The 111,381-nt window shown below is 59.1% G+C and carries 116 protein-coding genes and 1 tRNA gene (2 of these 117 cut by a window edge); 65 read left to right on the forward strand and 52 right to left on the reverse strand.

What is annotated here, in order from left to right; translation table 11 throughout:
* Positions 1-216 carry the 5' portion of a M48 family metalloprotease gene (locus GOW48_RS07525; RefSeq protein WP_170752635.1) on the reverse strand. Its footprint begins 1,167 nt before the window's first position, so only the first 216 of its 1,383 coding nucleotides appear in the window; its start codon is at positions 214-216; the stop codon falls past the left edge of the window.
* Between GOW48_RS07525 and GOW48_RS07530 the strand changes: the two genes are divergently transcribed.
* The 6 genes from GOW48_RS07530 to GOW48_RS07555 all read left to right on the forward strand — a co-directional run bounded on the left by GOW48_RS07530 (position 215) and on the right by GOW48_RS07555 (position 8,854).
* Positions 215-1,378 (forward strand): pyridoxal phosphate-dependent aminotransferase, encoded by a 1,164-nt coding sequence (locus tag GOW48_RS07530; RefSeq protein ID WP_170752637.1) that lies wholly within the window; start codon positions 215-217, stop codon positions 1,376-1,378. The two genes, GOW48_RS07525 and GOW48_RS07530, sit on opposite strands and share 2 nt — an antisense overlap.
* 66 nt (positions 1,379-1,444) lie before the next feature.
* The gene (locus GOW48_RS07535; protein ID WP_170752639.1) at positions 1,445-2,665 is read left to right on the forward strand and encodes an N-acetylmuramoyl-L-alanine amidase; all 1,221 of its coding nucleotides are present in this window, start codon (positions 1,445-1,447) and stop codon (positions 2,663-2,665) included.
* Between the two features lie 95 nt (positions 2,666-2,760).
* A complete protein-coding gene (locus tag GOW48_RS07540) occupies positions 2,761-5,247 on the forward strand; it encodes a penicillin-binding protein 1A (RefSeq protein ID WP_170354485.1) in 2,487 nt (828 codons plus the stop codon).
* 83 nt (positions 5,248-5,330) lie between these two features.
* Entirely contained in the window at positions 5,331-6,455 is a 1,125-nt protein-coding gene (gene prfB, locus GOW48_RS07545; RefSeq protein WP_170752641.1) for a peptide chain release factor 2, read from the forward strand.
* 184 nt (positions 6,456-6,639) lie between these two features.
* Positions 6,640-8,037 carry an amidase gene (locus GOW48_RS07550; RefSeq protein ID WP_170752643.1) on the forward strand — a complete coding sequence of 466 codons (1,398 nt, stop codon included), beginning with the start codon at positions 6,640-6,642 and terminating at the stop codon, positions 8,035-8,037.
* 28 nt (positions 8,038-8,065) lie between these two features.
* Positions 8,066-8,854: a DUF2189 domain-containing protein gene (locus GOW48_RS07555; RefSeq protein ID WP_170752645.1), complete on the forward strand. Its 789-nt coding sequence runs from the start codon at positions 8,066-8,068 to the stop codon at positions 8,852-8,854.
* Positions 8,855-8,866: 12 nt separating this feature from the next.
* On the opposite strand, the gene GOW48_RS07560 is transcribed toward GOW48_RS07555, so the two are convergent.
* From GOW48_RS07560 to GOW48_RS07570, 3 genes are all read right to left on the reverse strand, one after another.
* Positions 8,867-9,613, reverse strand: coding sequence for a helix-turn-helix domain-containing protein (locus GOW48_RS07560; protein ID WP_170354481.1), 747 nt, complete (start codon positions 9,611-9,613; stop codon positions 8,867-8,869).
* A 290-nt stretch (positions 9,614-9,903) separates the two neighbouring features.
* Complete coding sequence (gene ilvN / locus GOW48_RS07565) at positions 9,904-10,464, reverse strand: acetolactate synthase small subunit (protein ID WP_170354480.1); 561 nt, start codon at positions 10,462-10,464, stop codon at positions 9,904-9,906.
* 67 nt (positions 10,465-10,531) lie between these two features.
* Positions 10,532-12,283, reverse strand: coding sequence for an acetolactate synthase 3 large subunit (locus tag GOW48_RS07570; RefSeq protein WP_170354479.1), 1,752 nt, complete (start codon positions 12,281-12,283; stop codon positions 10,532-10,534).
* Between the two features lie 424 nt (positions 12,284-12,707).
* On the opposite strand from GOW48_RS07570, the gene GOW48_RS07575 reads away from it, so the two are divergent.
* A complete protein-coding gene (locus GOW48_RS07575; RefSeq protein WP_170752646.1) occupies positions 12,708-13,553 on the forward strand; it encodes a HalD/BesD family halogenase in 846 nt (281 codons plus the stop codon).
* A 46-nt stretch (positions 13,554-13,599) separates the two neighbouring features.
* Positions 13,600-13,983 (forward strand): bleomycin resistance protein, encoded by a 384-nt coding sequence (locus tag GOW48_RS07580; protein WP_170752648.1) that lies wholly within the window; start codon positions 13,600-13,602, stop codon positions 13,981-13,983.
* A gap of 75 nt (positions 13,984-14,058) precedes the next feature.
* Here the strand turns inward: GOW48_RS07580 and GOW48_RS07585 are convergent, their stop codons facing one another.
* Both GOW48_RS07585 and GOW48_RS07590 read right to left on the reverse strand, forming a co-directional pair.
* Positions 14,059-14,706, reverse strand: a complete 648-nt coding sequence (locus tag GOW48_RS07585; RefSeq protein WP_170752651.1) for a response regulator transcription factor — start codon at positions 14,704-14,706, stop codon at positions 14,059-14,061.
* Positions 14,703-16,136 (reverse strand): cache domain-containing protein, encoded by a 1,434-nt coding sequence (locus GOW48_RS07590; RefSeq protein ID WP_170752653.1) that lies wholly within the window; start codon positions 16,134-16,136, stop codon positions 14,703-14,705. The genes GOW48_RS07585 and GOW48_RS07590 overlap by 4 nt, the downstream gene beginning before the upstream one ends.
* A 247-nt stretch (positions 16,137-16,383) precedes the next feature.
* On the opposite strand from GOW48_RS07590, the gene GOW48_RS07595 reads away from it, so the two are divergent.
* From GOW48_RS07595 to GOW48_RS07605, 3 genes are all read left to right on the forward strand, one after another.
* On the forward strand, positions 16,384-17,466 hold the full coding sequence (locus GOW48_RS07595) for a TRAP transporter substrate-binding protein (RefSeq protein WP_170354474.1): 1,083 nt from the start codon (positions 16,384-16,386) through the stop codon (positions 17,464-17,466).
* 118 nt (positions 17,467-17,584) lie between these two features.
* Entirely contained in the window at positions 17,585-18,511 is a 927-nt protein-coding gene (locus tag GOW48_RS07600; protein ID WP_170752655.1) for a TRAP transporter small permease subunit, read from the forward strand.
* A 17-nt stretch (positions 18,512-18,528) separates the two neighbouring features.
* On the forward strand, positions 18,529-20,883 hold the full coding sequence (locus tag GOW48_RS07605) for a TRAP transporter large permease (RefSeq protein ID WP_170752657.1): 2,355 nt from the start codon (positions 18,529-18,531) through the stop codon (positions 20,881-20,883).
* Positions 20,884-20,939: 56 nt separating this feature from the next.
* Here GOW48_RS07605 and GOW48_RS07610 read toward each other — a convergent pair whose 3' ends face one another.
* The 5 genes from GOW48_RS07610 to GOW48_RS07630 all read right to left on the reverse strand — a co-directional run bounded on the left by GOW48_RS07610 (position 20,940) and on the right by GOW48_RS07630 (position 24,762).
* Complete coding sequence (locus tag GOW48_RS07610) at positions 20,940-22,298, reverse strand: dicarboxylate/amino acid:cation symporter (RefSeq protein WP_170752659.1); 1,359 nt, start codon at positions 22,296-22,298, stop codon at positions 20,940-20,942.
* Positions 22,299-22,541: 243 nt separating this feature from the next.
* Positions 22,542-22,931, reverse strand: coding sequence for a VOC family protein (locus GOW48_RS07615; RefSeq protein WP_170752661.1), 390 nt, complete (start codon positions 22,929-22,931; stop codon positions 22,542-22,544).
* A gap of 6 nt (positions 22,932-22,937) precedes the next feature.
* Positions 22,938-23,762 carry an arginyltransferase gene (locus GOW48_RS07620; protein WP_170354469.1) on the reverse strand — a complete coding sequence of 275 codons (825 nt, stop codon included), beginning with the start codon at positions 23,760-23,762 and terminating at the stop codon, positions 22,938-22,940.
* Positions 23,763-23,840: 78 nt separating this feature from the next.
* Positions 23,841-24,272, reverse strand: coding sequence for an RDD family protein (locus GOW48_RS07625; RefSeq protein WP_170354758.1), 432 nt, complete (start codon positions 24,270-24,272; stop codon positions 23,841-23,843).
* Positions 24,273-24,339: 67 nt separating this feature from the next.
* Entirely contained in the window at positions 24,340-24,762 is a 423-nt protein-coding gene (locus GOW48_RS07630) for a DUF2852 domain-containing protein (RefSeq protein WP_170752663.1), read from the reverse strand.
* A 185-nt stretch (positions 24,763-24,947) separates the two neighbouring features.
* Here GOW48_RS07630 and GOW48_RS07635 point away from each other — a divergent pair, with 185 nt between their 5' ends.
* From GOW48_RS07635 to GOW48_RS07650, 4 genes are read left to right on the forward strand one after another with little or no spacing between them, the layout of a single operon-like run.
* Positions 24,948-27,737 carry a [protein-PII] uridylyltransferase family protein gene (locus GOW48_RS07635; RefSeq protein ID WP_170753001.1) on the forward strand — a complete coding sequence of 930 codons (2,790 nt, stop codon included), beginning with the start codon at positions 24,948-24,950 and terminating at the stop codon, positions 27,735-27,737.
* Positions 27,724-27,993, forward strand: coding sequence for a hypothetical protein (locus GOW48_RS07640; protein WP_170752665.1), 270 nt, complete (start codon positions 27,724-27,726; stop codon positions 27,991-27,993). The genes GOW48_RS07635 and GOW48_RS07640 overlap by 14 nt, the downstream gene beginning before the upstream one ends.
* A gap of 39 nt (positions 27,994-28,032) precedes the next feature.
* Entirely contained in the window at positions 28,033-29,235 is a 1,203-nt protein-coding gene (locus GOW48_RS07645) for an RSP_2647 family RNA methyltransferase (protein WP_170752667.1), read from the forward strand.
* Positions 29,232-29,774: an RSP_2648 family PIN domain-containing protein gene (locus tag GOW48_RS07650; protein ID WP_170752669.1), complete on the forward strand. Its 543-nt coding sequence runs from the start codon at positions 29,232-29,234 to the stop codon at positions 29,772-29,774. Before GOW48_RS07645 ends, GOW48_RS07650 begins: the two co-directional genes overlap by 4 nt.
* Before the next feature lie 71 nt (positions 29,775-29,845).
* Here the strand turns inward: GOW48_RS07650 and GOW48_RS07655 are convergent, their stop codons facing one another.
* Positions 29,846-30,535 (reverse strand): M48 family metallopeptidase, encoded by a 690-nt coding sequence (locus GOW48_RS07655; protein WP_170752671.1) that lies wholly within the window; start codon positions 30,533-30,535, stop codon positions 29,846-29,848.
* Between the two features lie 108 nt (positions 30,536-30,643).
* Here GOW48_RS07655 and GOW48_RS07660 point away from each other — a divergent pair, with 108 nt between their 5' ends.
* A complete protein-coding gene (locus GOW48_RS07660; RefSeq protein ID WP_170752673.1) occupies positions 30,644-31,108 on the forward strand; it encodes a GFA family protein in 465 nt (154 codons plus the stop codon).
* Positions 31,109-31,116: 8 nt separating this feature from the next.
* Here the strand turns inward: GOW48_RS07660 and GOW48_RS07665 are convergent, their stop codons facing one another.
* From GOW48_RS07665 to GOW48_RS07685, 5 genes are all read right to left on the reverse strand, one after another.
* Positions 31,117-32,301: a vWA domain-containing protein gene (locus GOW48_RS07665; RefSeq protein WP_170752675.1), complete on the reverse strand. Its 1,185-nt coding sequence runs from the start codon at positions 32,299-32,301 to the stop codon at positions 31,117-31,119.
* Positions 32,302-32,303: 2 nt separating this feature from the next.
* On the reverse strand, positions 32,304-32,474 hold the full coding sequence (locus GOW48_RS07670) for a hypothetical protein (RefSeq protein WP_170354461.1): 171 nt from the start codon (positions 32,472-32,474) through the stop codon (positions 32,304-32,306).
* Positions 32,475-32,477: 3 nt separating this feature from the next.
* Positions 32,478-33,842, reverse strand: a complete 1,365-nt coding sequence (locus GOW48_RS07675) for a DUF2927 domain-containing protein (RefSeq protein ID WP_170752677.1) — start codon at positions 33,840-33,842, stop codon at positions 32,478-32,480.
* Positions 33,839-34,288, reverse strand: a complete 450-nt coding sequence (locus tag GOW48_RS07680; protein WP_170354459.1) for a GNAT family N-acetyltransferase — start codon at positions 34,286-34,288, stop codon at positions 33,839-33,841. Before GOW48_RS07680 ends, GOW48_RS07675 begins: the two co-directional genes overlap by 4 nt.
* Before the next feature lie 97 nt (positions 34,289-34,385).
* The gene (locus GOW48_RS07685; RefSeq protein ID WP_170752679.1) at positions 34,386-35,231 is read right to left on the reverse strand and encodes an AAA family ATPase; all 846 of its coding nucleotides are present in this window, start codon (positions 35,229-35,231) and stop codon (positions 34,386-34,388) included.
* 372 nt (positions 35,232-35,603) lie between these two features.
* On the opposite strand from GOW48_RS07685, the gene dksA reads away from it, so the two are divergent.
* Together dksA and GOW48_RS07695 are read left to right on the forward strand one after the other, a co-directional pair.
* On the forward strand, positions 35,604-36,026 hold the full coding sequence (dksA, locus tag GOW48_RS07690) for an RNA polymerase-binding protein DksA (RefSeq protein ID WP_170354457.1): 423 nt from the start codon (positions 35,604-35,606) through the stop codon (positions 36,024-36,026).
* A 70-nt stretch (positions 36,027-36,096) separates the two neighbouring features.
* Positions 36,097-37,248 (forward strand): FAD-dependent monooxygenase, encoded by a 1,152-nt coding sequence (locus GOW48_RS07695; protein WP_170752681.1) that lies wholly within the window; start codon positions 36,097-36,099, stop codon positions 37,246-37,248.
* Between the two features lie 2 nt (positions 37,249-37,250).
* On the opposite strand, the gene xth is transcribed toward GOW48_RS07695, so the two are convergent.
* Positions 37,251-38,030, reverse strand: coding sequence for an exodeoxyribonuclease III (gene xth, locus GOW48_RS07700; protein ID WP_170752683.1), 780 nt, complete (start codon positions 38,028-38,030; stop codon positions 37,251-37,253).
* A 278-nt stretch (positions 38,031-38,308) separates the two neighbouring features.
* Entirely contained in the window at positions 38,309-38,632 is a 324-nt protein-coding gene (locus GOW48_RS07705; protein ID WP_170354454.1) for a HesB/IscA family protein, read from the reverse strand.
* Between the two features lie 76 nt (positions 38,633-38,708).
* On the opposite strand from GOW48_RS07705, the gene GOW48_RS07710 reads away from it, so the two are divergent.
* Positions 38,709-39,881: a deoxyguanosinetriphosphate triphosphohydrolase gene (locus GOW48_RS07710; RefSeq protein ID WP_170752685.1), complete on the forward strand. Its 1,173-nt coding sequence runs from the start codon at positions 38,709-38,711 to the stop codon at positions 39,879-39,881.
* Here the strand turns inward: GOW48_RS07710 and GOW48_RS07715 are convergent.
* Entirely contained in the window at positions 39,863-40,414 is a 552-nt protein-coding gene (locus GOW48_RS07715) for a putative pterin-binding protein (RefSeq protein ID WP_170752687.1), read from the reverse strand. The two genes, GOW48_RS07710 and GOW48_RS07715, sit on opposite strands and share 19 nt — an antisense overlap.
* 132 nt (positions 40,415-40,546) lie before the next feature.
* On the opposite strand from GOW48_RS07715, the gene argS reads away from it, so the two are divergent.
* From argS to GOW48_RS07745, 6 genes are all read left to right on the forward strand, one after another.
* The gene (gene argS, locus GOW48_RS07720) at positions 40,547-42,292 is read left to right on the forward strand and encodes an arginine--tRNA ligase (RefSeq protein ID WP_170752689.1); all 1,746 of its coding nucleotides are present in this window, start codon (positions 40,547-40,549) and stop codon (positions 42,290-42,292) included.
* Between the two features lie 88 nt (positions 42,293-42,380).
* Positions 42,381-43,445, forward strand: coding sequence for an SPOR domain-containing protein (locus tag GOW48_RS07725; protein ID WP_170752691.1), 1,065 nt, complete (start codon positions 42,381-42,383; stop codon positions 43,443-43,445).
* The gene (gene nagZ, locus GOW48_RS07730; protein WP_170752693.1) at positions 43,442-44,449 is read left to right on the forward strand and encodes a beta-N-acetylhexosaminidase; all 1,008 of its coding nucleotides are present in this window, start codon (positions 43,442-43,444) and stop codon (positions 44,447-44,449) included. Before GOW48_RS07725 ends, nagZ begins: the two co-directional genes overlap by 4 nt.
* Complete coding sequence (locus GOW48_RS07735; RefSeq protein ID WP_170354448.1) at positions 44,439-45,233, forward strand: segregation and condensation protein A; 795 nt, start codon at positions 44,439-44,441, stop codon at positions 45,231-45,233. The genes nagZ and GOW48_RS07735 overlap by 11 nt, the downstream gene beginning before the upstream one ends.
* Complete coding sequence (scpB, locus tag GOW48_RS07740) at positions 45,226-45,876, forward strand: SMC-Scp complex subunit ScpB (protein WP_170354447.1); 651 nt, start codon at positions 45,226-45,228, stop codon at positions 45,874-45,876. Before GOW48_RS07735 ends, scpB begins: the two co-directional genes overlap by 8 nt.
* 64 nt (positions 45,877-45,940) lie before the next feature.
* On the forward strand, positions 45,941-46,180 hold the full coding sequence (locus tag GOW48_RS07745; protein WP_170752695.1) for a hypothetical protein: 240 nt from the start codon (positions 45,941-45,943) through the stop codon (positions 46,178-46,180).
* On the opposite strand, the gene GOW48_RS07750 is transcribed toward GOW48_RS07745, so the two are convergent.
* The 8 genes from GOW48_RS07750 to GOW48_RS07785 form a co-directional block, all read right to left on the reverse strand.
* On the reverse strand, positions 46,177-47,256 hold the full coding sequence (locus GOW48_RS07750) for a 2'-deoxycytidine 5'-triphosphate deaminase (protein WP_170354445.1): 1,080 nt from the start codon (positions 47,254-47,256) through the stop codon (positions 46,177-46,179). The two genes, GOW48_RS07745 and GOW48_RS07750, sit on opposite strands and share 4 nt — an antisense overlap.
* 61 nt (positions 47,257-47,317) lie before the next feature.
* Positions 47,318-47,394 (reverse strand) — tRNA-Pro (locus GOW48_RS07755).
* 61 nt (positions 47,395-47,455) lie between these two features.
* Positions 47,456-48,082 carry a MerR family transcriptional regulator gene (locus tag GOW48_RS07760; RefSeq protein WP_170752697.1) on the reverse strand — a complete coding sequence of 209 codons (627 nt, stop codon included), beginning with the start codon at positions 48,080-48,082 and terminating at the stop codon, positions 47,456-47,458.
* An 18-nt stretch (positions 48,083-48,100) separates the two neighbouring features.
* Positions 48,101-48,403 carry an integration host factor subunit alpha gene (gene ihfA / locus GOW48_RS07765; protein WP_008755922.1) on the reverse strand — a complete coding sequence of 101 codons (303 nt, stop codon included), beginning with the start codon at positions 48,401-48,403 and terminating at the stop codon, positions 48,101-48,103.
* 96 nt (positions 48,404-48,499) lie between these two features.
* Complete coding sequence (locus GOW48_RS07770; protein WP_170752699.1) at positions 48,500-49,471, reverse strand: beta-ketoacyl-ACP synthase III; 972 nt, start codon at positions 49,469-49,471, stop codon at positions 48,500-48,502.
* 21 nt (positions 49,472-49,492) lie between these two features.
* A complete protein-coding gene (gene plsX / locus GOW48_RS07775) occupies positions 49,493-50,581 on the reverse strand; it encodes a phosphate acyltransferase PlsX (RefSeq protein WP_170752701.1) in 1,089 nt (362 codons plus the stop codon).
* A 24-nt stretch (positions 50,582-50,605) separates the two neighbouring features.
* Positions 50,606-50,812, reverse strand: a complete 207-nt coding sequence (gene rpmF, locus GOW48_RS07780) for a 50S ribosomal protein L32 (protein ID WP_037316137.1) — start codon at positions 50,810-50,812, stop codon at positions 50,606-50,608.
* Between the two features lie 206 nt (positions 50,813-51,018).
* Positions 51,019-51,555 carry a YceD family protein gene (locus GOW48_RS07785; protein WP_170752703.1) on the reverse strand — a complete coding sequence of 179 codons (537 nt, stop codon included), beginning with the start codon at positions 51,553-51,555 and terminating at the stop codon, positions 51,019-51,021.
* An 85-nt stretch (positions 51,556-51,640) separates the two neighbouring features.
* Between GOW48_RS07785 and GOW48_RS07790 the strand changes: the two genes are divergently transcribed.
* From GOW48_RS07790 to GOW48_RS07800, 3 genes are all read left to right on the forward strand, one after another.
* Positions 51,641-52,117 (forward strand): outer membrane protein assembly factor BamE, encoded by a 477-nt coding sequence (locus tag GOW48_RS07790; protein ID WP_170752705.1) that lies wholly within the window; start codon positions 51,641-51,643, stop codon positions 52,115-52,117.
* Positions 52,118-52,215: 98 nt separating this feature from the next.
* Positions 52,216-52,950 carry a GNAT family N-acetyltransferase gene (locus GOW48_RS07795; RefSeq protein WP_170752707.1) on the forward strand — a complete coding sequence of 245 codons (735 nt, stop codon included), beginning with the start codon at positions 52,216-52,218 and terminating at the stop codon, positions 52,948-52,950.
* Between the two features lie 41 nt (positions 52,951-52,991).
* Positions 52,992-54,800 (forward strand): ABC-F family ATP-binding cassette domain-containing protein, encoded by a 1,809-nt coding sequence (locus GOW48_RS07800; protein ID WP_234899344.1) that lies wholly within the window; start codon positions 52,992-52,994, stop codon positions 54,798-54,800.
* On the opposite strand, the gene GOW48_RS07805 is transcribed toward GOW48_RS07800, so the two are convergent.
* Both GOW48_RS07805 and GOW48_RS07810 read right to left on the reverse strand, forming a co-directional pair.
* Positions 54,797-55,345: a sugar O-acetyltransferase gene (locus tag GOW48_RS07805; RefSeq protein ID WP_170752709.1), complete on the reverse strand. Its 549-nt coding sequence runs from the start codon at positions 55,343-55,345 to the stop codon at positions 54,797-54,799. The genes GOW48_RS07800 and GOW48_RS07805 overlap by 4 nt on opposite strands.
* 9 nt (positions 55,346-55,354) lie before the next feature.
* Positions 55,355-56,110, reverse strand: a complete 756-nt coding sequence (locus tag GOW48_RS07810; protein WP_170752711.1) for a 3-hydroxyacyl-CoA dehydrogenase — start codon at positions 56,108-56,110, stop codon at positions 55,355-55,357.
* A gap of 206 nt (positions 56,111-56,316) precedes the next feature.
* Here GOW48_RS07810 and GOW48_RS07815 point away from each other — a divergent pair, with 206 nt between their 5' ends.
* Positions 56,317-57,399, forward strand: coding sequence for a hypothetical protein (locus GOW48_RS07815; RefSeq protein ID WP_170752713.1), 1,083 nt, complete (start codon positions 56,317-56,319; stop codon positions 57,397-57,399).
* Positions 57,400-57,472: 73 nt separating this feature from the next.
* Here the strand turns inward: GOW48_RS07815 and tyrS are convergent, their stop codons facing one another.
* Positions 57,473-58,717, reverse strand: a complete 1,245-nt coding sequence (gene tyrS / locus GOW48_RS07820) for a tyrosine--tRNA ligase (RefSeq protein WP_170752715.1) — start codon at positions 58,715-58,717, stop codon at positions 57,473-57,475.
* Positions 58,718-58,898: 181 nt separating this feature from the next.
* Between tyrS and GOW48_RS07825 the strand changes: the two genes are divergently transcribed.
* Positions 58,899-60,032, forward strand: coding sequence for an anhydro-N-acetylmuramic acid kinase (locus tag GOW48_RS07825; protein WP_170752717.1), 1,134 nt, complete (start codon positions 58,899-58,901; stop codon positions 60,030-60,032).
* Between the two features lie 197 nt (positions 60,033-60,229).
* Positions 60,230-61,204, forward strand: coding sequence for a leishmanolysin-related zinc metalloendopeptidase (locus GOW48_RS07830; protein WP_170752718.1), 975 nt, complete (start codon positions 60,230-60,232; stop codon positions 61,202-61,204).
* A 65-nt stretch (positions 61,205-61,269) separates the two neighbouring features.
* Here GOW48_RS07830 and GOW48_RS07835 read toward each other — a convergent pair whose 3' ends face one another.
* Positions 61,270-62,160, reverse strand: coding sequence for a fatty acid desaturase (locus GOW48_RS07835; protein WP_170752721.1), 891 nt, complete (start codon positions 62,158-62,160; stop codon positions 61,270-61,272).
* Positions 62,161-62,163: 3 nt separating this feature from the next.
* Positions 62,164-62,583, reverse strand: a complete 420-nt coding sequence (locus GOW48_RS07840; protein ID WP_170752723.1) for a cupin domain-containing protein — start codon at positions 62,581-62,583, stop codon at positions 62,164-62,166.
* Positions 62,584-62,669: 86 nt separating this feature from the next.
* On the opposite strand from GOW48_RS07840, the gene GOW48_RS07845 reads away from it, so the two are divergent.
* Positions 62,670-64,088, forward strand: coding sequence for a protein adenylyltransferase SelO (locus GOW48_RS07845; RefSeq protein WP_170752725.1), 1,419 nt, complete (start codon positions 62,670-62,672; stop codon positions 64,086-64,088).
* On the opposite strand, the gene GOW48_RS07850 is transcribed toward GOW48_RS07845, so the two are convergent.
* Positions 64,064-64,975 carry an FHA domain-containing protein gene (locus tag GOW48_RS07850; protein ID WP_170752727.1) on the reverse strand — a complete coding sequence of 304 codons (912 nt, stop codon included), beginning with the start codon at positions 64,973-64,975 and terminating at the stop codon, positions 64,064-64,066. The two genes, GOW48_RS07845 and GOW48_RS07850, sit on opposite strands and share 25 nt — an antisense overlap.
* Before the next feature lie 193 nt (positions 64,976-65,168).
* Here GOW48_RS07850 and GOW48_RS07855 point away from each other — a divergent pair, with 193 nt between their 5' ends.
* The 5 genes from GOW48_RS07855 to GOW48_RS07875 all read left to right on the forward strand — a co-directional run bounded on the left by GOW48_RS07855 (position 65,169) and on the right by GOW48_RS07875 (position 69,265).
* Positions 65,169-65,873, forward strand: coding sequence for an endonuclease/exonuclease/phosphatase family protein (locus GOW48_RS07855; protein WP_170752729.1), 705 nt, complete (start codon positions 65,169-65,171; stop codon positions 65,871-65,873).
* Positions 65,874-65,948: 75 nt separating this feature from the next.
* Positions 65,949-66,362 carry a Fur family transcriptional regulator gene (locus GOW48_RS07860; protein WP_170752731.1) on the forward strand — a complete coding sequence of 138 codons (414 nt, stop codon included), beginning with the start codon at positions 65,949-65,951 and terminating at the stop codon, positions 66,360-66,362.
* Positions 66,363-66,488: 126 nt separating this feature from the next.
* Positions 66,489-67,370: a DMT family transporter gene (locus tag GOW48_RS07865; RefSeq protein WP_170752733.1), complete on the forward strand. Its 882-nt coding sequence runs from the start codon at positions 66,489-66,491 to the stop codon at positions 67,368-67,370.
* Between the two features lie 124 nt (positions 67,371-67,494).
* Positions 67,495-68,772, forward strand: coding sequence for a phosphopyruvate hydratase (gene eno / locus GOW48_RS07870; protein WP_170752734.1), 1,278 nt, complete (start codon positions 67,495-67,497; stop codon positions 68,770-68,772).
* A 325-nt stretch (positions 68,773-69,097) separates the two neighbouring features.
* Positions 69,098-69,265: a hypothetical protein gene (locus GOW48_RS07875; RefSeq protein WP_170354408.1), complete on the forward strand. Its 168-nt coding sequence runs from the start codon at positions 69,098-69,100 to the stop codon at positions 69,263-69,265.
* Between the two features lie 36 nt (positions 69,266-69,301).
* On the opposite strand, the gene GOW48_RS07880 is transcribed toward GOW48_RS07875, so the two are convergent.
* The 3 genes from GOW48_RS07880 to mazG all read right to left on the reverse strand — a co-directional run bounded on the left by GOW48_RS07880 (position 69,302) and on the right by mazG (position 71,607).
* Positions 69,302-69,751 carry a GNAT family N-acetyltransferase gene (locus GOW48_RS07880; RefSeq protein ID WP_170752737.1) on the reverse strand — a complete coding sequence of 150 codons (450 nt, stop codon included), beginning with the start codon at positions 69,749-69,751 and terminating at the stop codon, positions 69,302-69,304.
* Entirely contained in the window at positions 69,748-70,686 is a 939-nt protein-coding gene (locus GOW48_RS07885) for a nucleoside hydrolase (RefSeq protein ID WP_170752739.1), read from the reverse strand. Before GOW48_RS07885 ends, GOW48_RS07880 begins: the two co-directional genes overlap by 4 nt.
* 63 nt (positions 70,687-70,749) lie before the next feature.
* Positions 70,750-71,607: a nucleoside triphosphate pyrophosphohydrolase gene (gene mazG, locus GOW48_RS07890; protein WP_170752741.1), complete on the reverse strand. Its 858-nt coding sequence runs from the start codon at positions 71,605-71,607 to the stop codon at positions 70,750-70,752.
* A 66-nt stretch (positions 71,608-71,673) separates the two neighbouring features.
* Here mazG and GOW48_RS07895 point away from each other — a divergent pair, with 66 nt between their 5' ends.
* The 4 genes from GOW48_RS07895 to GOW48_RS07910 all read left to right on the forward strand — a co-directional run bounded on the left by GOW48_RS07895 (position 71,674) and on the right by GOW48_RS07910 (position 75,296).
* Positions 71,674-72,837, forward strand: a complete 1,164-nt coding sequence (locus GOW48_RS07895) for a M20 aminoacylase family protein (protein ID WP_170752742.1) — start codon at positions 71,674-71,676, stop codon at positions 72,835-72,837.
* Positions 72,838-72,849: 12 nt separating this feature from the next.
* Positions 72,850-73,815: an agmatinase gene (speB, locus tag GOW48_RS07900; RefSeq protein ID WP_170752744.1), complete on the forward strand. Its 966-nt coding sequence runs from the start codon at positions 72,850-72,852 to the stop codon at positions 73,813-73,815.
* A 63-nt stretch (positions 73,816-73,878) separates the two neighbouring features.
* On the forward strand, positions 73,879-74,820 hold the full coding sequence (gene speB / locus GOW48_RS07905; protein ID WP_170752746.1) for an agmatinase: 942 nt from the start codon (positions 73,879-73,881) through the stop codon (positions 74,818-74,820).
* Between the two features lie 71 nt (positions 74,821-74,891).
* Positions 74,892-75,296 (forward strand): DUF1499 domain-containing protein, encoded by a 405-nt coding sequence (locus GOW48_RS07910; protein ID WP_170752748.1) that lies wholly within the window; start codon positions 74,892-74,894, stop codon positions 75,294-75,296.
* Here the strand turns inward: GOW48_RS07910 and GOW48_RS07915 are convergent.
* Positions 75,237-75,479: a hypothetical protein gene (locus tag GOW48_RS07915; protein WP_414478930.1), complete on the reverse strand. Its 243-nt coding sequence runs from the start codon at positions 75,477-75,479 to the stop codon at positions 75,237-75,239. The two genes, GOW48_RS07910 and GOW48_RS07915, sit on opposite strands and share 60 nt — an antisense overlap.
* A gap of 108 nt (positions 75,480-75,587) precedes the next feature.
* Between GOW48_RS07915 and prfA the strand changes: the two genes are divergently transcribed.
* The 3 genes from prfA to GOW48_RS07930 all read left to right on the forward strand — a co-directional run bounded on the left by prfA (position 75,588) and on the right by GOW48_RS07930 (position 78,293).
* Positions 75,588-76,643 (forward strand): peptide chain release factor 1, encoded by a 1,056-nt coding sequence (prfA, locus tag GOW48_RS07920; protein ID WP_170354400.1) that lies wholly within the window; start codon positions 75,588-75,590, stop codon positions 76,641-76,643.
* Complete coding sequence (prmC, locus tag GOW48_RS07925) at positions 76,640-77,485, forward strand: peptide chain release factor N(5)-glutamine methyltransferase (RefSeq protein WP_170752752.1); 846 nt, start codon at positions 76,640-76,642, stop codon at positions 77,483-77,485. The genes prfA and prmC overlap by 4 nt, the downstream gene beginning before the upstream one ends.
* A 238-nt stretch (positions 77,486-77,723) precedes the next feature.
* On the forward strand, positions 77,724-78,293 hold the full coding sequence (locus GOW48_RS07930) for a DUF4167 domain-containing protein (protein WP_170354398.1): 570 nt from the start codon (positions 77,724-77,726) through the stop codon (positions 78,291-78,293).
* A gap of 56 nt (positions 78,294-78,349) precedes the next feature.
* Here the strand turns inward: GOW48_RS07930 and rsmA are convergent, their stop codons facing one another.
* From rsmA to lptG, 5 genes are all read right to left on the reverse strand, one after another.
* Entirely contained in the window at positions 78,350-79,192 is an 843-nt protein-coding gene (gene rsmA / locus GOW48_RS07935; RefSeq protein ID WP_170752754.1) for a 16S rRNA (adenine(1518)-N(6)/adenine(1519)-N(6))-dimethyltransferase RsmA, read from the reverse strand.
* Positions 79,193-79,273: 81 nt separating this feature from the next.
* Positions 79,274-80,239: a 4-hydroxythreonine-4-phosphate dehydrogenase PdxA gene (gene pdxA, locus GOW48_RS07940; protein WP_170752756.1), complete on the reverse strand. Its 966-nt coding sequence runs from the start codon at positions 80,237-80,239 to the stop codon at positions 79,274-79,276.
* On the reverse strand, positions 80,236-81,486 hold the full coding sequence (locus tag GOW48_RS07945; RefSeq protein ID WP_170752759.1) for a peptidylprolyl isomerase: 1,251 nt from the start codon (positions 81,484-81,486) through the stop codon (positions 80,236-80,238). Before GOW48_RS07945 ends, pdxA begins: the two co-directional genes overlap by 4 nt.
* A complete protein-coding gene (locus GOW48_RS07950) occupies positions 81,477-83,639 on the reverse strand; it encodes an LPS-assembly protein LptD (protein ID WP_170752761.1) in 2,163 nt (720 codons plus the stop codon). The genes GOW48_RS07945 and GOW48_RS07950 overlap by 10 nt, the downstream gene beginning before the upstream one ends.
* Positions 83,639-84,739, reverse strand: coding sequence for an LPS export ABC transporter permease LptG (gene lptG / locus GOW48_RS07955; RefSeq protein ID WP_170752763.1), 1,101 nt, complete (start codon positions 84,737-84,739; stop codon positions 83,639-83,641). The genes GOW48_RS07950 and lptG overlap by 1 nt, the downstream gene beginning before the upstream one ends.
* A gap of 240 nt (positions 84,740-84,979) precedes the next feature.
* Between lptG and GOW48_RS07960 the strand changes: the two genes are divergently transcribed.
* The 3 genes from GOW48_RS07960 to GOW48_RS07970 are packed head-to-tail and all read left to right on the forward strand — an operon-like array spanning position 84,980 to position 87,988.
* The gene (locus tag GOW48_RS07960) at positions 84,980-86,446 is read left to right on the forward strand and encodes a leucyl aminopeptidase (RefSeq protein ID WP_170752765.1); all 1,467 of its coding nucleotides are present in this window, start codon (positions 84,980-84,982) and stop codon (positions 86,444-86,446) included.
* Positions 86,447-86,450: 4 nt separating this feature from the next.
* A complete protein-coding gene (locus GOW48_RS07965; protein ID WP_170354391.1) occupies positions 86,451-86,909 on the forward strand; it encodes a DNA polymerase III subunit chi in 459 nt (152 codons plus the stop codon).
* Positions 86,910-86,941: 32 nt separating this feature from the next.
* A complete protein-coding gene (locus GOW48_RS07970) occupies positions 86,942-87,988 on the forward strand; it encodes an aldo/keto reductase (protein ID WP_170752767.1) in 1,047 nt (348 codons plus the stop codon).
* 93 nt (positions 87,989-88,081) lie between these two features.
* On the opposite strand, the gene GOW48_RS07975 is transcribed toward GOW48_RS07970, so the two are convergent.
* Entirely contained in the window at positions 88,082-89,068 is a 987-nt protein-coding gene (locus tag GOW48_RS07975; RefSeq protein WP_170752769.1) for a GlxA family transcriptional regulator, read from the reverse strand.
* Positions 89,069-89,199: 131 nt separating this feature from the next.
* Between GOW48_RS07975 and GOW48_RS07980 the strand changes: the two genes are divergently transcribed.
* Genes GOW48_RS07980 through GOW48_RS07990 form a run of 3 tightly spaced genes read left to right on the forward strand, consistent with a single transcriptional unit; the run spans position 89,200 to position 92,401 of the window.
* Positions 89,200-90,114 (forward strand): 3-dehydrocarnitine:acetyl-CoA trimethylamine transferase BcoG, encoded by a 915-nt coding sequence (locus GOW48_RS07980; RefSeq protein WP_170752771.1) that lies wholly within the window; start codon positions 89,200-89,202, stop codon positions 90,112-90,114.
* Between the two features lie 47 nt (positions 90,115-90,161).
* Positions 90,162-91,643, forward strand: coding sequence for a carnitine 3-dehydrogenase (locus tag GOW48_RS07985; protein WP_170752773.1), 1,482 nt, complete (start codon positions 90,162-90,164; stop codon positions 91,641-91,643).
* Positions 91,640-92,401: an SDR family oxidoreductase gene (locus GOW48_RS07990; protein WP_170752775.1), complete on the forward strand. Its 762-nt coding sequence runs from the start codon at positions 91,640-91,642 to the stop codon at positions 92,399-92,401. The genes GOW48_RS07985 and GOW48_RS07990 overlap by 4 nt, the downstream gene beginning before the upstream one ends.
* On the opposite strand, the gene GOW48_RS07995 is transcribed toward GOW48_RS07990, so the two are convergent.
* Positions 92,398-92,580 carry a hypothetical protein gene (locus tag GOW48_RS07995; RefSeq protein WP_170354385.1) on the reverse strand — a complete coding sequence of 61 codons (183 nt, stop codon included), beginning with the start codon at positions 92,578-92,580 and terminating at the stop codon, positions 92,398-92,400. The genes GOW48_RS07990 and GOW48_RS07995 overlap by 4 nt on opposite strands.
* A gap of 71 nt (positions 92,581-92,651) precedes the next feature.
* Positions 92,652-93,512: a helix-turn-helix domain-containing protein gene (locus GOW48_RS08000; RefSeq protein WP_170724249.1), complete on the reverse strand. Its 861-nt coding sequence runs from the start codon at positions 93,510-93,512 to the stop codon at positions 92,652-92,654.
* Between the two features lie 106 nt (positions 93,513-93,618).
* Here GOW48_RS08000 and GOW48_RS08005 point away from each other — a divergent pair, with 106 nt between their 5' ends.
* The 3 genes from GOW48_RS08005 to GOW48_RS08015 are packed head-to-tail and all read left to right on the forward strand — an operon-like array spanning position 93,619 to position 95,617.
* Positions 93,619-93,822, forward strand: coding sequence for a DUF2061 domain-containing protein (locus tag GOW48_RS08005; protein ID WP_170752778.1), 204 nt, complete (start codon positions 93,619-93,621; stop codon positions 93,820-93,822).
* Entirely contained in the window at positions 93,815-94,693 is an 879-nt protein-coding gene (locus tag GOW48_RS08010; RefSeq protein WP_170752780.1) for a fatty acid desaturase, read from the forward strand. The genes GOW48_RS08005 and GOW48_RS08010 overlap by 8 nt, the downstream gene beginning before the upstream one ends.
* 21 nt (positions 94,694-94,714) lie before the next feature.
* A complete protein-coding gene (locus tag GOW48_RS08015) occupies positions 94,715-95,617 on the forward strand; it encodes a DMT family transporter (protein ID WP_170752782.1) in 903 nt (300 codons plus the stop codon).
* Here the strand turns inward: GOW48_RS08015 and GOW48_RS08020 are convergent.
* The 3 genes from GOW48_RS08020 to GOW48_RS08030 all read right to left on the reverse strand — a co-directional run bounded on the left by GOW48_RS08020 (position 95,614) and on the right by GOW48_RS08030 (position 99,763).
* A complete protein-coding gene (locus GOW48_RS08020; protein WP_170752784.1) occupies positions 95,614-97,017 on the reverse strand; it encodes a DEAD/DEAH box helicase in 1,404 nt (467 codons plus the stop codon). The two genes, GOW48_RS08015 and GOW48_RS08020, sit on opposite strands and share 4 nt — an antisense overlap.
* A 184-nt stretch (positions 97,018-97,201) precedes the next feature.
* A complete protein-coding gene (locus tag GOW48_RS08025; RefSeq protein WP_170752786.1) occupies positions 97,202-98,140 on the reverse strand; it encodes a glycosyltransferase family 2 protein in 939 nt (312 codons plus the stop codon).
* An 18-nt stretch (positions 98,141-98,158) separates the two neighbouring features.
* Positions 98,159-99,763, reverse strand: coding sequence for a peptide chain release factor 3 (locus GOW48_RS08030; protein WP_170752788.1), 1,605 nt, complete (start codon positions 99,761-99,763; stop codon positions 98,159-98,161).
* Positions 99,764-99,872: 109 nt separating this feature from the next.
* Between GOW48_RS08030 and GOW48_RS08035 the strand changes: the two genes are divergently transcribed.
* The 8 genes from GOW48_RS08035 (at position 99,873) to GOW48_RS08070 (ending at position 107,288) form a co-directional block, all read left to right on the forward strand.
* Positions 99,873-100,235 (forward strand): nuclear transport factor 2 family protein, encoded by a 363-nt coding sequence (locus tag GOW48_RS08035; RefSeq protein ID WP_170752790.1) that lies wholly within the window; start codon positions 99,873-99,875, stop codon positions 100,233-100,235.
* 70 nt (positions 100,236-100,305) lie between these two features.
* Positions 100,306-101,085: an SDR family oxidoreductase gene (locus GOW48_RS08040; RefSeq protein WP_170752792.1), complete on the forward strand. Its 780-nt coding sequence runs from the start codon at positions 100,306-100,308 to the stop codon at positions 101,083-101,085.
* A gap of 3 nt (positions 101,086-101,088) precedes the next feature.
* The gene (locus GOW48_RS08045; protein ID WP_170752794.1) at positions 101,089-102,198 is read left to right on the forward strand and encodes a hypothetical protein; all 1,110 of its coding nucleotides are present in this window, start codon (positions 101,089-101,091) and stop codon (positions 102,196-102,198) included.
* A gap of 87 nt (positions 102,199-102,285) precedes the next feature.
* A complete protein-coding gene (locus GOW48_RS08050) occupies positions 102,286-103,344 on the forward strand; it encodes a methyltransferase domain-containing protein (RefSeq protein WP_170752796.1) in 1,059 nt (352 codons plus the stop codon).
* A gap of 80 nt (positions 103,345-103,424) precedes the next feature.
* Entirely contained in the window at positions 103,425-104,510 is a 1,086-nt protein-coding gene (locus GOW48_RS08055) for an ABC transporter ATP-binding protein (protein WP_170752798.1), read from the forward strand.
* Positions 104,511-104,631: 121 nt separating this feature from the next.
* Positions 104,632-105,414, forward strand: a complete 783-nt coding sequence (surE, locus tag GOW48_RS08060) for a 5'/3'-nucleotidase SurE (RefSeq protein ID WP_170752800.1) — start codon at positions 104,632-104,634, stop codon at positions 105,412-105,414.
* Positions 105,411-106,061, forward strand: coding sequence for a protein-L-isoaspartate(D-aspartate) O-methyltransferase (locus GOW48_RS08065; RefSeq protein ID WP_170752802.1), 651 nt, complete (start codon positions 105,411-105,413; stop codon positions 106,059-106,061). Before surE ends, GOW48_RS08065 begins: the two co-directional genes overlap by 4 nt.
* A 63-nt stretch (positions 106,062-106,124) precedes the next feature.
* On the forward strand, positions 106,125-107,288 hold the full coding sequence (locus GOW48_RS08070; protein ID WP_170752804.1) for a M23 family metallopeptidase: 1,164 nt from the start codon (positions 106,125-106,127) through the stop codon (positions 107,286-107,288).
* 61 nt (positions 107,289-107,349) lie between these two features.
* Here GOW48_RS08070 and GOW48_RS08075 read toward each other — a convergent pair whose 3' ends face one another.
* Together GOW48_RS08075 and GOW48_RS08080 are read right to left on the reverse strand one after the other, a co-directional pair.
* Positions 107,350-108,021 (reverse strand): helix-turn-helix transcriptional regulator, encoded by a 672-nt coding sequence (locus GOW48_RS08075; RefSeq protein ID WP_170752806.1) that lies wholly within the window; start codon positions 108,019-108,021, stop codon positions 107,350-107,352.
* 21 nt (positions 108,022-108,042) lie between these two features.
* Entirely contained in the window at positions 108,043-108,348 is a 306-nt protein-coding gene (locus GOW48_RS08080; RefSeq protein WP_170354369.1) for a hypothetical protein, read from the reverse strand.
* Positions 108,349-108,567: 219 nt separating this feature from the next.
* Here GOW48_RS08080 and GOW48_RS08085 point away from each other — a divergent pair, with 219 nt between their 5' ends.
* From GOW48_RS08085 to GOW48_RS08100, 4 genes are all read left to right on the forward strand, one after another.
* On the forward strand, positions 108,568-108,783 hold the full coding sequence (locus GOW48_RS08085) for a twin-arginine translocase TatA/TatE family subunit (RefSeq protein WP_170354368.1): 216 nt from the start codon (positions 108,568-108,570) through the stop codon (positions 108,781-108,783).
* A 6-nt stretch (positions 108,784-108,789) separates the two neighbouring features.
* Positions 108,790-109,248 carry a Sec-independent protein translocase protein TatB gene (gene tatB, locus GOW48_RS08090; protein WP_170752808.1) on the forward strand — a complete coding sequence of 153 codons (459 nt, stop codon included), beginning with the start codon at positions 108,790-108,792 and terminating at the stop codon, positions 109,246-109,248.
* Complete coding sequence (gene tatC, locus GOW48_RS08095; RefSeq protein ID WP_170752810.1) at positions 109,245-110,117, forward strand: twin-arginine translocase subunit TatC; 873 nt, start codon at positions 109,245-109,247, stop codon at positions 110,115-110,117. Before tatB ends, tatC begins: the two co-directional genes overlap by 4 nt.
* A gap of 111 nt (positions 110,118-110,228) precedes the next feature.
* Positions 110,229-111,071 (forward strand): ATP-binding protein, encoded by an 843-nt coding sequence (locus GOW48_RS08100; protein ID WP_170752812.1) that lies wholly within the window; start codon positions 110,229-110,231, stop codon positions 111,069-111,071.
* 63 nt (positions 111,072-111,134) lie between these two features.
* Here the strand turns inward: GOW48_RS08100 and GOW48_RS08105 are convergent, their stop codons facing one another.
* Positions 111,135-111,381 carry the 3' end of an SDR family NAD(P)-dependent oxidoreductase gene (locus GOW48_RS08105; RefSeq protein ID WP_170354364.1) on the reverse strand. 398 nt of this gene lie beyond the right edge of the window, so the window shows 247 of its 645 coding nt (coding positions 399-645); its start codon lies off the right edge, out of view; its stop codon occupies positions 111,135-111,137.

The following is a 111,381-nucleotide window of genomic DNA, read 5'->3' on the forward strand; positions in this document are numbered from 1 at the left end:
AATTTGAACTCTGTTGGTGTTCAAGCCCGCAGCACGCAGCACGGGAAACGCCAACTCTCGCAGGCCATATTCGATGTCCGGGTCGCGGATCAGGCTTTGCGCGGCGGATTGAACAACTGTCGCGGCCCATGTCGCTACAAGCAGCAACAGGGCCGGGATTGACGCCAGCCTGGATACACGTTCAAAAGCCATGTCAGCAACATGGGAGATGGGCATGCGAAACTCAACCCGGTCCGGGGTCGATCCGTTTATTGTGATGGACGTGATGGAGGCCGCGCGCAAAGCGGAAGAAGCCGGGCGCACCATCATCCACATGGAGGTCGGCCAGCCTGGCACCGGCGCCCCAACGGGGGCGACAGCCGCGTTGACCCAAGCGATGCAGCATGAGCCGCTGGGCTACACTGTCGCGCTGGGTATGCCTGCGCTGCGTCAACGCATCGCTCGGATGTATGGTGAATGGTATGATGTCGACCTCAACCCTGATCGGGTGGTGGTCACACCCGGATCGTCAGGGGGGTTTTTATTGGCGTTCACCGCGCTTTTCGACAGCGGAGACCGGGTTGGAATCGGCGCACCGGGCTATCCATCTTACAGGCAGATTTTGAAGGCTTTGGGGCTGGTGCCGGTCGACCTGCCCACTGCACAGGAAAATCGGCTGCAGCCCGTACCGGCGGATTTTGCAGGGCTGGACCTGCAAGGGTTGATGGTGGCGTCTCCGGCAAATCCCACCGGGACAATGCTGGATCGCACGGCAATGGGCGCGCTGATCGAGGCGGCGCAGGGGCAGGGGGCCTCGTTCATCAGTGACGAGATTTACCACGGGCTGGAATACGAGGCCAAGGCTGTCACTGCGCTGGAGCTGACGGATGAGTGCTATGTGATCAATTCCTTCTCAAAATATTTCTCGATGACAGGTTGGCGCGTCGGTTGGATGGTAGTGCCCGAAGATCAGGTGCGAGTGGTCGAACGGATTGCCCAGAACATGTTTATCTGTGCTCCGCATGCCAGTCAGGTGGCGGCGCTGGCCGCGATGGATTGCGACGAGGAATTGCAAGCCAATCTGGATGTATACCGCAGAAATCGCGCGTTGATGCTGGAAGGGTTACCCAAGGCAGGGTTTACAAATATCGCGCCTCCTGACGGGGCATTCTATGTTTATGCAGATGTCTCTGAACTAACCAATGACAGCCAAGCCTTCGCCGCCGAGATTCTGGACAAGGCTGGTGTCGCCGTGACCCCGGGCTTGGATTTTGACCCTCAGCGGGGCCACACGACTTTGAGGTTCTCGTATGCGCGGTCAAGCGATGATATCGCCGAAGGCCTAAGCCGACTTGCGCGCTTCATGACCGAGCGGGGATTGTCCAAGGCCAAAGCCTAAGGCGTTCACAAGTGGGCGTAGGTCGGTTAGTCTTGTGCGCAAACGATCTTGGGAAAACTCGAGGCCATGAGCAGGATATTTTTTGCCATAGCGCTCATCTGCGCGCTTGCAGGTTCAGCCTTTGCGCATGATTTCAGCGCATTGGCCCGGATTGAACCTGCAAACAGCCATGTCCAAAATGATGGGCAGGCTGGGGTTCGTGTACAGCTTGGTCTCAGCCAGGGTGTGCCGTATCGGGTGTTCACTCTGGAAAACCCCTATCGCGTCGTCCTTGATTTCAAAGAGGTCGATTGGACCGGGCTTGAGAGCGACAGCCTTCTGCAGGCGGATCGCGTGACGTCTGTGCAATTCGGGGCCTATGTGCCGGGGTGGTCTCGGATGGTGCTGGAGCTTGGCGCGCCAATGGTCGTCGATACGGCGGGCCTGCGGATTGATTCCGCGTCCGGAGCCGCTGAGTTATCTTTGCGCCTTAAGCGATCGACTGCGGAAACCTTTGCCATCAGTGCCGGCGCACCGCGACAACCGGGATGGGATCTGCCGGAAGCCGCTGATTTACCCGACGCTCACCCCAATGACGGTCCGCGTCCGCTGCGTGTCATGTTGGACCCCGGACATGGCGGTATTGATCCGGGGGCCGAGGTTCAGGGCGTGAACGAAAAGTCCCTCATGCTGACTTTTGCCCGCGAACTGCGCGAGCTTTTGCTGCGTCAAGGCGGGTATGAGGTGATCCTGACGCGGACAGACGACCATTTCGTGTCGCTCGAGCGGCGCATTGCGCTTGCGCACAGGGCGGGGGCGGATGTGTTCATCTCGCTGCACGCGGATATCCTGTCAGAAGGCCGCGCACATGGTGCCGCTGTTTATACCTTGTCCCAAGACGCCTCGGATGTGGCCAGTCACAAACTGGCCGAACGGCACGATCGTGCCGACCTGATCTCGGGTATTGATCTGAGTGGTGCGGACGATCAGGTGGCGGATGTTTTGCTGGATTTAGCGCGTCAGGAAACCCGTCCACGCACAGATGCGTTGGCGGGGGCTTTGGCCAACGGAATGGCTCAGCAAGGCGGACCGATGAACAGCCATCCAATCAGAACAGCGTCGTTTTCAGTGCTTAAGGCGGCCGATATCCCTTCGGTTCTGATCGAACTGGGCTTTCTGTCCAGTCCCAGAGACCTGAAAAACATAGTAGATCCCGAATGGCGCATGGGCATGGCGCGGGGGATCCGTGACGGGCTAGAGGATTGGCGTCAGCAGGATGTGATCCGGCGGTCCCTGATTGGTCAGTGACCCTACGGCGTAATCCGGCTAATATGGGTCATCGTGTTTTGACCCAGAGCAGGCGCGCCCTTATATAGACCGCACCGCGAGCAAAAGGCAGTGACGTGATCCGTTTCATATTTTCAATCTTCGGGGCGATCTTCAGCCTCGTGACCCTTGGTGTTTTCATGGCCGCGCTGGTGATTGGCGCGATCTTCTGGATGTATGGGCGCGACCTGCCCAGCCATGAATCGCTGGCGCAGTACAAACCGCCCACGATCAGTCGGATCTATTCGGGCGAAGGCCATTTGATCGACGAATTCGCGCAAGAACGCCGCTTGTTCACGCCGTCCGAGGAAATTCCCGATCTTGTGAAACAGGCGTTTATCTCGGCCGAGGATAAGAACTTCTACACGCATCAGGGCTATGATCCGCGCGGGATCATTGCTGCGGGTGTTGAGGCGGTGAAATCCAAGGGTGAAAACGTGCGTGGTGCGTCGACCATCACCCAACAGGTGATGAAGAACTTCCTGCTGTCCGGCGACCGTCGCGCCGAGCGCAAGATCAAGGAAATCATCCTCGCCACCCGGCTTGAGGATACATTGGACAAGGAACAGATTCTCGAACTCTATATGAATGAGATCTTTCTGGGCCAGAACTCGTATGGTGTGACCGCCGCTGCCCAGACCTATTTTAACAAGACGTTGCAGGAACTGGCCCCGCATGAGGCCGCGACTTTGGCCGCGATGCCCAAAGCGCCCTCGGATTACCACCCGGTCCGTCAGAAAGATCGCCTGCTGGCGCGCCGCGACTATGTTCTGCGCGAGATGAACCAGAACGGCTATATCGACAAGGCCACCTATGAGGCCGAGGTCGCGCAACCGTTGCGTTCGGTCCAGAACGGCGATTTCGAAAGCTTCCGTACCGCGTTGCCGCCGCGTGACTATTTCACCGACGAAATCCGCCGTCAGCTGAGCGAGGATTTCGGAGAGGGTGAGTTCTTTACCGGCGGCTTCACCGTCCGAGCCTCGGTGGACGAGGAAATGCAGGTCGAGGCCGCCAAGGCTTTGCGCACAGCGCTGCAGAAATACGACCGGTCGCGCGGGAAATGGCGCGGTACCGGTGAGGTGATTGCTGAGGATGCCCTGTCGGATGAGGCACAATGGCGCGAGGCGCTGGCCGCGATGGAAATCCCCCGCGATGTGGAACTGCCGACGCAATGGTATCCGGCCGTTGTGCTGAACGTGGCCGAGCAAGCTCTGACCGTAGGAATTGAAAACGGCCCGGCAGACGGCACGGTTCCACGTTCGGATATTCAATGGATGCAGGGCAACTTCTTTGACAATTTCAAGCGCGGCGACGTCATCTTGGTGATGGCCGGCGAGGAAGGACAGTGGTCCGCCCGACAGGTGCCCGAAGTACAAGGCGGCTTTGTGGCCATGGACGTGAACTCGGGTCGTGTTCTGGCGATGCAGGGTGGGTTTTCATATCAAGACTCGGTATTCAACCGCGCCACGCAGGCGCAACGACAGCCGGGATCGAGCTTCAAACCCTTCGTCTATGCCGCCGCGCTGGACAGTGGCTACAGCCCAGCAACCATTGTTGTGGACGCCCCGATCGAGGTGAACACGCCGCAAGGTCTGTGGCGGCCCAAGAACTCGTCGAACAAATTCTACGGCCCGACGCCCTTGCGTACAGGGATTGAACAGTCGCGGAACCTGATGACCATCCGTTTGGCGCAAGAAGTCACGATGCCCGTGGTTGCGGGCTATGCCGAACGGTTTGGAGTTTATGACCGGATGGGCGCATTCCTTGCGAACTCGCTGGGGTCAGAGGAGACGACGCTTTACAAAATGGTCGCCGCCTACGCGATGTTTGCGAATGGTGGTGAGCGGGTCGAGCCCACTCTGGTCGATCGCATTCAGGATCGGTTCGGCAAGACGATCTATCGCCATGACGATCGGCAGTGTCTGGATTGCAACTCGGCATGGTTGGAGCCTGACGAGTCACCCACCATCGAGACCGACCGCTGGCAGGTCATGGACGCCATCACCGCGTATCAGCTGACGTCGATGATGAAAGGTGTTGTGGATCGTGGGACTGCATCTGCTCATGTAAACCTGCCGGTGCCAACGGCTGGCAAAACCGGTACGACCAACGAATCCAAGGATGCATGGTTTATCGGTTTCACCTCGAACATCGTGGCCGGGTGCTACATTGGGTATGACCGCCCGCGTCCGATGGGTAGAGGTGCCTATGGGGGGACAATGTGCGGCCCGGTGTTCCAGAGTTTCATGGAACATGCCACCGAGAAGTATGGTGGCGGTCCGTTCGAAGTGCCTGAGGGTGGCCATTTCATCAAAATCGACCGCTTCAGCGGGGCGCGCCTGCCTGCGGACGCGACCGGTGATTATGTCGTCGCCGAGTATTTCCGCGATGGTGTGGATGGCTTTATCGACCGGGTTTACGATGGTGGGTTTGCGATGGGCTCGGACCTGCCTTTGTTCGAAGAGGCCAGCTCGGGCCGACAGGTGACGACATCGACCGGTGATACGATCACTGTTGGCCCCAACGCCAGCCAGGGTGATCTGCAGGGCGGCGGGCTTTACTGAAATCTTTAAGGGCCGCTCTGACTTGTAGCGGTCCCATGCTCTTGCTATCACGCAGCACTGATCAAGCAAGTTGGGACGTAACCATGCGCGCCGAAACCCAGAATATCGTGGCGGAAATCGAAAAGTCGCTGGAGCTGCTGGCGCAGCGTATGGACTATGAAACCGCACCTCATCGTCTTGAGGAATTCAACGCGCGTGTTGAAGACCCCAACCTGTGGGACAACCCCGAGAACGCACAGAAGCTGATGCGCGAGCGGCAGATGCTGGTCGATGCCATCGAAACCTATGAAACCATCAAGACCGATCTCAGCGACAATATTGAGCTGATCGAGTTGGGCGAAATGGAAGAAGATGACGAGGTCGTCGCCGACGCCGAGGGGGCGATCAAGGCGCTTGGCGAAAAAGCCGCCAAGAAAGAGCTTGAGGCGCTGCTGGACGGCGAGGCCGACAGCAACGACACGTTCCTCGAAATCAACTCGGGCGCGGGGGGGACGGAAAGCTGCGACTGGGCCTCGATGCTGGCGCGGATGTATGTCCGCTGGGCCGAGAAAAAGGGCTATACGGTTGAACTGCAGTCCGAGACCGCAGGTGAAGAGGCCGGGATCAAATCGGCGGCCTACAAGATTTCCGGTCACAATGCGTATGGCTGGTTGAAGTCGGAAAGCGGTGTGCACCGTTTGGTGCGAATTTCGCCCTACGACTCGGCGGCCAAGCGGCATACATCGTTCAGTTCGGTCTGGGTCTATCCCGTGGTTGATGACAATATCGAGATTGAGGTGAATCCGGCGGATATTCGGATTGATACCTATCGGTCGTCAGGTGCGGGTGGTCAGCACGTGAACACCACGGACTCGGCGGTGCGGATCACGCACATTCCCACCGGTATCGTTGTGACCAGTTCCGAAAAGTCGCAGCACCAGAACCGCGATATCGCCATGAAAGCGCTGAAGTCGCGCCTGTACCAGCAAGAGCTGGACCGCCGGAACGCCGATATCAACGCCGCTCATGAAGCCAAAGGTGATGCGGGCTGGGGTAACCAGATCCGGTCTTACGTGTTGCAGCCTTACCAGATGGTAAAGGACCTGCGGACCAACCATGAAACCTCGGACACAAAGGGTGTGTTGGATGGGGATCTGGATGGGTTCATGGCGGCAACTTTGGCGCTGGATGTGGCTGGAAAGTCCCGGTCCGAGGCGCAGGGCGACTAAGCCGGGCAGGGGGCTCTGCCCCCGCCGCGCGATGCGCGACTCCCCCGAGATATTTTTGGCCAGATGAAGTCGATCCCCGTGTAGTTGCTGCTGGAAAAGATACATCTAAACAGTGGGTTTAAATGGGGATAAGCCCCGGATAGGCTGATCGAGTCAGTGTGACCTGTCAGCCGAAGAGATCCGAATGAACCTAAGCCAGATTACCGCAACCGCGTTGGTGACCGAATTGTCCGAGGGGCGGGTCTCTGCGTCTGAAGTGATGCGTGCCACGTTGGACCGCATAGCAGCGGTGAATGGCGATTTAAACGCCATAGTTGGATTGCGGGACCAGGGCGATCTGCTGGCAGAGGCGGCTGAGCTGGACAAAGGGGCGAAGCGGGGTCCTCTGCATGGGGTTCCGATCGCGGTCAAAGACTTGGTCAATGTGGCCGGGGTTGTGTCGACCCAAGGGTCGCCGTTGTTTCGTGATCATATCCCTCAGAAGGATGACATGATCGCTGCCCGGATGCGGGCGGCCGGAGCGATTTTGATCGGAAAGACCAACACGCCCGAATTCGGATTGGGGTCACACACGTTCAACCCCGTTTATGGCGCCACGCGCAACCCGTATGATTCATCACGAACTTGCGGTGGATCTTCTGGTGGCGCGGCGGTTGCTTTGGCGTCCGGTATGGTGGCGCTGGCGGATGGCTCGGACATGATGGGTAGTTTGCGAAATCCCGCCGCGTGGAACAATGTCTACGGGTTTAGACCAAGCTTGGGGAGGGTTCCGTCCGAACCAGTCGGAGACGCGTTTCTGCATCAGCTTTCGACCCTCGGCCCGATGGCGCGTTGCCCCGAAGATTTGGGCCTGCTTTTGGATGTAATATCCGAGCGTGACGCGCGACAGCCCTACAGTGTGAAACCTGAGCCCGTTGGGCCAGTTCAGGCACAAGACCTGACAGGGGTTCGTATTGGTTGGCTTGGCGATTGGGGCGGAGCCTATCCGTTCGAAGACGGGATAGCGGACCTTTGTCGGGATGCAGTGTCCGTTCTTGCCGGGTTGGGGGCACAGGTCGATGAAGTCGTGCCTGATTTCGAAGCCGAGCGTCTGTGGGAAAGCTGGACGGTGCTTAGATCATGGAGCATAGCCGCCAGCCTTGCCCCTCTGACCGAGCATAGATCAATGTTGAAAGACACGGCGCAATGGGAACTGGATCGGGGGCTTGCCTTGACCGCAATGCAGGTTCACCGCGCCAGTGAGATGCGTTCAGAATGGTTCCGGCACGCTCTTGGAATGTTCAACACCTATGACGCGCTGATCCTGCCATCCGCGCAAGTCTGGCCTTTCGAGATCGAAACGCCGTATCCGACTGAGATCGCTGGCACCAAAATGGATACTTACCACCGTTGGATGGAGGTTGTTCTGCCAGTGAGCCTGATTGGCTTGCCGTGCCTGTCAGTGCCGGCGGGGTTTGGCCCAGCAGGCGTGCCGATGGGGATGCAGATTTTCGGTCCGCGCGGCAAGGACGCAAAGCTTTTGTCAATCGGGGCTGCCTATCATGCGGCGACTGAGTGGCCACAAAAAAGACCCGCCAGCTAATAAGCGACACAGGGAGGAGGGAGACAGAATGGAGAAGCCTTTCGGAGTTCCGAAAATGGGGCCGGTTACGACAGACATGTTGCGTGAAGCCTTGAGCCGGGCTTGGGCGGATTTTCGACGTGCGCCGGTCTTTGGCCTTGTTTTCGCAGGCTTCTACGTCCTCGCGGGCTGGGCAATGGCGTGGGTCACGGTACAAACTCAGACCTCGTATTGGCTGGTACTGGCCGCGATCGGATTCCCACTATTGGGGCCCTTTGCGGCAGTTGGGCTGTATGAAGTCTCTCATCGGTTGGAGTTGGGGGAGCCACTTGATTATGCTTCTATTTTCGGCGTTGTGGCGCAACAGGGTCGACGTCAGCTGCCCTCAATTTGTGCGATCATCGTGGTCATGTTCCTGTTCTGGTTCTTCCTTGGTCACATGATTTTTGCGTTGTTCATGGGACTGTCGACCATGACCAACGTTTCCACCTCTCTTGAGGTTTTTCTGACTGTAAATGGCCTGACGATGCTGGCGGTCGGAACTTTGGTCGGAGCGGTTTTTGCCACCCTTCTTTACATGATCACTGTACTATCCATCCCAATGTTGCTGGATCGGGAATTGGATTTCGTGACAGCGATGATCGCCAGCTACAGCTATGTTAGTGCGAACCTGACGGTGATGCTGGGTTGGGGCGTGTTTGTCGCCGTGCTGACGTTTCTTGCCATGATCCCATGGTTTCTTGGACTGCTGATCATCTTGCCGCTGCTTGGACATGCGAGCTGGCACTTGTATCGGCAGATCACACAAGCTGAATCCGCTGCTGCAGAGCCAGGTTAACCCACGTTTATTCTAAGCGTTCAAGGCCATGGTATGCGCACGTCGGGCGGTGCGGGCCGCGCTTATGGCTGCGGCTGGTTGTGTACCAAGGTAACGCAAATTCAAGCGACGCATGGTTGTCTCGTTGGCCGTGGTTTTGGACAAGCAAATCGCAACACCTCGCCAGGTGTCCGGTTGATCTCCTCCACAGCGAGTCATCAGGTAAATTTTGCTGTTTTGCGCCGTACGGTTCGACATCAATATGTAGACTTGGCTTCCTGCGCAGGCGGCGATGCCCTGAACTTCGCGCAACTCAGGCGAGGTCGCCTCGCTGGCCGTCGGCGGTTCGTAGCTGCGGATCATGGTGCATTGCGGCAGGCGCCGCGCATGGATCACGCGGTACCGTGTCGCCTGCGCCCCGTCCAGAGCGGTTTCCGAGACATAATAAAAACCGGCGGGCAGAAGGTCCTCGGTCAGAGTGCCGGGCCCGGAACCCAGAAATTCTGTCAGAGCCGTTGCAGCAGGATGAGGCGCCGGCAGATCGATTTCGTTAAGGGGTCGTAGAAGAATACGTGCGTCCACGTCGAAAAAACAGCAAATACGATTAAGCACGTCGGGCCGTGGAAAGCTCTCTCCGCCAAGGTACCGGTTGAACTGAGTGCGGTTGATCCCAAGCTGACGGCACAGTTCAGAAATCGAGGGGTAGTCCGATGCCAGCAGTCGAAGATTATCACCGAACATCTTGCGCAGCTCAGCCGGGCTGCGGGTTTCGTTGGTCATTTCTGTCCCGGTCTTATTATGTGTTGCCGTGTTCACCCTGTTTGTCCGAGCAATATACCGGACAATCGCGCTTCAATCGTACTGAGGACCCTGACCAGCGCATCCCAACGCCACGTCACAAGACGAGGCTAACGTCCTGATGCGTAAAAGCAATAGTCTTTTAAGTATATTGTATGGAATTTTTGGTGTTTTGGCACGTTTTGGGCAACACATTGCTAAAACGCGTGTGGCCGCCATCAAACCCGAGTTGTCCCGTCCGCTACGTACGCGCAGTGGACGGGACAGAATATTCAGTCGCCGCGCAGCAGTGCGGCGACACCTGTGCGGGCGATCTCGATCAAACCCAACGGGCGCATCAGGTCGGCAAAGGCGTCGATCTTGTCCGGCGCACCGGTGATCTCAAAGATGAATGAATTCAAGGTGCTGTCGACCACATTGGCACGGAAAATATCTGCCAGACGCAGCGCCTCAACCCGTTTGTCGCCTTCGCCAACGACCTTGATGATCGCCAGTTCCCGCTCGACCGAGGGGCCCTCGACCGTCAGGTCATGCACCTCATGCACGGGCACGATGCGGCCCAGCTGCGCCTTGATCTGCTCGATCACCTGTGGGGTTCCGGTGGTGACGATGGTGATGCGGCTCAGGTGGCCGGTGTGATCGACCTCGGCCACGGTCAGGCTTTCGATGTTGTAACCACGGCCCGAAAACAGGCCGATCACGCGGGCCAGAACGCCGGGTTCGTTTTCGACCAGAACCGCAATCGTGTGGCGCTCCTGCACGTCCGAAAAGGTCGGCCGTAGGTTATAGGCCGAATGGCGGGTGGAGCCTTTTTTGATATGTAGGGCAGACATTTACGTCCCTTTCATCATCCTGCGAAAGCCGGGCACCGGAGCGCCCGACAAAATTCGACGAATTTTGTTAAACCAGAACCGAACCTTTGGAGTCGATCACGCCCTGCGTCTCGGCCTCGCCCAGCAGCATCTCGTTATGGGCCTTGCCCGACGGGATCATGGGGAAGCAGTTTTCGTGCTTTTCAACCAGACAGTCAAAGATGACAGGGCCGTCATAGTTAATCATTTCCATGATCGCGTCATCCAGATCGGCGGGGTCGGAACACAGGATGCCCTTGGCCCCGAAGGCCTCGGCGAGTTTGACGAAATCGGGCAGGGCCTCGGACCACGAATGCGAATACCGCTCACCATGCAGCAGTTCCTGCCACTGGCGCACCATGCCCAGACGTTCGTTGTTCAGGATGAACTGTTTCACCGGCAGGCGGTACTGAACGGCGGTGCCCATTTCCTGCATGTTCATCAGCCATGAGGCTTCACCCGCGACATTGATTACCAGCGCGTCGGGATGCGCCATCTGCACACCGATCGAGGCCGGGGTGCCATAGCCCATCGTGCCCAGACCGCCCGATGTCATCCAGCGGTTGGGGTCTTCGAAACCGAGGTACTGCGCGGCCCACATCTGGTGCTGGCCGACCTCGGTCGTGATATAGCGGTCGTGGTTTTTAGTCAGCTCTTCAAGACGTTGCAGGGCGTATTGCGGTTTGATCGTCTTTTCGCTGTTGGTGTAGGCCAGACAATTGACCTTGCGCCAGTCGCTGATCTGTTCCTGCCACTTGGCAACCGCAGCCGCATCCGTCTTGCGCCCACGCGCTTTCCAGACCTTGAGGATATCCTCCAGCACATGGGCCACGTCCCCAACAATCGGGATATCCACACGGATCACCTTGTTGATGGACGAGGGATCAATGTCGATATGCGCCTTTTTCGAATTCGGCGAGAACGCATCAATCCGCCCGGTGATCCGGTCGTCAAACCGCGCGCCGATGTTGATCATCAGGTCACAGTCATGCATCGCCAGATTGGCCTCATACAGGCCGTGCATACCCAGCATACCCAACCAATTCTTGCCCGAGGCTGGATAAGAGCCCAGGCCCATCAAGGTCGACGTGATGGGAAAGCCGGTCGCATCCACAAGCTCGCGCAGCAATTGGCTGGCGGCAGGGCCCGAGTTGATCACGCCGCCGCCGGTATAGAAGACGGGCTTTTTGGCTGTTTCAATCGCCGCGACCAGCTCGGTGATCTCTTCCAGATCGCCTTTTAGAACCGGTTGGTAATGCGAGGTCGAGGGTTTCGGCCCGGAATACTCACCTGAGGCGAACTGCACGTCTTTCGGGATGTCGATCAGCACCGGACCGGGGCGACCGGAGGTGGCGACGTGGAACGCCTCGTGCATCGTCTCGGCCAGCGAATCCGTGTCCTTCACCAGCCAGTTATGCTTGGTGCAGGGGCGGGTGATGCCAACGGTGTCAGCCTCTTGGAACGCGTCCGAACCGATCATGAAGGTCGGCACCTGACCGGTCAAAACGACGATCGGGATCGAATCCAGCAGTGCGTCGGTCAGGCCGGTCACCGCGTTGGTGGCACCGGGGCCTGAGGTCACAAGCGCAACGCCGGGCTTGCCGGTCGACCGCGCATAGCCTTCGGCGGCGTGCACGGCCCCCTGTTCGTGACGCACCAGAATGTGGCGAATGTCGTTTTGCAGAAAAATCTCATCATAGATTGGTAGCACGGCGCCGCCGGGGTATCCGAATACCGTGTCCACGCCCTGATCCTTGAGGGCCTGAACCACCATCTTTGCGCCGGTCATCTCACGTGTCATCTGCTTTGCTCCGTTCGCGACATGTGTCTTGCGTGTTGCCAAAAAAAAGCCCCCGAGATTTTCGGAGGCGCATGGGTTGGATTATGGTTTACCGTCACCGGCCCATGCGCGTTTTTCCTACGATTACTACTAGCGCTTTCATCGCCAGAGGCTCCTTTTTTGCGTGCAGGGACATTATGGGCGGCGCGACGGGGCGTCAACAGGCAATTGCACCAATTTTCTATCCCAGGCAGTGAATTTTGCGACATTTTATTGCGCAGATTGCCGCATGTCTGGAATTTTTGCGAAATAGGGGTGCTGATTCCCTGCATTCGCCTGTTTCGCTTGTGCTCAAAAGCGTCACGACGATGTCCGAAACGAGCATGATTGCGGCTCAAAGCTGAGGCAACCTGACCCAGACCTTTGCTGGCAACGGAGGCAGACCATGCTGCATGATCTGATTGATCTGGGACGGTATCCGATAGATTGTCCGGACTCGCGGGCATATGAGCAGTTAATCAACGATCTGCGAAAAGAACTGGATCAGGATGGCTGCGCCGTCATGCCGGGGTTCGTTCATGCCGAAGGTGTCGCGTCGCTGTTGCAAGAGGCTGAGCTTGTCGCAGGTCACGCCCATCGCTCGTTCAACCGGACGAACGCCTATTTCACGCAGGACGATCCTACGCTGGAAAGATCCCACCCGGTGCGGCAGTTTTATGATCGTTCGAACGCGTTTGTGCCTGCGGATAATTTCCCGAATTCCGGGCCGTTGAGGCGTATATATGAGTCTGAACCTTTTTTGCCTTTTATCCGGGCGGCGCTGAACGAACCGGAAGACAAGTTCTTTCGCTACGATGACCCGTTGGCGGATGTGATCATCAACGTTGTGGAGGAGGGGCAGGGTTTTCCATGGCATTTCGACACCAACAACTACACGGTCACACTGGCCATTCAAAATGGTGAGGCAGGCGGTGCGTTCGAATACGTCCCGAACCTTCGAACAGCAGAGGACGAGCAGTTTGAATCGGTCGCTTCGATTCTTGACGGTAGCAGGGCAAGGGTCCGTGAATTGGAACTGCTTCCTGGCGATCTGCAGATATTCCGTGGGCGGTACGCGTTGCACCGGGTGGCCCCTGTGAAAGGGCCGCGCAGCCGTTACGTCGGCATTTTCTCATTCGCCAAAGCCGAAGGGATGTGTGGCAGCGTTGAGCGAACCAAACAGCTTTATGGTCGGGTGCTACAACATCACCATGATCGGGAGGGGCTGAGAAACGATCCATTGCTGGATTGAAACGTGGTGGCCTGCGCGTGAGATAGATTTGCCACCAGAGGCGCGTATGCCTGAAATATTGCAGCTCACTCCATTTGTATTGTGCTCTTCTTTGCAAAAGCAGATCGACTTCTATTGCAACCGTCTTGGGTTTGCCTGCGAGTTTCGGCAAGACAATTATGCGTTTCTGTCGCTTGGCCCAGTGGCCATTCGTTTGCTGGAATGCCCGCCGCGCAAAGACCGACGACAGTTAGGCGATGAGCAATCGTTCTACATAGACGTGGATGATGTTGACGCGCTGTATGAAACCCTACGCGCGGGGTTGGAGAGTTTGCCCGAGGTGCGCGTGCGGCCACCATTTGACCAACCCTATCAGCAGCGCGAGTTTCACGTCATTGATGAAGATGGAACGCTGGTCTTTTTCGGTCAGGACATCAGGCCCCGGGGCTGAGTGCTCCTGCCCGTTGTCAATGCGCCTGCGGCGCATCTCCGCCGGTTGGGCCGGGCAGCGCGTGCCGCGCTGCGGTCAGAAACCGGGGCTGGTGCCCTGCAAGACTCCATGCTCGAGCGCATAGCGAGTCAGACCGGCGGTCGAAGAAATTCCCAGTTTGCGCTTGATGTTCTTGCGGTGGGTCTCGACCGTGCGGACCGAGATGTCCAACGTTTGGGCTACTTCTTTGTTGGATTTTCCCTGCGCCAGTTCCAATAGAATGGTCTGTTCCCGACCCGTCAGGGCCTCGCGCGTACCACCGCTTTTGGGTTCCAGCGATCCGCTGGCCCCGGTGCACAGGTATTGCTCGCCTTGCATGACGGCATCGATGGCCTTCTTGATCTCGTCTGTCGGAACATCCTTGAGGACATATCCCTTGGCCCCGTGACTGAGGGCTGTCGAAATGTATTCAGGGCTGTCGTGCATGGACAGGACCAGAACGCGGGTTTGAGGCAGGCGTTCCAGAATGATCTCGGTCGCGCTAAGGCCGCCCATGCCGGGCATGTTCAAATCCATCAAGATCACATCAGGTGCCAGAGTAGCGACCTGATCTACGGCGTCCTGCCCGCTGCTGAGCGTTCCGACAACAGTGATTTCGTCGTAGCTTTCGAGGATCGACTGTATCCCTTCGGCGACCATCGGGTGGTCGTCTACGATAAGGACACGGATTGTGGCGTCGCTCATGTACCGGCCTTTCGGTTGGGCGTGGCGTCTTCCTGTGGCGGCAGCAAATGGCTGAGAGGCAGGCTGACCTCGATCACCGTTCCGCTGCGTGGGCCGCGTGATGACAGAATACGCAGCGATCCGTCAAGCTGTTCGATACGCTCCTGCATGTTTCGCAACCCGATCCCCGTACTGCCGTCGCCGGGTGCACTGCGCAGTCCGCGGCCGTTGTCGGTGATCCGCATGGTTGCGCCCTTTTTGTGGCCGCGCAGGTCTATCGTAACACGAGTTGCGCCGGAATGGCGTTCGATATTGGTCAGGGCCTCTTGCGCGATACGGTAGAGCGCAATCTTGCTGTCCTGATCCAGACGGTTGCGGAAGACAACCGTTGAGAACTCGGTGTCGGTTCCGGTGCGGTCCCTAAAGTCATCGGTCAATGCCTTGAGGGCAGGGCCAAGCCCGAGGTCGTCCAAAACGCCGGGACGCAGGTCGCGGCTTATGCGACGAACTTCGGTGATGGCAGACCCCAGATGGTCGATGCCCTTGCCCAAAGGGTCACGCGCGCCCGCATCATCGCCACGTTCCAACCGCCTGCGGGCGTTATCCAACGCATAGCGCACGCCCACAAGGATCTGGCTGATCCCGTCATGTAATTCGCGCGCCACGCGGCCCCGCTCTTCCTCTTGCGCATCGAAAACGCGTTGTGTCAGCTCTTTCAGCTTTGCGTCGGCCAACCTGCGCTCGCGAACGTTCAGCAGCATCCCCGATGTGAAAACGATTAGGACAGCCGCCAGAACGATAGCGCCGATGTATCCAAAGGTGCGCTGCACACGGGCCTCGACCTCGGCACGGGCATTGGCGACGGTTGCTACGATATCGTCGATGAAAACGCCGGTCCCCACGGCCCAGCGCCAGTCCTGCAGGCCGACCACATAGGCGATCATCTGCGCCTCTTCCCCGGTCGAGGGCTTTTGCCACATAAAGCTGTGCCATCCCGCGCCCTGACGGGCGAGGCGAATGAACTCATCCACGACAGGAGTGCCATCGCTGTCGGTCAGCCCCTCCCAGTTGCGGTTGATGAATTGCGTCTGACGTGGGCTGACAAGGTTGTTGCCGTCATAGTCATAGACGAAGAAGAATCCGTCCTTACCGTAGATCATCGCCGACAGGATCTGTGTCACAAGATTCTGCGCGACCTTATCGTCGGGCGTAGCGCGGCCATAGATATAGGCAAACCCGTTGCGGGCCTGCGTGACATAGTTGCGCAGTTCTTCTTTCTTGGCCTCGATCAGGCGACGTTCAAGTGCCTGAATTTCGCGCTCGGCCGTGGCGCGGGCTTCCTGTGTAACAAAGAACGCAATTGCCGCCACGGCCACCAATAGCGGGATAGCTGCCACAAGTGACAGTTTCTGGCCATAGGTCAGCGAGATCAGGTTGCGAAATCCTTTCATGGACGAATCGATACGCAAGCGCGCGGGAAAATGCAAAATCTTTGCTCGAGACCGGTTTTTTCTATCGTTCGCGAGCGGAAAGCACTGGACGTTTCCCCAATTTCTACGCCTCGCCGCAGAAAAACCGGCTTACCTACGTAGTAGTAGGTATTCACATTCAAATTCCTGTCATTAGGCTGGCGCGCACTGAAAACGACTGCCCCGAGATCGTTCGGGGGTTTGAACTATGTAGGGGAGGAACACTCATATGGATCGTCGTTCATTTCTAAAAACATCTGCTCTGGGCGGCTCGGCTGCTGCGGCCACCACGCTGGCAGCACCGGCTTATGCACAGGGCAAGCGTACCCTGACCATGGTGACCTCGTGGGGTCGCGGTCTGGCGGGCGTTTTTGACAGCGCACAGCGTTGCGCCGACAGCATCACTACGATGTCCGATGGCGACCTGACGGTCGAAATCAAAGCCGCGGGCGAACTGGTTGGCGCGTTCGAGGTCTTTGACGCCGTTTCGTCCGGCCAGGCCGACATGTACCACGCTGCCGATTATTACTTTGTGGGTCAGCACCCGGGCTACGCGTTCTTCACCGCTGTTCCGTTCGGCATGACCGCGCAGGAACTGGTGAACTGGTACTACCACGATGGCGGCATGGAGCTGCATGACGAGCTGGGCGAAATCTTTGGCCTGAAATCCTTCCTGGCCGGGAACACCGGTGCGCAGGCGGGCGGCTGGTACTCGAAAGAGATCAACGGCCCCGAGGATTTCCAGGGTCTGAAATTCCGCATGCCGGGTCTGGGTGGTCAGGCACTGGGCAAACTGGGCGCATCGGTTCAGAACATTCCGGGCTCGGAAGTGTATCAGGCGCTGTCCTCGGGTGCGATTGACGGCACCGAGTGGATTGGCCCCTGGGCGGACGAAAAAGCCGGTTTCCAGGAAATCACCAAGACATACTACACCGCGGGCTTCCACGAGCCGGGCGCAGGTCTGTCGCTGGCAACGAACCGCGACGTGTTCGACGAACTGACACCTGCACAGCAGAAGATCATCGAGATCGCGGCTGGTGAAGCACACCAGTGGAACCTGGCGCAATTCCTGGCCAACAACGGCGCGGCGCTGCAGCGCCTGCAGTCGGGTGGCGTGAAGGTTCTGGAATTCCCCGACAGCGTCTGGGATGCCTTCGGTCAGGCCAGCCAGGAAGTTCTGGACGAAAACATGGGCGACGAGCTGTTCAAGAAAATCCACGACAGCGCAATGTCGTCGATGGCAGCGTCTTCGGCATGGAACAACCTGTCGTCGGGTGCCTACACCACCCAGCGCGACCGCGTTCGCGGCTAAGCAGCGTTTCTTCGACCAAACGGTTTCCCCACCACGCGTGGGGAAGCCTTTCCCGTTGCAACAGCGCGGTTCGGACAGCCGCGCATCATAGGTGCAACTGACGCGACCTGGGGACAACATGCAGGACGAAAACGGTATCTCGTTCTTCGGCGCCCTGTGGAATGGACTTGTATGGTTCATCCAGAACATTGCCGAAGCCTTCTATAATTTCGGATACGCCATCACGCATCCGCAACTCTGGCTAGACTGGTCAGACAAGGCGTCGATCATGCGCTTTGTCTATTACGGTGGCTCGGTCGAGTTCTTCTTTGTGATCTTCACATTCTTTCTGGTTCTGACCGCCGTCGGTCTGTACTACCGCAATTTCATGTGGGGGATGGTGCGGGTTCTTGAGGGCTTTGCGAACACCACAGGCCGGTTCTTTGCATGGGCCGGTTTGTTGATGGTCATCCAGCAGATTGTCATCGTTTTCATGCAACGGGTGTTTACCCGCCCTGATATGTCCTTTGGCCTTGGTATACCATTCACTCAGGATATCAGCTGGTTCGCGGAAGAACTTAAACTTTATAACGCCATGGTGGTCTGCCTGTGCTGTACCTACACATTCGTGCAGGGCGGGCATGTGCGCGTTGACCTGATCTATGCCGGCATCAGCCATCGGGCCAAACGCGTGGTCGACATGTGCGGCGCGGTTCTGTTTATGATGCCTATGGCCGTGCTGACCTGGATGTATGGCTGGTACTTCATGTGGCGGCACCTGATCGTGCCGAAACCCTCGGCCAGTGATACGTTGGACCGCCTGGTCGCCAAATCCCGCGCGCTGCGCTGGAACGTGGAAACCATCGGTTTCAGCCCCAACGGGTTCAACGCCTACTTCCTGTTCAAGATCCTGCTGGTGGCTTTTGCGGCCATGGTGTTCCTGCACGCCATTGCATTCCTCTACCGCTCGTTCCTGGAATACTCGGAAGGGTCCGAGAGCACAGGAAAATACCTCGACAAGGATAGCCTTGGTGAGGGTGAAGAAGCCTACGAAGGCGCACATTAGGGACGGAGACCCAGACTATGTTATTCGGACTTGATGGCGTCGAGATAGGCCTCATTATCGTATTCTTCTGCCTTTTCGGAGGCATCCTATCCGGTTTCCCGGTGGCGTTCGCCATCGGCGGGGCAGGGATCATTTCCTTCGGGATCATCGCAGCGCTGGACAGTGCCGGGCTGCTGATCCACCAGGCAATTGATACCGGCTCCCAAGCCTACCGAGATCTCGTGAATTCGGGCGTCAAACCCGACACGGTGTCGGTTTTCCGCTTCCCGGACTTACCAAGGATCGCCGAGCCGGTCTTTGTACAGGGCTGGGAAACCGCGCTGGACCGCAACGTGTCCTTCATCGTGAACCGCATGAACGAACGCGTTCTGGCCGGTCAGTCGATTGAAACCCTGCTGGCCGTTCTGATGTTCGTCCTGATGGGCATCACGCTGGAACGCTCGAAGATCGCAAACGATCTGCTGACCACGATGGCACGTGTCTTTGGCCCGCTGCCCGGTGGTCTGGCCGTGTCGATTGTGGTTGTGGGGGCGTTCCTTGCCGCTTCGACCGGGATCGTGGGCGCGACCGTTGTGACCATGGGCTTGCTGGCGCTGCCAACCATGCTGCGCAACAACTACTCGCCGGAACTGGCGACCGGTGTGATCGCGGCCTCGGGCACGTTGGGGCAGATAATCCCACCGTCGATCGTGATCGTTCTTTTGGGGACACTGGCCGGTGATCTGTATTCGACCGCGCAGGAAACCCGCGCGCAGGATGCAGGCTGTACAGACGCGCTGACCTATCTGGGTGAGCCTGCCGTGGTCTCGGTTGGGACATTGTTCCAAGCAGCTTTGCTGCCGGGGATCATGCTGGCGCTGCTTTATGCGCTTTATGCCTTTGGCTATGCGTTGCTGAATCCGGAAAAAGCCCCGGCCGTTGAAATGTCAGGCGGTAGTGGTGAGCCGATCACCCGTGCCGAAGGTCTGACCTGGTTGCTGGGTGCACCGGTTGCGCTGATCGTGGGCATGATGGTTCTGAGCAGTGCTGGTGTTGTCGGAAGCCAGAACATCAGCGTCTCGGCTTTCTCGGATATCGGTGAGGGCGCATCGCTGCGCACGAACGTGTCTGAGGAATGCAAAGCCTCGATGATCGACTTGCACGGACAATTGGCTTGGGATCAGGCCGTGGCCGAGCAAGAGGCCATCGATGCCGCAGGTGGCACCGCCGAGTCGACACGCCTGACCGAAGAAGAACTGGTTGCTGCGCAACAAGCCAAGATCGCTGCTGCTGCGCCGATCGGCACGGGTGTGGCTGTCATGGTCGTGCTGCTGGGTCTGACGCTGGTCATGGGTCGCGGCATTGCGCCATCGAAGCCGACGCAGCCGCTGACCGTAGGGGCCATCGGCCTGTTGCTGATGCTGCTGGTCGATGTCCTGCTCATTGCGCCAACCACGTCCTCGGGGGCGACCTTTGTCTTGATGGCGGTGCCGTTTGCGCTGGCCATTTATGGGTGCAAAGAGGCCGCTGCGCGCTGCGCGACCAATGATCTGATCCGCGTGGTCTTCCCGCCGCTGGTTCTGATCATCGCGGTTCTGGGCTCGATCCTGGGCGGTGTGACCAACCCGACGCCCGCTGCGGCGCTGGGGGCAGGCGGGGCGATCATGCTGGCCGCGTACCGCAAGCTGCAGGATCAGGGCCGCTCGGCCAAGGTGATCATCTGGGCGACTTTGGCCGTGATCGTGGCCTTGCTGATGGGTGTGAACTTTGACCTGCGCATCAACCAGAGCGATGTCAGCGTCGAGACCTGGATTGCCTTCATCGTGGCCTATGGCGCCTATCTATTTGCCCTGTTCGGCTTGCTGTTTGGTTGCTGGGTCTTGTTTACCAGCGGGGTTCTGACGCCCGTGGTGCGCGAGACAGCCAAGGTGACCTCGATGGTCTTCACCATCCTGATCGGCTCGCAGTTGCTGAATCTTGTGGTGATCTCGTTCGGGGGTGAGCACTATATCCAGCAGTTCCTGCGCAGTTTCGACAACGAGTTCACGGTCTTCCTGATCGTGATGCTGGTGCTGTTCATTCTGGGCTTTGTGCTGGACTTCCTCGAGATCATCTACATCGTGATCCCCATCGTGGGCCCGGTGATCTATGGCGGGTCGTTCGATCCGAAATGGGTCACGATCATGGTGGCGGTGAACCTGCAGACCTCGTTCCTGACGCCACCTTTCGGGTTCGCGCTGTTCTACCTAAGGGGCGTTGCGCCTAAAGAGGTCACAACAGGTCATATCTATCGCGGGATCATTCCATTCGTGCTGATTCAGGTAGTCGGGATTGGTATCCTATGGTTCTTCCCGACCATCGTGACCATCGTGCCGGATCTGATCCCGAATTGATCAGGCCGACATAAAAATGACAGACCGGAGGCCCTGTGGCCTCCGGTCTTTTTTGTTCAGGCTTCGGCTTTGGGATGCGTCAGTTCCGCAAAAGCAGCTTCGGCCTCGTGGTCGATATCCAGCGTGGCAGGGGTCAGGATCCCGGCGTCGGGGTCATTGAAGACCGCCCTGTCCAGCTTGCCGACACGCTGGGCGACAATGGTGGTGACAACCGCGTCGCCGGTGATGTTCACCACCGTCCGCATCATGTCGATGATCCGGTCAACGGCGAGGATGATGGCGATCCCGTCCAGCGGCATTCCCAGTTGATTCAACACCATGGCCAGCATCACGATACCCACGCCAGGCACTCCGGCAGTGCCGATTGAGGCCAGAACCGAGATCGAGATGATGGTCATATATCCACCAAAGCCCAGATCAATCCCATAGGCATTGGCCAGGAACACCGTCGCCACCCCATGCATGATCGCAGTTCCGTCCATGTTGATCGTCGCGCCCAAAGGGATGCCGAACGAGGCAATCGAGCGGTCCACACCGATGCGCTGGGTCACGCACTGCATCGAGGCCGGGATCGTCGCGTTCGAGCTTGAGGTCGAGAAGGCAAACACCTGCGCCGAGCGCATTTTGCGCAGAAACGCGCGCGGGCTGAGACCGGTGCAGACATAAAGCAGCACCATCAATGTCACGCAGAGGTGGAAGACAAGCGTCAGGCTGATGGTCGCCAGGTATCCGATGACCGGGGCAAACAGGCCGAAACCTTCCAGCGCAAAGGTCTTGGCAATCAGACAGAAGACGCCGATCGGAGCGAAGGCCATCACGATCTCGACGATTTTCATCGCTAGTTCGTTCATGAAGGTACAGCCCTCGACAAAGGCTTTGGCGCGGCTTCCGATCATCAGTACCGCAATACCGACAACGATCACATAAAAGATGATCTGCAGCATTTCGCCATTGGCCAGCGCCTGAACCGGGTTCTTGGGGATGATGTTTGCCAGTATCTGCCACGCGGTATCCTGCGTTGCGACGGACACATCCGCGCTGGCCATATGCAGGCTGTCAAATCCCATGCCGGGGTTGAAGATGTTGGCAAACACAAGCGCCGTCATCACCGCCAGCGCCGTGGTCGCCAGATAGGTCACAAAGGTCAGCCCTCCGACACGCCCCAAGACCTTGAGATCACCAATCCCAACCACGCCGCACAGTAGGGAAAAAACCACCAGCGGTACGACCAGCATCTGCAGCGCGTTCAGGAACATCTGGCCGACCATGCTGAACAAGCCATTGACCAGATGTTCTTGAAGGAACGGTATGTGCCAATAGTTCAGGGCCAGTCCAAGGGCTGAACCAAGCGCAAGGGCCGTTAGAATTTGCGTCGTCAGGTTGGCCGCAAGCAGCCGTCGAATAGCATGAGTCATTGTCCGTCTCCCTTTACCAAAGCCAAACCCGCAGGTCGGGAACCTGTTGCATCACGGGCTATGTCATTGAAGCCCAGCCGAGCGGATCTAAACGGGGTCGAACGGCTGAGGGTCAGGATTACTTGGTGACGTGGGGTAAGGATTCAATCGCTGTCCGTAGGGAAGTCGCCATTTAGATGATTAATAATTGTTCATCTTTTCTGACGGATCTGCCCCGAGACAGTCAAAATGCTGGAACAAGCGCTAGCTGAACTCGATCAAATCCCAGCGATTTCCAAACGGGTCGCGCCAGACCGCGACGGTTCCATAAGGTTCACGACGCGGGGTTTCCTCGAACGTCACGCCAGCCGCCGTCATGGCCGCGTGGTCGCGTTGAAAATCATCCGTTGCCAGGAAAAAGCCGACACGTCCGCCGGTTTGGTTGCCTATGGCCTTGTTTTGATCGACGTCAGTCGCTTTGGCCAGCAGCAAAGACCCCTCGGGCGCATTGGGAGGAGCCACGCGCACCCAACGTTTACCATCACCCAAATCAATGTCCTGCTCGAGCGTAAAGCTTAGGGTTTGCGTGCAAAATGAAATCGCAGCATCGTAGTCTGGCACCACGAGGGTCACCGCATGCAGGCTCTGACGCATGGGACTTCAGCCTTTGGTCGGGTGTCGGTCAGGCAATTGGATATTCGCCACTTGTTCGGCAATCGGAGCGGTCGACAGAGGGTGGTGGCCCGATCCTGCAAGATCAGCCGGGTTTCCGACCTTGACCCATTCACCTTGAATATATGCCTCCAACCCCGAAAACCGGGCCTTATATCCCATCTTGGGGCTGCCAGGGACCCAATATCCAAGATAAACATAGGGCAGTCCGGCCTCGCGCGCGATGTCGATATGATCAAGGATCATATAGGTGCCCAAGGAATTCTGCGGTTGATGCGGGTCATAGAACGAGTAGACCATGCTAAGCCCGTCATCCAGAACATCGGTCAGACTGACGGCGATCAGGTTATCGGTGTCGGGGTCCGCATATTCCACAACGCGGCTGCGGATCGGAGTTTCCTCGATCATTGCGGCGAATTCGAACACGTCCATATCGGCCATACCTCCATCGGCATGGCGGGTATCCAGATAGCGGCGAAACAGCTCGTACTGTTCATCGGTGGCCCAAGGCGAATTGGCCTTGCGCTGCAGGTACGCGTTTCGCTTGACTGCGCGCTTTTGGCTTTTGCTGGGGGCAAACGCGGATACGTCGATACGGGCTGACAGACAAGCGGCGCAATCGGCACATGACGGCCGGTACAGGACGTTTTGCGAGCGGCGAAACCCTTGTTGCGACAACGAGTTATTCAGTTGATCTGCCCCTTCACCCTGTAGGGCTGTGAACAGCTTCCGCTCCATCCTGCCCTCAAGATAGGGGCAAGGCTGTGGGGCCGTCACATAGAATTGTGGCGCTATAGGCAGCGTGTGTCGCATGAAAGTCCCGTTTTTTCTGACCGGGATGATAGCAATCGATCCCGGAGCCGCCAAGTGATTCACGCTACAGGGTTACTATTACGCGCGCTGGTTGATCATCACCGTTCCAAGGAAGGAATCCGTCAGGCCCTGTCCGCGGGAACTGGTCAGCATCATGATGACCGAGATGACCTGCACCACAAAGATCGCCATACTCACGAAATATCCCGCCGTATGGGCGATAGCCTTGCCCAGGTCCATCCGTGCGCCGAATGCATCGCGCAGTTCGATTCCCATAAAACGCATGCCCAAAGTGGCCGACCCGTTCGCAATGGTGACGACACGGTAGACAAAGCTGATGACGGCATAGATCAGAGGCAGGAAAAACAACCCCGCACCCAGAGTGAGGAAGATCGGAACAATACAAAGCAGCGATATCAGCGCGATATCGAACAGCCAGGCGACAAAGCGCTTGGTCGCCACCGATTGATAGAATTCCGGTTGGCGATCTGGATCTGGTAGATGAGTCATATAGGGATATCCGCGTCGTTGAATGGGTTCACCCTGTCCCGAAAACCGGGGCAGGGCAAGGATCAGATCAGGCGCGTGCGTCGCTTTCGTCTGCATCGTGGTTATCACGGGCGCGTTCGTCCATGAATTGATCGAACTCGGCCTTGTCCTTGGCATCGCGCAGGCGGCGCAGGAAGGCTTCGAAATCCTGTTGTTCGCGCTCGAGCCGGGCCAGGGTGTCGGCCTTATAGGCATCAAAGGCGCTGTTGCCCGACGGTTTCATCGCGCTCATGTGGCTGTTCCAGGACGTGCGACGGCTGCAGGATTTGCTGAACATGCGCTTGCTCCAGATCATATAGGCCAGAAGGGCCAGGCCCACAGGCCAGAAAAAGATGAAACCTAGGACCATGGCGGCAATCCAGGCGCCTTTGCCCTTGTCGTCCAGCCAGGCCTCGATACGGTGCAGCCATCCCGGATTTGAAGGGACGGCGGGGTCGGATAGTGCGGTCATTTTGGTCTCCGGGTTGATGTAAATTGTTTTCACATTGAATAGATGGGAGTTGGGCGGCAGGTTGCAAGGGGTGTATGTAAAAATGTTTTACATTGGCTTTAAGGGGGTGTCGCAGCGATGCAGTTAGGACTTGTGCAAGCCTTTGAAATCAGGCCATTTGGGGGCAGTAACACGCCGGAGGCCCCATCATGACCGCTCTGTCGATCCACCGAATGCCACGCCCGTTCGATCCTGCGTTGGGTGATGAAACACGGGGTCTGGTTGCGGGTCTGACGCCGGAACAGGCTGAGCTGATCGCGGGTGTCGCGGGCTCTAGCCCGTATCTCAAAGGGTTGATCGAGCGGGAAAAAGACTGGCTGGCCGGGGCCTTGCAGCAGCCCGATCAGGCGCTGGCCGAGGTGATGGCCGCCGCCCGCGCGCTGCCGCCGGATCAGCTGAAACCGGGGTTGCGGCAGGGCAAACGACGGATGGCGCTGTTGACCGCGCTGGCCGATGTGGCAGGGGCGTGGCCGTTGGAGAAAGTCACGGCGGCGCTGACTGATTTCGGTGCGCTGGCGGCGGATGTGGCGGCCAAGGCCGAGATCGCGGCGCTGATCCGGCGAGACAAGTTGCCGGGCATGAGCGAGGACGACGTTGAAACCGCCGCCGGGATGATCATTCTGGCCATGGGCAAGATGGGCGCGCATGAGCTGAATTACAGCTCGGATATCGACCTGATCGTGCTGTTCGATGAGACCCGGTTTGACCCGGATGAATTCTATGAGGCGCGTCATGGCATGGTGCGTGCCACGCGGAACTTCTGCGCCACGCTCAGCGACAAAACCGCCGATGGCTATGTGTTCCGCACCGATTTGCGTCTGCGCCCCGATCCGGGTGTGACGCCTGTGTGTATGGCGGCCGAGGCTGCCGAGCGGTATTACGAAAGCCTTGGCCGCACTTGGGAGCGTGCCGCCTATATCAAAGCGCGCCCCTGTGCAGGGGACATCGCGGCAGGACAGCGGTTTCTGGACACGCTGCGCCCCTTTGTCTGGCGGAGGCATCTGGATTTTGCCGCCATTCAGGACGCCCATGACATGCGCCTGCGCATCCGCGAGAATAAGGGGACCGGTGGTGCTCTGACCATTCCGGGCCACGACATGAAGTTGGGGCAGGGTGGCATCCGCGAGATCGAGTTCTTCACCCAAACCCGCCAATTGATCGCCGGAGGGCGTGACCCCGATCTGCGCGTCCGCGGCACAGTGCCGGGGCTGGCCGCGCTGGCCGCAAAGGACTGGGTGCCACCAGAGGTCGCCGACAAACTGACCGACCATTACCGCGCCCATCGTGAGGTCGAACATCGCATTCAGATGATCCACGACGCCCAGACCCACAAAGTGCCGCAATCTGCGGAAGGTATCGAGCGCGTCGCCTGCCTAATGGGGATCAGCAGCGAAGATCTGACCTCCGACCTGACCCGCCGCCTGACCGAGGTGCATGAATTGACCGAAGGGTTCTTCGCCCCCGGAGCCGCAGCCCCCGCGCCAACCCCCGAGGTCACCTTTGACGAAGGCGTCATGGCGCGCTGGCCTACCTATCCGGCGCTGCGCTCGCAACGGGGCGCGCGTATATTCGAGCGGCTGAAACCGGAACTGCTGTCGCGTCTGGCCAAAACCGCGAAGCCGGATGAAGCGCTGCTTGCGCTGGATGGGTTCCTGTCGGGCTTGCCTGCAGGCGTACAACTGTTTTCTCTGTTCGAGGCCAACCCCCATCTGATCGACCTGCTGGTCGATATCGTGGGGACATCTCACGCGCTGGCGGGGCACCTTTCGCGCAATGCCTCGGTTTTTGACGCGGTGATCGGCGGCAGCTTCTTTGACGACTGGCCGGGGCAGGCGGCCTTGCAGGCCGATCTGGAGCAGGCGCTGGCGCAAGAGGCGGATTACGAGACACAGCTGGATTTCGCCCGCCGCTGGTGCAAGGAATGGCATTTCCGCGTTGGTGTTCACCACCTGCGCGGGCTGATCGACGGGGCGCAGGCCGGGCAGAACTATGCCGATCTGGCTAGTGCCGTGATCGCCGCGCTTTTGCCGCATGTGGCCGGGCAATTCGCCCGCAAACACGGGCCGGCGCCGGGACGCGGGGCGGCGGTGCTGGGCATGGGCTCGATCGGGGCGGGGCGGATCAATTCGCAATCCGATCTGGATATGATCGTGATCTATGACCCGCTGGATCAGGACATGTCCGACGGCCCGCACCCGCTGGCCACGCGCACCTACTACGCGCGCTTCACGCAGGCGCTGATCACGGCCTTGTCTGCGCCCATGTCGCAGGGGCGGCTCTATGAGGTCGACATGCGGCTGCGCCCCTCGGGAAATCAGGGGCCGGTGGCAACCAGTTGGGCCAGTTTCACCAACTACCAGCAGAATGAGGCATGGGTCTGGGAACACTTGGCCCTGACCCGCGCCCGCGTTGTGGCTGGAAATGCTGATCTGGCGCAGGATATCGAAACCTTCCGCGCCGAATTCCTGACCCGTCCCCGCGATAGCGCGAAAGTGCTGCGCGAGGTGGCCGAGATGCGTAGCCGTCTGGCCGCCGCCAAATCGCCGGCCGGTATCTGGGATGCCAAGAACGGCGCAGGCCGCATGATGGATATCGAACTGATGGCAGAGACGGGCGCGTTGCTGTCCGGTCTGCCTCAGCGGGATGTGCATACGGGGCTGGATGGCGCGGTCGCTGCCGGGCTGCTGGATGTCGCGCAGGCGCAAACGCTGAAGGACTGCTATGATCTATGCTGGTCGGTGCAATGCGCGGCCCGGCTGCTGTCGGGCAAGGTGATCGAGGCCGACAAGATCGGCGAGGGCGGTACGGCTTTTCTGTGCCGGGCCACCGGGTTTGAACAGGTCGACCAGCTTCAGGCCGCGCTGCAGGACAGTTACGACACCGCTGCCGGGATCATCGGCTGCGTTATTTCGGAGGATACTCATGGCGCGCAGTGACGACCCCAATGACCACAAGGGCCTGATCCGCGAGGCATATAACATGGAGGGCATCACCTTGCCCGAATGCCGTAGCATCTTTCTGGACTGGGCACTCAGCCTGCCTGTGGATCGGGATCAGACGCAGGCGCTGACCGATCTGCACGCGATCTACGCGGCACAGGCGGATCACCCGATGACGCAGGTGCTGACCGAGGGATTGCAGGCAGCACAAAAACCTAAACGCCGCGGCGGCTGGCGGTCCCGCGATCGCTAGGGCTTTTCCCCGCGCGCCGGAGCTACTAAGAGGAGCGGCATGACCCAATCCGCCGACCGCCCCCGTATCCGCCTGAAACCCAAAGCCAATGCGCGCGGACTGCGCCACGGCTTCCCTTGGGTCTATGCCAATGACGTCGTTACAGACCGCCGCACCCGTAAGATCCCGGCAGGGGCTTTGGCCGTGTTGGAAGACGAAAACCGCGCGCCCATCGCGCTGGTGGCGGTGAACCCCGAGTCCAAGATCATGTGCCGCGTTTTGGACCGCGATCTGGATGCCGAGTTAAACGCCACGTGGTTCGAAACCCGCCTGCGCCGCGCGCTAGACATGCGCGAGCGCCTGTTCGACGCGCCCTATTACCGTCTGATCCACGCCGAAGCCGATGGCTTTCCCGGTGTGATCATCGACCGCTTTGGTGACGCCTGCGTCATCCAACCCAACGCGGCGTGGGCCGAAGCGCATCTGGACACTCTGACCGACGCGCTGGTCGCGGTGACCGGCGTGACCACGGTGCTGAAAAACGCCTCGGGCCGGACACGCGGGCTTGAGGGGCTAGACGATGCCAACCTCACCCTGCGCGGCACGGCCCCCGATGCGCCGCTGCCGGTGCCTATGAATGGCGCGACCTATATGGCCGACCTGACCGGCGGCCAGAAAACCGGGCTGTTCTACGACCAACGCCCCAACCACGCCTTCGCGGCCCGGCTGGTCCAACCCGGCGCACAGGTGCTGGATGTGTTCAGCCACGTGGGCGGGTTCGGTCTGGCGATGCTGGCTGGCGGAGCCGGGTCGGCGCTGTCCGTCGATGGCTCAGCCGCCGCACTGGAATTGGCCGCCCAAGGCGCGCAAGCCTCGGGCTTTGCCGACCGGTTCCAAACCCGGCAAGGCGACGCCTTCGATGTCTTGACCCAACTGGCCGAAGAGGGCGTGCAATACGACGTGGTCATATGTGACCCGCCCGCCTTCGCGCCCTCGAAACAGGCGCTGGACGCGGGGCTGCGCGCCTATGAGCGCATCGCGCGTCTGGCCGCGCCGCTGGCCAAACCGGGCGGTTATCTTGGCCTGTGTTCCTGTTCTCACGCCGCCGATCTGGGCCGTTTCCGTGACGCCTCATCGCGAGGGATCGGCCGAAGCGGGCGGCAGGCGCAACTGATCCACACGGGCTTTGCGGGGCCGGATCACCCGCAACTGCCGCAACTGGCCGAAAGCGGATACCTCAAAGCCGTGTTCTACCGGGTGTGAGGGCGGTTCTGGATACCTGCGTCATCTATCCCACGGTGATGCGAGCGATGCTGTTGGGCGCGGCAAAGATGGGTCATTTCGAACCCATATGGTCCGCGCGCATCCTCGAAGAATGGGCCCGTGCTGCACGAAAGCTGGGCTCCACGGGTGAGTCACAGGCCCGCGCCGAAATTGCCCTGACTCAATCTCAATGGCCCAAAGCAGAGCGTGAAGCACAACCAGGTCTTGAGCAGCGCCTCTGGCTGCCCGATGCCGCTGATGTTCACGTACTGGCCATCGCCATAGCGTCGTCGTCAGATGTAATTGTCACTATGAACGCGAAAGACTTCCCCCGAAACATCCTGTCGGAAGAAGGGTTGGATCGCCAAGATCCCGATAACCTGCTGCACGGCTTTTGGCGCATCGATCCGGAAGGCATATCTGAGATGGCCGACCGTGTTCTCGCAGAAGCCAACCGCCTCTCAGGCGATCAATGGACCCTGCGTGCGCTGATGAAAAAAGCTCGTCTGCCACGCCTGGGCAAAGCCCTCACCACTTAAATCCGATCCGCCCTTCATCTGGCTAAAAATACCTCGGGGTGTGTGAGGGGCTGGCCCCTCACGGCCGCAACCTATCCACCCGCCTTCCAACGCTGTTCAAGCGCCTCCAACGCCGCAATCCGCTCATCCGTTTTGGGATGGCTCATTAACCAAGCTGGCGTAACTCCCGCCCTCTGCTCGGTCAGCTTTTCGAGCTTGTGAAACAGAGATTTCTGCGGCCCAATCCCAATCCCGGCCTTGGTCAGCAGCGCGGCGGCATATTCATCCGCATCATACTCATCCCCGCGCGACAGGCGCGAGGCCAGCAGATGCGCCAGCATATTCGCGATCCACGCCCCAATGAACGGAATGAACCGGTTCAACACCATGATCAGCGCCGTCCGCAGCGCGTTCTGACCGGAAAAATCAATCATCCGCCGCCGCGCATGACCCAGCGCCACGTGACCAAGCTCATGCGCGATCACGCTGGCCATTTCCTCGGCCGAGACGTCGCCATCGCGGAACTTGCGATAAAACCCCCGCGTGATGAAAATCCGCCCGTCCGGCGCGGCCAACCCATTTACAGGGTCGATTTCGTAGATGTAGACCGGAACCCGCTCGATCTCGAGCGCTGCCGCCAAACGATCGGTCATGCGTTTCAGCGCAGGGTCCGCCAACTCGGTCGACTTCGCGTCTAATTCGCGATGGGTACGCCACACGGAAATCCGGTACATAACGACGGCATAGGCGATGGCCAACAGGATTGGGGTCAGGCGCAGCATAGATCAGATATGGGGCTGCGCAGAGGCCGAAGCAACAGGAAAATGACGCTGCGCAACAGCCTGTGAGGGCGCGTTGACCGGTCGCGAGAGGCGTGTTTAACCTGCGCCATGACACAAATCCAGACATGCTGTTCCTGCGGTCAGACCAAAGTGACCGTCACCGCCGCGCCCCGTGTTCGTTTTCGCTGCCATTGCACGAAATGCCAGTCCGTTTATCAGGCGCCCTACGCGGATGCCTTGCTGCTGCGCCGGGGGCAGGCGCGTCCTGCTGATCCGTCAACCATCAAATGGATTCACACCAAAAGCCCTTCGCCCCTGTCCCGCGGTCTGTGCAAATCCTGTGGCGATCCGATGTTGGCTTATCTGTTCGGTGCGCTCTCGGTGGTTCCGGCCCGCACGGCGCAGCAGATAGAACTACCACCGGTTGATTGTGACATCTATTACGGCACACGGGTCGAGGATCAGTTGGACGACGTCCCGAAATACTCGGGCGCGCTGTCAACCTATCTGGGTCTGACTTTACCTCTGACCCGAGTGCTGGCATTGCCGGGCCGGGAGCCAACAAGCAGTTAAGAGCCGGTTCAGCGCGTCAGTTCGCGCATTCCTTGCTCTAGCCCGGCCAGAGTCATCGGCACCATGCGGTCCTCGAAAATCTCGCGGATCATGCTGATGGAATGGGTGTAGTCCCAATATTTCTCGGGCACCGGGTTGATCCACAGGTTGGAGGCCCACTGATCGCGTGCGCGCTGCAGCCAGACTTGCCCGGCCTCTTGGTTCCAATGCTCATTGGCACCGCCAGGATAGGCGATCTCATAGGGGCTCATCGAGGCGTCGCCCACGAAAATACATTTGTAATCCGGGCCATAGGTGCGAAGCACTTCATGGGTGGGGGTCTGCTGATCCCAGCGTCGGGCATTGTCGCGCCAGACGCCTTCGTACAGGCAGTTGTGGAAATAGTAATATTCCAGATGCTTGAACTCGGTCCGCGCGGCCGAGAACAGCTCTTCGACAACCTTGATATGCGGGTCCATTGATCCGCCCACGTCCAGAAACAGCAGCACCTTGACCGCGTTGTGTCGTTCGGGCCGGGTTTTGACATCCAGATAGCCGTGTTCAGCGGTGGCGCGGATGGTGCCGTCCAGGTCCAGCTCATCCGCCGCACCCTCGCGCGCCCAGCGGCGCAGGCGTTTCAGGGCGACCTTGATGTTGCGGGTGCCCAGTTCAACTGTGTCATCTAAGTTCTTGAATTCACGCTTATCCCAGACCTTGACCGCGCGCTGGTGGCGGCTTTCCTTCTGGCCGATGCGCACGCCCTCCGGGTTATAGCCATACGCTCCGAACGGAGACGTTCCGGCGGTGCCGATCCACTTGTTGCCACCCTGATGGCGGCCTTCCTGATCCTTGAGACGCTCTTGCAGCGTCTCCATCAGTTTCTCGAACCCGCCCATGGCCTCGATCTCGGCCTTTTCTTCTTCGGACAGGTGTTTTTCGGCCATCTTGGCCAGCCACTCGGCGGGGATGTCCACGGCCTCGATCACCTGATCAAAGCTGATCTCTTCCAAACCTTTGAAGCTGGCGGCGAAAGCTTGGTCGAACTTATCGATATTACGTTCGTCCTTCACCATCGAGACGCGGGCGAGGTAATAAAACGCCTCGACATCATAGGTGGCCAGACCCTTTTTCATGCCTTCCAGAAAGGTCAGGTATTCGCGCAGGGATACTGGAATACGGGCTTTGCGAAGGTTTTCAAAGAAGGGCAGGAACATGGCTACGAAATCAGTCTGACGATGATCAATGACAGGATAAGGCCCACGAGCGAAAAAGCGATACCGTAGCCCGCGGCGTATTGCGCTATGTCGGCACCACTGCCGTTACGCTTGCGCGCGGCCATCGCTCCGAGGATCGCCCCCAGTAATGCCATTCCCAGAACTACGACCATGCGTTAACCGCCTCTGTTATTCGCGGGCGCCTCTGCAACGTCCTGCATCAGCGACCGGACCACCGTTTCCGAGCCAAACCCGTAGCGTGCCCACCCCAGACTGTCCAGCCTGACGGAACGTGCTTCGGTTGCGCGTCCTGCCTGATTTAGAGCCTCAGATTTCAGCAGCAATAGTGTTGCCAACTGCGAGGCGTTTTCAGCGCGCGTCATAACGTCGATGGCTTTGTCCAATTCGGGCAGGAATTGCGGTCCGCTACCTTGTGCCAATGCATAAGTTCCAAGTTGAGTCGTGATATACGCCTGATGAATCTCTGTGTTTGGTGTCGCGCGCAGGTATTGCAGGGCGGTGTCATAGTCGCGCAAGGCTTTTTGCGGATTGTCGAACTGCTCCATCCGACCCATCAGAAAATAGGGATAGGCACGACGGTGGTCGGTCCATCCTTGTTCCGCTCCTATCCGGGCGGCGCGACTGGCCGAGCGTAGTCTGGCATCAACACTGCGGTTGGGGTTGAGGGAACTCTGGATGGCTCGGATCCAGTCTCGCGTGGTCTGGGTCGTTGGTTGCGCCGGCACGTTTTCACCGCGCGGGTTCAGACGTTTGAGCACGTCAGGTATGACGGCCTCGACCTCTTCGCGGGTCATGCCGCTGCGCAACTCAGGCGCATAGGCCGCGCGCAGGACCAGCATGTCGAACCCAGTTAGAACGGTGTGTATGTTGTCGTCGTTAAAGATCGAATCCGGTAGATGATACAGGTCGTTCAAAGGGCCTAAAGCCTGCGCAAGCTCTTCGTGCAGGCAGTCGCGTTTTTCCTGTGGGCTCGCGTCAAATGGGATAAAAATGCCCAGTCTTTCCCGGTTACGCAGGCGGAGCCAACTGCTTTTCTGTTTCCGCCGATCCCGGCGGTATTCCTCAAAGTCCGAAGAATTGGGCACCACGAAACAGGCTGCCTGGGGCAGGATGCTTTGGATTTGTTCCTGGCTGACGGCTTCGATGGTGATATTGGCGGGGCCGTCCTGGATTTGCCGGATATCGATCCTGGCTTCACGCTGCAAACGGGTCAGAAGGCGTCGGAGATCGCGTTGCATTGAAGGGGTGACCTGACCCGTAAGGCGCACGGTTACTGGTTCTTCAAACCGGGTGAATACAGGCAGCGCAGTGCCACTTTCCAACGCGAAGTGAAGCGACACGAAATCCTGCGCGATATTCACGTTGGATCGCGTGGGCGGGGTAGGGCGCGCGGTCGCGAATGACTTGGCCGGCGGCAGGATGTCTTCGGTTGGTTTGACGCGCGTCGGCGGTTCGGGTGGGGTGACCGTGGTGCAGCCTGCAAGGGCCAATCCGAACACCATCGCACCAAGCCTGATCATGGGCGTTGATACCGGATGAAGGGCGTTTGCTTGCCGATACGGTCATAGAGCTTGCGCGCGGTGTGGTTGAATTCCTGCGTCAGCCAATAGACCGAGGGCGCGCCTTGACGGTCAGCTTCGTCATATACAGCCTGAATCAACGCACGGCCGACGCCGGTACCGCGTGATGCCGGGGTTGCGAACAGGTCTTGCAGGTAACAGACAGACTCTTCCTTCCACGCATGACGGTGGAACAGGTAGTGCGTCAGCCCGACCAACTGTCCGGCGCTTTCGGCGACAAAGCAGGAAAAATCGTTCGGGTCATCACCCAAAAGGCGGGCAAAAGTGGTGTCATAGGTGCCGTCGGGAACGGTCGTTTCATAGAACGCCAGATAATCACGCCATAGTTCGGCCCATTGGGCGCGATCATCGGGCCGCAAGGCGCGGATCGTAAGGGTGTCAGACACTCAGCTTGTCCCATCTGCTCGGATGCCCGGTCTTCGGGCTGTCGTTAACCAATGCTGACAGCCCGCTTGCCGTATGGCAAGGCCGATCACCCCATGATCAGCGTTTGCTGCGTGCCATAAAAGCCAGACGTTCGAACAAGTGCACATCCTGTTCGTTTTTAAGCAGCGCGCCGTGAAGCTTGGGTAGGGCATTTGCCCCGTCGCGTTTCAGATCCTCGGCGGTCAGATCCTCGGCCAGAAGCAGTTTCAACCAGTCCAGTACTTCCGAGGTCGAGGGCTTTTTCTTCAGCCCCTGCGTGTCGCGGATTTCATAGAACTGCGTTAGTGCGGTGGTCAGCAGCGCGTCCTTGATGCCGGGGTGATGAACCTCGACGATGCGGCGCATCGTGGTCTCATCGGGGAAACGGATATAGTGAAAGAAACACCGGCGCAGGAAGGCGTCGGGCAGTTCCTTTTCGTTGTTCGAGGTGATGATCACGATAGGCCGGTTCTTGGCTTTGATCGTCTCACCAGTTTCGTAGACGTGGAACTCCATCTTATCGAGTTCTTGCAGCAGGTCGTTTGGAAATTCGATATCGGCCTTGTCGATCTCATCAATCAGCAGCACGATCTTTTCGTCGGCATCGAACGCCTGCCACAGCTTGCCTTTGCGGATATAATTTGACACGTCATGCACGCGCTCATCGCCCAACTGGCTGTCACGCAAGCGGCTGACGGCGTCATATTCGTACAGGCCCTGCTGCGCGCGGGTGGTGGATTTCACGTTCCACTCGATCATCTTCAGACCCAGCGCACCAGCCACCTGTTTGGCCAGTTCGGTTTTGCCGGTGCCGGGTTCGCCCTTGACCAGTAGCGGACGCTCCAGTGTGACCGCGGCATTCACCGCGATGGTCAAATCATCAGTGGCAACATATTCGGCTGTGCCTTGAAAACGTGCGGTCATGGGGTCCTCATCCTGTATCGCGCGGCTTGTGGTGTTTGGGTTACAGAGCAGTGAGGATTTTTACAACCCGCGTCGCTGCGTGCCGTCGCGCCAAATTGGTCAGCGAGTCCAATGCCTTTGGTTGATTCGAGCGTTAACAGACCCTGCGGCATTTTGGGGGATGCCTTGAAAAGGCCCGCCAATTTTCACAGAAAAACAAGGTTTTGTTGTTTGATGTCTCATATTTAGACTGTTTATGATCACACTTGTTCGGCGCTACGTTTGCATAGTGACAATCCCCGCGCCGTCAGATAAACGCTCCGCAGAAGGGAATGCCTCATGTCTGGTGAAGAGAGTGCACTCGGCGTTGAAGGCCACACCGAGGGAGCAAAAATGAAGCAGGAAGTATTTCTGCCCGAAGATTATCGTCCAGCCGAAGACGAGCCATTTATGAACGACAGGCAGCTTGAGTATTTTCGTCGCAAGCTGTTGGACTGGAAGACCGAACTTTTGGCAGGCAGCCGCGACACGATCGAAGGTTTGCAGGACAACACCCGTAACATCCCCGACGTTGCCGACCGCGCAAGCGAGGAAACCGACCGAGCGTTGGAACTGCGCACGCGCGACCGTCAGCGCAAACTGGTGGCTAAAATCGACTCGGCCCTGCGCCGGATCGATGAGGGTGAGTATGGTTACTGCGAAAAAACAGGCGACCCGATCTCGCTGAAGCGTCTGGATGCGCGCCCGATCGCAACCATGACGCTCGAGGCGCAGGAACGGCATGAGCGTCGCGAAAAGGTCCACCGCGACGATTGATCGTCCTGAAATGTCAAGAATTCAAACGCCGGGGCCTGTTGCTCCGGCGTTTTTGCGTTAAGGCAATGCTATGAAGATCAATGGTTTGAAGTTTTGCGTGGTTGGCGGCGGCATCGGTGGACTTGCTGCGGCGTTGGCCATGCGCCAGCGCGGTGCGCAGGTGACGGTGCTAGAGCAGGCCCCAGCACTGACCGAGGTCGGAGCGGGCCTTCAGATCAGCGCCAACGGGATGTCCGTTCTGCGCGCCTTGGGGGTTGCGGGGGATCCGCCTGAAGCCGCGCAACTCTCGCACGGAACTATTTTGCGTGACTATCGCAAGGGTCGGGTTATCAGTCGCATCCCAGCCCCTGCGGCGGGTCCGACATTCTACTATCACCGCGCCGATTTGCTGGAGCTGTTGCGACGGGCGTCCGAGGATGCAGGTGTCGACATACGCCTTGGCGCGCGAGTGCAGACGGTTCGCAAACACCCGTCCGAGGTCGAGATCGTGCTGGATGATGAAAAGCGCCTCCGCGTCGAATGTGCCATTGCCGCAGATGGCGGACGCAGCACCCTTCGCCCGATCCTGAACGGCCCCGAGGCCCCAGCCTTCACCCACCAGATCGCCTGGCGCGCGACGGTGCCTTGGGAGGATAGGGTCGAGAAGTCGCAAGCCTCACTGACAATGGGGCCGGGGCGGCACGTCGTCACCTATCCGCTGCGCGACCAACGCCTGATGAACGTCGTAGCAATTGAAGAACGCTCGGACTGGCAGCAGGAAGGCTGGCGTGTAAAGGGCGATCCAAATGACTTGCGCGCTAGGTTTGCCGATTTTGGAGGGCCGGTGAGAGACATTCTGACAAAGGTCGAAGAAACGCATCTGTGGGCACTGTTCCTGCGTCCGGTGGCCGAGAGATGGCAGAACGGACGCTTGGCCCTGTTGGGCGATGCGGCCCATCCGACGTTACCCTTCATGGCGCAAGGAGCGTGTCTGGCGCTTGAGGATACCTGGGTTCTCGCACGCTCTTTCGACAGCCAATCGGGCGTAAGGCAAGCCCTTGTAGCCTACGAATCCGCGCGCCAATGCCGCGCGCAGCACGTGGTAGCTGCGGCATCCGCAAATGCACGCAATTTTCACTTGCGCGGTCCGATGCGTTTGGCCGCGCAAGCAGTTCTGGCGGCGATAGGTCCGCGCCTGACGCAGAAATACGACTGGATCTACAACTACGACCCAACCGTTTGATCTCAGATGTCCAAATCAACCCAGACTGGCACGTGATCCGAGGGTTTTTCGTGCCCACGGACCTCTTTGTCGATTTGGCAGTCTCGCATCAAATCTGCGGCCTGAGGCGTCAGTAGAAAATGGTCGATGCGAATGCCGTCATCCTTGTTCCACGCTCCGGCCTGGTAGTCCCAGAAGGAATAGTGGCCTGCACCTTGCACACGGGCACGGAACGCCTCGGTGAACCCTAGGTTCAGGATTTTGCGGAAGGCGGCCCGGCTTTCGGGTCGGAACAAGGCGTCCTCGCGCCATGCATCGGGGCGTTTTGCATCTTCCGCTTGCGGAATGATGTTGTAGTCGCCCGCCATCAACGCAGGCTCTTCGGTTGCCAGCAGGTCACGGGCGCGATCATACAGACGCTCCATCCACGCCAGTTTGTAGTCGTATTTTGGCCCGGGCGCAGGATTTCCGTTCGGTAGATAAAGGCCACAAATCCGGATCGCCTGCTTGCCGACAACAGTCGCTTCGATCCAACGCGCTTGTTCATCCTCGTCGTCACCGGGCAAGCCGCGCGTTACATCCTCCAAAGGTAGCTTCGAGAGGATTGCGACACCGTTAAAGCTCTTCTGACCATGCGTTTCGACATTGTATCCGCGTTCTTCGAAGATTTCGCGAGGGAAGTTCTCGTCGACGGACTTAATTTCCTGCAACAGAGCGATGTCCGGTTGTGCCTCGTCCAGCCACCGGGGCAGGGCCTCGGCCCGCGCTTTGATCCCATTGATGTTGAACGTGGCGATTTTCATGCGCGGCCCTCCAAAGCTGTTGGCAACCTATCGCGCAGAATGAACCCAGCGGCAAGTGGCGGTGAAGGATGCGAGGCTCTGCCTCGCGCTCCGAGGTATTTTTGGCCAGATGAAGAAACGGATTGTTAACCAACTTTTGCGATCTATGGGAGGCGGTACAGGCGGAGGCGCCGATGACCGCGCCAGGTGAAGCTCTCCGGCGGTATGGTCGGAGAGCGGATCCCTCTTCATCTGGCTGAAAATACCTTGGGGGTGTGGGGGCAAAGCCCCCACCTAAGCTACATCGAAAACGACGTGCCGCAGCCACAGGACGATGTGGCGTTGGGATTATCGATGACAAACCGCGCACCAATCAGTTCCTGAGTAAAGTCGATGACCGCGTTTTCCAGAAAGGGTAGGGAAACCGAGTCCACGATGACCTTTTGGCCTTTGCCTTCCAACACAAGATCATCGTCTTTCGGCTGATCCAGCGCAATTTCATATTGAAACCCTGAACATCCACCGCCTTCGACCGCGACGCGTAAAGCCTGCCCTTGATCCGCAGCGCCGATCTCGGCAAGACGGTCAAAGGCGCGTTCGGTGACTGTGGGGGGCAGATTCATGCCGGACTCCAAAGGTTTATTTCCTTGTTCCGCTACAATATATGTAACCAAAGGACAGGCGACAAGGACAAGACCTTTGGACAGAGCGGGTTTTGCCTCGGATCCCGGCCGCGCAAGAGGGCGGTTGGTGCCGGAGGACGAAAGCAGTTTCCGGTCATGCTTTCAGCGCGACCGTGACAGGATCATTCATGCCAGCGCGTTTAGGCGGCTCAAACACAAGACACAAGTGTTTGTCGAACATGAAGGGGACAGCTACCGCACCCGTCTGACCCATTCAATCGAAGTGGCGCAAGTTGCGCGGACTATAGCCGGGGCCTTGGGCCTGGACCCCGAACTGACCGAGGCCGTGGCTCTGGCGCATGATTTGGGTCACACGCCTTTTGGCCATACGGGCGAAGACGCATTGCACGCGCTGATGCGGCCATATGGCGGGTTTGATCACAACGCTCAGGCCATTCGGATTGTCACCAAGCTGGAACGCCATTATGCCGAATTCGACGGTTGCAACCTGACTTGGGAGTGTCTGGAAGGCATTGCCAAGCACAACGGTCCGGTGGTTGGTGAATTGCCCTGGGCGCTGGCCGAGTGCAACGGCGCGTTTGATCTGGAGCTGCACACTCATGCCAGCGCCGAGGCGCAGGTTGCGGCCCTATCCGACGACATTGCCTATAACAATCACGATTTGCTGGACGGGCTGCGGGCGGATTTGTTCAGTGATGATGAAATTCAAGCCCTGCCGATTGTGGGTGTATGCTATGCCGAGGTTGATCGCGCCTATCCAAATCTTGATCCGTATCGGCGCAGGCATGAAGCTCTGCGGCGCGTCTTTGGGGTCATGGTCTCGGATGTGATCGATACATCTGCCGCGTTGATTGCCGAATCCAGAGCGCAATCGGTGGAAGATATCCGCCATTTGGGCCGCCCGGTGATCCAGTTCTCGGGGCAATTGTGGGCGCAGTTGCAGGACATCCGCGCCTTTCTGTTCACCCGGATGTATCGCGCGCCCTCGGTGATGGAGGTGCGGGCCGAAGTTAGCAAGATCGTCGAAGAGTTGTTCCCGATTTATCTCGGGGACCCCCGTCAAATGCCGGCCCGCTGGCACGCTGATATTGAGGCGGCAGGGAATGAAGCCGCACTTGCCCGGATCGTGTCAGACTATATCGCCGGGATGACGGACCGGTTTGCGATACAGGATCATGTACGGTTGACAGGGCGACCCGCGCCGACGGGTCACTCGATCCCGATATAGGCCAGCGCCCAGACCTGTTGGCTGGCTTGAGCGTCGGCTGCGTCTGCATCGTCGGTTGGCGGGAACACGATCATGGTGGGGCCATATCCTCCGACGCCCATCGGTGCACCGTCGGCATGGGTGGCTAAAATGGGTTTGTACGTCGAAATGCTGTCCCATGGGATTTCCGCCTGATATCCGTCCATTGCCATGGGACGTGCGGTTTTTCCTTCGGCCCCCGCAAGGATCATGACATCCGACAGCAGCGGGCCACTAAACGTGTAGTCGCGTTGATGATCGGGCGGGCCATAGGGAATGGTGATCTGAACCTGGGGCAGGCTGTCCAGAAGGGCCGCGTCAAACCCTGCTGCCCCGTCATGAGTCACTTCGAGAAACCCAAGCAGCCCGCCGCCATTCTCGCCCCGCGCGGGCAGGTTGGTCTCAGTGACCGCGCCGCCAAGTGTCACCAGCACATGTCCTTGCGGTGCGGGCATTTCGGCCAGAACGGGCAGGGCATAGGACAGAAGCAGGCTTAGGGGCAGGGCAAGGCGCATGAATGGTCTCCGATCAGGCAATTCCGCGCGACTTTAATGGGGATTGCGCCCAAACCAAGGTCAAACTTTAGGCATCCATTGACCTTACCGCGCTGCGTGATAAACCGCCGGGCAAGCAAAAGGACATTCGAAATGAACCTGTTTTCCGAGATCCGCGCCCTTGTACTGGACGCGCTGGCGCAGATGCAGTCCGAAGGCGTGCTGCGCGAGGGGCTGAGCTTTGACAACGTGGCGGTTGAGCCTCCGCGCGACGCGGCACATGGCGATATGGCGACCAACGCGGCGATGGTATTGGCAAAGCCAGCCAAGATGAAGCCGCGCGACATTGCCGATGTGCTGGCTGGTAAGCTGGCCGCTGATGAACGGATCACCAGCGCCGAGGTGGCAGGGCCGGGGTTTTTGAACCTGCGGCTGGCGCCGTCGGTCTGGCAGGGTGTGCTGACCGCCGTGCTGGAACATGGCACCGATTATGGTCGCTCGACCATGGGACACGGGCAGAAGGTGAACGTCGAATATGTCTCGGCCAATCCCACCGGTCCGCTGCATGTAGGCCATACGCGGGGCGCGGTCTTCGGTGACGCCTTGGCAAGCCTGCTGGCTTATTCTGGCCATGAAGTTACGCGTGAGTATTACATCAACGATGGCGGCGCGCAGGTGGATGTACTAGCGCGTTCGGCCTATGAGCGGTATCGCGAGGCCAATGGCCTCAGCCCCGAGATTGCCGAGGGGCTCTATCCCGGTGACTATCTGATCCCGATCGGCGAGGCGCTGAAAGAGAAATACGGCGACAGCCTGATCGACAAGCCTGAAAGCGAATGGCTTGAGGACCTGCGCAACTTTGCTACCGACGCGATGATGGACCTGATCCGCGCCGATCTTAAGGCGCTGGGCGTTGAGATGGATGTGTTCTTTTCTGAGAAGTCCCTCTACGGTACAGGCCGGATCGAGGCTGCGCTGCAGTCGCTGACCGAGAAGGGTCTGATCTATGAAGGTGTGCTGGAGCCGCCCAAGGGTAAAAAGCCCGAGGATTGGGAGCCGCGCGAGCAGACCCTGTTCAAATCGACCGAACATGGCGATGACGTGGACCGTCCGGTCAAGAAATCAGACGGCGCGTGGACCTATTTCGCGCCCGATATCGCCTATCACTATGACAAGGTAAGCCGTGGTTTTGACGCGCTGATCGACGTGTTTGGTGCCGACCACGGCGGCTATGTCAAACGGATGAAGGCGGCTGTGTCGGCTCTGTCTGACGGTAAGGTGCCGCTGGATATCAAGCTGACCCAGTTGGTAAAGCTGTGGAAGAATGGCGAGCCGTTTAAGATGTCCAAACGGGCAGGGAACTTTGTCACTCTGCGCGATGTGGTGGATCAGGTGGGCCCGGATGTGACCCGTTTCGTGATGCTGACCCGCAAGAATGACGCGCCGCTGGATTTCGATTTCGATAAGGTGCTGGAGCAGAGCCGCGAGAACCCCGTGTTCTACGTGCAATACGCCCATGCCCGCGTCATGAGCGTGCTGCGCCGCGCGGCTGAGGCCGGGATTGCCGCAGATGATGCGACCCTCAAAGGGGCCGATCTGAGTAAGAACGATCACGCATCCGAGCTGACAGTCGCCAAAAAGCTGGCTGAATGGCCGCGACTGGTGGAAATCGCCGCCCGCACGAACGAGCCGCACCGCGTTGCGTTCTACCTCTATGAACTAGCCGGCGACTTCCATGCGCTGTGGAACAAGGGCAACGACGAAACCCAGCTGCGGTTCATCCAGGATGGCGATGTTGCCACAAGCCAGTCAAAAATCGCATTGGCTCGTGCCGTTTCTGTTGTGATTTCAGCGGGCTTGGGTATTCTTGGCGTTACCCCGGCGCAGGAGATGCGGTAACAAACACCGCCCGACGCGCCGGTACGAGGTAGGCAAGAAATGACCCGCGCGCCTTATTTCCCGGCGCGAAACGGGCGGTGAGGCGGACATGGCGAACTACGATTACTCGGGGCAAATGCGTCCCGAGCAGATGCATTACACGAATCAACCGCATCCTCAGGGTGGGTACGACTATTCTGATGAGATGCACGGATACGAAGATGCGCCCCGTGCCGCCGGTTTAGGTCGTATCGTGAATGCGCTGGGCGCGGTTGCATCCCTGGCCTTGGTCGCGGGGATCGGAGTCTGGGGCTACAAGCTTGTAATGCGTGATGTCAGTGGCGTTCCGGTGGTACGTGCTGTTGAAGGCCCGATGCGTATTCAGCCAGAGAACCCCGGTGGAACTCCCGCTGATCATCAGGGCCTTGCAGTAAATACTGTCGCTGCGGTCGGGACGGCTGCGCCTCCGGCGGATCGCCTGATCCTTGCTCCGCGTCCGGTTTCGCTGACAGATGAGGACACGCCGGTTGAACCGCTGCGTGCAACCCCTGCGGTGCATGTGGTTGAAGAGGAAATCTCGAACCAGGAGGCGGCTCAACTGCGTCAAGGCGCGGTTGATGCGTTGGTTGCCGAATTGGCGGGTGAGGCCGAAACGCCTGACACCGAAACAGACGAAGGTGTGCAGCTGGCCTCGTTGGGTCCGTTGGATGATGAACCCGCGATTGATCCTGCCGATCTGGCCGCGCAACTGCCGGACCCTGCGGTTGCAGCCCTGCCTGGCGTCCGGCGCTCATTGCGTCCGAACACGCGGCCCGCACGAACGACTGCCAGTGGCATTACTGCATCCAGCAAAACCGAAGATGCTATCAACGCGGCTGTCAAAGCGGCCGTGGGGCTGGATGTCGATCCGAACGCGCTGTCCAAAGGTACACGCATGGCCCAATTGGGCGCGTATGAAAGCCCTGATGTCGCGCGGGCCGAATGGAATCGTCTGAATGGGCGTTTCGGTGAGTATATGGATGGAAAACAGCGTGTTATCCAGAAAACCTCAAGCGGTGGCCGGACGTTTTATCGCCTTCGGGTTTTGGGCTTTGATGACCTGAGCGATTCACGCCAGTTCTGTGCCGCGCTGCAAGGGCAAGGCGCCGACTGTATCCCGGTGGCCGCTCGGTGACATTCTGCGCCGCAATTACCGATGCCGAGGGGCTGCGCCTGACGCCTCAGGAAAAGAAACTGTTTCGAGAAATGAACCCGTTTGGGTTCATTTTGTTTGCCCGCAATATCGAGACCGAGGATCAAGTCCGCGCTCTGTGTGATGAGTTCCGCGAGGCGGTAGGTCGCAATTGCCTAATTACCATTGATCAGGAAGGCGGGCGCGTGCAGCGCCTGCGCGCGCCCATCGCGCGAGAGTGGCTGCCGCCGCTGGATCACGCTGAACGCGCCGGGGATCACGCAGAACGCGCGATGTATCTGCGCTATCGCCTGATCGCGCGGGAATTGTTCGAACTGGGCATCGACAGCAATTGTGCCCCAATGGTTGATCTGGCGCGCGCAGATACGCACGCTTTTCTAAAGAATCGCTGCTATGGGTCTGACCCTAAACAGGTTTCCAAGATCGGGCGCGCCGTCGCTATGGGGCATCTTGAGGGCGGTGTTCTTCCCGTTATCAAGCATATGCCCGGGCACGGGCTGTCAACGCTGGACAGCCACCATGACCTGCCGCATGTGGACCTGACACAAGAAGCGCTGGAAGGGGCTGATTTCGCACCGTTTCGCGCTTTGAACGATCTTCCCATGGGGATGACCGCGCATCTGGTCTATGACCGGATCGACCCGCAACCGGCGACGATTTCACCTACGATGATCGACCTGATCCGCGACAAGATCGGTTTCGATGGGCTTATTATGACCGACGATATCTCGATGAAAGCCCTGAGCGGTGCGCCCGAAGAGATAGCCCAGCACGCGTTGGCTGCGGGCTGCGACGTGGTCTTGCATTGCAACGGCTCGTATGAGGCCCGCGCTAAAGTGCTGGAGGCCGCTGGCGAGATGACCCCGCAAGCGCAAAAACGCGCCGAAAAGGCACTGTCGATGCGGCAAAAGCCCGTGGAACTTGACATCGAAGCCGCCGAGGCGGAACTATCTGCCCTAATGGGCGGGCAGGTATATGAACGATAACCTTTTCAGCGAAGACCCGGTCTCGGTCGCGGATCGGCTTGCTGCCGAGGCGTTGATTGTTGACGTTGACGGGTTCGAAGGCCCGCTGGACGTGCTGTTGACCCTGTCGCGGACGCAAAAGGTTGACCTACGGAAAATCTCGGTTCTGGCGCTGGCGCAGCAATATCTGACCTTCGTGGAAAAGGCCCGTGCGCTGCGGATCGAACTGGCGGCTGATTATCTGGTGATGGCCGCGTGGCTCGCCTTTCTGAAATCCCGCCTGCTGCTGCCGCCCGATCCCGATGACGAAGGACCGTCGGGCGAGGAATTGGCCGCGCACCTGGCCTTCCAACTGGAACGTCTGCAGGCCATGCGCGATGCTGCTGCCCGTCTGATGGCGCGCGACCAGCTGGGGCGCGATTTCTTCAAACGCGGGCAGGGCGAGGATATCACCCGCATCCGTACAGTGACCTATTCGGCCACGCTGCTTGACCTGATGCAGGGCTATGCCCGTATTCGTACCCGCGACGAATTCCGACCCTTTGTCATGGACCGCGATGCCGTCTTTACCATGGAACAGGCGCTGGAACGGATGCGCCCTCTGATCGGGTTTGCGGGCGCGTGGACGGATATGGAAACCTATCTGCCCGATGGCTGGGACGCCGATCCGGTGCGGCGGCGCTCGGCCACGGCGGCGACATTCGCGGCCTCGTTGGAGCTGGTGAAAGAGGGACATATGGAAATCAAACAGAGCGAGACGTTTGCTCCGATCCATCTGCGCAAGAGGACCGAAACACGTGACTGAAACCTCTGAGGAAACCGGCACACTGTTCGAAGCACCCCCCTTGGCCGAACAGGAGCGCATGGTCGAAGCCGTGCTGTTCGCCAGCGCCGAACCGGTGACGATCGGCGATCTTGAGGCCCGGATGCCTCATGGCAGCGATGCAGCGCAAGCGGTTGATCTGTTGCGCAAACGATACGAAGGCCGCGGCGTGCGCGTGGTGCGCGTGGGCGAAGCCTGGGCCATCCGAACCGCCCCCGATCTGGGTTTTCTGATGCAGAAGGAAACGGTTGAGACCCGCAAACTCAGCCGTGCCGCGATCGAAACGCTGGCCATCGTGGCCTATCACCAGCCCTGCACGCGGGCCGAGATCGAGGAAATCCGTGGCGTGTCCGTCTCGCGTGGGACTATCGACCAGTTGCTGGAAATGGAGTGGATCAGGCTGGGCCGCCGACGGATGACTCCAGGCCGCCCGGTGACCTTCGTGGTAACGCCGCAGTTTCTGGATCATTTCGGGCTGGAAAACGCGCGCGACCTTCCGGGGCTGCAAGAATTGCGCGCCGCCGGGTTGCTGGAAAACCGGCCGCCTCCGGGAACGATCCCAATGGGCGAAGGGCGCGAGGATGAAGATGACGACGAGCAGACCGAACTGTTCGAGGAAGAGTGATCGCGCGGCCCTTTTGTTGACGCAAGAATCACCTATGTTGAGGCGCAGGAAACGGAGTTAAGCAATGAATGCCAATCGAATGATCGATATGATTGTGCGTCAAGTCATGCGTCGGCTTGTGACAAAAGGCGTCGATAAAGGGTTCGACTTGGCGGGCCGAGTTGGAAAGCCGCAGCAAGGACAGCCTTCTGCCAATGATCTTCAAGCTGCCCAGCATATGAAACAGAACGGCGACCGTCAGGCGCAAAACATGAAACAGATGCAGCGGATGACTCGTCAGATGCGACGGTTCATGAAGTTTTAAGAGACAGCTTTAAAGTGCTTGGATAGTTTCAAGCCCTGTCCCTGATAGTTTGACGCGATGCCTGCCCCATAGAGCTGCGTGGGCATTTCAGCCATTTTTTCGTAGACGAGCCGTCCTACGACCTGCCCATGCTCTAGCACGAATGGGGCCTCATGGCAGCGTACCTCCAATACGCCACGTGACCCTGCACCCCCAGCTGCAGCATGACCAAAACCAGGGTCGAAGAAGCCGGCATAGTGCACCCGGAATTCACCAACCATAGCGAGATAAGGGGCCATTTCGGCGGCATACATTGGTGGGATATGAACAGCCTCGCGGCTGACCAGGATATAGAAAGCGCCGGGATCAAGGATGATACGCCCCTCGGTGGTGCGCACTTCTTCCCAATATTCCTGCGGGTCGTATTCACCAATCCGGTCCAGATCGATCACGCCCGTATGGGGCTTGGCACGGTAGCCCACCAGATCAGTGTCAGGCAGGCGCAGGTCAACTGAAAAGCCAAGCCCATCCTGAATGACCGCAGGTCCATCGACCAGCGGGGACTTGTTGTGCAGCGCGCTCAGTTCTGCGTCGCTCAACACGGCTTGTCCTTGACGGAATCTGATTTGGTTCAAACGCATGCCCGGTCGCACTAGAACCGAGAAGGAGCGGGGGCAAATTTCGGCATAGAGCGGGCCGCGGTAGCCAGCGGGCACACGGTCAAATTCGGCCCCTCCATCTGTGATTGTACGTGTCAGCAGATCCAGGCGCCCGGTCGAGCTCTTGGCGTTGGCCACGGCGGTCACGCTGTCAGGCAGGGCCAGCGATTCCATCAGAGGCACCAGATAGACGCATCCCTTTTCCAGAACCGCGCCGTCGGTGATGTCGATGCGGTGCATCTCGAACTCGGTCAGACGGTCGGCGACGGATCGCCCTTCGCCGGCCAGGAACGAGGCACGCACGCGGTAAGCGACTGTTCCAAGGCGCAAATCAAGGCTGGCCGGTTGTACCTGCGCGTCGATGACCGCTGGGTTAGCAGTAATTTCACCGCGTGCGATCATGCCTTCAATTTGCTGGTTTGGGCATACACCTGTCATCTTGATCCCCCCTGATGCCAGAGCGGGATCTGGCCTGTCTGCCATAAACGTCGGTGTGATTTGGTCGGGCTAGCAGGACTCGAACCTGCGACCTTCCGTCCCCCAGACGGACGCGCTACCAGGCTGCGCCATAGCCCGACGTTGAGGTGTTCATAAAGACTTTCCCGGCGGGGGCAAGAGGAAATCATCGCCTTTTTTCTTATCCCGCGGATCGGTTTTCAATTCTGTTCAGAACGGCACGCAATTCCTTTGCGACGGGTGCAATCCGGCGCAAAAGATCGTCGTCGAAATCGGTTCGTGCCCAGGCACGGGCTGCAATTCCGGAAATCGTCGGAGACCGTTCGACATGGACAGGTGCAACCGCTTCTCGCGGCACAGATGTGTTTCGCGGCGTGGCCGGAGCTGGTTTTGCGGCAGGGCTTTCCTTAGGCGCACCGTGGGTCGTGCTGCTATCTCCCAAGTCCAGAGTGACCTGCTGGCTGGGCTCAGGTTTTGCAGTAAATGGAACCACGACCGCGTCGTTTGCCTTGGCTTCGGGTTCGGCCGTTTCATCAAGCCCCTGCGACAGCGAAGCCACATAAGCCACGCCTTGCTCACGCAGAATGCGCTGCACGCCTTTGATGGTGATCCCATCTTCGTGCAGCAGCTTTTTGATACCTCCAAGCAGGCGCATGTCATTGGGTCGATAATACCGCCTGCCACCCGCGCGTTTGACCGGTTTCACCTGAGTGAAACGGCTTTCCCAAAATCGCAGAACATGGGCCTGAACACCCAGCCAGTCCGCAACTTCACTGATCGTGCGAAAGGCGTCGGGTGACTTGCTCATGGTGTCGCTGTCCTGATGTTACTTGCGGTTCCCAGCTGCGACGCGATCCTTCATCAGGTGCGACGGGCGAAAAGTCAGCACGCGACGCGGCTGAATAGGAACCTCTTCCCCGGTTTTGGGGTTGCGGCCGATGCGGGCAGTTTTGTCCCGAACGCTGAAAGTCCCGAAGGATGAAATCTTGACCTGTTCGCCGCGCACAAGCGCGTCGGACATATGGTTCAGAACGCTTTCGACCAGTTGCGCGCTTTCATTGCGTGAGAGGCCCACCTCACGAAAGACGGCCTCGCTCAGATCCATTCGGGTCAGTGTTTTGTCGCCCATGCCAATTCCCCTGTTGATGGTAAAGCATAGGGTCAGGGCAAATTCACTGTCAATATCAATGAATTGCACGGCTGTGTGTAAGCCGTTTTGCGCCTGTTACCACCGCAGGAGGACAGAACCCCACGCCAATCCACCCCCGATTGCCTCTGTCACTAGCAAATCGCCGGGTTTGAACTGCCCGCGTTGCTTGGCGACGGACATAGCCAAGGGAATCGATGCAGCAGACGTATTTCCGTGGTCCTGAAGCGTCACGACAACGTGATCCATGGGCACGCCCAGCTTCTTGGCGGTGCCCTGAATGATACGAATATTCGCCTGATGGGGAACGATCCAGTCCACATCCTCGTGTCCAAGACCAACTTTTTCCAGGCAAGTTTCGGCAGTGGCGGTCAGACGTTCCACCGCTTGGCGGAAGAGTTGGTTGCCCTTCATGCGAAGAAAACCAGTGGTCTGGGTCGAGACGCCTCCGTCTACGTAAAGCAGGTCTTTGTAGCGGCCGTCGGAATTCAGGTCAGTAGCCAGGATACCGCGATCATCAGCTGTACCAACCCCTTCCTGGCGTTCAAGAATCAAGGCACCAGCGCCATCACCGAACAACACACAGGTGGAACGGTCCGTCCAATCCATGATTCGGGAAAAAGTCTCGGCCCCGATCACCAGAACCCGTTTGACCTGATCCGACAAGATCAGAGCGTTAGCATTGGTCAGAGCGTAGACGAATCCCGCACAAACGGCCTGGACGTCAAAGGCAAAACCTTTGGTCATACCCAACCGTGATTGCACCATGGTGGCCGCTGAAGGGAAGGTCAGGTCCGCCGTCGAAGTTGCCAGCACGATGGCGTCGATGTCATCCGCTGTCAGTCCGGCATCCGCCAGTGCGGCTTCGGCTGCCTTGGTCGCCATGTCCGAGGTGGTTTCACCTTCGGCTGCGAAATGGCGGCGTTCGATACCCGAGCGGGTTTTGATCCACTCATCAGATGTATCAAGCGACTTTTCAAACTCGGAATTCGGAACGATGCGCTCTGGCAAATAATGTCCGACACCTACAACAACTGAACGGCCTGCCATGTTGGGGTACTGCCTTTTTTGTTATTCGCCCGCCTTGGACGGTGCGTGGGCGGCATCTTGTGCAAGCTCGACCGTCGATGCAACCCGTGCCGCCAATTTTTCAGAGAACCCGGATTGCGCCAAGGTAAAGGCCAGTTTCACGGCGGCCGAAACTCCGGTGGCATCTGCACCGCCATGAGATTTCACGACCGTGCCGTTGAGACCCAGGAAAACCCCGCCATTCACACGGCGCGGGTCGATACGTTTCTTCAACCGGTTCAGCGAGGTGATGGCCAGAACCGACGCCAGCCGGGACAAGGGCGAGTACTTGAATGCCTGACGCAGAAGGTCCCCGATCAAGCTGGCCGTGCCTTCGCCGGTCTTGATTGCGACATTGCCGGTAAACCCGTCGGTTACAATGACATCCGCCTTGTCACCGGGGATGTCGCTCCCTTCAACAAAGCCCACGAAATCAAAGCTGGCCTGTTCCGCAAATTCCGAGATCATGGCGTGCGCTTCTTTCAATTCAGCGCGGCCCTTGTGTTCTTCGGTGCCCACATTCAGCAGGCCGATCCGGGGACGCTCTAGCGCCATGCCGTTGCGCGCGTATGAGGCGCCCATCAACGCGTATTGCAACAGGTCCTTCGCGTCGGCGCGCACATCGGCGCCCACATCCAGCATCACGTTGAACCCCTGCGGGTTGCGCGAAGGCCACAGAATCGCGATAGCCGGGCGGTTCACACCCGGCAGTTTGCGCAGCCGTATCATCGACAGCGCCATCAGCGCGCCGGTGTTGCCGCAGGACACTGCACCATGCGCTTCGCCCTGACGCACTGAATCCAGCGTCGACCACATCGAGGTTTGCTTGCCGTTGCGCACAACCTGACTGGGCTTGTCCTCCATCGTGACCACGTCGGTGCAATCACGAAAAACGACGCGCCCGTTCAGGACACGCCGTTTGGCAACAAGCTTGCGAAGCGGGGCTTCAGGCCCGTGCAGGATGAACGCAATATCGGGGTTCTTATCCGCCGATTTGGCAATGCCCGCCACAACAGCGGCGGGTCCCGAATCTCCGCCCATAGCGTCAACCGAGATGGTGATCCGTCCGGCTTGCGAGGGCTGTTCCGTCATGCCTTGGCCTGCGCGTTAAAAGGCTTAGGCCGCGTCTTCGTCCAGGTCGATTTCGTCGGCCTGCGCGACGACTTCGCGGTCATCATAGTGGCCGCAGGACGCACATACGTGGTGCGGGCGCTTCAGTTCGCCGCAGTTTGCGCATTCGTTCGGGTTTGCAGCAACCAGAGCGTCGTGTGCGCGACGGTTGTTGCGACGCGACTTGGAAACTTTGTTCTGTTGGACGGCCATGGTCTCAACCTTTGTCTACTGAGGGTCCGCAGATTCGCTGCCGACCGGGTTTCATTCTTCGTTTTTTACGTGGTTTGACGCGCGTTTAGGGGACGAGCCCCGCAATGTCCAACCCAAATTCCGATGAGCGCGCGAAAATACTGCGATTCTCGACATGTTCAAGCGATTTTTCTGAGGGCGTGCTATGACAGGAAATCTGTCCCGTGTCACTCGTCTTTTTTCAGTGCATCGCGCAGGCTGGCAAGCCCGGCAAAGGGTTTGGCATCTTCATCTGTCATCGCCTGTTTGCCCGGCTCCGTATAGTCGGCCTGTTCCAGTTCCGCACCGTCCTTGCGGGGGTATTGGGGCAGGGCAAGCGACAGGGCCTCGGTCATGACCAGGCCCGGGTCGATCTCGTGGCCCAATGGTTCCGACTCGTCGCCTTGGGGGATTTCGAACTCTTCCTCGTCGGGGTCGGTCCAGTCGGTCAGATAGACCCGCGTGACGGGTATATCGATCCGGGTCGTAACGGGTTCGAGCGTGACCACACAGGGCTGAATCACTGTCGCTCCCAGCTTGCCCGCCAGCACCCAGTCGCGTTTACCCTGAGCCCGGACATCGCCAACAAAGCTCAGCTTGCGCAGGCCCAGCAGGCCCAGATCTTCTCGGATAACCGCAAGCTCTTTGGCGTCAGGGCGCAGGTCAAACGGGGTTGATGTGTTTTGCGGCAGGTCGGCCACCCGCAGAGATGTCTGGTTGCTCATTCGTGACCCTTTCCTGTGTTGAACCGGGGCTGCGGTTTGATGTAAGCGGATAGGGTCCGCAAGGGGCCAAGGCAAGAGGGTGCGCATGTTAAAGGTTGTGAACAGGTTGAAACCGGCGTCCAGAACGCTTGTCTTTACGGCCTGTCTGGCGGTGGCTAGCGCTTGTACACCGATTTTCGAGAATCACGGCTATATCCCTCCGGCAGAGGAACTGGCCGAGATAAAGGTCGGCGTCGATACCCGCGACAGCGTGATCGAGGCGGTTGGCGCTCCCAGCTCCTCTGGTGTAGTGCGGGATTCGGGTTTCTACTATGTGCGCTCGAAGGTGCGCCACTACGGCCCCAAGCGACCCGAGGTGGTCGAGCGTCAGTTGGTTGCGATCAGCTTTGACAAGCGGGGCGTGGTCCGAAATATCGAGCGCTTTGGTCTGGAAGACGGTATTATCGTGCAGCTTGACCGGCGTGTCACCGAGTCGAGCATCGAGGGCACGGGCTTTTTGCGTCAGCTTTTGGGTAATATCGGCAACTTCAATCCGGCAAACATTCCAGGCGCGACCAACTAATTCGTGGTTCTGTCTTGCCGTCGTCATGGGACGGTCACACATAGTGTGATACCCACGCGACAAGTTGAAACGGGTCGGCAACCGCGGAGGATGCGACCATGGCTCTATTGCTTGGCAAAGGCCGATATCGCGCGCGTCTGGCGCAAGACGAACAGGATCTGAGGGCGGCTCAGCGGTTACGCACCCTGGCCTTTGCGACGGATCAAACCGACAGTGACGCGTTTGATCCGATCTGTACCCATGTCCTGGTCGAGGATACCAGATCAGACGGGCGCCTGGTGTGCTGCTTTCGCATGTTCACGATGGAAAATGGGGCCGAGGTCGGTCGCAGCTATTCCGCTCAGTTTTACGATTTGTCCGCACTTGAGGATTTTCAGGGGCGGATGATCGAAATGGGGCGGTTCTGCATCCATCCCGATTGGACTGATCCCGATATCCTGCGCGTGGCCTGGGGGGCGATGACGGCCTATGTGGATCAGAACAACATCGAAATGCTATTTGGCTGTTCATCTTTTGCCGGCACCGAGACAGATAAGTATCTGGACGCGTTCGCAATGCTCAAGCACCGCCATCTGGCGCCGAAACGCTGGCTGCCACGGGTCAAGGCGCCCGACGTGTTCCGCTTTGCCGCGCGTCTGCGGAGGCGGCCTGATTCGAAAAAGGCGATGCTGCGGATGCCGCCCTTGCTGCGCACCTATCTGATGATGGGCGGCTGGGTCAGTGATCATGCGGTGGTGGACCGGCACATGAACACGCTGCACGTGTTCACCGGGCTTGAAATCGGGGCGATTCCGCCGGAGCGCAAACGGTTGCTGCGCGCAGTGGCCGGGTAATCATCGTTGACGCCTGTGCCGTGCCGGTTTAGCTGGCGGGCATGGCGAGAATTCCTTTGTTGCAGATGTCCGGCATTTCCCTGACCTTCGGGGGCGATCCGGTGTTTTCCGAGCTTGATCTGGTGGTTCAACCCGGCGACCGTGTGGCGTTGGTGGGGCGCAACGGGTCCGGCAAATCGACCCTTTTGAAAGTGATGGCCGGTCTGGTCGAACCAGATCAGGGCGACATCGTTGTGCCTCCGGGCAAGTCGGTCGGTTATATGGAGCAAGACCCCGGCATGGAGGGCTTTGCCACGCTGGGCGACTATGCCTCCAGCGGGCTAGAGCCGGGTGAACTGTACAAGGTCGAACGCGCAGGCGAGGGGTTAAAGTTTGATCCAGCGCGCCCGATTGAAACCGCCTCGGGCGGGGAGCGTCGCCGCGCGGCGTTGGCCAAGTTGATGGCCGAAGCGCCCGACCTGATGCTGCTGGACGAGCCGACCAACCATCTGGATATCGAGGCGATTGCCTGGCTTGAACGAGAATTGGGCGCGACCCGTGCGGCTTATGTGCTGATCTCGCACGACCGCGCCTTTTTGCGTGCTTTGACCCGTGCGACTCTGTGGATCGACCGAGGCGCGGTGCGGCGGCAGGAACAGGGGTTCGACGCGTTCGAGGCATGGCGCGACAAGATCTGGGAAGAAGAGGATCAACAGCGCCACAAGCTGAACCGCCTGATCAAGTCCGAGGCGAAATGGGCCGTCGAAGGCATCAGCGCCCGCCGCAAACGCAATCAGGGCCGGGTGCGTGCCTTGCAAGCGTTGCGGGCCGAAAAATCGGCGCAGATCAAACGTCAGGGCTCGGCCGCGATGACGCTTGAGGCGGGGCCGAAATCTGGGCGAAAAGTAATCGAAGCCAAAGGCTTGGCCAAGGCATTTGATGCAAAACCCATCGTGCGGAACTTTGACCTTTTAGTGCAGCGCGGCGATCGCGTGGCTTTTGTCGGGCCCAATGGTGTGGGCAAGACTACGCTGCTGAAAATGTTGCTGGGGCAGGAAATGCCCGATGAGGGCACGGTGACGCTGGGCACCAATCTTGAAGTCGCCGTCTTCGACCAGACCCGCGCCCAGCTGGACCCCGAGATGACCCTGTGGGACAGCCTGACCGGCGACCCCGAGATGCGCGTTTCGGGCAAGGCTGATCAGGTCATGGTGGGCGGACAGCCAAAACATGTGGTGGGTTACCTCAAGGAATTCCTGTTTGACGAACGGCAGGCACGGGCGGCGGTTAAGTCCCTTTCGGGGGGCGAGAAAGCGCGGCTTTTGCTGGCCAAGCTGATGGCCAAAACCTCCAATCTGCTGGTGCTGGACGAACCGACCAACGATCTGGACGTGGAAACGCTGGACTTGCTGCAAGAGCTGCTGGACGACTATGACGGCACCGTTTTGTTGGTCAGCCACGACCGCGATTTTCTGGACCGTGTCGCCACGACGACCATCGCGATGGAAGGTAACGGCCGCGCCACCGTTTATGCGGGCGGTTGGTCGGACTACATCGCACAGCGCGGCGATCTCCTGCCTAAGAAGGAAGACAAATCAAAACCTTCCAAGCCAAAAGTCAAGCAAGAGGCACAGCCTAAGGCGGGTCTGTCCTTCTCGGAAAAACATCGTCTTGAAAAACTGCCTGCCGAGATGGAACGGCTTGAGGCCGAGATCGGCAAGCTTGAGGAACTCATGTCCGACCCCGAGCTGTTCACCCGCGAACCGGTGAAATTCCAGAAAGCAACCGAGGCTTTGGTCGAGCGGCAGGAAAAACTCGCCGCTGCTGAAGAGGAATGGCTGATGCTGGAAGAAAAGGCCGAGGGCGCTTAGGCTGGCAGAGCGCGGGCTGGGTTTCCAACCACGGTCTGCCCGGCGGCGACATCCTTTGTGACCACGCTGCCCGCGCCGATGGTGGCATTGTCGCCGATGGTGATACCAGGCAACAGGATTGCTCCGCCTCCGATCCAGACGTGTTTGCCGATTGTGACAGGCAAACCAACCTCCAGCCCCTGCGCGCGGTCTGCCGGAAGTTTAGCATGTTGGGCGCAATAAATCTGTACATGGGGCCCGAACATCGTATCGTCGCCGATCCGGACCGGGGCCGTATCCAGAACGACGCAACCGGCGTTGAAATAAACTCTGTCACCCAGATAAATGTTCATCCCATAGGCACAGTGAAACGGTGCTTCTAGCAAACAGTCCGCGCCCACATGACCCAAGAGGGTGCGGAGTTCCGGCCCCATGTCGGTGCGCCGGTCCGGTGAGCTGGTGTTGTGCGCATGAACGGCGCGTCTGGCTTGATCGCGCAAGGCGTTCAGTTCCGGGTCCAGACAACAATACCACTGCCCGGCCTCCATTTTCTCGCGTTCGGTCATGAGGCAGGCTTACCGCATCCTGAGCGCACCGTCGATGCGGATGACCTCTCCGTTAAGATAGTCCATTTCCACGATGAACCCGGCGAGTCGCCCGTATTCGCGCGGATCGCCCAGACGAGCAGGGTTGGGCACATCGGCGGCCAGCTGTTGCTGTACCTCTTCAGGCAGCCCAGCCAGCATGGGGGTCATGAAGATGCCCGGCGCAATTGCCATCACACGAATACCCGAGGACGCCAGATCGCGCGCCATGGGCAGGGTCATGCCTACGACCCCGCCTTTCGAAGCCGCGTAAGCGGCCTGGCCTTTTTGTCCATCAAACGCAGCGATTGAGGCGGTATTGATGATCACACCACGCGCGCCATCGGGTTCGGGGTCATTCTTGGTCATCTCGACCGCCGCCAGGCGGGATACGTTGAATGTGCCGACTAAGTTGATGTCTATGGTGCGTTGAAACGCGTCCAGAGGATGTGGGCCCTCTCGTCCAACTGTCTTGACGCCCACAGCGATCCCGGCGCAGTTCACGGCTGCGGTAATGCGTCCCATCCGCTCAACTGCGAAGGCCATTGCTTTGGAAACAGATGCTTCGTCGGTGACGTCCGTTGGTGTGAAATGGCCACCGATCTCGGCTGCGACCTGCGGGCCACGGTCGGCATCGCGGTCCAGAATCGTTACCTGCGCGCCCTTATCCGCGAAATGGCGTGCTGTAGCTTCGCCCAGTCCCGAGGCGCCTCCGGTGATCACGGCGGCGGTGTTCGATAGCTGCATTGCAGGTTCCTCCGAGTGATATGAACAAGTGTTCATTAACTTGGCAACCCCCTCGGTGTCCAGTGATCGAGCATGGGTTTGTTGTGTCTGGGGCGCAAAACCTAAAGGTATTCTCATATTCGGTTAATCCGCCTTTCACGCCCGGTCGCCACTTCGTGACTGAAGAAATTCGGGAATTTGAGTGTTTTGCGATTGGAGGTGCTGTGATGCGAAAATTTTTGAAAGGTAGTGCTTGCGGGCTGCTTGTCGTCCCGTTGGCTGGAGTAATTTATGTAGGCGAGGTCGCTGCTGCGACAGAGACCTGTAACTGGAAAACGGCGCGCGACGCGACCAAACGAGGAGACTACGCGTCTCTGTGCGAATGCGCGCAAGTAACACCCAGCTTTCTGGAACGTCTGCAGCGACAGGCGGATTTCGATACCACGCTGCGGGTCACCAGCGAACAATGCCCGGGCCTGACCGGTTTGCTGACCGATCTTCCGACTGCTTCGATAGGTGCAACGGGTTTGAACGGAGAAAGCCGCAGCAGCGAACAGTTCGCGGATGCTGGTCCCGGAGCAGGGGGCGGCGGCCCCGGTGATGGCGGCGGCGATGGCCCCGGCAATGGTGGCGGCGGCGGTGATGGCCCCGGTAATGGCGGTGGAGGCGATGGTCCCGGTAATGGCGGCGGTGGCGACGGCCCCGGTAACGGCGGCGGCGGCGATGGTCCCGGTAACGGCGGCGGCGGCGATGGTCCCGGTAATGGCGGCGGTGGCGATGGCCCCGGTAACGGCGGCGGTGGCGATGGCCCTGGTAACGGAGGTGGCGGCGATGGCCCCGGTAATGGCGGCGGTGGCGATGGCCCTGGTAATGGCGGTGGCGGCGATGGCCCCGGTAATGGCGGCGGCGGCAACGGCGGCAACAACGGAGGCCCTGGTAACGGCAACGGCAATGGTGGCAACCCCGGCAACGGTGGTGGCAACAACGGGGGTTCTGGTCCGGGCACCGGCAACGGCGGCGGTAACAATGGGCAGGGCGGCGGCTCTGGAAACGGCGGCGGCGGCAACGGAAATGGCGGAAACAACGGAGGCGGCAACGGCGCTGGCGGTCAGGGTAACGGAGGCAACAATGGTGGCCCCGGTAACGGTAATGGAAACAACGGTAACCCCGGCAATGGCGGCGGCAACACTGGCGGTTCCGGCCCCGGCACCGGTAATGGCGGCAGCAACAATGGTCAGGGCGGCGGCTCGGGCGATGGAGGTGGTGGCAATGGCAACGGTGGGAACAATGGCAACCGTGGGAACCGTTAACTTAACCGGCATATGAAATGACAACGGCCACCCTGCAGGGTGGTCGTTTTTTTCAGGAATAGGCGTATGGGTTTTAGCCCAGTTGCACCAAAGCGTGACGTTTCTTCCCGGCGCTCAACTTGATCGGCGAAGACAGTGCGTCTGCGTCGATCATCAACCCTGCGTCAGTCAAGGGGGCATCATCCAGCTTGGCCCCGTTCTCGGCGATCAGGCGCTTTGCTTCTTTTCCGGACTTGGCCAATCCAGACTTCACGATCAGCTGAACAATCGAGGCAGGCAACTCAGCTGCTCCGACAGTCAGGGTCGGAAGATCATCGCCCACACCGCCTTTTTCGAAGACCTCACGCGCGGTTGCTTCGGCCGTGGCCGCGGCCTCGGCGCCGTGCAGCAGGGTGGTGACTTCGTTGGCGAGGCGGATTTTGGCTTCGTTGATCTCGGACCCTTGCAGCGCGGCCAGGCGGTCGCATTCATCGACGGGCAGTTCGGTGAATATCTTCAGGAAACGCCCTACGTCTGCGTCGGTGGTGTTGCGCCAGAATTGCCAGAACTCATACGCGCTGAGCATGTCTCCGTTTAGCCAGACTGCGCCCCCCTGCGACTTGCCCATCTTGCGGCCGTCACTGGTGGTCAACAGCGGTGTGGTCAGGCCGTAGATCTCGTGATCCAATACGCGGCGGGTCAGGTCGATACCGTTGACGATATTGCCCCACTGGTCCGATCCACCCATCTGCAGAACGCAGCTATAGCGGCGGTTCAGCTCTAGGAAGTCATAGGCTTGCAGGATCATGTAGTTGAATTCGAGGAAGCTCAGCGATTGTTCGCGGTCCAGCCGCGATTTTACGGACTCGAAAGACAGCATCCGGTTGACCGAGAAATGCCGCCCGATATCGCGCAGGAAATCGAGGTAATTCAGGCTGTCCAGCCATTCCGCGTTGTTCAGCATCAGCGCGCCGGTCTCGCTGTCATCATAGGACAGGTACTTGGCGAACACCTTTTGCATCCCGGCGATATTTGCGTCGATCTGTTCGGGGCCCAGCAGGGGGCGTTCATCCGACCGGAACGAGGGGTCACCCACCTTGGTCGTACCGCCACCCATCAGCGTGATCGGCTTGTGGCCGGTCTTTTGCAGCCAGCGTAGCACCATGATGTTCATCAGGTGGCCCACATGCAGCGACTGAGCCGTTGCGTCATAGCCGATATAAGCTGTTTGCACCCCGCTGATCAGCGCCTCGTCAAGGCCCTGATAATCGGTGCAGTCGGCGAGAAAGCCGCGCTCGATCATCGTGGCGATGAAATCCGATTTGGGGTGGTAGGTCATATCCGTGCCCTTTGGGTTTATGTTGCGGGGCAGTGTATAGGCGGTGGGGGTGGCAAGGAAAAGGCACCTTTTGCACGAAAAGCGCGGGCCGGGCCCGATGTGGCTTGCACTGTCTTCGCGTTACCGTGCAGGTTGAGGCCAACGCGCCGGATCAACGGGCGTGAGGAACACGAGGGCAAACATGGGTCGGGCGATCAGCAAAACGGGCGCGGTTAGGGCATTGGGCGCCATGTCGGGCACGTCTCTGGACGGTGTTGATACGGCTGTGGTCGAAACCGATGGTGTGCGCATTCTGGGCTTTGGTGCCAGCGGATACCGGGCCTATTCTGATGCCGAGCGTGCGGTTCTGCGGGCCGCGCTGGGCCAGTGGCACGGGCCCGAGGTCGATGCCGCCGCCGAGTTGGTCACGGTTGCCCATGCCGAGGCGCTGTCCGAGTTCGATGAAATTGACTTGATCGGTTTTCACGGTCAGACCTTGGCGCATGAGCCGCGCGGGCGGGGGACGTTGCAGGTGGGCGATGGAGACGGTCTGACACAGGCGCTGGGTGTTCCGGTCGTGTGGGATTTCCGCAGCGACGATGTAGCGATGGGGGGCGAGGGTGCTCCGCTGGCGCCGTTCTTCCATTTTGCCTGCGCCAAGTGGATCGGCGCGACCGAACCCTTGTGCTTCCTGAACTTGGGCGGGGTGGGGAACCTGACCTATGTGGACCCCAGCTTTGACGGCCCTGAGGCCCCTGGCGCGCTGCTGGCGTTCGACACGGGCCCGGCAAACGCGCCCGTGGATGACCTTATGCAGGCGCGGCTGGGCCTGCCGATGGACCGGGACGGCGCGCTGGCTCGCCAAGGGTCGGTCGAGGCGGGTGCGCTGGAGTTGTTCCTGTCCGAGCCGTTCTTTCGCAAAATGCCCCCCAAATCGCTGGACCGGAACGACTTTGCCGAGATGATCCGTCTGGTGCAGGAACTCTCGGACGCCGACGCCGTAGCGACCCTGACCGGCATGTGTGCCGCAGGCGTGATGCAGGGGATGGAGCATTGCCCCAAACCCCCCGCGCGCGTGCTGGTTACGGGCGGAGGCCGCCGCAACCCGGTTCTGATGGACATGCTGCGCGCGGGCCTCGATTGCGCGGTCGAACCGGTCGAGACCGTGGGTCTGGACGGAGACATGCTGGAGGCCCAAGCCTTCGCCTATCTCGCCGTCCGTGTGGCGCGGGGCTTGCCGACCTCATGCCCCGGAACCACAGGCGTCAGCGCGCTTGTGGGAGGAGGCGTAGTGAGTAGTGTCGAGCGTATTGAGGACTCGATTAAGCGTTTTTAGATCACTCTATGTGTCACATCAATAACTATCATTTAGTGTGCTTTATGCAAACAAAGCCTAGATTTATTGGTCTATTGTTGTGAAATGAGTGCACTAAATTCGCGTCAAGTCACATTTTAGTCATTTTCTTTTGTTTGGATTAGATCCTCGAAAATAAACTGGGTGGCGGTATTCGACTAGGCTCGAGGGAGAAGGGTATGCCATCTGAAAACAGTGGAAATTTCCTTGACTACGTGAAGTCATCAGGCGCGGGAGCTTCGCGTCTGCATGAATCCGAAAATAACAAACAATCCATCGGAACTTTGAGCGGTGATCTGCTGATGATCGATGAGTCAGCGGCCGCCAGGGGCAGCAAAGGGCCGCCAGCAGGCATAGGCGGCGGGGGTGAAACCGAAACAGAGGTTGTCACGGACACGTACATCACCGGTCAAGGCGACGGAATCGACGACAGCCTTCAATACAATATTGAAGTCCGGTTTGTAGGTGACTGGCCTGAAGATCTGAAGTCAGTGTTCATTGCGTCCGCAGACTATTTGGCTTCGCTTGTGGATGGCGATATCGAAGACGCTGTCGATGGAGAAGGGAACCTCTACGACGACCTCGTCATCATGGCGGATTTGGATGCCATAGACGGAGAAGGCGGCGTGCTGGGGCAGGCGGGTCCGACCGCAATACGCTCTGATACTGGTTTGCCAGCTTTGGGAGAAATGACGTTCGATGAAGCGGACGCTCTGGCGTATCATGATGCTGGGCAATTCGATGATATTGTTCTGCATGAAATGATGCATGTCATGGGTCTTGGTACGCTTTGGGATTACTACGGTCTGGTATCGACTGTGGTGGATGACAATGGCACCAGACGGCCGACTGATGACATAGTGACCAGCGTTTATACCGGTGATGCAGCGAACTCAGCATATGTCGGCTACTTCACTGAAGACGATTTCTTGTTTGTAGAGACTGACGGTGGGTCGGGCACAGCCGGAGGACACTGGGACGAAGAAGAGTATCAGGATGAGCTGATGACCGGGTATATCGGGTATGTGGCTGATGATGGCTCGTATGATGCCACCAACTATTTGTCAGATTGGTCAGTCGCGTCCCTAGAGGATCTTGGTTATGTCCTTGCGGAAGGTGCGGCTGGCATCGAAAACGAAATCGCACTGGCATAATATTCTGGTCATAAGCTGCTTGATGACGTCTGGTTGCTAGCCATCCAGAGCAACCGCCGGTGTTGTTAGTTCCTTACTTTGCGGATGTACGCGCTTGTAAAGTCAGAATACCCGTCTGATGTCGATCTCAAATGCGCTCGGGTCCATCTGTGCAGCGCGGGTAGCTGATGGAAGGGGACATTCGGAAAGGCGTGGTGCTCGGCGTGGTAGGGCATGTTCCAGGCCAGAAAGCGGATCAGGCGGTTGGTGAAAGTGGTTCGGGAATTCTCGAGCATATTCGCGACCGGCGGACAGAGCCCGTGCTCGGCCAGAAGGTACAGCCTCAGAAAGGGCTGGCCGACCAGAACGGGCAGCAGCCACAGCCACCACAGCAGGGGTGATATAAACAGGCTAACAAGCGCCATGGCGTAGAGGCCCAGCAGCACCCGCGCCTCCAGCCGCATGGCTTTGTGCTGACGCGCCGGTAGATAGGGAGCGTCGATCCGGCCACGGGTATTTTGCACCAGAACCTGCGCCATGCCGCGCCAATAGGGCCAACCGCTGAGGTAAATCAGCAGGCTGGGCCAGTTGTCGGGCTTGGGTTTGCCGCCCAGTTCGGGATCATTCTCGGGGTGGTTGGTCCATTTGTGATGGGCCAGATGAAAATAACGGAACCAGACAAAGGGCAGGGCAATCGGAGTCGCCACCAGATGGCCCACGACCTCATTCATCCAAGGGGATTTGAACGGCGTCTTGTGCGTGCATTCATGGCTGAGGGTAAAGAGGAAGACCAACAGGATACCCTGAGGCAGGATCAGCAAAGGCCAGAAAGGCACCCGCGCGATGATGCCGATACTGGTGGCAGACAACGCCAGTAGATACAGCGCCAGATGCCGCAGCCCGGCCGTGTTGGACCGCTCTTGTAGCTTGTCTTTAGTCTCGGCTGGAATGGACGCGATGAGGGCGCGGTGATCCATGGCTTAGCTTTTGGGTATATCGAAACCCGGCGCAGCCAGCTCGAACCTGTCGAACTCGAACCCCGGAGAAACCGTGCAGCTGACCAGCGTATAGGCGCCAGTACTGCGCGCAGCCTGCCAGTGGTTTTTGGGAACGATCAGTTGGGGCGCGCCTTGGGTTAGATCTGAGGATAGGAAATGTTCGGTCGCCGGGCCGTCATCCGAGGCGCTGAGCGACAATATCAGCGGATCGCCAGCGTGATACAGCCAGATCTCGGTCGCGTCGACACGGTGCCAGTGGCTGCATTCCCCCTCGGCCAGTAGGAAGTAGATACAGGTGCCGGTGGCGCGGCCTGCGTTGTCGGCGCGCCATGTCTCGCGGAACCAACCCCCTTCGGGGTGCTGTTGCAGGTTCAGGTGGTCGATAATCTCTTGTGCGGTCATGGGGCCCTCGGGGTGTTTGGGGCGATTATGCACGGGATCGCGCGATCCGCTATGGTATTCACGCAGAGGAGGAATATGTTTGCCGCATGACCCTTACGATCCCGTTTGACAACAGCTACGCCCGCCTTCCCAACAGCTTTTACGCTCGGCAGGCCCCGGTGCCAGTGAGATCGCCGCAACTGATCGCCTTTAACAGCGATCTTGCGGCGATCCTTCGCGTGAGCCCTGGTGAGGTGCAGGATATGGCCGAAGCCTTTGCCGGGAATACGCTACCCGAGGGGGCAGAGCCGATCGCACAGCTTTACTCGGGGCATCAATTCGGCAACTACAACCCCCAGCTGGGAGACGGCCGCGCGGTGCTTTTGGGCGAGACTGTCGGAACAGACGGCGTGCGCCGTGATATTCAGCTGAAGGGATCGGGCCCCACGCCTTTCAGCCGTCAAGGGGACGGGCGCGCATGGCTGGGGCCTGTGCTTCGTGAATACGTGGTATCCGAGGCGATGCACGCGCTGGGCATTCCCACCACACGAGCTCTGGCGGCTGTCGAGACCGGAGAGATCGTGCTGCGCGAGGGTCCAATGCCCGGCGCTGTCCTGACCCGTGTTGCGCGCAGTCATTTGCGTGTGGGGACGTTTCAGGTTTTTGCTGCGCGGGGACAGTTGGATAGCCTGCGCCGCCTGACCGAATACGCGATTGAACGTCACTACCCACAAGCCGATGGACCCATGGGCCTGTTGCGCGCCGTCGTACAGGTGCAGTCCGAGTTGATTGCGGCATGGATGAGTGTTGGTTTCATCCATGGGGTGATGAATACCGATAACTGTTCGATTGCCGGAGAGACAATCGACTACGGCCCTTGTGCGTTCATGGACAGCTATCACCCCAATACGGTCTACAGCTCGATCGATCGGATGGGGCGCTATGCCTATTCGAACCAGCCCGACATCGCTGTCTGGAATCTGGCTCAACTGGCCACCGCCTTGATCCAGCAGATGGAGGACAAGGACGCGGCGGTTGAGGAAGCGACCGAGATCATTCACGCCATGCCCGACCTGTTGCAGCAGAACTGGTTAGCACGTTTCCGGGCCAAGATCGGCCTTGCGACCAAAGAGGATGGCGATCAGCAGATGATCTCGGACCTATTGGCACGGATGGCGCAGGGGCAGGCGGATTTCACCAATACGTTTCGCGCGCTGGGTAGTGACGCGGCGCGGGATCAATTCGCAGATCCTCAGGCATTCGATGCATGGTCCGAGGGGTGGCATTCTCGCTTGGAACGCGAGGACGACCCAACGGCAACCATGTCCTCTGCGAACCCGGCCTTTATTCCTCGTAATCACCGCGTGGAACAGATGATACAAGCGGCGGTGCAGGGCGACTATGCACCGTTCCAGCGGTTGAATGACGTTCTTTCACGTCCCTATGAAGACCAGCCCGAGGCAGTTGACCTGACACATCCGCCGTCAGAGGCTGAGGTCGTTCACGCCACGTTCTGCGGCACCTGAGGGCGGCCCAGAATCTGGAATTGCAGACAAGCCTCTGACACGTCGATGGGCAAGGTCGGAGATATCAGCCCACTATCCGCCAGCATGACGGATTCGCGTTTGAGCTGGATTTCCCGTCCGGTTTCCGACTTCACATAGGTGCCCGACGTGCTGCGATCCGACAGGATCAGCTTGCCATCCTTCATGGTCAAAACCATGTGCAGGCGGGACACCCATGGTTGGCTCAATACCACGTCGCAATCCGGTGAACGGCCTATCTTTAACTCGCCATTGTCCTGACACCGCCACGAGCGGTCCTCGTGGGACACAACAAGCGTCAGCCCCTCAGGTGCGTTGAAATGCGCCTCGGTTCGACCATAAGACAAAGGCAGCCGCGTCTGGGTGAAAGTGCTCATGGTCGGGCTGATCAGAGAATGCGCGGCGAATTGCTCGGTCAGGCCCTTGAGGTTCAGCCGACCCAGTGGTTTGAGCATGCGGCGCAGGGAATCTGGCAACAACCCGGCGGCATCTTCACTGACGCATGCCTCACCGGGATTTGCCGCCGTTGCAAGGCGGGCAGTGATATTTACGGCCTCGCCATACACCCCTTTTTCGGCCAAAACGATCTGTCCGGAGTGGACGCCCACATGAACGGACAGAGAGGTTTCAGGCGATCCCTCGATCAGCTCCAGCACTGCGTTTATTGCGGCATTGGCATCCAGAAAGTAGCTAAGGACATCGTCCCCCTTCTGCCCAACCTGCGTGCCGCCATGTTGGCGCAACACATGTCTCAACCGATCCAGTTCGAGTTGGATCAACCTTTGGGCTTCTGTGTCCCCGACAGCCTTGTAGAGCGGCGTGCTTCCCGAGATGTCGGCAATTACCAGAGTGGCGAAGGTGGTTTCCACGTGAGATCCTTGGGTTCGGTTTGCGGCACTCTAGCTGCGCAGAACAGTTTGCACACGCGATTTGCGCTTGTTTAACGCACTTTGTGGCGAAATTCTCCTTTGAAAGTTGTTCTGTGCCTAACTCTTGGAAATTTCATGTTGCGCTGGGCGCAGGGCGTGGCACTGTTGGGGCTGATAATCAGCCCCGAACGCTATGACCTCTTTACCCACACTGCGTATTGCCAGCTACAATATCCAGAAATGTGTCGGTTTGGATTTCCGCCGACAGCCGCAGCGTATCATGCAGGTCATCGATAGCATGAAGGCGGATATCGTTGTTCTGCAAGAGGCCGACAAACGCCTGCCGCCGCGCCCGGCGGCCCTGCCGCACTTCATGTTGGACGAGGCCGGTTGGGAGATTGTCGATCTTGGAGGGGCGGGTAGTCTGGGCTGGCATGGCAACGCCGTGATCTGGAAAGGCGGTGCGATTGAGGTGCGTCAGACAGGCCATCACGATCTGCCGGGGCTTGAACCGCGAGGTGCGGTCAGAGTCGAATTTGACACCCCCATCGGCCCTTTGCGAGTCATGGGGATGCATCTGGGTCTATTGCCGGCTTCGCGCCGACAGCAAATTACTCATATCCGCCGATGTGACGAAGGCCTGCACGATATGCCTACGGTTTGGGCTGGTGACTTCAATGAATGGTCGCGCCAGCCGGTACTGGACCATCTGGCGCCGGATATGCGTTTCCTGCCTCCGGTCCCCAGCTTTCCCGCCGCACAGCCGCTGGGTGCACTGGACCGGATCGCACTTGGTGCAGGGCTTGAGGCGGTGGTGCATGGTGTCCACGATGCGCGGCCTGCGCATATTGCATCGGATCACTTGCCCATCTGGGCTGATCTGCGGCGCTTGGCCTAAGATACAAATCCCCGGTGGCGCAGAGTGCGCAGACGTACTAAGACAGAGAACCGAATATATCCCCGAGGGTCACTCATGTCCGATACGATCATCGCCCGTTGCGAAGCCAAGGGCCTGCGCATGACAGGTCAGCGTCGTACAATTGCACAGGTGCTGCAACAAAGCGAAGATCATCCGGATGTCGAAGAACTGTATGCCCGCGCCTCAAAGGTCGATGCGGGGATCTCCATCGCCACGGTCTATCGCACTGTAAAACTGTTCGAAGAGGCAGGGATTCTGGAGCGTCTGGAATTCGGCGACGGTCGCGCGCGGTATGAGGATGCTGAACGGGATCACCATGACCACCTGATCGACATGCAAACAGGTCAGGTCATTGAATTCGTAGACCCCGAGATCGAAGCGCTGCAGGAAAAGATTGCTGCCAAGCTGGGGTATAAGCTGAAAGGCCACCGGCTGGAGCTGTACGGCGTTCCGCTGGAACAAGACTGATTCATCACGAATCCCGAACGGTGATCGCACGCGAATTCATGTTTCTCGCGTGGATATCTCTTGCCTGAGTGATGGGCTTGCGATTTCTGTGAAGGGGCGGGCAGCGCTTTTCTGACGGAACGGATCATGAATAACGTAAACGGCATTCTATTGGTCGTCGGCGCAATGGCGGCCTTTGCGCTTGAGGATATGTTCATCAAGCACCTGTCGGTGTCAGTTCCGACCGGTCAGATCATGATTCTTTTGGGCGCGGTCTGTGGATTGCTCTTTGCCATTATGGCAGTCGGCACACGCAAACGGATCTTTGACAGGGTCGCATGGCGCCCTTTGCCGCTGATCCGCGCAGGCAGCGAAGGGATAGGCGCGATTGCTTTCGTGACCGCGCTGGCTCTAGTCGATTTGTCCACGGTGGCTGCGGTATTTCAGGCCATGCCGCTGGCCGTGACTGTCGGGGCGGCGCTGTTTCTGGGGGAACAGGTCGGCTGGCGCAGGTGGAGCGCGGTAGGCGTTGGTTTCGTCGGGGTATTGATGATCATCCGACCGGGGCTTGAAGGGTTTCAGCCTGAGACCCTGTTAGTCGTTATTAGCGTTGTTTGCATTGCCGCGAGGGATCTGATCACGCGTCGATTGGATGCCGACATTGCGTCGTCGGTTGTGGCTCTGCAGGCTTATATCGCGGCGATTTTGGGTGGGCTGGTGCTTATGGTAGTTCAGACGCAACCGCTTGTCCCACTTGGTTTTGCGCAGATGGCGCCACTGATCGGGGCCGTCATCTTCAGTGTCATCGGCTACTATGGCATCGTCACCGCTATGCGAGTGGGCGATGCGTCGGCGCTGACTCCGTTCCGCTACACGCGATTGGTTTTTTCGATTGCCGCGGGCATGATTATGTTTGGAGAGCGACCGGACCTGATGACGATTGCAGGGGCCTCACTCATCCTTGGCTCGGGCCTTTACACTTTCCTGCGGGAACGTCGTTTGGCGCGGGATATGGCCGCTGTGGCCTGACGGATCGTCGCAGGTTTGCGCAAACACCTGCCGTGAATCATGTTAGCGATAACATGCGTGGTTTACTTTTTGCCTCGTGATGCTATGAGGCGTGCAACTTATTGCAGCCACAGGGACGGGCCTCATGAGCACGATTATCGACATCCACGCACGCGAAATTCTGGACAGCCGGGGCAACCCGACGGTCGAGGTGGACGTGATCCTGGAAGACGGAACCATGGGCCGGGCGGCTGTGCCCTCGGGCGCGTCCACAGGGGCCTATGAGGCGGTGGAAAAGCGCGACGGTGACAAGGCGCGCTATATGGGCAAGGGCGTGCTGGAAGCGGTTGCTGCCGTGAACGGCGAGATCGCCGAGGAACTGGTGGGTTTTGACGCTACTGAACAGGTTGCCATCGACCAGGCGATGATCGAACTGGACGGGACCGAGAACAAGGGCCGTCTGGGCGCAAATGCCATTTTGGGCGTGTCGCTGGCCACAGCCAAGGCGGCGGCGGATTTTACCACCCAGCCTCTGTACCGCTATGTTGGCGGCACCTCTGCCCGCGTTCTGCCGGTGCCGATGATGAACATCATCAATGGTGGCGAGCATGCGGATAACCCGATCGACATTCAGGAATTCATGATCATGCCGACCTCGGCCAGCAATATCCGCGAGGCGGTGCGCATGGGGTCCGAAGTGTTCCACACACTGAAAAAAGAACTGTCCTCAGCCGGACTGGCCACCGGTGTCGGCGATGAGGGCGGCTTTGCGCCGAACATCGCCTCGACCCGCGAGGCGCTGGATTTCATCCTGAAGTCCATCGAAAAGGCGGGCTACAAGCCGGGTGAGGAAATCCATCTGGCGTTGGATTGCGCCGCCACGGAATACTACAAAGACGGCAAGTACGTGCTGGCGGGCGAGGGGATCACACTGACGTCCGAGGAAAACGCGGCCTATTTGGCAGCGCTGGTCAATGACTACCCGATCATCTCGATCGAAGACGGCATGTCCGAGGATGACTGGGACGGTTGGAAAGCCCTGACCGACGCCATCGGCAACGAGGTGCAACTGGTGGGTGACGACCTGTTCGTGACCAACCCCGAACGTCTGGCCGAAGGCATTGATCGCGGCTGCGCCAACTCGATGCTGGTCAAGGTGAACCAGATCGGCTCGCTGACCGAAACGCTGCGCGCCGTCGATATGGCGCACCGTGCGCGCTACACCAACGTGATGTCCCACCGATCGGGCGAAACCGAGGACGCGACCATTGCCGATCTGGCCGTAGCGACGAACTGTGGTCAGATCAAAACTGGCAGCCTCGCGCGCTCGGACCGCTTGGCTAAGTATAACCAGCTGATCCGCATCGAAGAGTCACTGGGTGAGGTGGCCGAATACGCCGGGGCGTCGATCCTGAAGCGCTGATCAGCGTAATACAGATAAATCTGACCCGGTCTTTCAAGGAAGGCCGGGTTTTTCATTTTGAAACCCGAATCTTGTGGCAACTAGAGAGCTGTGTGCCTTTAGTCGCACGACCGAAGTACGCTGCCGGGCCGTTCTTGTTCGCCTCAAAATTGCAGTCAGGTGACGCTAGGTAAAGATTCTTCAATTATTTCTAGAAAAATTGTGCTTCGATTCTAATCCCTTGGCAGAAGATTGAGGCCATAACCTCAATTATGTGTGAACTTTTACCTATTAGCGAGACCCCGCCGCCAAGTATCTTGGAGGAACTACAGAAAAGGAGAATACCATGTCAGGTTCTAAATTCCTTCTCGCGGTTTCGTTGATCGGTACTGTTTTCATGGCGGCCTGTTCGGCGCCCGGAGTGTACCCAATTTCGGGTCAGTCGGTCTCGACTTCCGACCCCGTGAAGAACATGGATTCCCCCACCTATATGTACAGCGGTGAAATGCGCTAAGGCGCGTTCTCCGGGGGGCTGAACAAACAATTGCTATCAGAGCTTTTTGCTCATCAAAACATACCGATCGCGCGGTTTGAAGCCAGTGCGCAGATATAATTTGTGCGCGGTTTCATTGGTGCGGTCGACCTCAAGGTGCAAAGCGGTGAGCCCGGCTCCGGCCAGGGCTTTCGGCAAATCTAACAGGACTTCTGTGGCGATGCCGCGCCCGCGCACTGCGGGGCGGATGTAAATCTCGTCGATGAAGGCATCCATGCCGCCGAACTCGATTGACCAGCCGAAGGTCAGTATGACGTAGCCAAGCGGCGCACGGGCAGGACCAATCAGGTAGACGCAGCCATGTGGAATGCCCTCAAGCAGCGGTGCCAGTGCTGCGCGCCTGTGATCGGTATCTTGGTCGATGCCAGCTTCGGCGTGGAATGCCGAGACGAGACCGATCAACCTGTCCAAATCCTCGGGGCGGGCGAGTTTTAATGCTGCGCTCATAGTCTTGCCAGCCTTTCGGTGAGCAGGTCAAAGAACCCCTGCGCGTCGACGTCACCCATGAACATGGCGTTTGCAGGGCGATCTGTGACGCGCCACCAATCGGCTACGGTCATCCCCAGTGTCAGCTCCGATTGGGTTTCGATCTCGACATTGACAAGACGACCCGAGAACAGTTCGGGGCGGATCAGATAGGCGGTGACGCAGGGATCGTGCAGGGGTGCGCCCTCCGATCCGTATTTTTCCTTGTCGAACCGTTCGAAGAAATCAGTCATCTCGGCCACTGCGTGTCCGACCTTGCTGTCCAACGCGCGGAAGGCGTCGTTGCGGTGTGGCGTGACCAGCGCGTCATGGGTCACGTCCAGTGGCATAACGACGATGGGCGCGCCGGATTTGAACACGATATCAGCGGCTTCTGGGTCGACATAGATATTGAATTCCGCCGCCGGAGTGATGTTTCCGACCTCAAAATAAGCGCCGCCCATCAGCACGATTTCCTGTATGCGGTCGACGATATCAGGGGCCTTGGTGAAAGCCGTCGCGATATTGGTGAGGGGGCCCAGCGGGCACAGTGTCACCGTGCCCGGTTCCTGCGCGCGCAGGGTGTCGATGATGAAATCGACCGCGTGCCCTTGGGCCAGCGGCATTTGCGGATCTGGCAGAACGGGACCGTCCAGGCCGGTTTTACCGTGCACGTGTTCGGCCGTGACCAAAGGGCGGTTCAGCGGTCGATCACAACCTGCATAAACTGGCACGTCCGTGTGGCCGGCCAGTTCGCAGACGATGCGCGCGTTCTTGGCGGTCAGCTCAAGGGGCACGTTTCCGGCGACGGCGGTGATGCCCAGCACGTCGATCTCATCCGGGCTGGCCAGCGCCAACAGGATGGCGACGGCGTCGTCCTGACCGGGGTCGGTGTCGATAATTATTTTGCGCGGCATGGGGGTCTCCGAGGGGCTAGAAGCGCGGACACTCGCAAGTGTCAAAGCACTTGTCCAGCGGTTTCAGGCCCCGGTGGGCACATCTACCGGCGGGAGTTTGCCGTTGGCGCGATGCTCCTCGGTTTTCACATCGTCCCATAGGGCGTCCATCTCGGCCAAATCGCTTTGGCTGGGTGTTTTACCGCGTTCGGCCAGGCGGGATTCGACCTGTTCAAAGCGGCGGGTGAACTTGGCGTTGGTGCGGCGCAGAGCGGCCTCAGGCTCGATCCCCAGATGACGGCCCAGATTGACGATCACGAACAGCAGATCGCCGAATTCATCTTCGAGCGCGTCGGCATCCATGCTGTCGCGGGCCTCTTCCAACTCGGCGGCTTCTTCGGTGATCTTGGCCAACACATGGCTGGCATCGGGCCAGTCAAACCCCACGCGCGCGGCGCGTTTTTGTAGCTTATGGGCGCGCAACAGGGCAGGCAGGTTGGCGGCCACACCGTCCAGTGCGCCTTTCAGTTCCTTTCCTGCACGTTCAGCGGCTTTGATCGTCTCCCAATCCAGAGTCTGTTGTTCAGCCGACTTGTCACGGGATTCGTCACCGAACACATGCGGATGACGCGCGACCATCTTGTCCGACATGGTGCGGACCACGTCCTGAAAGGTGAAATGTCCCGCTTCTTCAGCCATTTGCGCGTGAAAAACCGATTGGAACAGCAGGTCGCCTAACTCTCCCTTCAGCTCGTCATAAGCCTCGCGTTCGATGGCGTCGGCGACCTCATAGGCTTCTTCGATCGTGTAGGGGGCGATGGTGGCGAAATCCTGTTCGATGTCCCACGGGCAGCCGGTTTGCGGGTCACGCAGGCGACGCATGATTTCCAGCAAACGCTCGATCCCGGCGTCGCTATCGTGGATCAGAGGATTTTCGGCCATTGCGAACCCTTTCGTTCCGGTGTCAGATGCATCCATTCCGCAGACCGCTACAGGAGTCCACCCCAGATGCCCGTCGTCAACCGAATTGCCGATTATGCCGCCGATATGACCGCATGGCGGCAGCACCTGCATTCGATCCCCGAATTGGAGTTTCAGTGCCACCAGACGGCAGCTTTTGTCGCCGACCGGCTGCGCGAGTTTGGTGTAGATGAAATACATGAGGGCATCGCTACAACCGGTATCGTCGCAATCATCAATGGGCAGGCCGAGGGGGCGACGATCGGATTGCGCGCCGACATGGATGCGCTGCCGATCCCGGAAGAAACGGGCGTGGACTATGCCTCGAAACACCCCGGTAAGATGCATGCCTGCGGTCATGATGGGCATACTACGATGCTGCTGGGTGCAGCCCGTTATCTGGCCGAGACGCGAAACTTCGCGGGCCGCGCGGCGTTGATCTTTCAACCTGCCGAAGAAGAGGGCGGCGGCGCGGATATAATGGTGCAGGAAGGCATCATGGACCGGTTCGACATCGCGCAGGTCTATGCGCTGCACAATGCTCCGAACCTGCCCGAAGGCGCTTTTTACACCACGCCTGGGCCGATCATGGCCGCGGTTGATACGTTTCACGTTCACATTCAGGGCGTGGGCGGTCATGGTGCCATGCCCCACGAAACCCGCGATCCGGTGATGGCCGCCTGTGGCATCGCTCAAGCACTGCAGACCATCGTCAGCCGCAACCATTACGCGCTGGACGATCTGGTGGTTTCGGTCACCCAAATTCATACCGGGTCTGTCAACAACGTGATCCCAGATACTGCCTATATCAACGGCACCGTGCGCACCTTTGACCCGGAGGTGCAGAAGATGGTGATGGAACGCATGGGGCAGATCGTTGCCGGGCAGGCGGCCTCATACGGGGTTGAGGCCGAGCTGGATTACGAGGTCAACTATCCCGCCACCATCAATGATGCCGGCAAGGCCGGATTTGCCGCTGAGGTGGCCCGCGAAATCTCGGGCGAAGGGCTGGTGGTCGAAAACATGACCCGCAACATGGGGGCTGAGGATTTCTCGTACATGCTGAACGCGCGCCCCGGCGCGTATCTGAATCTGGGGCAGGGCGAGGGCGCCGGGTTGCACCATCCTAAATACAACTTCAACGACGAAATCGCGCCTGTAGGGGCTTCGTTCTTTGCGCGGATCGTCGAAAAGGCACAGCCGCTGGGCTGACAAGGAAAAGACATGGGACTGGAAGACGCAAAAACTCAGGTGGATGAAGCATTCACCAACCCCGATCTCAAGGGGCTGTCGTTCGAGAATACGTTTGGCGGGGCAACCTCATTCCTGCGGCGGCTCTATACGAAAGATCTGAAGGGCGTGGATATCGCCGTGACGGGCGTGCCGTTCGATCAGGCCGTTACCAACCGCCCCGGCACAAGGCTGGGTCCGCGCGCCATGCGTGAGGCGAGCGCGCTGCAGTCGCCAGATGCGCCTTATGGTTGGCCCTTTGATGCGCTCAGCGAGCTGGCCATCGTGGATTATGGAGATATGGCCTATGACTATGCCAATATTCCGGCCTTTCCCGATACGCTCACAGATCATATCCGCACCATCCTGAATGCCGATGTGGCCTCGGTCACTTTGGGCGGGGATCACTATATCAGCTTTCCGATCCTCAAAGCCTATGCCGAGAAATACGGGCCGATGTCGCTGCTGCAATTCGATGCGCATACGGACACTTGGGCCGATGACGACATGACCCGCGTGGATCACGGCACGATGTTCTACAAGGCGGTGAAATCGGGGATCGTGGACCCGAAACGCTCGGTTCAGGTGGGGATCCGCACCACGAACGAGGACACTCTGGGCGTCAACATCATCGACGCGCGCGAGGTTTACGAATCCGGCCCCGCCGCCGTGGCGCAAAAGATCAAAGGCATTCTGGGCGACAGCCCCGTTTATCTGAGTTTTGACATCGACGGCTTGGACCCGGCCTTTGCGCCGGGCACCGGGACGCCCGTCTGGGGTGGGCTGAGTTCGATCCAAGCGCAGATCATCCTGCGTGACATTGCCGGGATCAACATCAAGGGCGGTGATGTGGTCGAGGTCTCTCCGCCCTATGACACATCGGGCGCGACGGCGATTGCCGGGGCCCACGTGGCGACGCAGATTATTTGCCTTTTGGGGTGGAACAAGCTCATGCCTTAACCATTGGTTAGCCATATTTCCGGTATCACCTTAACCAAAAGGTCGGACGGGAGAGATACGGGCATGACACAGTTTAACCAACCCATCAGCGGCAATGATCTGGCGCGGTTTTCGGGTCCGAACACGTTCATGCGCCTGCCGCAGGCAGACTCGTTGGCCGGGCTGGATGTGGCCGTGCTGGGCATCCCGATGGATATCGGCACCTCATGGCGGTCGGGCACGCGGTTTGGTCCGAAACAGATCCGCGCCGAAAGCGCGATGATACGGCCCTACAACATGGCCAGTTTTGCCGCGCCCTTCGACAGCCTTCAGATTGCGGATATCGGCGATCTGGCAATCAACACGTTTTCGTTGTGCGATAGTTTGAAAATAATACGCGAAAGCTATGACGCGATTCTGGCGCAAAACGTGACACCGGTTGCGATGGGAGGCGATCACTCGATCACATTGCCGATCCTGCGCGCGATTGCCGCCAAACACGGGCCGGTGGCGCTGGTCCATGTGGACGCCCATGCTGACGTGAACGATGAGATGTTTGGTGAAAAGGAAACTCACGGCACCGTCTTCCGCCGCGCCTATGAAGAAGGGCTGATCGTCCCCGACAAAACCTTTCAGATCGGTATCCGAGGCTCGGGCTATTCCGCGTCGGACTTTACCGAGGCCAAGGGCTGGGGGTTCAAGCAGTTCCCTGCGTGGGAACTGTGGCAACAGAATCTAACCGTGATAGGCGCACAAATCCGAAAGGATATAGGAGAGCATCCGGTTTACGTTTCCTTCGATATCGACAGTCTCGACCCATCCTTTGCCCCCGGCACCGGCACACCCGAGATTGCTGGTCTGACCACCCCACAAGCGTTGCAGCTAATTCAGGCTTTGCGAGGGATGAATGTGGCAGGGTGCGATCTGGTCGAGGTGTCTCCGCCCTATGATACTACGGGGAACACGGCGCTGACCGCTGCCAACCTACTGTTTGAAATGTTGTGCATTTTACCCGGAGTGACGTGACGGTACGGGGTGTCAAACCTTGCAGATGGGGCGCGTGCCGTTAGTTTGCCCTCAAAGCAAAGGGATAAATGATGAAGATGGTTCTTTGGCTGATCGTGGGGGCGGTGATTGCACTTGGGTTCTACATCCGACTTGCGCCCTCGGACCCTGCGCGCTGGCATTTGGCGGTTGCTGGTACTACGGATGAGGACATGCAAGGTGGGGTCATCCGTGTGGTCGAAACTGGGCCAGACGGCCTAGCAAAACTGGACGTGCTAGCACAAGCCACACCGCGCACCACCGTTCTGGCCGGATCTGTCGAGGATGGAATGATCACCTATGTCACCCGTACCCAAGTAATCGGCTTTCCCGACTACACCACGGTTCAGCAGGACGGCGACGTTCTGCGTATCCATGCCCGTCTGCGCTTTGGGCGTTCAGATTTTGGGGTAAACCGAGACCGTGTTGATGGGTGGCTTGCTGCGCTCCAGCTCTGAGGACAAACACCCTTCCGAAACCTCGCGCCACATCGGGACGTTTAGTGACATCTGGCACTGCGCCATGAACATGCGGCCATCGACTTTTAGGCAGATCATCTGGCCCAGATCCACGCGCGCGCCTGACTTGTCCGTGCAATAGCAGTCGCGCACCTTTCCGTCCGGCCCGACGTAGTCCGCCATGGCAGGCACCGCAAACAGCGATAAAATCAAAACCAACCCCTTCATGACGGGTAGCTTAGCACAAGCTCGGCCCTTGACCAAAGCCGCAGATTAGGGGACACCGCCGGGATGATCCCCGAAGAACGCCTTGAGCAGATAACCCAGCGATTCCAGTATCTCGAAGCGGCCATGTCAGATGGTGCTTCGGGTGGGGATATTGCGGCTCTGGCCAAAGAATATTCCGACCTCAAGCCTGTGGTCGACCAGATCATGGCTTGGCGGCAACTGCGCGCCGATCTAACTGAGGCTCAGGCGATGCTGGCTGATCCCGACATGAAGGAACTGGCCGAAGAGGAAATCCCCGATCTACAAGCCCGTATCCCACAGGCCGAACATGCGCTGCAACTGGCGCTTTTGCCTAAAGATGCAGCAGACGCGCGCCCCGCGATGTTGGAAATCCGCCCCGGCACAGGCGGGGATGAAGCCGCGCTATTCGCAGGCGATCTACTGCGCATGTATCAGCGCTACGCTGAGGCGCGTGGCTGGCGGTTCGAGATTATCGAGGAGCAGGCTTCGGACCTCGGTGGGGTCAAGGAAGTCGTGGCCCATATCAAGGGCGACAATGTCTTTGCGCGCATGAAATACGAATCCGGCGTCCACCGGGTGCAGCGCGTGCCCGAAACCGAAAGCGGTGGGCGGATTCATACATCGGCTGCGACGGTCGCAGTTTTGCCCGAGGCCGAAGATGTCGATATTCAGATCGACGCGAATGACATTCGGATCGACACAATGCGCAGCTCGGGCGCGGGGGGACAGCACGTGAACACCACCGACTCGGCGGTGCGGATCACTCACTTGCCGACAGGGCTTGTTGTGACCAGTTCCGAGAAATCGCAGCACCGCAACCGAGAGATTGCGATGCAGGTTCTGAAAACGCGTCTCTATGACCTGGAAAGGCAGAGGATCGACAGCGAACGTTCGGCAGATCGCGCCAGTCAGGTCGGTTCGGGTGATCGTTCCGAGCGAATCAGGACGTATAATTTCCCGCAGGGCCGTATGACCGATCACCGCATCAACCTGACCCTGTATAAGTTGGATCAGGTGATGCAGGGCGATCTGGATGAGGTGATCGACGCACTGACCGCCGATGATCAGGCGCGCCTGCTGGCCGAGATGGCCCTATGAACGGTCTGCAAACAGCGGCTCAGGCGATGGTGGCAGCCACGTCTCGCCTGCGGGCTGCAGGGGTCGATGATCCTGCACGTGATGCTCGGGTCCTGCTGGCCCACGCTGCCCGAATCGAAGCCAGCCGGGTCACCCTGATTGCGCCGGAAGAACTGTCGCACGAGATCGCTGAACGCTATGATCAGCTTATTTCGCTGCGCGCCATTCGCGTTCCCGTGTCGCATCTGCTGGGCGAACGTGAGTTTTATGGCCGCAGGTTTCGCGTAAGTCGTGATGTTCTGGATCCGCGCCCTGAAACCGAGATTCTGATCGAGGCCGCGTTGAGCGGACCGTTTGATCATCTGTTGGATCTTGGAACGGGTTCGGGCTGTATTCTGATCACGCTGTTGGCCGAACGCGCAAGTGCTTCGGGTGTTGGTGTCGATCTAAGCGAGGCCGCCTGCCTGCAAGCGAGCGCCAATGCGGTTCAACATCAGGTCCATACCCGAGCCGAGATACAGCAATCAGATTGGTTTGAGAGCATAGAGGGGCAATATGACCTTATCGTCTCGAATCCGCCCTATATTTCGCTATCCGAGATGAATGATTTGTCACCGGAAGTCCGCGAGCACGAGCCTCGCATGGCGCTGACGGATGAGGGGGACGGGTTAGGAGCCTATCGTCGCATTGCTGCCGATGTCCCGGATTATCTAGTCCCCGGCGGTCGGGTGCTGGTGGAAATCGGCCCGACGCAAGGTCACGCGGTTGCCGCGCTATTTCAGGCGGCTGGGCTGGCAGAGACGCGGATTATTCCTGATCTGGATGGCCGTGACCGTGTTGTCTTGGCCAGAATGCCTGGGTGACGGCACATACTGAGGCTGAAAAGCGCCGATTGATGTAAAAAAGCTGCGAATTTTGGGATAAAGCCCTTGTCTGAACGCGCAGGACATGTTTACTCAGGATTAGTCGGAGAGGTTGACGCTATTGCAGCGCACCCCTGACGCCAAGCCCAAAAAAGTCGACATCGCGTTCCGGCTAAAGCCTTTGAGCAATGCAAGATGCGACGTGATCGACAGTGAATGATAAGGCTGACGAAAGTAGATGAGATCTTCCAAATCCCGCTCGCGGGCCAAGAATAACCGCAATCGTCCTTCTGGCGGCAACGTTGTAAACCGGGTCTTTGACAGCTCGGGGCCGGAAGGCAAGGTGCGCGGCACGCCCCAGCAGATCATTGACAAGTACAACCAGCTTGCCCGCGACGCGCAGCTGTCCAACGACCGTGTGGCTGCTGAGAACTTTCAGCAACACGCCGAACATTACCTGCGTTTGCTGAGCGAAGCGCAGCGTGAAATGGAGGCACGTCGGGAAGAACAGGAACGCCAGAACCGCGAACGGCAGGCCGAACGCGACCGAGAACGCGCGGAGCGTCAGGAACGTGAAGCGGCCCGCCAGGCCGATCCGGCCGAAGCACCGCAACCAGACGTCATGGATTTCAACGCCGAAGCGGCCCCGGAATCCGGTTTGGTGGAAACGCCCGAGGCCAAGGGGTCTGATGTTCCCGAAAAGAAAGAAAAGCCTGCCCGCAAACCGCGTGCCCGAAAGCCCAAACCAGCACCTGCCGCTGAAGAGGCTACTGCCGATAAGGGTGATGCACCTGAGGCGGCCGAGTAGGCCGCGTTAGATATGGAATGGAAAGCCCTGGTCAAGTGACCGGGGCTTTTTTGTTTTCAGCCCGCGCGGATTTGGCGCGCCAGTGCGCAGAAGGCTTCTAGCGGGACTTGTTCTGCCCGCTCGGTTGGTTGAATGCCGGCGGCCAATAGGCGGTCTTCGATATCGGAAGCGACCCCTTTCAATGAAGCGCGCAGCATCTTGCGGCGTTGGTTGAATGCGGCGGCGACGACACGCGACAGGGTTGCAGCATCCGCGGGATGCCGAGGTTCGGGCAAGGCGGTCAGATGGACAACGGCGCTTGATACTTTCGGCGGCGGGGTGAAAGCCCCAGGCGGTAAAGACATGGCGATACGCGCATCCGCCCGCCATTGCGCCAGGATGGCCAATCGGCCATACGCCTTGCTGCCGGGTCGGGCAACTATACGCTCGGCCACTTCGCGCTGAAACATCAGAGTCAGGCTTTGCCAGAATGGCGGCCACTCAGGAGGGGTCAGCCAGCGGACCAGCAGCTCGGTACCGACGTTGTACGGCAAGTTGGCTGCAACTCGAATCGGCGGGGTGAGATGCGCCATGGGGTCGATTTCCAGCGCATCACCATTGATGATTTCCAGTCGACCGGGGTAGGCGGCAGCAATCTCGTTCAAAGCTGCGATACAGCGCGTGTCTTTTTCAACTGCCACAACCTTGCGCGCGCCCTCTGATAAAAGCCCGCGGGTCAAACCGCCGGGGCCGGGGCCGATTTCGAGAACGTCACAGGCGCTGAGATCACCGGCCTGCCGCGCGATTTTTGCCGTCAGGTTGAGATCCAGCAGGAAGTTCTGCCCCAACGACTTGCGGGCCGAAAGTTGGTACGCCGCGATGACCTCGCGCAGGGGGGGGAGTGTGTCGATTGCGCTCATGATCCGATTACCGTGGCGCGGGCTGAGGTAAAGCGCCAGTTTTTTTGCCTCTGGCGGGGATATTTTTAGCCAGGTGAAGGATCAAGCGCTTTTTGCCATGCGTTGGGCCAGTTTAAGGGCTTCGATCATACTGGATGGGTTGGCAATGCCTTTTCCGGCAATATCCAGCGCCGTGCCGTGATCCGGCGAGGTGCGTATGAAGGGCAATCCCAGCGTGACATTCACACCCATGTCGAAATCGAGGGTCTTGATCGGGATAAGCGCCTGATCATGATACATCGCAACTGCTGCGTCGTACCTGGCGCGGGCCGCTGCGTGAAACATCGTGTCTGCAGGATGCGGGCCGGTGACCGTGTAGTCATCTTGCGGCAAGGCTTGGATCAGCGGCGCGATCCAGTCAAGCTCCTCATGTCCCATTTTGCCGCCTTCGCCTGCATGTGGATTCAAGCCAGCCACACTGATGCGAGGTTTTGAAATGCCGAATTGTGTACGCAAACCTTGGGCTGTGATCTCGATCGTTTCGCGCAAAAGATCTGGTGTCAGAGCGGCAGGAACGCGGGACAGAGGAATGTGGATCGTGGCAGGCACCACTCTAAGTTGGTCGCTGGCCAGCATCATCACGACACGTTGCTGTCCTGCGAGGGCTGCAAGAAACTCGGTATGTCCGGGGTAAGCAAAGTCCGCGCCTTCCATCAGGGCCTTTTTATGGATCGGTGCCGTACAAAGCGCTGCGGCTCGACCGGACTGAACCATAGATACGCCGAGTTCGATCGCGTCGATGACGCTGGGCGCGTTGGCCGCAACGGGTTGGCCTGGTGTGTTGGCAGACGGAAAATCAAGGTGCAGCACAGGCAGGGCCGTCGCGCAGATCGCGGTCGCCTCAGAAAAATCTGTGATCCTCTGAATGGGCGTACCGGCAGGAAGATGGTTGGCATCTCCAATGTAGACAAAGGGGCATGTTCCGCGTAGCTCTGCCCAGGCTTTTGCGGCGATCTCTGGGCCTATGCCTGCGGGATCACCACAACTCAGCGCGATTGGGGCTATCATTGCTCGATGATCGTTGCGTCCGCACGCAATTGCTCGAGTAGGCTTTCGGCAAAGGCAGTCAGACGTTGCTGGGTCAGAGCATTGGCGACATCCGCGCGCGAAGTTTCCTCGCCCCGGTCCAGAGTACGTGTGCACAGCATCAGGAATTTCAGCGTCTGGCCATTGTTGCCGGTCAACGCGGTCGAGACCTCGTTCAAGTCCAGTTTCGATAATTCAAGTGCGACATCGCGAGGGATTTCCGACGGGCTGGCTTCAATCCGTTGCAGAACGTTTTCCGGTTGGTCTTTTGCAAGGCCATAGAGATCATCGCAATTATCAACCTCTTCGCGCAGATCGGCAGCACGGGCCAATGTTTCCGCGCTGCGGCCACCGGGAAGGTTGTAGATCGCGTAGTCGATTTTTGAATAGGTCGGAGTACCCGACGCAAGTTCGCGTAGGCCCCGAAGCTGAAACAGAGCGACTGCGTTCGGCAAAGAAATGGGTTGCGTTATTTCGCCATTCTTCAGACCAATGATGACCGGTTGCAGGGCGGGTGGCAGGTCGGTCAGGTTCAGCCAGTCCAACCGCCCCCCGTTGGTCCGGGTACCTGCCGCAGAATACTGCGTCGCAGCTGCCGAGAACGCATCGAATCCTTCAAGAAGCGCGATCTCTTCAGCCAACAATTCGACCTGTGCAACCGTTTGCTGATTTACGGGAATGATGACTTCGGACAGCAGAACTTGTAGCCCGCCACTGCCCGATTGACCAAGAGCGCGGTTGACCTCGTCTTCTGATGGGCGCGCCTGCGACAGGAATCTCGCGCTGATAAAGTCGCGCCACGACAGTTGGTCGGCCACAAAATCGCGGACGGTCTCGCGCGAAACACCTGCCTCGGACAGAAGCTGAAGGAACTCATCCGTCGACAAGCGACCGCGGGCAGCAAATTCGTCAATGCCCAGCTGAACGGCCTCGGGGCTGGCAGATATCCCAGCTGCGCTCATGGCTTGTTTACGCAGACGATCGTCGATCAGGGCTTGGCGCACCTCGGCGTCCGACGCTCCGGGCGCGCCAAGTACGGTCAAAAACTGCTGGCGCTGCTCAAGTTCGTACCATGTGACGATATCCTGATTGACCTTGATGGCTGGGGAAAACAGGCTCTGGGCCAGGCCCGGCGACACGCTCAGACACAAAGATACGACCGCAACATATGCGACTGGCCTGATCACAGCGGATCGGATGAGATTGGAGAAACCTGAAATCAACTGCATCTTCTCTTGAACTCTTGGCCACCACCTTCAACGGAGTATCCCGTCAGGGCTACCGTAAAGCCGAATTCAGTGGAAGGCTCAATACTAGATGACGAAGTAAAACGTCTGCTGACGGTCATGTTAACCTGCACGCACTCATTCTGGTACGTAACACCCAAGCCATACCGAATGGGTTCAGACTCGCTCAGATCGTAACGGGCGACGGCTTGGGTTAGCCAGTTCTGGTCGACCCTATAGCGTCCATCCAATCGAATTTCGGATATTTCATCGTCCACGTTCTCGTCTGGGTCTGGCTCCTGCCAGATATAGCTGCCCGACAACCTAACGGTTTTTTGCTGCCAGGCCGCGCGCATTTCGGCTTTGGCAAAACTGAAATCTCCGTTCAGCAAGCCGCGGCCTGCAAGTGACCACCCATTTGCGGTTTGCAATTGACCTGCAAGCAGCAGATCCGACGATGTTCCCTGCAGTCCCGATGTCAGATTGAACTCTGGGTCGGGATCTGCGCGAAACACTTGCCCGACTGTGGCCAAAGCCCGGCGTCCGTTCGCTCCGTAGCGCGCCCAGTTGACACCAATGACGCCGGTTGCCCCATCTTCGCGTCGATCCGGGGCTGGAAAACGGGACAGCGACAGCAAGTTGCCCTGATCGAATTCCTGAAACGTACTTTCGTCGATTGGCACATCATTGGTCGAGACTTGCGTCCAACCGATCTGAGCAATTGGCTCCAGCACCTGCGTAGCCCCGGATTGCTCGCGCCGTGCCATGGGATAGCGCAGGGTCAACGCCGCCCGGGGGGTGGTGCGGGTTTCTTGATCAGGGAAATTGCTGTCGTGGCGGATGTTGAACGTGTCAATCGAGGCCCCGAACCGTGCGTCCGCACGCAGACCCGAGGTGAAGATCCAACTGCGTAGCCATTCCGCGTCAAAGGTTGCTCGGGCCACATCGCGACCAACGACGTCCTCGTCACTTGTGCGTTCATGGGCGTGTGTAATGAAACTCAGCCGTGTTTCGCCGCCGATCGACGTCGGAAAGTGGCGTTTCTGATAGTACAGATCGAATACACGAGATGGAATTTCGTCCTGATCTTCGCTGTCGCGCAAGGTTTTGTAGTGGATAAAGCTGGTGCGGAAGGCGGTGTCGCGTTTTATCCGCTCCAGCGCAACTTCGCTGCGCAGGCGGTCGAAATCGGGCAGGCCATAATCGGCCAGGTAGGCGTCATCGGACGTGGTTTTAATGTTGAACGTGAACCGATAGCCGTCATTCAGATTGAAAAAGCCATCTGCGAAGAAGTAACCCCGATCCTCTCCGGGCTGAAGATCGTCACGGGTGTGTGCGCCCAACAAGCGAAGTCGCCCACGCTTGAACGCCTGACGATATCGATACCCCAGCGTCCGAGTTTTTGAGGACAGATAGGGTGTCAATGTCAGGTCTTTGTGTTCTCCCAGCTTGAAGAAATATGGAACCTGAACCCCCGTGCCCAACTGCGACGTTGTGCGAATCGAAGGCACCAGGAAACCAGTCGCCCGGTCCAGAGTGGGGTCAGGCAGACGCAAATAAGGGAAATAGAAGACCGGCAGGTCCAGAATTCGGAATTGTGCGCCTTCGAAATACAGTTGTCGTTCAAGCTGATCGTGGGTGACCTTGCGGGCCCTGATTTGCCATAAAGGCGGTCGGCCATCAGAACAAACATGACATGACGTGGCCGATACCTTGCTGAACTGTGTGTATCTGCCACCTGCGCGCGTAGCTTGAACCGATGCGACTTGGACCTGTTGGTCAAACACCATCCGCGCACCGATCAGCAAGCCGTTCTGAATACCGTCGTCCAGTTCAGCCGAATCCGCCAGAATCGTGGTAGAGCCGCCCTGATCAATGCGCACGGGGCCATCTAGGGTGAGTTGCCCGGTGTCCCGGTCATATGTGACCCGTTCAGCGGTAATTTTTGCATCGCCTTGAAATGCCTCGACATTACCTTCGGCGACCAGAACCCGTTCGGGCGTGATGAAAATCCTGTCCGCAACCAGCAGGGCTGGCTGCTCTTCCTGCGTGGCGTCCGTAGGCGCGTTCACACCTGTTGGGGATTGTGCGTAGATCGTCGCGGGCAAGGTGATCGCAATGGCTGCCGACAACAGAAGGCTGGGAAGCAACCGCATCAGCCGTCCTCCGCGTGAAGCAAGAGACCAAGCGACAACAGTATAGCAGCGAAAGGCGGAGCCCAGGCCGCGACGATAATAGGCAATTGACCGTTTTCCCCTAAAATTTGGGCAAAGTTGCGCACGAAATAAATCGCGAATCCCAGAAGAACTGCAGACAGAACCGCAATTCCCGTGCCGCCGAATCTTACATGGCGCATGGTGAAGGCCGCGCCGATAAGAACCATCGAAACCAGAAAGAAGGGCCGCGCCAGTTGCACTTGCAACCAGACTTCATATTGCTTGGTTGAAAACCCGGCCTCGCGCAGATCCCGGATCAGCTCGGGCAGATCATAAACCGAAACGGATCCCTGCTGCCCCAATGTGTCGAGAATGCGCTGCCGCGTAAGCGACGTCGGAACCTCGAGTTGTTCGTGAACGACCGAGTTACTCTCGGGGTTTGTGTCTTCCTCGAGGGACCAGACCTTGGCATTGTCCAATACCCATTTGCCCGGCCTCAGCTCGGCATTGTCGGCCGAGACTTGCTGGGTCGGGGTTCCTTCCTGTGAGAAAGTGATGATCGTCACGTTATTTAGCTTCAGTGTTTCACCGTTGGACGTACCTTTGGCGTGAATTACGGACTGACCGTTCTGTGATCCCTGGCGTAGCCACAAGCCCTCGCTGCTGATCGAAAACGCTGACGTGCCGTTGTTGCGGTAAGAGTCGGACAGGCGATTGTATTCCTCGGATGTCGCCGCGGAGATCGGGTTCAGCAGAGCTACGGCCATGGCTCCGATCAATAGGGCCAGTGCGACTGGAGCTAATAAAGACCGTATGCCTGAGCGACCAATTGCGCGGGTAACGACCAGTTCAGAACTGCGCGCCAGCCCAACGAACAGAGCGATCGTTGCAAGGATAACCAGCAAGGGCAGCATTTCGCTGATCGCAGCTGGTGTGTTCAGCAAGGTCAGATGCAGCAAGCGCCCGAATGAAAGGTTTTCGTCGTCGAACCGGCGGGCCTGTTCGATCAGGTCGATCAGAATCAGCAACGTCAGGAAAATGCCGCCGATCACCATAAAGTTCTGCAAGAAGCGGCGGGCAAAGTATCGGTCGAGGATCACGGCAGAACCCTCGCCATTCCTGCTAACGCGAAAAAACAACTAGCCCTCAGGTCAGAATCACAACCGTTCGCGCCTTGCCGCGACGGCATATGCCTGCCCTGTCTTGCCACTTTGTTCTCCCCCGAACCTGCCGGAATTTTTTCTGGACTGTACTGCAATTGAAGTGCGGGGAAAACTGCTATCTGGTCAAGTTGATCGGGGCGGGCTAGGTCTTGGGTCACAGATTTTCAGGAGTTCCCAATGAGCAGTCTAATCCCGATCCAGTTTCAGACTTTTGACGTGGACATGATGGCGCAAGCCGAGGGCCGAGTCGCGATCATTATTTCTGACGAAGGCAAAATGGGTCCTGCCGCGCGCCGGGCCAATCGCCTGACCCGCGGTGCTGTCGCGCGGCTGGTCGAAAGCGAACAGTTCGAAAAGGTGAAATCGGGCGAGGTGATCACGTTGGCATGGCCCGGTGGCATGGCGGCCGAGGCGCTGGATATTCTGATCCTGCCGCGCCGCCCGGATGTGGCCGAGGCCCGCAAGGCTGGTGTCGCGCTTGCGAAACTGGCCGGTGGCAAGGCGCTGCTGGTGATGGCGGCCAACCAGACTCGCTCCGAGGATCTGGCCATGGGTATCGCTCTGCGCAGTTATGAGTTCGACGCGCACAAGACCAAAGACTCTGATCCAGCCGCGACGGTCACTATTGCGCATCAGAAATCTGACGAGGTCGAAGCCGCCTTTGCGCCGCTCTATGCTATTGCCGACGGCGTGCGGATGACGCGTGATCTGACGAATGAGCCCGCCAATATCCTGACAACAACAGAATTCGCTGACCGCTTGGCCGAGATGAAGGATCTGGGCCTCGAGGTTGAGGTTCTGGAAGAAGACAAACTGGAAGAGCTGGGAATGCGCACATTACTGAGCGTCGGTCAGGGCTCGGTCAGCCCGTCGAAGGTTGTGGTGATGCAATGGAACGGTGGCGACAAGGGCGATGCCCCGCTGGCGCTGGTCGGCAAGGGCGTTGTGTTCGATACCGGCGGAATTTCGTTGAAGCCTGCGGGTGGCATGGAAGACATGACCATGGATATGGGCGGCGCGGGTGTCGTCGCGGGCACCATGCGCGCGCTGGCCAAGCGCAAGGCCAAGGCCAATGTGGTCGGGCTGGTGGGGCTGGTCGAGAATATGCCCTCGGGCAATGCCACGCGTCCCGGCGATGTGGTCACGTCGATGAAGGGCGATACGGTCGAGATCATCAACACAGATGCCGAGGGTCGTTTGGTTCTGTGCGACGTGATGTGGTACGCGCAGGAGCGGTTCAGCCCTGTAGGCATGGTTGATCTGGCGACCCTGACCGGCGCGATCATCATCGGTCTGGGGCATGAGAATGCAGGCGTCTTCTCGAACAATGACACGTTCTGCGATGCCTTCCTGAAATCGGCCAAAGCCGAGGACGAAGGCGCGTGGCGGATGCCATTGGGTGCGGCATATGACAAGCAGCTTAAGTCTCGCATCGCTGATATGAAGAACGTAGGCGGGCGGCCTGCGGGCTCGATCACCGCTGCGCAGTTCCTGCAGCGTTTCGTGAAAGAGGAAACGCCGTGGATTCACCTGGATATTGCCGGTGTTGCCTCGGTGGCGTCCGAGACGTCCTATGCTCCGAAGGGTGCAACTGGCTGGGGCGTGCGCGCGTTGAGCCGTTTTGTGCAGGACAATTTCGAGTAATCGGATGGGTGCCGTCTATTTCTACCACCTGACCCGGCAGCCGCTGGAATACACGCTGCCGGTTTTGCTGGACAAGGCCCGGCAGGCCGGGTGGAAGATTGTCGTGCGGGGAACAGATCCCGCACGGATGGACTGGCTGGATGAAAAACTGTGGCTGGGGCCGGATGACGGGTTCCTGCCGCATGGGCTTGCCGGTGGGCCGCACGATGCGGCGCAGCCCATTTTGCTGACGACCGGACCGGATGTGTCCAATGACCCGGCCTGCGTAATGGCGGTGGACGGTGCGCAGGTAGGGCCGGACGAAGTGAACGCTCTGGAACGGGTCTGTATACTGTTCGACGGCAATGACGAACAGGCCGTTCAGCATGCGCGCGGGCAGTGGAAGGCCCTGACCGGCGCGGGGTGTTCAGCGCAATACTGGTCCGAGGAAGCGGGCCGTTGGGAAAAGAAAGCCGAGGCTTAAGCCTTTTGCGCTAGTTTTCAGGAGATCGATACATGGAAATGAAGCCCTTGGGCCGAACAGGCGTTATGGTGACCGACCTGTGCCTCGGAACAATGACTTTTGGATCGCAGACATCCGAGGCGGACGCTCATCGCCAGATGGATATGGCGCTGGATGCTGGGATCAATTTTGTCGATGCGGCCGAAATGTATCCGGTCAACCCCATCGCCAAGGAAACCATCGGACGCACCGAAGAATACCTTGGCAACTGGAACGCAGCCAATGCTGCGCGTCGTGAGAGTTATGTTCTGGCGACCAAGCATTCGGGCGCCGGCATGGTCCATGTCCGAAACGGCGCGCCGATCACCGGTCAGTCGATCCCCGAAGCCATCGAGAATTCGCTGCGACGATTGCAGACCGATTACATCGACCTCTACCAGTTCCACTGGCCGAACCGGGGCAGCTATATGTTCCGCCAGAACTGGAACTACGCTCCGTCCGGCAAGAACACGGCCGATGTGTTGGACAATATGTCGGAATGCCTCGAGGCGCTGCAGGCGCAAGTTGATAAGGGCAATATTCGCGCTTTTGGTCTGTCGAACGAAAGTGCATGGGGCACCGCGCAGTGGCTGCGTCTGGCCGAGGCAGGCGGTGGACCGCGGGTGGCATCGGTTCAGAACGAGTATTCATTGCTGTGTCGGCATTTCGACACTGACATGGCCGAATTGAGTGCGCATGAAGACGTTGGATTGATGGCGTTTTCGCCTCTGGCGGCAGGGTTCCTGACGGGCAAGTATCAAGAGGGCGCAGTTCCCGAGGGCTCGCGCATGTCCTTCGTGCCCGATATGGGCGGTCGCCACCGTGATCGGGTTTTTACGGCGGTGAGCGCTTATCTGGACATCGCCGAGAGACATGGATTGGACCCGGTGCATATGGCATTGGCCTGGTGCCGCACGCGCCCATTTGTGATGACGGCCATATTCGGAGCGACAACAGTCGAGCAACTTGCACATATTCTTCACGGGAAAGAGTTAAAACTTTCCAAAGAAGTGATGCGCGAGATTGGCGATGCGCATCGGGCGCATCCCATGCCGTTCTAAAATCTTTCCAGAGGTGGATAGGGGGCTCTGCCCCCGCCGCCCGTTCCGGGCGACTCCCCCGAGATATTTTTGGCCAGATGAAGGGGGATCCGGTCAGTGATGGGTGGGGTGCGCGCGCTCTTGCCTGAGATCGCGGGCAGAAAGGCCGTGGGCGGTGCGAAAGGCGCGGGCAAAGCTGGATTGTGATCCAAAGCCAGTAGCCAGCGCCACATCCATCAACGACATGTCTGTGTCGGTGACCAGACGGCGGGCCTCGGCCAGGCGCAGCTGCAGGTAGTGGTCCTGCGGTGTGGTGTTCAGGCGCAGGCGGAATTGTTGCTGCAGGGTGCGGGGGCTAGTGCCTAGTGTTTCGGCGATATTGGCCAGCGGCAGCGGGTCATCCAGCGCAGATTGCATCAGGCTATTTGCCTTGGCCGTAAGGGCCGTGTGGCGGTGTGGCGCACCGGTACGGCTTTGTGGTTTTGCGGGGTCTGGCGCGCCGTCATAAAGGAACAGACCAGACACGCGCGCGGCAAAGCCTGCGCCGTGGCGCGCGGCGATGATGTGCAGCATCATTTCGACCGCCGGGATCGCGCCGCCTGAGGTTAGGCGGTTTTGAGAGACGGTGAAGCGGTCCGGGCGCACGTCGACCTCGGGGAAACGGGCTGCGAAATTGTCCAAGTCTTCCCAATGGGTTGTAGCGGCGTGGCCGTCCAGCAGGCCAGCTTCGGCCAGTAGCCAGGGGCCTCCGTCGATGCCGGCCATTGTGGCGCCGGTGTTTGCGATCCGGCGTAGCCCAGCCAGCAGGCTAGGGGTGGCGTGGCGTGCCAGTTGGAACCCGGCAACCACAATCATCAGGTCGCAGCCTTGCAGGCGGGCCAGAGGGATGCCCGGCACGGTCAGGGCGCTGGTCAGCATCGCGGGCTGTGCCGTGGCGGTGACATAATCCCAGTCGAAGGCGGGGCGATCGGCCAGACGATTGGCTGCGCGCATGGGGTCTACAGCGGATGCAAAGCTGAGCGTATTGCAGTCGTCCAGCACCAGCACCGCGGTTTTCAGGGCGCGATGTTCGGGCTGGAGAATGTTTTTTGCGGATTTCATCAAGTTCGATTCGCATTCTGCCAAGTGTTTCCCCAAGGCTGCGTCAGATTCGCGGGCAACGCAAATCGATTGCCGGGGAGAAGTCTGGGGAAAACTCAGGGCAAAACCGGGTATAAGCTGGGGAGAACGCCATGCCTTTGGAAATGAACCGCGAGGTCTTTATCACCTGTGCCGTGACCGGCTCGGGCGGGACGCAGGATCGCAGCCCGCATGTGCCGCGCTCGCCGCAGCAGATTGCCGACAGCGCGATTGCGGCGGCTAAGGCCGGGGCGGCGGTGGTACATTGCCACGTGCGCGACCCCGAGACCGGCGCGCCCAGCCGTCGGCTGGACCTTTATCGCGAGGTGACAGATCGGATTCGCGACGCGGATGTGGATGTCGTGCTGAACCTGACCGCCGGGATGGGCGGGGATATCGTGTTCGGTGGCGTCGAGAGCCCGTTTCCGGTGGCTGAGGGCACCGACATGATCGGTGCGTCAGAGCGCGTGGCGCATATCGCGGAGTGCCTGCCCGAGATATGCACGCTGGACTGCGGCACCATGAACTTTGCCGAGGCGGACTATGTCATGACCAACACCCCCGGCGCGCTGCGGGCGATGGGGCAGATGATGACGGATATGGGTGTGAAGCCCGAGATTGAAGCTTTTGACACCGGTCATCTGTGGTTCGCCAAACAGTTGGTGAAAGAGGGAATTCTGGAGCCGAACGCTCTGGTTCAGCTGTGTATGGGGGTGCCGTGGGGCGCACCGGATGATCTGAACACTTTTATGGCGATGGTGAACAATGTGCCTGATGACTGGACGTTCAGTGCGTTTTCCTTGGGGCGGAACCAGATGGCTTATGTGGCGGCTACTGTGCTTGCGGGCGGCAACGTGCGTGTGGGGTTGGAAGACAATCTGTGGCTGGACAAGGGTGTTCTGGCTGAGAACTGGCAGTTGGTCGAGCGTGCGGGGACCATCATTGAAAATATGGGCGCTAAGGTCATTGGGCCTGCTGAGGTACGCAAGAAGCTCGGTTTGACCAAGCGCGCGCCGGTGGCGAAGTAAGCGTGATTGGGGGCCAGCCCCCAAACCCCCGAGGTATTTTTAGCCAGATGAAGAGGCGGATCGACTTGAAAACAGCGGCAATCATTGGTGGTGGTGTGATCGGCGGCGGATGGGCCGCGCGGTTTTTACTGAACGGGTGGGATGTTCGGGTTTTTGACCCTGATCCTGAGGCTGAGCGCAAGATTGGGGAGGTTCTGGACAATGCGCGGCGTTCGTTGCCAGGGCTGAGTGATGTTCCGTTGCCACCCGAGGGTTCTCTGAGTTTTCATGAAGATATGGTTGAGGCCGTGCAGGGCGCGGAGTGGATTCAGGAAAGTGTGCCCGAGCGGTTGGACCTTAAGTTGAAGGTTTACAAGGGGTTGCAGGAGGCGTGTGATCCGGGCGCGATCATCGGCTCGTCGACCAGCGGGTTCAAGCCTTCGGAACTGCAGGAGGGCGCGCTGCGGCCTGAACAGATTGTGGTGACGCATCCGTTCAACCCGGTGTACCTGCTACCGCTGATCGAACTGGTGCCGACGGACAAGAACCCTTCCGACATGGTCGAGCGCGCGCAGGGGCTGTTGAAATCCGTGGGGTTCTTCCCGCTGCACATCAAGAAAGAGATCGACGCCCATATCGCCGACCGGTTCCTTGAGGCCGTCTGGCGCGAGGCGCTGTGGCTGGTCAGGGACGGCATCGCCACCACCGAAGAGGTGGATGAGGCGATCCGTATGGGGTTCGGCATCCGCTGGGCGCAGATGGGCCTGTTCGAGACCTACCGCGTGGCGGGGGGCGAGGCCGGGATGCGGCACTTTATGGCGCAGTTCGGACCAGCGTTGAAATGGCCCTGGACCAAGCTGATGGACGTGCCCGAGTTCACTGATGAACTGGTCGATATGATCGCCGATCAGTCGGATGCGCAATCGGGGATGCATTCGATCCGCGAACTGGAGCGGATTCGCGACAACAACCTCGTGGGGATGATGCGCGCGCTCAAGGCGCAAGATTACGGGGCAGGGGCTGTGCTGAACCAGCATGACGCGATGCTGAAACCCGGTGCGCTGCCGACGATGGAGGAGGCCGATCTGAGCCAACCGATCCTGACCTTGTCGCGCGCGGTGCCGCTGGATTGGACGGACTATAACGGCCACATGAATGAGGCGCGCTATCTGGAGGCCTTCGCCGCTGCCACCGACCGGTTCATGGAGATCATCGGTTGTGATGCGGACTATATCGCGTCGGGTGGCAGCTATTTCACCGCTGAGAACCACATCCGCTATGTGGATGAGGTGCATGCAGGCGCAAAGATACAGGTGCGCACGCAAATGCTGTTGGGGCAGGGCAAGAAGCTGCACGTTTTCCACAGCATGTACGAGGGCGACAAGCTGCTGGCCACGGGTGAGAGCTTTCTGCTGCATGTCAGTCTGGACACTCGCCGTCCAAGTGCTCCGTCAGCGCAGATCGAGGCGGCCATGGCCCGTATTGCCGAGGCGCAGGCCGGGTTGCCTTATCCCGAAGGCGCGGGGGCGGCGATCCGTAAACCTGCATGAGCGGGCGGGTTCTGATCACGGCCGGGGCCTCGGGCGTCGGCCGGGCCATGGCCGAGGCTTTCGACGCCGTTGGCGCGCAGGTCTGGGTGGTCGATCTGGATGCAGAGGCGTTAGGTGCTTGCCCGAGCCATTGGAAACGGTCGCAGGTGGATGTGGCGGATGAGCCCTCGGTTGCCGACCTGTTCGCCGAGATTGCAGCGCAATGGGGCGGGTTGGATACGCTCTGCGCGAATGCCGGGATCGCCGGGCCGACGGCGTTGGTCGAGGATGTGGCGCTTGACGAATGGCGTGCCTGTCTGGCGGTCAACCTTGAGGGGGCGTTTTTATGCGCGAAATACGCGGCACCGATCCTCAAGCGTCAGGGCAGTGGGGCGATCATCATCACCTCGTCTACGGCCGGGCAATACGGATATCCCAATCGCGCGCCCTATGCGGCGGCGAAATGGGGTGTCATCGGGCTGGCCAAAACGCTGGCGATGGAGCTTGGCCCCCACGGCGTGCGTTGCAACACGATCTGCCCCGGCGCGGTCGAAGGCCCCCGGATGGAGGGCGTTCTGGCCCGCGAGGCCAACGCCAAAGGCATGACCCGCGACCAGGTATATAACGGCTATGCCGCAGGCACCTCGATGGGGCGGTTTGTCGAGGGGCGCGACATTGCCGATATGGCCGTGTTTCTGGCGTCAGACGCGGCGCGGCTGGTATCTGGGCAAGTGATCGCGGTGGACGGGCATACCGTCAACCCCGACCCCAAGATTTAGCCCTGATTGGGGCCGCGAATCTGGCGGATGGTCTGACGGACCGCCTGCCAATCCTGCGCCTGTTGCATATTCCCGGCGGCCTCGCATTCGCGCATCTTCTGCGCGGCTTCAGCCTCGGCTCTGTCTCCGTGGGCGGAATATAAGGCCCGTGCGTATTGGGCGGTTTGCATTGCGTCCATTCCTGTGCTCCTCCGTTCATAATCGGATTGCGAAAGGGTTCGCGCCCAGCGACGTTAGCACAGGATTGAGTTTAACGCATACTGTCACGTAATGCGCGCAGATGGCCGGGAAAATCCCGCGCGGTGACGTCGGCCTCGCGGACCAGAGTGTCAAAATGCCGGGTGAACGTTTCGATCCGGTCGCGGTCGCGGAACGCCATATAGTGGCTGCCCGCATAGAACACGCAGAGCAAGGGGCCAAAGATCGTGACTGGTGCCGAATAAAGCCTTTTTGCATCAAACAGATAGATGCGCAGGCGGGGATAGAGTTGGTCGCACAGAGCAAGTAGATGGTCGATCTGATCCTGACGTGTTTGCAGATCCAGCCCTCGGTAGTACCCGGATGCGCATGCGAAGCTTTCGATTTCAAACAAGGGCATGGCAATTTCGTAGTCCGATTGCGCCCGGCGCATCCAGGTCAACCGGTCTTCAGATGCGCCAATGGCCTGATCTGCCGTCCGCCCCAGATGTGGTGCATACTCCCATTCCAGAACGGCGCGAGTCTTTAACATATCCGGCAAAGTCGCTGGAACGTAACGGATTTTGTACCCGGCGGCCTCTTGATGCCATTCGAAAATCCGCTCATCCACCAACGCGCGGGCGGCCTCGGTCACGGTTAACGCACCCGCCAAAAGTTCGGCCGCGCTTTCGGGTCGGTCCGAGAGCGACAGGAGCCAATCCGCCGAAACCCCAAGCGCTGACGCGCAACCACCCACCACATGTGCATTCGGCAACCGAGCTCCATCGCCGGTCAGAAGTTGCGACACGGTCGAGCGATCCACGCCGATGTTTCGTGCCAGAGCACTTTGGCTAACGTGCCGCTCCTCCATCGCGCGGGCAAGGCGGAGGCGGAATTGTGCGGCACGGTCTCGTTTGTCGATATTTTCGGACATGTGTTTGGTTTTATCACAAATGATGAATTTTGTTAATCACATTCAGAATGTTCATCACCTACGTGATCCGTAATTCTTGAGCCATAACAAAAATATGGGTGACGGAATGGAGACACGACGCAGATCAGTCGTGAAGGCCGTATTGTGGAATGCGGTGGGCCTTGTCGTTATGAGTTTTGTGGGGTTGATCGCAACCGGATCAGCGGCGATCGGGGGCGGCTTGGCTTTGGTCAACACGGCCATCGGCCTGACGCTCTACGTGATTTACGAACGTATATGGGCAGGTATCTCATGGGGCCGCAATGTCTGAGCGTGCAGGGCTTGAATGGGGCACCCTTGCCCTGATCCTTGGGTGCTATGGGGCGTGGTTGGCGATGCTGTTTTATTTGCCGGTTTGGGCCGCCGTGCCATTGGTTGGCGTTGTCGCAGCACTGCATTCCTCGCTGACGCATGAAGCGATCCACGGCCATCCCTTTCGGCAAAAGGCTTTGAATGAGGCGTTGATGGCGTTGCCGTTGACGCTGTTCATTCCGTACCGCCGGTTCCGCGACCAGCATCTGGCGCATCATCGTGACGCGACGCTGACCGACCCCTATGATGACCCGGAATCGAACTATCTGGACCCACAGGTCTGGGCAGGCCTGCGCGGTTGGCAGAAACGCTTGCTTGCAGTGAACAATACGTTACTGGGGCGCATCGTGCTGGGTCCGGCCATTGGTCAATTTGTGTTCATGCGAAATGAGTTACGCTGCGTTTTCAAGTCTGAAATCCTGCGTGCCTGGGTATTCCATCTATGCGGTGTTTTGGTGGTGCTGTGGATTGTGTCGCTGTCGCCCATGCCAATCTGGGCCTATGTTCTGGCTGCCTATCTGGGGCTAGGCTTGGTGAAGATCCGAACCTTTCTTGAGCACCGCGCCCATGATCGGGCTTCGGCTCGTACGGTGATCATCGAAGATCGGGGACCCTTGGCATTTCTCTTTCTTCACAACAACTTGCACGTGGTTCATCACATGAATCCAGCGGCGCCGTGGTACCGGTTGCCCGCCTTGTATCGCGCAGGGCAAGAAACGTACTTGGCGCGGAACGAGGCTTATGTCTATCGCTCTTACGCGCAGGTGTTTCGAGCCCATTTCCTAAGGGCCAAAGACCCAGTGCCCCATCCGCTCTGGCCAAAGGGGTAAATTGCGGCCACAAGGGGCGGTATGAGCCTCTGGATACCCGTCACCATCGCCGCCGCCTCATTTCAGACCGTGCGGTTTATGCTGCAAAAATCACTGAGCAGCGTGAAATTGTCCGCCGCAGGTGCGACCTTTGCCAGATTTGCCTATTCGATGCCGTTGGCCGTTCTGGCGCTTTGGGTCGCGCTGCGGCTCAGCGACCTGTCTTTGCCTTCGATGCCACCGATGTTCTGGCTGTTCGCGACCATTGGCGGCACAACGCAGATCTTGGCAACCATCTGTGTGGTCGCCTTGTTCAAGCAGCGCAACTTCGCGGTCGGGATCACCTTCAAGAAAACCGAGGTGATCCAGACCGCTATCGTCGGTTTCCTCGTTCTGGGTGATCAGATTTCAGCCGGAGCGCTAGTCGCCATTCTGATGGGCCTGACTGCAGTTCTGCTACTGTCGAAAAACCCCGGAGGCGACGGCGCGTGGTGGAAACACCTGACCAACCGCGCGTCACGGCTGGGGCTGGGGTCGGGGATTCTGTTCGCCTTTTCCTCGGTCAGCTACCGGGGCGCATCACTACAGCTTGGCGAGATCGACGCATGGTTCCGCGCTTTGGTGACACTGGCCGTTGTTGTGACATTCCAATTCGTCAGCATGGGGCTGTGGCTACTTTGGCGCGACCGCGCAGAACTGCGCGCAGTGTGGGATACGCGGCGCACCGGCATCTTCGTGGGCCTCACCAGCCTGAGCGGGTCGTTTTGCTGGTTCTTCGCCTTCACATTGCAGAATGCGGCTTATGTTAAGGCGCTGGGGCAAGTCGAACTGATCCTCAGCCTGTTTGCCTCGATCCTGTTCTTCCGCGAAACCATCACCCGGCGCGAGATCGCCGGTATGGCATTGCTGGGTGCTTCAATCCTGGCACTTGTGTTGACGATTTAAGAGGCGTCCGCCTCGGCCAGCGCCGTTACGCCTGCGCGGCGTTCGTCAAAGCTCAGCGCGATGAAGCTGGGCAGGTGATCACCCATGCCAACAACCGCCGGACCTGAATCATTGCGGCGGCCACGGCCACGCGGTTCTTTGTCCTTTTTGCGGTCCGAGTCCTTCTTGCGCTCGGGCTTTTTGTCGGCCTTTGCCTCGTCGGTCGGCTTGGCCTTCTTCTCGCGTTTGGGCTTTTCGTCCTTGGGCTCTTCCTTGACCGGATTGTCGAGCCGGGGAATGTCCTTCTGGATTAGCTTCTCAATCGCATCCAGCGCCTTTTCATCGCGGCCCGAGCAGATTGTGATCGCCTTGCCCTCGCGCCCCGCTCGACCGGTGCGACCGATGCGGTGCACGTAATCCTCGGCATGGCCGGGGACGTCAAAGTTGAACACATGGCTGACCGAGGGGATATCCAACCCCCGTGCCGCCACGTCCGAGGCTACCAGCAGGCGCAGAGACCCGTCGCGGAATCCGTCCAGCGTTTTCATGCGCTGCGACTGATCCAGATCGCCGTGAATAGCGGCGGCGTTATAGCCGTATTTCTTCAGCGATTTCGAGCAGATATCCACATCCGTCTTGCGGTTGCAGAAAATGATAGCGTTGGTGCAGCCTTCACCCTCGGCGTCGATCAGCGCGCGCAGAACCTTGCGCTTGGCGCTGGCCTCGCGGTCGCGGCGGCCACCTTTGAACATGACCACGCCCTGTTCGATCGTCTCGGAAGCGGTGGCCTGACGAGCAACCTCGATCCGGGCAGGGGCGGACAGGAAAGTGTCGGTGATGCGCTCAATCTCGGACGCCATGGTGGCCGAGAAGAACAGCGTCTGACGGGTGAAAGGTGTCAGCGAGAAAATGCGCTCGATATCGGGGATGAACCCCATATCCAGCATTCGGTCGGCCTCGTCCACCACCATGATCTGAACACCGGTCAGCAGCAGTTTGCCACGTTCGAAATGGTCCAACAGGCGGCCCGGAGTGGCGATCAGAACGTCCACGCCCCGGTCGATCAGCGCTTCCTGTTCCTTGAAGCTGACGCCGCCGATCAACAGCGCTTTGGTCAGTTTCAGGTGCTTGGTGTAGGTGTCGAAATTCTCAGCCACCTGCGCGGCCAGTTCCCGCGTCGGGCACAGCACCAGCGAGCGCGGCATCCGCGCGCGTGCGCGGCCACGGGCCAGCAGGGTGATCATCGGCAGCGTGAAGCTGGCAGTTTTGCCGGTGCCGGTCTGGGCGATGCCCAGCACATCCTTGCCTTCAAGGGCAGGTGGAATCGCTCCGGCCTGAATCGGGGTGGGGGTTTCGTATCCGGCTTCCTCAATGGCTTTGAGGACCTTCGGGTTCAGGTTCAGTTCGTTAAACTTTGTCATGTATGTCCGGTTTTTGCGGACACTAGACCTGGCCCGCGCGTATGAATGTGTGCCGGGCCCGGATGGCCATGCGCATCCCGCGCATTTCGGCTGAGGCGGGACATAACAAAAACGTTGGGCAGGGTCAAATGAAGAGGGTTTCAGACCCCTGTGCTCCGATACTGTGCAGATTTAATGCAACAATTCAGATGCTTCCAGGGAAGTGTTTCGCAAGCTTTTGGTCCAGATCCAGTGGCCGATGCCGGATCAACCCGTGTTGTTCAAGCCGTGCCCGCACGTCGGGCTGCGCGCCGCTGATCTCATCGAAAAACGCGCGCAAGCCGTCGACACCTTCCTCGGCTTCGATCCAGCTGAGCAATTCGTTCATGTTCATCCCGCCCTCATCCCGCGGGACATTTGGCGTCATTCCGGGTTTGTATGACCCACGCTCAAGTCGGAACCGGTAATGGGCCAGCCAGTGATCCCAATCCGGGGCGTGCCGGTGGCAGAGCGCAGCCTCGGCAAGTTCCGCTTTACAGATCAGGCGTTCTCCATTTTGGAACAGCCCGTGAATGCGAAAGTTGATGCCCGGCAAACCGGTGCGGGCAAAAACCTTACCTTGCAGGTGACTGAGAAACCCGCCCTTCACGAAAGACCCATAGTTGGGATAGAGCGCCTGCACCGTCGCGGCGCGATCAGGTCCCGAGGGAATATAGGCTTTGTACAGGTGCTTGGCTTCGGCCACCGCCTCTTCCGGACGGACACGGACAAAGGGGGTATCCGGTGCGACCCCGGCCAGCAGATCGGTTACCGGGCGGTCGGGCCACAGAAACTCGTCCAGATCGATATGCAGCAACCAGTCTTCGCTGGCATTTCGATAAGTGAATGAGGCATTGGCTGTCTGGCGCACCTGATGCTCGTCGGGTCGCGCCCGCTGACGATTGGCCCAGAACCCGTCGTCGCAATCGCGGACCTCAACCTTTGGATGCCGGTTCAGGGCGTTGAAGGCCTTGGGGCAGGGCTCGTCCAGATAGACATGCATACGATCCACCCCTAGGTCGAGGTGATAGGCCACGAAACGCAGGATGTCCGGGGCCGCCCCCCGGACCGTCGAGACAATTGCCCAGGTCGGTTTAGCGCCCATGCGCGGCCCTTTGGCCGGTCACGTCATCATTTCCTTGGTCGCAGTCAGGGTCAGCTCGGGATAGTCCCGCACGACCCGGTCGATATCCCATTGCAGACGCGTCAGGTAGACGATGTCACCGTCATGATCATGCGCGATGTGCTGTTTGTTGGCGTTGACGAATTTGTCCACCGCCAGCTTGTCACCACTGACCCAGCGGGCGGATGTGAACTGAGACGCCTCAAACCGTACGGGCAGGCCGTATTCCATCTCGATCCGGCTGGCTAGCACTTCGAATTGCAGCGCGCCGACGACGCCGACGATAAAGCCCGACCCGATCGACGGTTTGAACACCTTGGCCGCGCCTTCTTCGGCGAATTGCATGAGGGCTTTCTCGAGATGTTTGGCCTTCATCGGGTCGCCCGGACGGACGGTTTGTAGCAGTTCCGGTGCGAAGGACGGGATGCCGGTGACGCGGATTGCTTCGCCCTCGGTCAGCGTGTCGCCGATTCGCAGTTGGCCGTGGTTAGGGATGCCGATGATGTCACCGGCCCAGGCTTCCTCGGCCAGTTCCCGGTCGGACGCCAGAAATAGTACTGGGTTTGAGATTGCCATGGGTTTCTTGGACCGCACATGGGTCAGCTTCATGCCGCGCTTGAAATGGCCGCTCGCCATCCGCACAAATGCCACCCGGTCGCGGTGCTTGGGGTCCATATTGGCCTGCACCTTGAAGACAAACCCAGCCACTTTCTTTTCATCCGGCGCAATCTGACGTGGCTCGGCGGATTGCACCTGCGGCTGTGGGCCATAGGCGCCGATGCCCTCCATCAGTTCTTTGACACCAAACGAGTTGATCGCCGAGCCGAACCAGATCGGGGTCATATGCCCCTCCAGCACCGCCTGAGGGTCCAGCGCGGGCAGCAATTCACGCGCCATCTCAACCTCTTCCAGCAGTTTCTCCAGCAGATGTTCGGGGACGTGTTCCGCCAGCTTTGGGTCGTCCAGACCGTCGATCTGAATGCTTTCGGCCACCTTGTTGCGGTCGGCGCGGTCCATCAGTTCCAGCCGGTCGCGCAGCATGTCATAGCAGCCGATGAAATCGCGCCCCACGCCAATCGGCCACGCGGCGGGCGTGACGTCGATGGCCAGCATTTCCTGAATCTCGTCAATGATCTCGAATGTATCGCGGCTTTCGCGGTCCATCTTGTTACAGAAGGTCAGGATCGGCAGATCGCGCAGGCGGCAAACCTCGAACAGTTTCTGCGTCTGGCTCTCAACACCTTTCGCGCCGTCGATCACCATCACGGCAGCATCCACGGCGGTCAGAGTGCGATAGGTATCTTCGGAGAAATCGCTGTGGCCGGGCGTATCCACCAGATTGAACCGGAAATTCCCATAGTCGAACGACATGGCCGAGGCGGAAACCGAGATACCACGATCCTTCTCCATCTGCATGAAGTCCGAGCGCGTGCGCCGCGCTTCGCCCTTGGCGCGTACCTGACCAGCCATCTGGATGGCGCCCCCGTACAACAGGAACTTTTCCGTCAGCGTCGTCTTACCCGCATCGGGGTGCGAGATGATCGCGAAAGTCCGACGACGGGCGATCTCGGGTGGAAGGGTGGGTTGGTTCGAGGTATCAAGCATGACCGCGCGTATAGGCGGGGAAACCCGCCGAGGCAAGACAAAGGGGGTGGTTCGAATCGAGTACCTATGGCAATAGGAACATATAGTGAACAAATAATGGAGAGTATCAATGAATTTGAACGAAATCGCCGCCGAACTGGTCGCAGGCTGCCGCGAGGACCGCGCCAAGGAAAATCTTGAAAAGCTCTATGCTGAAGATGCCGTCTCGGTCGAGGCGCAGGATTTCATGGATATGGGTCGCGAAACCCATGGCCGGGATGCAATCCGCGGCAAGCATGAATGGTGGGAAGGCGCGCATGAGGTCTCGGGCGCATCGGTGAGTGATCCGATGCCACATGGTGAGGACCGCTTTGCCGTGATCTTTGAAGTGCAAGGCAAGGTGAAGGAAACTGGCGAAGTCTTTGATATGAAAGAAGTTGGTGTCTATCACGTCGCAAATGGCAAGATCGTTCGGGAAGAGTTCTTTTACTGATCTCTAACGACTGGTTTTCCCCATCGGGCCAGTGCTAGACATGTGGGCAACAACAGATGGGGAGGATCAAATGGATCTGGGTATCAAAGGAAAACGCGCGCTGGTCTGTGCCAGCAGCAAGGGTTTGGGTCTGGGCTGTGCCGAAGCTTTGGCCGAGGCCGGTGTCAATCTGGTCATGAACGCCCGCGGAGCCGAGGCGCTTGAGGCCGAGGCCGCGCGCTTGCGGGACACCTATGGCGTTGATGTTCAGACGGTGGCCTGCGACGTGACCTCGATCGAGGGGCAGGCGCAGGTGACCGACGCCGCACAGGGTGTTGATATCCTTGTGACAAATGCGGGTGGGCCGCCTCCGGGCATGTGGTCGGATTGGGAGCGTGAGGATTTCATCAAGGCCCTCGACGCCAACATGCTGACGCCGATTGCCTTCATGAAGGTACTGCTGCCGGGAATGATGGACAAGGGTTGGGGTCGTGTGGTGAATATCACCTCGCAATCGGTGCGCGCACCGATCGCTGTGCTGGGGCTGTCGAACGCGGCGCGGACTGGGTTGACCGGCTACGTCGCGGGAACCGCGCGGCAGGTAGCTCCGCAAGGGGTGACAATCAACAATCTGCTGCCGGGTATCCACGCCACCGACCGCGCGGAGTCCCTAGATAGTGCAGTTTCGCTGCAGAAAAACATATCGATGGAAGACGCCCGTGCCGAACGTGCCGCCACAATCCCGGCGCGCCGATATGGCACACGGCAGGAATTCGGGGCCGCATGCGCCTTTCTGTGTTCGCAACATGCGGGCTTTATCGTGGGCCAGAACATCCTCTTGGACGGCGGCGGAACTAACTTGACGATGTAGGCGATGGCGCAAAACTTTTCACTGAAAGACCAGCTGTTTAATGCAGAAAAGACCCGCTATCTGGCGGGGCTTTTTTCGGCAGCCGACCCCGCTTTCGAGGCAGAGGCGTTCGAGGAGCAGGTCATGTCCCGCCTGCTGGATCTGGAATTGAAAGAGCGCATGGCGTGGATAGCCGACTGCCTGCAACAGGCTTTCCCCGGCGCGCTGCCGGACATTGCGCCCACGCTGCTGCGAGCATTGCCGCCACCGCTGGACCCGACCAAAACGGATGATGATTTCGGCGATTTCATCTTTGCGCCTTTGGGTGATTGGGTTGTGGCCGTTGGTCTCGACCATCCCGATCTGGCGCTGGACGTGCTTGAGGAGCTGACGCAGAGATTCTCGATGGAATGGGCCATTCGCCCGTTCCTGAACACCCATCAAAACAAGGTGTTGGAGCGGATGCGGGCTTGGTGCGCGCATGACAGCTATCACGTACGGCGTCTGGTCAGCGAAGGCACCCGCCCGCGTTTGCCATGGGGGCAGGCGGTGGGCCTGGAACTGACCGACCCGTTGCCTTTGTTGGATCGGCTGCACAGCGATCCGACGCGATATGTGACGCGGTCTGTGGCGAACCATCTAAACGACGTCACTAAGAAAGACCCCGATCTGGTGCTGGACCGTCTGCAGCAATGGCGCGAGGGCGGGCAGGACGCAGATGAGTTGCGCTGGATGACCAGTCACACCCTGCGTGGATTGGTGAAAGCGGGACATCCCGGCGCGATGAAGATGCTGGGCTACGATCCTGACGCGGCGATTTCGGCCTATATTCAGGTGCAAGGCGATGCCCGGATCGGGGGTGCGCTGAATTTCGATGTGGCGCTCAGTGGTGCCGGAGACCAGCCCATTCTCGTGGATTATATCATTCACTTTCAACGCCCTGGCGGTAAAACCTCGGCCAAGGTGCACAAGTTGAAACAGACCGCGCTGCGGGATGGTGCGCTGACGCTAAGCAAGACCCACAAGCTCAAGGGCAATGCGACCACGTTCAAACTGGTGCCAGGCCCACACCGGCTGGAGGTTCAGGTGAACGGGCAGGTGCGCGCTGCCGTGGATTTCTACCTGCTCGGGTAACGCTTTTGTAAAATCGCACATGTGCGGATTGCGCCACGGCCCTTGCTGCATTAGCTGATCCCCTACCAGACACAAGGGATACCTTCGATGAAGCATGAATCGGTGCAGAACTATTACGGTGACGTCCTTCAAAGTAGCGCGGATTTGCAGACCAATGCCTGCTGCACGCCCGATGACATGCCGGATCATGTAAAGAAAATTCTCTCAAAAATTCATGATGATGTGCTGACGCGTTACTATGGCTGCGGTCTAATTGCACCGCTGGATCTGGAAGGGATGAGCATCCTTGATCTGGGCTGTGGTGCCGGGCGCGACGTCTATGCGCTGTCGGCGATGGTCGGCGAAAATGGCCGCGTGGTCGGCGTGGACATGACGCCCGAACAGTTGGATGTGGCCCGCGCTCATCAAGAATACCACGCGCAGGCGCTCGGCCATGGTGCGTCAAATGTGGAATTCCACCACGGCTATATCGAAAAGCTGGACGAGCTGGACCTTGAGCCCGGTTCCTTCGACATCATCGTTTCGAACTGCGTGATCAATCTGGCCACCGATAAAGAGGCCGTTCTGCGCGGCGCGCACCGTCTGCTGAAAGATGGCGGCGAGATGTATTTCTCGGACGTCTATGCTGACCGCCGCATCCCCGCCGCAATGGCCGAGGATGAGGTTTTGTATGGGGAGTGCCTGTCGGGCGCGCTTTACTGGAATGATTTCCTGTCGATCTCGCGCAAGGCCGGGTTTGCCGATCCACGCCGAGTGACGCATCGCCCGCTGACCATCGAAAACCCGGTGCTGGAAGAGCGCGTTGCGCCCTTGAGCTTCCTGTCGGCCACGTATCGTCTGTTCAAACTTCCCGAGCTGGAACCAGCTTGCGAGGATTACGGCCAAGCGGTGATCTACAAAGGCACGATCCCCCATGCGCCGCATCTGTTCGAGCTGGACGACCATCACGCGATTGAGGCGGGCAAGGTTTTTCCGGTCTGTGGCAACACCTGGATGATGCTGAAAGACACGCGATTTGCGCGCCATTTCGAGTTTATTGGCGATTTCTCAACCCATTACGGCATTTTCGAAGGCTGCGGTGGCGAAAGTCCGTTCGAAGCCACGGGTACAAGCACTGGTGAGGCCGCCTCGGGCGGTTGCTGCTGATCGCTTGCGCCTGACGGGCGGGGTTGCTATCCCCGCCTAAGCCCGATGGAAATGATCGGGAAAGGCTACGGGGTCCTTCGGTGAAAGTGAATTCTACTCCTCCACGTCTGGAAATCCGCAATCTGGTCGCCCGGTACGAAGGGCGTGTGGTGGTGGATGACGTGTCGCTAAGTGTTCAGGCGGGGCAGGTGACGTGTCTGCTAGGGCCGTCTGGCTGCGGCAAGTCGACCACGCTGCGTATGATCGCCGGGGTCGAGATGCAGGAGTCCGGCCAGATTTATGTGGATGGCAAGCTGATCTGCGACACGGTGTTTCGTGTCCCGCCCGAGCGGCGAGAGATTGGGCTAATGTTTCAGGACTTTGCCCTGTTTCCCCATCTAAGCGTGGCCGACAACGTGGCTTTTGGTCTGAAGGGCCACAAGGACGAAAAACGCGCGCGGGTCGAGGAGCTGCTGACGAAGGTTGATCTGATGCGCTTCGTCGACAGCTATCCGCATCATCTGTCGGGCGGCGAACAACAGCGGGTCGCACTGGCGCGGGCTTTGGCGCCGCGTCCCCGGATCATGTTGATGGACGAACCGTTCTCGGGGTTGGATAACCGTTTGCGCGACGGTATCCGGGATGAGACGCTGGCGATCCTCAAAGAAGAAGACGCCGCCGTGGTTCTGGTCACGCATGAGCCCGAAGAGGCGATGCGCATGGCCGATGAGATTGCCCTGATGCGGCGTGGTAAGATCGTGCAGCAGGGCGCGCCCTATAATGTATATACCCGGCCTGCGGACAAAGCGGCGGTGGCATTCTTTAGTGATGTCAATGTGTTGAGGGCGCAAGTTAATGGGGCCCTGGCGGAAACCCCATTCGGGCAGTTTCTTGCGCCGGGCGTACCTGACGGCACGGACGTTGAGATCGTCTTCCGACCGCAGCATGTCAAACTGGATTTCGACCGTAACGGCAAAGGGCCGCTGCCCACGCCGACCGATGGCGTGGCCGCGCGTGGCGTTGTCCAGCGGGCGCGCTTTCTGGGTAATGAAAGCCTGGTCGAATTTCGCATGGACTATGACGGTTCAATCCTGAAAGCCACTGTGCCGAACGTCTTTGTTCCGCAGCCGGGGCGTGTCATGTGGCTGACCATTCGCCGCGACCGTTGCTTTGTTTTCCCCGAATAATTCCTGACGTGGCAATTTAGACCCAGCTGATGCGTGAAAGCCGCAGTTTGCGTGTGCGCGTCGCTTGCCGAGGCGCGGGGCCGGGTCTATCAAGGGAAAAACGCAGGGATGGATGGGGCATATGCGTATTCTTCTAACCAATGATGATGGCATCAATGCACCGGGTCTCATCGCTCTTGAGGCGATTGCCGCCGAGCTTGCCGGGCCGGACGGAGAGATTTGGGTCGTTGCGCCCGCGTTCGAGCAATCCGGCGTCGGACATTGCATCAGTTACACGCACCCGATGATGGTCGCTAAACTGGGTGAACGCCGATACGCCGCCGAGGGCTCGCCCGCTGATTGCGTGCTGGCTGGTTTGCATGACGTGATGAAGGATGCGCCGCCTGATCTGGTGTTGTCAGGGGTAAACCGGGGCAACAACTCGGCTGAAAACACGCTGTATTCCGGGACGATCGGTGGCGCGATGGAGGCCGCTTTGCAGGGTGTCCCTGCGATTGCCTTGTCGCAATACTTTGGCCCGCGCAATTTGGGGCTGGATGACCCATTCGAGGCCGCAACGCGGTTTGGGGCCGATCTGGTGCGCAAAATCTTGGATGCGACGCCAGCCGAGCAGGGCGATTATCGTCTGTTCTACAGCGTAAATTTCCCGCCCGTTCCCGCCGACGAGGTTCTGGGCACTCGCGTGGCGGCCCAAGGATATCGCCGTGACACACATTTCTCTGTCGAGCCGCACAGCTCGCCATCGGGGCGGCGGTTCTTGTGGATCAAGGGCGGGTATCAGCACAACCCGACCGCGCCGGGGACGGATGCGGCAGTCAATCTGGCGGGTTATATTTCGGTCACACCGATGCGGGCGGATTTGACAGCGCATGACACGCTTGAGGCACTAAAGACAATCGAATGACCGGGTTGAGTGCAGAAACAAAGATGCAGTTCCTTTTTGCCCTGCGCTCTCGCGGGGTGACGGATGCGCGCGTATTGGCAGCGATGGAGCAGATTGATCGCGGCAAGTTCGTCAAGGGTTTGTTCGCGGACCGAGCGTATGAGGACACGCCGCTGCCGATTGCTTGTGGCCAGACGATCAGTCAGCCTTCGGTCGTGGGACTTATGACTCAGGCGCTGGATGTGCGACCTCGGGATACGGTGCTCGAAATTGGGACCGGGTCCGGATATCAGGCGGCTGTCCTGTCTAAACTGGCACGCCGGGTCTACACGGTCGAGCGACATAAGCGGCTGGTGCGCGAAACCGGCGACCTGTTCCGCGAGTTGGGCCTGACCAATGTGACAGCGATGCTGACCGATGGATCATTCGGTTTGCCTGAACAGGCTCCGTTTGATCGTATCATTGTGACTGCGGCGGCCGAGGACCCGCCAGGGCCGCTCTTGGCGCAGCTCAAAATCGGCGGTATCATGGTTTTGCCGGTCGGGCAGTCGGATACGGTTCAAACATTGATCCGGGTTCGGCGAACGGAAACCGGCCTGGACTATGATGAATTATTGCCCGTTCGGTTTGTTCCCCTGCTTGAGGGATTGGGCAAAGACGAGGCGTAGAGGCTTTTTGAAAACCCACCGGAACCCCGATCAACAGGGGCAGGTGATGAGGACAGAAAAAAGATGAGAGCAGTTTCCAAATCAGCGATGATGCGCTGCGCGACCGGAATGGTTGCGCTGGCCGTATTAGCCGGGTGCGAAGGCCCGCTTGACTATGATCTTCGCGGTCAGATCGGAGGGTTTTCCACCACGGATGCGGCCCAGACGGCCACCACGAACCGCCCGCCGCCGGATGCGCGCGGCGTGATTACCTATCCGACTTATCAAGTTGCCGTTGCGCGCCGGGGTGACAAGGTCAGTGACATCGCAGCGCGGGTGGGTTTGCCCGAAGCAGAGCTGGCCACGTTCAACGGCCTCAAACCCACTGATACGTTGCGGGACGGTGAAGTAATCGCTCTGCCGCGCACGGTCAGTTCGGCAAGCTCGGTCGATATTGCGACAATCGCAGGGACCGCCATCGATGAGGCACCAGCGGATGGTTCGGTCCGCACGTCGACCTTGGCGCCTGCGCAGCCCACCGCGACACCAGCACCTCCTGCTGCGCCGTCAGGACCCGAACCCATCAGGCACAAGGTGAAACGCGGCGAGACTGCGTTCACGATCTCGCGCCTTTATGACGTGCCAGTGGACGCGCTGGCGGATTGGAATGGTCTGGATTCCGACTTTACGGTTCGGGAAGGTCAGTTCCTGTTGATCCCGATCAAGACGCAGTCCGCGCCGCAACAGGCCGCTGTGCCAGCAACCAATGTCACGCAGCCGGGGCAAGGATCACCCACTCCAACGCCGCCAAGTGCGACTCAGCCTTTGCCAGACGAACAGGTCGCTGCACCGGTTCCTGCGCCGGATGTAACGGCTGAGGCACCGACCAATCAGCGCAACTCGGCGCTGGGTTTGCCGGTGACCGGGACAATCATTCGTACCTATAAGAAAGGTCAGAACGAAGGCATCGATATCGCTGCTGCACCGGGCGCCGCCGTTAAGGCCGCCGAGGCCGGAACCGTGGCTGCAATCACCGCGGATGCCGATCAGGTGCCGATCATCGTGGTCAAGCACAACAATGACCTTCTCACCGTGTATGCAAATGTCGAAGGCATAACAGTCAAAAAGGGCGATCGGGTGCGGCGAGGCGAGAGAATTGCAGCCCTAAGGGATGGTGACAATGCCTATGTCCATTTCGAGGTTCGCAAAGGGTTCGAAGCGGTCGATCCAGAGCCGTTTTTGAAATAGAAAATGGCCCGGTCCGAGCCATGCTTCTGGCAGGGATATTCTCTGCCAGATGAAGGACGGATCAGGTTTGCGGATCGAAGTCTCTGAGGCGTTTTCCGGGCTCATCTGTGAACAGTTCGGGCAGGGGGCGGATGGCTTCGATCAGGTCAATGCGGAAGACGCGGAAGCTGTCTCGCAGCTCACACCATGCGGTGAGTGTCCAGACGCGGCCCCAGTATTCCATATGAAGCGGGCGGATCGTGCGCTCGGTCAGCACGCCGTCGATGCGGCGGTAGTTGAGGTGCAGTTTCTGGCGTGATTTGATGGCGGCGCGGATCGGGGCCATATGCGCCAACCCACGCGCAGCATCGGCAAAGGGGTAGACGGCGAATTTCCAGGTATCTGCTTCGGCGACGACTTGCGTCGGCAGCACGGCGTCGATCTTGTCGGCCAGCGTCTCAGCGGCGGCTTTCAGCTCGGGGTCGGCGGCTTGGGCCACGATGGCCATGCCGAGGTTCAGCGCCTCAAGCTCGGCTGGGGTTAGGTTTACCGGGGGCAGGGTGATCTGTTCGCGCACCATGTAGCCGACGCCGCGCTCGCCCTCGACCGGGACGCCTGAAGCGACCAGCGTGTCCATGTCGCGATAGATCGTGCGGACCGACACCTCGAGGCGGTCCGCGATGTCCTGCGCGCGGTGCAGTTTGCCATCGCGCAGGATTTGAATGATGTCAAACAGGCGATCCGTGCGGCGCATGTCACGCCGTCCGGACCGCGTTTAAGCGGTCATGTTCCATAGCACTTTCTCGTGACGCATCTGGATGCTGTCGGGTTTGATCGCCGTCATCAAGGCAGCGGCGAAGTCTTGTTGTGGGAACTGCGCGGCGGCATTCTGTGCGGCTTTCATGTCAGTCCAGACGACGTAGTCGGTCCAGCGGCCATCCTCGCCTTGGCTCAGCTGTCGATGCGCAAAGCCGGGGGCCGCGCGCACGAAGGCTTCGGTGGATTGGCTGAGCTTCACGAACGCCTCGGGCGTGGTGCTGTCTGCGAGGGAAAAGGTGACGATTTCGGCAACATGGGTCATTTCAATCTCCGTTGACCAGGTTTCGATGATCTCTTCCTAGTCACATGCAACTGACATAAACCTGTCAGTAGAAGAAATCCAGCGCCCAAAAAACGCGTGAACGGAGCGAATTCGAACGCGGATTTGATCTGGCGCACTGTTGTCCACGGCTCGTCAGGCGTAGACACATGGCCAAACAACATTCCCGACGCGTGGCGTCGATGTAGAAGGAGACAAGACATGCTTAACAATATCGGCCTTCCCGGCCTGCTGCTGATCGCCGTTGTGGTTCTGGTTCTGTTTGGCCGCGGCAAAATCAGCTCGCTGATGGGCGAAGTGGGCAAAGGCATCACCTCGTTCAAGAAGGGCGTCAAAGAGGGCGCGGATGAGCTGGAACAGGACGCGTCCGAGATGGCCAAGGACGTTACCCCCGAGACCGACAAAGACAAGGCCTAAGCGCAGATGTTTGATCTGGGCTGGACCGAGCTTCTGGTCATCGGCGTTGTTGCCCTGATCGTTGTGGGGCCAAAGGACCTGCCGGTGCTGTTCCGCAATGTGGGGCGGTTTGTCGGCAAGGCTCGCGGCATGGCGCGCGAGTTTTCCAGCGCCATGAACGAGGCTGCTGACCAGGCGGGCGTCAATGACATCAAGAAGGGTCTGAACGCGGCCACCAACCCTGTCGGCAGCGCCATGGACGGCGTGAAAGAGGCCGCGCAGGATCTGGCCAAGAGCATGGACCCAACCAAGTTCGACTCCGACAGCGAAACCGGCAAACTGGCAGCCGAACGCGCCGAGCAGGCCAAGAAGATTCAAGCCTCGACCGCGCGCGCTGCCGCCGAGCGCAAGGCGAAAGAGGCCGCTGACGCCCTGGCCAAAGCCGAAGAAGCCGAGGCCGCGTTGAAAACCGAAAGCAAATCATGACCAAGACCGACGAGATCGAGGACAGCTCGGCCCCATTGATCGAGCATCTGGCAGAACTGCGTACGCGGCTTATCCACTGCGTCGTGGCGTTTCTGATCGGGATGATCATCTGCTTTACAGTGGCCACCCCGCTGTTCAACTTTCTGACGCAACCGTTGTGTGACGTTCTGGCCGAACGCGGGCAGGATTGCGGGCTGATCTTCATCTCGCCGCAGGAAGGGTTCTTTGTCGCCATCAAGGTCTCGCTGCTGGGTGGGTTCATTCTGGCCTTTCCCTATATTGGGATGCAGATGTGGCGGTTCGTGGCTCCGGGATTGTATAAGTCTGAAAAGAACGCGTTCCTGCCGTTCATGCTGGCCTCGCCCTTCATGTTCCTATTGGGGGCCAGCTTTGCCTTTTATGTGGTTACTCCGCTGGCGTATGACTTCTTCCTTGGCTTCCAACAATTCGGCGCTGAAGGGGAGGCCGTGACGGATGGCGTAACCGCCGCACCGCTGAGCGTGGTCTTTCAGGGCTCAGCACAGGAATATCTGAACCTGACGATCAAGTTCATCGTAGCCTTTGGTCTGTGTTTCCAGCTACCGGTTCTGCTGACGCTGATGGGCAAGGCGGGGCTGGTAACGGCTGAAGGTTTGGGCTCGGTTCGCAAATACGCGGTGGTCGCTATTCTGGTGCTTGCCGCGCTGGTAACACCGCCCGATGTGATTACTCAGGTGATCCTGTTCGTGGTGGTCTACGGACTGTACGAAATCTCAATCTTCCTCGTGGCCCGTGTCGAGAAAAAGCGCGAAGAACAGCTGCGCGCTGACGGCTACTATGACGACGAAGAAGAGGCGGATGCCGAAATCGTCGACGAAGAAAGCAAGTAAACCGGCTTAACCCGGATCAGGCGCGCCCATTCGTGGCGCGCCTTTTTTATGCGCGGGTCTTGCCGCTTGCATCTGATCATGGTTTGAACCCCAAAACAGCCGGAGGCCCTGATGGATGACCAAGCCCTGAACCGCATTGCTGATGCCTTGGAGCGAATGGCTCCAGCCCCCTTGGCAGCCCCTGATTTCGGCGCGGCCCCGGCTTTTGTCTGGCATGTGGACCCTGACCGGCTGGAACCAGTAACCAAGGTGAACCGGGTCGATTTGGACCTGCTGGTGGGCATCAACCGCTCGCGCGACACGCTTCTGGACAACACACGGCGCTTTGCGGCTGGGTACAAGGCAAACAATGCGTTGCTCTGGGGTGCGCGGGGTATGGGTAAGTCCAGCCTTGTCAAAGCGGTCCACGGGAGCCTGCAAGATGAATACCCCGATCTGAAACTGGTCGAACTTCAGCGCGAGGACATGGGCTCGGTCGCGCGTCTGCTAAACCATCTGCGGGCCGCGCCGCATCGGTTCATCCTGTTCTGCGATGATCTTTCGTTCAGCCATGATGACCAACACTACAAATCGCTCAAGGCGGTGCTGGACGGCGGTATCGAAGGTCGCCCGGAAAATGTGGTGTTCTACGCCACCTCGAACCGCCGACACCTGATGCCGCGGGACATGATCGAAAACGAACGCTCCAGCGCCATCAACCCGTCCGAGGCGGTCGAGGAAAAAGTCTCACTCTCCGACCGCTTCGGCCTTTGGCTGGGCTTCCACCCCTGCGATCAGGACGAATACCTCGCCATGATCAACCGCTACTGCGCCGCCTATGGCGTCAACGTCGCCCCCGACACCCTGCGCGCAGAAGCCATCGAATGGCAGGCCACACGCGGCGCTCGTTCTGGCCGTGTAGCGTGGCAATTCTTCGTCGATCTGGCCGGGCGCACCGGCGCGCATATAGGCTGATCCGCCCGCTTCATCTGGCTAAAAATATCCCCGCCGGAGGCATGGCCCGCAAGGGCCATTCCCTTATAGAGACGCCAAAATCCGGGCCGCCTCATCCGCAGGGCTCGTCAAAGCATCACGGTCCTCGCCGGGATGAAACCGCGCGCGCACGGCCGTTGGCATGGGCGCAGGTTCCACAATCGACACACGTGGCCCTGTGCGCTCGGTCTCGGCCGCCCAACTGCGGGCCAAAGCCATCTGAGCGCCCTTGGTCGCGCCATAGATGCCATAGAACTTGTCGCCCGCTTTGGGGTCGTCAAAGAACACGGCA

Origin of the sequence: Ruegeria lacuscaerulensis (assembly GCF_013033355.1) — a bacterium.
Lineage (GTDB): Bacteria > Pseudomonadota > Alphaproteobacteria > Rhodobacterales > Rhodobacteraceae > Ruegeria > Ruegeria lacuscaerulensis_A.

Coding starts and splice junctions, on each gene's coding strand:
- GOW48_RS07530 (WP_170752637.1), top strand. CDS start 215: ATGCGAAACTCAACCCGGTCCGGGGTCGATCCGTTTATTGTGATGGAC.
- GOW48_RS07535 (WP_170752639.1), top strand. CDS start 1,445: ATGAGCAGGATATTTTTTGCCATAGCGCTCATCTGCGCGCTTGCAGGT.
- prfB (WP_170752641.1), top strand. CDS start 5,331: ATGCGCGCCGAAACCCAGAATATCGTGGCGGAAATCGAAAAGTCGCTG.
- GOW48_RS07550 (WP_170752643.1), top strand. CDS start 6,640: ATGAACCTAAGCCAGATTACCGCAACCGCGTTGGTGACCGAATTGTCC.
- GOW48_RS07555 (WP_170752645.1), top strand. CDS start 8,066: ATGGAGAAGCCTTTCGGAGTTCCGAAAATGGGGCCGGTTACGACAGAC.
- GOW48_RS07560 (WP_170354481.1), bottom strand. CDS start 9,613: ATGACCAACGAAACCCGCAGCCCGGCTGAGCTGCGCAAGATGTTCGGT.
- ilvN (WP_170354480.1), bottom strand. CDS start 10,464: ATGTCTGCCCTACATATCAAAAAAGGCTCCACCCGCCATTCGGCCTAT.
- GOW48_RS07570 (WP_170354479.1), bottom strand. CDS start 12,283: ATGACACGTGAGATGACCGGCGCAAAGATGGTGGTTCAGGCCCTCAAG.
- GOW48_RS07575 (WP_170752646.1), top strand. CDS start 12,708: ATGCTGCATGATCTGATTGATCTGGGACGGTATCCGATAGATTGTCCG.
- GOW48_RS07580 (WP_170752648.1), top strand. CDS start 13,600: ATGCCTGAAATATTGCAGCTCACTCCATTTGTATTGTGCTCTTCTTTG.
- GOW48_RS07585 (WP_170752651.1), bottom strand. CDS start 14,706: ATGAGCGACGCCACAATCCGTGTCCTTATCGTAGACGACCACCCGATG.
- GOW48_RS07590 (WP_170752653.1), bottom strand. CDS start 16,136: ATGAAAGGATTTCGCAACCTGATCTCGCTGACCTATGGCCAGAAACTG.
- GOW48_RS07595 (WP_170354474.1), top strand. CDS start 16,384: ATGGATCGTCGTTCATTTCTAAAAACATCTGCTCTGGGCGGCTCGGCT.
- GOW48_RS07600 (WP_170752655.1), top strand. CDS start 17,585: ATGCAGGACGAAAACGGTATCTCGTTCTTCGGCGCCCTGTGGAATGGA.
- GOW48_RS07605 (WP_170752657.1), top strand. CDS start 18,529: ATGTTATTCGGACTTGATGGCGTCGAGATAGGCCTCATTATCGTATTC.
- GOW48_RS07610 (WP_170752659.1), bottom strand. CDS start 22,298: ATGACTCATGCTATTCGACGGCTGCTTGCGGCCAACCTGACGACGCAA.
- GOW48_RS07615 (WP_170752661.1), bottom strand. CDS start 22,931: ATGCGTCAGAGCCTGCATGCGGTGACCCTCGTGGTGCCAGACTACGAT.
- GOW48_RS07620 (WP_170354469.1), bottom strand. CDS start 23,762: ATGCGACACACGCTGCCTATAGCGCCACAATTCTATGTGACGGCCCCA.
- GOW48_RS07625 (WP_170354758.1), bottom strand. CDS start 24,272: ATGACTCATCTACCAGATCCAGATCGCCAACCGGAATTCTATCAATCG.
- GOW48_RS07630 (WP_170752663.1), bottom strand. CDS start 24,762: ATGACCGCACTATCCGACCCCGCCGTCCCTTCAAATCCGGGATGGCTG.
- GOW48_RS07640 (WP_170752665.1), top strand. CDS start 27,724: ATGGCGCGCAGTGACGACCCCAATGACCACAAGGGCCTGATCCGCGAG.
- GOW48_RS07645 (WP_170752667.1), top strand. CDS start 28,033: ATGACCCAATCCGCCGACCGCCCCCGTATCCGCCTGAAACCCAAAGCC.
- GOW48_RS07655 (WP_170752671.1), bottom strand. CDS start 30,535: ATGCTGCGCCTGACCCCAATCCTGTTGGCCATCGCCTATGCCGTCGTT.
- GOW48_RS07660 (WP_170752673.1), top strand. CDS start 30,644: ATGACACAAATCCAGACATGCTGTTCCTGCGGTCAGACCAAAGTGACC.
- GOW48_RS07665 (WP_170752675.1), bottom strand. CDS start 32,301: ATGTTCCTGCCCTTCTTTGAAAACCTTCGCAAAGCCCGTATTCCAGTA.
- GOW48_RS07670 (WP_170354461.1), bottom strand. CDS start 32,474: ATGGTCGTAGTTCTGGGAATGGCATTACTGGGGGCGATCCTCGGAGCG.
- GOW48_RS07675 (WP_170752677.1), bottom strand. CDS start 33,842: ATGATCAGGCTTGGTGCGATGGTGTTCGGATTGGCCCTTGCAGGCTGC.
- GOW48_RS07685 (WP_170752679.1), bottom strand. CDS start 35,231: ATGACCGCACGTTTTCAAGGCACAGCCGAATATGTTGCCACTGATGAT.
- dksA (WP_170354457.1), top strand. CDS start 35,604: ATGAAGCAGGAAGTATTTCTGCCCGAAGATTATCGTCCAGCCGAAGAC.
- GOW48_RS07695 (WP_170752681.1), top strand. CDS start 36,097: ATGAAGATCAATGGTTTGAAGTTTTGCGTGGTTGGCGGCGGCATCGGT.
- xth (WP_170752683.1), bottom strand. CDS start 38,030: ATGAAAATCGCCACGTTCAACATCAATGGGATCAAAGCGCGGGCCGAG.
- GOW48_RS07705 (WP_170354454.1), bottom strand. CDS start 38,632: ATGAATCTGCCCCCCACAGTCACCGAACGCGCCTTTGACCGTCTTGCC.
- GOW48_RS07715 (WP_170752687.1), bottom strand. CDS start 40,414: ATGCGCCTTGCCCTGCCCCTAAGCCTGCTTCTGTCCTATGCCCTGCCC.
- argS (WP_170752689.1), top strand. CDS start 40,547: ATGAACCTGTTTTCCGAGATCCGCGCCCTTGTACTGGACGCGCTGGCG.
- GOW48_RS07725 (WP_170752691.1), top strand. CDS start 42,381: ATGGCGAACTACGATTACTCGGGGCAAATGCGTCCCGAGCAGATGCAT.
- GOW48_RS07735 (WP_170354448.1), top strand. CDS start 44,439: ATGAACGATAACCTTTTCAGCGAAGACCCGGTCTCGGTCGCGGATCGG.
- GOW48_RS07745 (WP_170752695.1), top strand. CDS start 45,941: ATGAATGCCAATCGAATGATCGATATGATTGTGCGTCAAGTCATGCGT.
- GOW48_RS07750 (WP_170354445.1), bottom strand. CDS start 47,256: ATGACAGGTGTATGCCCAAACCAGCAAATTGAAGGCATGATCGCACGC.
- GOW48_RS07760 (WP_170752697.1), bottom strand. CDS start 48,082: ATGAGCAAGTCACCCGACGCCTTTCGCACGATCAGTGAAGTTGCGGAC.
- ihfA (WP_008755922.1), bottom strand. CDS start 48,403: ATGGGCGACAAAACACTGACCCGAATGGATCTGAGCGAGGCCGTCTTT.
- GOW48_RS07770 (WP_170752699.1), bottom strand. CDS start 49,471: ATGGCAGGCCGTTCAGTTGTTGTAGGTGTCGGACATTATTTGCCAGAG.
- plsX (WP_170752701.1), bottom strand. CDS start 50,581: ATGACGGAACAGCCCTCGCAAGCCGGACGGATCACCATCTCGGTTGAC.
- rpmF (WP_037316137.1), bottom strand. CDS start 50,812: ATGGCCGTCCAACAGAACAAAGTTTCCAAGTCGCGTCGCAACAACCGT.
- GOW48_RS07785 (WP_170752703.1), bottom strand. CDS start 51,555: ATGAGCAACCAGACATCTCTGCGGGTGGCCGACCTGCCGCAAAACACA.
- GOW48_RS07790 (WP_170752705.1), top strand. CDS start 51,641: ATGTTAAAGGTTGTGAACAGGTTGAAACCGGCGTCCAGAACGCTTGTC.
- GOW48_RS07795 (WP_170752707.1), top strand. CDS start 52,216: ATGGCTCTATTGCTTGGCAAAGGCCGATATCGCGCGCGTCTGGCGCAA.
- GOW48_RS07800 (WP_234899344.1), top strand. CDS start 52,992: ATGGCGAGAATTCCTTTGTTGCAGATGTCCGGCATTTCCCTGACCTTC.
- GOW48_RS07805 (WP_170752709.1), bottom strand. CDS start 55,345: ATGACCGAACGCGAGAAAATGGAGGCCGGGCAGTGGTATTGTTGTCTG.
- GOW48_RS07810 (WP_170752711.1), bottom strand. CDS start 56,110: ATGCAGCTATCGAACACCGCCGCCGTGATCACCGGAGGCGCCTCGGGA.
- GOW48_RS07815 (WP_170752713.1), top strand. CDS start 56,317: ATGCGAAAATTTTTGAAAGGTAGTGCTTGCGGGCTGCTTGTCGTCCCG.
- tyrS (WP_170752715.1), bottom strand. CDS start 58,717: ATGACCTACCACCCCAAATCGGATTTCATCGCCACGATGATCGAGCGC.
- GOW48_RS07825 (WP_170752717.1), top strand. CDS start 58,899: ATGGGTCGGGCGATCAGCAAAACGGGCGCGGTTAGGGCATTGGGCGCC.
- GOW48_RS07830 (WP_170752718.1), top strand. CDS start 60,230: ATGCCATCTGAAAACAGTGGAAATTTCCTTGACTACGTGAAGTCATCA.
- GOW48_RS07835 (WP_170752721.1), bottom strand. CDS start 62,160: ATGGATCACCGCGCCCTCATCGCGTCCATTCCAGCCGAGACTAAAGAC.
- GOW48_RS07840 (WP_170752723.1), bottom strand. CDS start 62,583: ATGACCGCACAAGAGATTATCGACCACCTGAACCTGCAACAGCACCCC.
- GOW48_RS07845 (WP_170752725.1), top strand. CDS start 62,670: ATGACCCTTACGATCCCGTTTGACAACAGCTACGCCCGCCTTCCCAAC.
- GOW48_RS07855 (WP_170752729.1), top strand. CDS start 65,169: ATGACCTCTTTACCCACACTGCGTATTGCCAGCTACAATATCCAGAAA.
- GOW48_RS07860 (WP_170752731.1), top strand. CDS start 65,949: ATGTCCGATACGATCATCGCCCGTTGCGAAGCCAAGGGCCTGCGCATG.
- GOW48_RS07865 (WP_170752733.1), top strand. CDS start 66,489: ATGAATAACGTAAACGGCATTCTATTGGTCGTCGGCGCAATGGCGGCC.
- eno (WP_170752734.1), top strand. CDS start 67,495: ATGAGCACGATTATCGACATCCACGCACGCGAAATTCTGGACAGCCGG.
- GOW48_RS07875 (WP_170354408.1), top strand. CDS start 69,098: ATGTCAGGTTCTAAATTCCTTCTCGCGGTTTCGTTGATCGGTACTGTT.
- GOW48_RS07880 (WP_170752737.1), bottom strand. CDS start 69,751: ATGAGCGCAGCATTAAAACTCGCCCGCCCCGAGGATTTGGACAGGTTG.
- GOW48_RS07885 (WP_170752739.1), bottom strand. CDS start 70,686: ATGCCGCGCAAAATAATTATCGACACCGACCCCGGTCAGGACGACGCC.
- mazG (WP_170752741.1), bottom strand. CDS start 71,607: ATGGCCGAAAATCCTCTGATCCACGATAGCGACGCCGGGATCGAGCGT.
- GOW48_RS07895 (WP_170752742.1), top strand. CDS start 71,674: ATGCCCGTCGTCAACCGAATTGCCGATTATGCCGCCGATATGACCGCA.
- speB (WP_170752744.1), top strand. CDS start 72,850: ATGGGACTGGAAGACGCAAAAACTCAGGTGGATGAAGCATTCACCAAC.
- speB (WP_170752746.1), top strand. CDS start 73,879: ATGACACAGTTTAACCAACCCATCAGCGGCAATGATCTGGCGCGGTTT.
- GOW48_RS07910 (WP_170752748.1), top strand. CDS start 74,892: ATGAAGATGGTTCTTTGGCTGATCGTGGGGGCGGTGATTGCACTTGGG.
- GOW48_RS07915 (WP_414478930.1), bottom strand. CDS start 75,479: ATGGCGGACTACGTCGGGCCGGACGGAAAGGTGCGCGACTGCTATTGC.
- prfA (WP_170354400.1), top strand. CDS start 75,588: ATGATCCCCGAAGAACGCCTTGAGCAGATAACCCAGCGATTCCAGTAT.
- prmC (WP_170752752.1), top strand. CDS start 76,640: ATGAACGGTCTGCAAACAGCGGCTCAGGCGATGGTGGCAGCCACGTCT.
- GOW48_RS07930 (WP_170354398.1), top strand. CDS start 77,724: ATGAGATCTTCCAAATCCCGCTCGCGGGCCAAGAATAACCGCAATCGT.
- rsmA (WP_170752754.1), bottom strand. CDS start 79,192: ATGAGCGCAATCGACACACTCCCCCCCCTGCGCGAGGTCATCGCGGCG.
- pdxA (WP_170752756.1), bottom strand. CDS start 80,239: ATGATAGCCCCAATCGCGCTGAGTTGTGGTGATCCCGCAGGCATAGGC.
- GOW48_RS07945 (WP_170752759.1), bottom strand. CDS start 81,486: ATGCAGTTGATTTCAGGTTTCTCCAATCTCATCCGATCCGCTGTGATC.
- GOW48_RS07950 (WP_170752761.1), bottom strand. CDS start 83,639: ATGCGGTTGCTTCCCAGCCTTCTGTTGTCGGCAGCCATTGCGATCACC.
- GOW48_RS07960 (WP_170752765.1), top strand. CDS start 84,980: ATGAGCAGTCTAATCCCGATCCAGTTTCAGACTTTTGACGTGGACATG.
- GOW48_RS07965 (WP_170354391.1), top strand. CDS start 86,451: ATGGGTGCCGTCTATTTCTACCACCTGACCCGGCAGCCGCTGGAATAC.
- GOW48_RS07970 (WP_170752767.1), top strand. CDS start 86,942: ATGGAAATGAAGCCCTTGGGCCGAACAGGCGTTATGGTGACCGACCTG.
- GOW48_RS07975 (WP_170752769.1), bottom strand. CDS start 89,068: ATGAAATCCGCAAAAAACATTCTCCAGCCCGAACATCGCGCCCTGAAA.
- GOW48_RS07980 (WP_170752771.1), top strand. CDS start 89,200: ATGCCTTTGGAAATGAACCGCGAGGTCTTTATCACCTGTGCCGTGACC.
- GOW48_RS07985 (WP_170752773.1), top strand. CDS start 90,162: ATGAAGAGGCGGATCGACTTGAAAACAGCGGCAATCATTGGTGGTGGT.
- GOW48_RS07990 (WP_170752775.1), top strand. CDS start 91,640: ATGAGCGGGCGGGTTCTGATCACGGCCGGGGCCTCGGGCGTCGGCCGG.
- GOW48_RS07995 (WP_170354385.1), bottom strand. CDS start 92,580: ATGGACGCAATGCAAACCGCCCAATACGCACGGGCCTTATATTCCGCC.
- GOW48_RS08000 (WP_170724249.1), bottom strand. CDS start 93,512: ATGTCCGAAAATATCGACAAACGAGACCGTGCCGCACAATTCCGCCTC.
- GOW48_RS08005 (WP_170752778.1), top strand. CDS start 93,619: ATGGAGACACGACGCAGATCAGTCGTGAAGGCCGTATTGTGGAATGCG.
- GOW48_RS08010 (WP_170752780.1), top strand. CDS start 93,815: ATGTCTGAGCGTGCAGGGCTTGAATGGGGCACCCTTGCCCTGATCCTT.
- GOW48_RS08015 (WP_170752782.1), top strand. CDS start 94,715: ATGAGCCTCTGGATACCCGTCACCATCGCCGCCGCCTCATTTCAGACC.
- GOW48_RS08020 (WP_170752784.1), bottom strand. CDS start 97,017: ATGACAAAGTTTAACGAACTGAACCTGAACCCGAAGGTCCTCAAAGCC.
- GOW48_RS08025 (WP_170752786.1), bottom strand. CDS start 98,140: ATGGGCGCTAAACCGACCTGGGCAATTGTCTCGACGGTCCGGGGGGCG.
- GOW48_RS08030 (WP_170752788.1), bottom strand. CDS start 99,763: ATGCTTGATACCTCGAACCAACCCACCCTTCCACCCGAGATCGCCCGT.
- GOW48_RS08035 (WP_170752790.1), top strand. CDS start 99,873: ATGAATTTGAACGAAATCGCCGCCGAACTGGTCGCAGGCTGCCGCGAG.
- GOW48_RS08040 (WP_170752792.1), top strand. CDS start 100,306: ATGGATCTGGGTATCAAAGGAAAACGCGCGCTGGTCTGTGCCAGCAGC.
- GOW48_RS08045 (WP_170752794.1), top strand. CDS start 101,089: ATGGCGCAAAACTTTTCACTGAAAGACCAGCTGTTTAATGCAGAAAAG.
- GOW48_RS08050 (WP_170752796.1), top strand. CDS start 102,286: ATGAAGCATGAATCGGTGCAGAACTATTACGGTGACGTCCTTCAAAGT.
- surE (WP_170752800.1), top strand. CDS start 104,632: ATGCGTATTCTTCTAACCAATGATGATGGCATCAATGCACCGGGTCTC.
- GOW48_RS08065 (WP_170752802.1), top strand. CDS start 105,411: ATGACCGGGTTGAGTGCAGAAACAAAGATGCAGTTCCTTTTTGCCCTG.
- GOW48_RS08070 (WP_170752804.1), top strand. CDS start 106,125: ATGAGAGCAGTTTCCAAATCAGCGATGATGCGCTGCGCGACCGGAATG.
- GOW48_RS08075 (WP_170752806.1), bottom strand. CDS start 108,021: ATGCGCCGCACGGATCGCCTGTTTGACATCATTCAAATCCTGCGCGAT.
- GOW48_RS08080 (WP_170354369.1), bottom strand. CDS start 108,348: ATGACCCATGTTGCCGAAATCGTCACCTTTTCCCTCGCAGACAGCACC.
- GOW48_RS08085 (WP_170354368.1), top strand. CDS start 108,568: ATGCTTAACAATATCGGCCTTCCCGGCCTGCTGCTGATCGCCGTTGTG.
- tatB (WP_170752808.1), top strand. CDS start 108,790: ATGTTTGATCTGGGCTGGACCGAGCTTCTGGTCATCGGCGTTGTTGCC.
- tatC (WP_170752810.1), top strand. CDS start 109,245: ATGACCAAGACCGACGAGATCGAGGACAGCTCGGCCCCATTGATCGAG.
- GOW48_RS08100 (WP_170752812.1), top strand. CDS start 110,229: ATGGATGACCAAGCCCTGAACCGCATTGCTGATGCCTTGGAGCGAATG.